Genomic DNA, 108,341 nt, shown 5'->3' with positions numbered 1-108,341 from the left:
CGCGGCAAGGGCCAGCCGGCGCCGCAGCGCCCGTGGAACGATCCCGACGGCAAGGGCGCCGAAGGCCTCGAGTGGGAAGTGCCGTCGCCCGCACCCTTCCATACCTTCGAGACGCCGCCCAAGCTGAACGCCGCCGCCACCCGGATCGTGGGCGGAACGACCGCCGCGCACTGAGCATGACGCCCGAAGAAGAGAAGAAGAAGGCGAACCTGCGGATGGCGCTGATCCTGGCGTCCATCGCGCTGGCCTTCTTCATCGGGTTCATCGTCAAGATGGCCGTGTTCGGGCACTAGAAGACTGCAATGACTTCGCGTCGCGAGAACGTCAGGATGCTGGGCAAGCTGGCCGTGGTCGCGGCCGGCATGTTCGGCTTCGGCTACGCGATGATCCCGCTGTACAAGCAGATGTGCGAGATCACCGGCATCAACATCCTCGCCATCGGCGAGCGCGATGTGCCCGGTGGTGCGAGTGCCACGGCCGGCAACACGCAGGTCGACACCAGCCGCACGATCACGGTGGAGTTCGACGCCAACGCGCACGGCCCGTGGGAGTTCAAGCCGGCGGTGCGCTCGGTGCAGGTCCACCCGGGCGAGCTCACGACGGTGATGTACGAGTTCCAGAACGTGCAGAACCGCCGCATGTCGGCGCAGGCCATCCCGAGCTACGCGCCGCGCAACGCCGCGCCGCATTTCAACAAGGTCGAGTGCTTCTGCTTCCGCCAGTACACGCTCGAAGCGGGCGAGAAGAAGCAGTGGCCGGTGGCCTTCGTGATCGACCCCAAGCTGGCGAAGGACGTCACCACCATCACGCTGTCGTACACGTTCTTCGAGGTCGGCGCGCCCATGCCGGGCGCCCCCGAGAGCGCGGCGCTGGCGCCCGGAGGCGGGAATGCATCATGAATTTCCTGCACACGGTCAAGGCGGTGCTGTGGTCGTTCGTCGGCATCCGCAAGAACAGCGAGTACCAGCAGGACCTGGGCAGGCTCAATCCCTTCGCCGTCATCGCCGTGGCCCTCGTGCTGGTCGCGCTGTTCGTGGTGGGGCTGATCACGCTCGTGCACTGGGTCGCGAAGTGAACACAACGTATTGAAAGAAGATTCGAGGAACGGAGCTGAGATGAGTTCGAACGCCGCCGCAGGCCAAGCGCCTTACTACTACGTCCCCCAGCCGTCGCGCCATCCCGCGTCGGCCGCCGTGGGCCTGCTGATGATCATCTTCAGCGCCGCCCAGTGGATCAACGGCGCCGGCTGGGCCAAATGGCTGCTGCTGGTGGGCTTCCTGTGGCTCTTCACCGTCCTGTTCCAGTGGTTCCGCGACGCCATCGGCGAGAGCGAATCGGGCATGTACGGCCGCAAGATCGACGTGTCCTACCGCTGGAGCATGAGCTGGTTCATCTTCTCGGAGGTGATGTTCTTCGGCGCGTTCTTCACGGCGCTGTGGTGGATGCGCTCGCACTCGGTGCCCGCGCTGGGTGGGGTCGACAACGCGCTGCTGTGGCCCGATTTCAAGGCCGTGTGGCCCTCGGTCGCGCCCGGCACGACGGCGTCGCCCGCCAACATCATCGAGCCGTTCCAGACGATGACACCGTTCTGGCTGCCGACGATCAACACGGCCCTGCTGCTGTCCTCGGGCGTGACCGTGACCATCGCGCACCACCTGCTGCGCGAAGGCAAGCGCGGCCCGACGATCCTGTTCATGTGGATGACCGTGCTGCTGGGCGCCACGTTCGTTTTCGTGCAGGGCTACGAGTACTTCCACGCCTACCACGAGCTGAACCTGAAGCTGACGTCCGGCGCCTACGGGTCCACGTTCTTCATGCTCACGGGCTTCCACGGCTTCCACGTGCTCGTGGGCATGCTGATGCTGCTGTTCATCACGCTGCGCATCATGAAGGGCCACTTCACGCCCGATCGCCACTTCGGCTTCGAAGGCGCGGCCTGGTACTGGCACTTCGTGGACGTGGTGTGGCTCGGCCTCTACACGCTCGTGTACTGGCTGTGAGCCGCGCGGCACCCGCCAGCAAGAAAGCGCCGCGAGGCGCTTTTTTGTTTATTTCGACAGCGGAATGCCGGTGGGCTGGATCCAGCCCAGCTTCCAGGCCACCAGCAGGCAGACGAACAGCACGACCGAAAACCCGATGCGGAAGGCGAGCGCCCGTGCCATCCTGTCGCCCCGGGCCTTGTCGTCCCTGCCGCCGCGCATCATGAAGAACAGCGCCGAGCCGAGGCTGGCGATGATCGCGGCGAACGCGAGGGCGACAAGGACTTTCATCATGGATCGAATTATCCCGTGACACGCTCGCCGCGATTCTGGCTCCTGACCCTCGCCGCGCTGGCGGGCTTGCTGGGCACGCTCGCGCTGGGGCAGTGGCAGTACGGGCGCGGGCGCGACAAGGACGCCCTGCAGGCCGCGATCGACCAACGAGAGCTCATGCCGGCACTCTCGCCGCAGTCGCTCCTCGCGGCGAATCCAGGGCCGTTCATCCATCGCAAGGTGGTCGTGCGGGGAATGTGGGACGCGCCGCACACCGTGTTCCTCGACAACCGCCAGATGCGGGGCCTGCCCGGGTTTTACGTCCTCACGCCGCTGAAGCTCGAAGGCAGCGACCGGGCGGTGCTGGTGCAGCGCGGCTGGGCGCCGCGCAATTTCGAACGGCGGGAACTATTGCCCCCGGTCACGACACCGACCGGCATGGTCGAGGTCGAAGGGCGGATTGCCCCGTCGCCGGCACGGCTGTACGAGTTCCGCGGCAACGAGCATGGGCCGATCCGGCAAAATCTCGACCTGGCGTCGTTCGGCGCCGAAACGGGCCTGAAGCTGCTGCAGGTGACCGTGGTGCAGGCGGGCGGGCCCGGCGAAGGGCTGCTTCGCGACTGGCCGCGGCCGGCCAGCGGCAGCGAACGAAATTACGGTTACGCCCTGCAGTGGTGGGCCCTGAGCGCCCTCATCGCGATCCTCTATGTCTGGTTCCAGTTCATCGTTCCCCGCCGCCAAGCCCAGCCTGCTCGATGAGCCGCTGGGCCTGACGGTGCATTCGCTGCCGCTGCCGCAAGAGGCGGTGGCCGGCGACGCCCGCCGCACCGCCACCGGGCGGCTCAAGATGCTGCTCGTGCTGGCCGTGTGCGCGGCGCCGGTGATCGCTTCCTACTTCACGTATTACGTCATCCACCCGCAGACGGCCCACAGCTTCGGCGAACTCGTCCAGCCGCAGCGGCCCTTGCCCGATGTCACGGCGAACGATCCGGACGGCAAGCCGGTGCCGCTGCCGTCCCTGCGCGGCCAGTGGCTGCTGGTGAGCGTGGCAGGCGGTGACTGCGACTTCGACTGCGAACGCAACCTCTACCTGCAGCGGCAATTGCGCGAATCGCTCGGCAAGGACAAAGACCGCGTGGACTGGGTGTGGCTGGTCGATGATGCCCGGCCGATTCGCGCGCAATTGCAACCGGCGCTCGCGCAGGCGAGGGTGTTGCGTGTCGACGCGGCGCAACTGACGCAATGGCTCGCCCCCGCGCCCGGCCATTCCCTGCACGACCACATCTACCTGGTGGACCCGCAGGGCAACTGGATGATGCGCTTTCCGCCCGGAGGCCAGCGCGAGCTCGACGTTTCCGTGGCGAAGAACATGAAGCGCGACCTCGAGCGGCTGCTGCGGGCTTCCGCTTCGTGGGACCAGCCAGGCCGGTGAACGCCATGCCGACGCAAGCGCTCTACGACTTCTCGCCGGCCCTGCAGGTCATGCTGATGGGCATCGCCGTGGCGACGGGCCCGCTCGCCTGGATGTGGTCGCGCCACCTGAAAGGCGGGGCCGCGCGGCGGCTGCAGGCGCTGACGGTGCTCACGCTGTTCCTCACCTTCGACCTCGTGCTGTTCGGCGCCTTCACGCGCCTCACGGACTCGGGCCTGGGCTGTCCCGACTGGCCGGGCTGCTACGGCAACGCCAGCCCGATCGGCGCCGCGTTGCAGATCGGCGCCGCGCAGGCGCAGATGCCGACGGGGCCGGTCACCCACACGAAGGCGTGGATCGAGATGGTCCACCGATATCTCGCGACGGGCGTGGGGGTGTTGATCATCACCTTGCTCGCCGCGACCTGGTACGAGCGCAAACGCGGTGCCGCCGTCAGTGCCGCCTGGCCCGCGGTCACACTGGCGTGGGTGTGCGTGCAAGGCGCGTTCGGCGCGTTCACCGTCACGCTCAAGCTCCTGCCGGCGATCGTCACGCTGCATTTGCTCGGCGGGATGGTGCTGCTCGCGCTGCTCGTGCGCCAGGCGGTGGCCTACGAACACGCGCGCGCCGGCATGGAGCGCGTCGCGATCGCGCCCGGCCTGCGCGCGGGGCTGATGGCCTGCATCGCGCTGCTCTGGCTCCAGGTCGCGCTCGGCGGCTGGGTCAGCACGAACTACGCGGTGCTGGCCTGCGCGGAGTTCCCGAAATGCCAAGGCGCCTGGTGGCCGGCGATGAACTTCCAGCAGGCCTTCGAGCTCTGGCGGCCGCTGGGCATGACGGGCGCCGGCGAACATGTCGATTTCGCCGCGCTCACGGCGATCCACTACACGCACCGGCTGATGGCGTACGCAGTGTTCGGCGCGATCGCGCTGCTCGCGTGGCAGATGAATCGCGCGGGCGTGCTGGCCCGCCAGGTGGGCTGGCTGGTCGCGATCGCCCTGCTGCAGTTCGCGACGGGCTTGTCGAACGTGGTGCTCGACTGGCCGCTCGCGTCCGCCGTGCTGCACACCGGCGGCGCGGCTGCACTCATCGGGGTGCTCACGTGGGCGGCGTGCGAAAGCCGTGCGTCGACAGTGGCGGTACATGCCGCGCGGGAGGCTTCGGCATGAGCACGATGGTCGCGCCCATGACTTCGCGCTTCGCGCAGTTCTACGCGCTCACCAAGCCGCGCGTGGTGCAATTGATCGTCTTCTGCGCGTTCATCGGCATGGTCCTCGCGGTGCCGGGCCTGCCGACACTCCTGGACTGGCGCCAGATGGCGATCGCGAGCTTCGGCATCTGGCTGGTCGCCGGCGCGGCCGCCGCGTTCAACTGCCTGGTCGAAAAGGGCATCGATGCCAAGATGCGCCGCACGGCCTGGCGCCCGACGGCGAAGGGCGAGCTGGGCGATTGGCAGACGCTGGCTTTCGCCGCCGTGCTGTGCGCGATCGGTTCGTGGGTCCTCTACGTGTGGATCAACCCGCTCACCATGTGGCTCACCTTCGCGACCTTCGTCGGCTACGCTGTGATCTACACCGTGGTCCTCAAGCCGCTCACGCCGCAGAACATCGTGATCGGCGGCGCCTCGGGCGCGATGCCGCCGGTGCTGGGCTGGGCCGCGATGACGGGCGACGTGGGACCGGAAGCGATGATCCTGTTCCTCATCATCTTCCTGTGGACGCCGCCGCACTTCTGGTCGCTCGCGCTCTATCGCGTCGAGGATTACCGCAAGTCCGGGCTGCCCATGCTGCCGGTCACGCATGGCAATGAATTCACGCGCCTGCAGATCCTGCTGTACACGCTGGTGCTGTTCGCGGCGTGCCTGATGCCTTTCGCGTACGGCATGAGTTCGTGGTTCTATCTCGCTGCCGCCGTCATCCTGAGCGCCGGCTTCACGCTGCACGGGTGGCGGCTCTGGCGCGAGTACTCGGACGCGCTCGCGCGCAAGACCTTCCGCTTCTCGCTGATCCACCTGAGCCTGCTTTTTGCCGCGCTGCTGGTGGACCATTACCTGCCCTGACCGGAATCCGCGAATGAACCGCCGCCACCTGCTCCTTTCCGCGTTCGCCGCCTCGCTGGCCGCCTGCGCCCCGTCCAAGCCGAAGTTCAACGCCATCGACCTCACGGGCGCGGATTACGCGAAGGACTTCCACCTGCCCGACACCGAAGGGCGCATGCGCAGCCTGGGGGATTTCAAGGGCAAGCTCGTCGCGCTTTTCTTCGGCTACACGCAGTGCCCCGATGTGTGCCCGACCACCATGACCGAGCTCGCCGAGGCGAAGAAGCTGCTCGGTCCCCAGGGCGACAGGCTGCAGGTGGTGTTCGTGACGGTCGATCCCGAACGCGACGCGCCGCAGGTGCTCAAGGGCTACATGGGCAACTTCGATCCCACGTTCATCGCGCTGCGGCCCACGCCGGAGCAGCTCGCCGCGGTGGCGAAGGACTTCAAGGTCTACTACAAGAAGGCCGAAGGCGCCACGCCCACCAGCTACACCATGGACCATTCCGCGGCGACCTACGTCTACGACACCAAGGGGCAGTTGCGCCTGTACGCGCGCTACGGCGGGGGCGCGCAGGTCCTCGCGTCGGACTTCAAGCTGCTGCTGGACCAAGCGTAGAACCATGGTCGGGCACCTGCTCGGGCGCAAGGGCGCTGCGCGCATCGCACTGATCCCCCCCGAGGTGCTGGAAGCCCTGAACGACGGGCAGGTGCCGACCGTCAACCTCAATGAATTCCTGGCGCTGGACCTGCCGCGCCTGACGCGCAACGTCGCGCGCCACATCGGCCTTGCGGGCGACGAGGAGCGGCTCGCCGACACCTTCGGCATGCTGGGGGCCTTCAGCAAGATCAAGCGGCACGAATATGTCGCGCGAGCGCTCTACGACCTGGTCGCGCCGCGCAACGACCGCGACGCGATCGCCCACGCGCTGGCCACGCACCCCAGCGACGTCGCGCGCTGCTGGGCGGCGCAGTGGGTGATGTTCGCGCCGATGCCGCTGCACGAGAAGCTGCCTGCCGTTCGGCGCTTCGCCGCCGACCCGCATTTCGGCGTGCGCGAGGTCGCGTGGATGGCGGTGCGCGACGAGATCGCCGGCGACATCGACGAAGCCGTGCGCCTGCTGCAGCCGTGGACGCGTGATGCCGATGCCAACATCCGGCGCTTCGCGAGCGAGTCCACGCGTCCGCGCGGCGTCTGGTGCGCGCAGGTCGAGGTCCTCAAGCGCGAACCCTGGCGCGGCCTGCCGCTGATCGAGCCACTCAGAGGCGACGCGAGCCGGTACGTGCAGAACTCGGTGGCGAACTGGCTGAACGACGCGAGCAAGTCGCGGCCCGAGTGGGTGGAAGAGATCTGCGCGCGCTGGGAGCGCGAATCGCGCACACGCGAGACCCAGTACATCGTGCGGCGCGCACGCCGCACGATGGGCGACGCTACTGCGTCTTGATGCCGCGCATCTGGATGATGCCGCCCAGCAGCGCGGTGTCCTGCTTGATGCGGTTCGCGAGTCCTTCGGCCGATGTGCCCGCCACCTGCCAGCCCTGCACGAACAGCTTCTGGCGGACATCGGGCGTGCGCGCGATGTCGGCGATCAGCTTTGACAGCCGGTTGACGATCGGCTTGGGCATGCTGGCCGGAGCGGCTGCCGCCGTCCAGATCTCGAGCTGGAAGCCGCGCGTGACGCCTTGCTCGTCCAGGCTCGGGAACTCGGGCACCAGCGAGCTGCGGCCGCCCGAGGTGACGCCGATCGCCTTGATCTTGCCGCTGCGCACGTGCGGCTGGGCAAGCCCCGGCGGCAACAGCGCGAGCTGGATCTCGTTGGTGATCAGCGCGTTGATCACTTGCGGATTGCCGGGGTAGGGCACGTGCACCGGGTCGATGTTGGTCTTGGTCTTGAGCAGCTCCATGCCGATGTGGCCGACGGTGCCCACGCCGGGCGATCCGTAGCTCCACTTGTTGCCGGCGTTGCGTGCGGCGAGGAAGAACTCCGGCGCCGTGCGGCCTGGCGCGTTCGCGGGCGCCGCGAGCAGCAGCGGCGCCGTGCCGATCAGGCTGATGGGCGCGAGGTCCTTCACCGGATCGTAGGGCGTCGCCGGGTTCAGCAGCTTGGCGATCGTCATGTTGCCGTTGATCATCACGCCGATCGTGTGGTTGTCCGTCGCCTTGGCCACCAGGTCGGCCGCGATGTTGCCGGCTGCGCCCGCGCGGTTCTCGACGATGACTGCCTGCCCGAGCGCCTTGGACAGCGGATCGGCAATGGTGCGCGCGACGAGGTCGGGCGTGGACCCGGCGGGAAAGCCGACGAGCATGCGAACGGTTCGGGTGGGCCAGTTGGCCGGGGCTGCCGCGGCGGCGGTCTTCTGCGCCCAGGCAGAGGTGGCGAGGGTGCCGGCTGCTGCGGCCAGCAGCGTGCGGCGATCGAGGCCTTCGGTCATCGGATTACTTTCGTCCAAATGGATTTTGCGGATGAGCCCGCCATCGTAGCGCGATGCGCTGCGACGTTCAGAAATTGAGCGCGCGGATCAGCTTGCGCGAGTCGGCGGGGATGGCGTTCACGCCGTCGAGCACCCAGCCCAGGCTGCGTTCGCCATCAAGCTGCCGGTCGGGCAGCATCGCCACCGCGACCTGGAACTTGAGCACCAGTCCATTGGGCAGGGCCTGCGACTCGCGCAAGCCGCTGGCGACCAGCTGCTGGGCGCGGCCGTTGGCCTCCGTGGCCGAGGCCGGGGCTTCGAGCAGCACGGCGAAGTGGTGATCGCCGACGCGCGCGGCCAGGTCGATGTCGCGGCTGATGGCCCGCAGCAGCGACGCCGCCACCACCAGCGCGCGCTCGGCGGTGTCGCGGCCGTACTCCGCGACGATGGCGTTGTAGTTGGCGATCCTCACCGTCATGAGCGCGCAGGTGTGCTTGAGCGCGATGCAGCGCTGCAGGGCGGCATCCAGCCGCTGCAGGAGGGTGCGCGCGTGCGCCAGCCCCGTGAGCGCGTCGTTGCGTGACAGCGCGCCTGCCCGCACCAGCGCCTCGCGCCGGCGGCTGCCGCGCAGGCTCAGGGCCCAAAAAAGGATGGGCATCTCCATCGCCGCGCCGATGGTCACGCCATAACGGGTCAGCGGCCCGATCGGGATCAGGTTGAAGGCACGCAGGATCGGGAAGATCGCCATGACCAGCACCGGCAGGAAGCCGAGGGCGATCAGGCGCATGTACGGATCCTCGCCTTGCGTCCAGACCAGGATGACGAGCGCGGCCACCACGACGAGCGACAGCGTGGTGAACGTGATCTGCAGCAGGAACGAGGCCCGCGTGGCGAGCACTGCATCCAGCGCAACGGAGGACAACAGAGCGGCCAACAAGGCCCACACGGTGAGGTCCAAGGCGCGCGAATAGCGCGCCGGCTCCGTGACGGTGCGCGTGAACCAGAGCGCCGCCGCGGCCGAGACGCCCGGGAGTACGAACGTGGCGAGCTCGTTCCACCGCAGCCAGTAGGTCCACACGTGCTGACCGCCGACTCCGAGATAGGCCAGTTGCCCGAGGGCCAGTGCGGCCACGTAGACCGCGTAGACGCCGAAATTGCGGTCGCGGAAGACCAGCCCGTTGGCCGCGGAAACGATCGCAATCAGCAGCGCGAGACTGAAGTAGCCGCCGAGCAGGAACTGCTCCAGCTCGCGCGACGAGAACAAGGTGGACCGGTCGTACACGGCCATCGGGGAAGCGAAATCCACGCGGTTGTGCTCCACCCGCAGCCAATAGCGCACCGGCTTGCCGGATGGACCGGAGAGTTCGAATGCCGGCAGACGCCCCGGCAAGGGCCATTCGGCGACCGGCCGCGTATCGCCTGCTTCCTGCACCACCCAGCGGCCCTCGGCATCGCGGTAGAAGAACTGCACGCGATCGATGCCCGACGAGCCGAGCTCGATATACCAGGGCTGTTCGCCGGAGCTGATCGCGTCGAACTGGAACCAGAGCGCGTCGCCGTCGATGCGGTAGGTCCGGCCGGCGACGACGGCTGTCCACGGGATCGCGTCGCCGGCGGCCTCGAGCGCCTCGGGCGTGGGCTGCAGGGTCTCGTCAATCCAGTAGCGGGCGTGCCCGGCCAGAGGAATGGCACGGTGGTCGGTATTCAGCACCAGGGGTGCGGGCGCCGGCGCGGCACGCGCCGGCTCGACCTGCGCATGGGCGACGACGGCCATCCAGCCCAGGCATAGTGCAAACAACCAGACGCGGATTCTCGTTCCCCTCACGCGGTGGATTGTTGCAGCAACCGCCGGGCTCGGCCACAAAGACAAAGCCCGGCGCTCGGCCGGGCTTCCTGGGGCAGGCGAGATGCCTTACGCGTATTCGGCCAGCGCCTTCTTCATCTTCTTCATCGCGGCCGCCTCGATCTGGCGGATGCGTTCGGCGCTGACGCCGTATTCGGCGGCCAGTTCATGCAGCGTCATGCCGCCCGAGCCGTCGTCGTTCACCTTCAGCCAGCGCTCCTCGACGATGCGCCGGCTGCGTGCATCGAGCTGCTCGAGCGCCGTCGCGATGCCGTCGGTGGCCATCACGTTGCGCTGCTGGGACTCGATCATGGCCGTCGGCTCGTGCGACTGGTCGGCCAGGTAGGCGATCGGGCCGAAGGCCTCCTCGCCGTCGTCGCTGGGCGCCGGGTCGAGCAGCACGTCGCCGCCCGCCATGCGCGCTTCCATCTCGATCACTTCCTCGCGCTTGACGTTCAGCTCCCGGGCCATCACGTCGATCTGCGCGTCGGTCAGCGTCTCGCGGTGCGTCTGGGCATCGGCTTCGTCCTTGAAGCCCTGCTTCATCGAGCGCAGGTTGAAGAACAGCTTGCGCTGGGCCTTGGTGGTGGCCACCTTCACCATGCGCCAGTTCTTCAGGATGTACTCGTGGATCTCTGCCCTGATCCAGTGCAGCGCGTAGCTGACCAGGCGAACGCCCTGATCCGGATCGAACCGCTTCACCGCCTTCATCAGGCCGATGTTGCCTTCCTGGATCAGGTCGCCATGCGCCAGCCCGTAGCCCAGGTACTTGCGCGAGACCGCGACCACCAGGCGCAGGTGCGAAAGCACGAGCTTTCCTGCCGCCTCGAGGTCATTGTTCTGCCGGAACTGGCGGGCGTATTCCTGCTCCTCCTCTTGCGTGAGCATGGGCAGGCGGTTCACCGCCGAGATGTACGCGTCCAGGTTGCCCAGAGACGGAACCACCGACCACGGGCTGGCCATCGCCAGAGCCGTGCCGCCGGGGGCTGCCAGAGAGTTGGACATTCCACAGACTCCTTTCATGTTCGGGATCATATTAGCACTCCCTTGGATAGAGTGCTAAGGAGGAAGTTCAAGACGACCGCACGAAAACTAAGGGTAATCCCGGAGCCTTGACCTGAGGCCGATGCCCGGCATTTCACCGCCCTTCCGCTAGGATCGCGCAACCGGAAGTAACAGGGCAGGAGAGGGATGAAAACAATCATCAACCGGGTCTTCGCGAGGAAGGAAGAGCCAACGCACGCGCCTGAGCCGCATTCAGCCGTGTCCTCCGAACTCACGAACGTCGACCTCGAGAATTACTACCTCCGGATCATTGTCGACTCGCTGCGGCGCATGTTGGTTCCCGCCGATACGGTCGAGGTGGGCGTCAGGCGTGCCGGCGTCGGGCCTTGCGGCCTGACGTCCTTCGCCGGCTACGTGCGGGTCCTCAAGTGGGACGCCGTGGTCACGCCGGTGCTGCTGCAGAACATGCCGGTGATCGATGCGCGCATCCGCAAGGTGGTCGACGCCTCCGTGATCCTCGAGCACACGCATTTCGCCGGGCTCTGGTTCCAGGCGACCAGCGCCACCGAGGGCGCGCCGAAGACGCTGTTGGGCCTACCGGCGGAGACGGCGCGCCAGCCGGACGCCTGAGCTACCAGCGGATGCCGAGCTTGCCGAACAGCTTGGCAAGCACGAACAGCGGCCCGACCCACAGGTACTGAAGGTCCTCGAAGAACGAAGGCTTCTTGCCTTCGATCCGGTGGCCGACGAACTGCGCGATCCACGCGGCGACGAATATGGCGGTCGAGACAGGCAGCAACGCGCCGCCCAGGGATTGCACGATCACGATCGCCGCGACCGACACCAGTGCCATCGTCCCGAAGAACACCCAGGAGCCGATGCGCGCGTAATACACCATGCTCGCGGCGAGGAACGCGTATGCCACCCACGGGTGCAGCGCATACATGAGCCCGACCAGGCTCACCATGATCAGCGGGATCGCCACGCAGTGGATCGCCCCGTTGCGCGGATGGCGGTGACTCTCGCCGTAATGGTCCAGCAGCTGGTCCACAGGCCGCCTCGTGGGCGCGGCGCCGGCGTCGCTCGTCGTGCTCATGGCTGGTCTCCTTTTGGAAGAATGGATGGCAACTCGTTCGAGGAGCGCGCCATGCCAGACCCTAACGATACCGGCATTTTGACCGTGACGACCACTGTCGGTTCGCTGGACGATGCCCGCCGCCTGGCGCGCGAGATCGTCGGGCGGCGATTGGCCGCCTGCGTGCAGCTCGAACCGATCGCCGCTTCCTTCTACCGCTGGGAAGCGCGGCTGTGCGAAGACCCGGAGGTGCGGCTGTCGATCAAGACGCTGCCGCGATTGCGCGACGCGCTGCAGGCGTGCCTGCGCGAACTGCATCCGTACGAGCTGCCGCAGTTCCTGGCCGAAACGCAGCAGGCGAGCGCAGCCTACGCGGACTGGGTGCGGTCGGAAGTGGTCGAAGGCGGTTAGCGCACGACCACGCGCGGCGTCGCGCTGGCCACGCACTCGCCGACCACCGCCGCTTGCGCGAACCCATGGGCGCGGAAGATGCCGAGCACGCGATCGGCTTCCGCGCGCGTGCACGACACGAGCAGGCCGCCGCTGGTCTGCGGGTCGGTGAGCAGCGCCTGCTCGACCGGCGCGAAGCCTTGCGGCAGCTGGATCGCGCTGCCGTAGCCCGCCCAGTTGCGTCCGGATGCACCGGTGATCGAGCCGTCGGCCGCGAGCTGGCGCACGCCTTCCAGGACCGGCACCTTGGCCCAGTCGATCACCACGTCGAGATTCGCGCCGCGCGCGAGTTCGAGCGCATGGCCCGCGAGCCCGAAGCCCGTCACGTCGGTGAGCGCATGCACGCCGTCCAGCGCCGCCAGTTCGGGGCCGGGCGTATTGAGCTTGGTGGTCGTTTCGATCATGCGCCGGTAGCCTTCGGGCGCGAGCTGTTCCTTCTTCAACGCGGCCGACAGGATGCCCACGCCGAGCGGTTTCCCGAGCACCAGCACGTCGCCGGCCCGCGCATCGGCGTTGCGCTTGACGCGCTTCGGATGCACGAGGCCCAGCGCGACCAGGCCGTAGATCGGCTCGACCGAATCGATGGTGTGGCCGCCCGCGATCGGGATGCCCGCGTCCCGGCACACCGATTCGCCGCCTTCGAGGATGCGGCCGATGGTCTGCGTCGACAGGACGCTGATCGGCATGCCGACCAGGGCCAGCGCCATGATGGGCTTGCCGCCCATCGCATACACGTCGGAGATCGCGTTCGTTGCGGCGATGCGGCCGAAGTCGTACGCATCGTCGACGATCGGCATGAAGAAATCGGTGGTCGCGATCAATGCCTGCTCTTCGTTGAGCTGGTAGACGGCCGCGTCGTCGGCGGTCTCGATGCCCACCAGCAGCTCCTTGGGGATCGGCATGCGCGCCGTGCCCTTGAGGATCTCGGACAGGACGCCGGGCGCGATCTTGCAGCCGCAGCCGCCGCCGTGGGAGAGGGACGTGAGCCGCGGCTCGGCGGCGATGGTGGAAAGCGGCGCGTTCATCTCGACTCCTGAAGTTCCTGGACCAGTTGCTGTACCGCCCGGATCTCGGCTTCAGGCGCGAACAGCGGTGCACGCAGCGCGCATTGTGCGCGCAGCCGCGCGAGCCCGAAGTGCGCAGGGTCATCGGTGGCTTGCGTGTCGCGGCAGGTCCCGAGCAGGCGCGCCAGGCCGGCCGCGTCGCCATGTTCGAAATAGCCTTCGTACCCCGTGCCCAGCATGCCCACGTTGCCGGCGACGCGCGAAGCGACCACCGGTGTGCCGCTGCACACGGCTTCCATGATGACGTGGGCACCGCCCTCCATGGCACTCGTGTGCACCAGCACGTGCGCGCGCTGGATCGCGCGCCGGGCTTCTTCGTGGGACAAGGGCCCGAGCCAGCGGTAATTGGGGCAGGCGGCGGCGGTCTGCCGGGCGCGCTGGGCCCACATGTCCTCCTCGGCGCGCCCGATATGGCGGATCTCGATGTCGTCCCTCGCGCGCAGCAACCGTGCCGCATCGAACAGCGTCTGCGGGCTCTTCACGTCGCGCATGTGGCCGACCATGACGGCACGCAGGCGGCTGGGCGTCTTGGCCACTTCCTTGCGCGTGGGCACCGACTGGTAGATCACCCGCGCCTTGCTGCGATGCTGCTCGGGCAGCTCCTCGATGCCCAGTTCCTGCAGCACGACGAGCCGGGCGGCCGCCTCGAGTGAATGCTGCGCCTGCGCGTCCGTGCGGATGTCGCGGTAGAGGTCCGTGCCGGTCAGGACGACGGCGAGCTGCGAAGACCCGCGCGTGCGGGCCCAGGCCTCGATCGCCGGCGCCGAGCGGCGCGCGTGCAAGGCGATCATGAGCTCATCATCATCCGCGCCGGCATCCGGCCAGTCCTTCACGATGCGCACGCGCGCGCAGCAATCTGTCAGGAACGAGGCCCAGCGGCGCGCGGTCTGCCAATTGCCGTTGTTGGCGCCGGCCAGCGCCGGGCTTACGATGACGACCGATGGACGCGACATGGCAGGGTTATAGCGCGGCGCAGCTTTTCCGCACCGGCGGGCGGGAAGAGCTGCGCGCGGCATTGCTCTCGGCGCGGCAGCGCACGCTGCAGCTGGCCGATGCGTACGCCGGGGCACTCCGCCCGCAGGGCTTTCGCGTGCCCTACCGCACCACGCTCAATCCGCCGTTGTGGGAGTGGGGCCATGTGGCCTGGTTCCAGGAGTGGTGGATCGCGCGCAATGCGCAGCGCTCGCGCGGCGCGGCCTGCGATCCCGACCATCCGCGTCCAGCTTCGCGCATGCCCGAAGCCGACGCCATGTACGACTCGAGCCGCGTTGCGCACACGCGGCGCTGGGAACTCGCCTTGCCCGACGAACAAACCACCCGGCAGTGGCTTGCGGCGACCTTGGACGAAACATTGGCGCTGCTCGACGCCTTGCCGGCCACTGCCAGCGAGGACGATCTCTATTTCTTTCGCCTCGTCACGCTGCACGAGGAGATGCACGCGGAGGCTTCGGTGTACATGGCCGAGAGCCTCGGCATCCCGGTGCCCGCGTCGGTATTGCGTGCGGCGCCGCGGCTTTCGGGGGGCGGTGCGGCGCTGAAGATTGCGCCGCAGCGGTTCGAGGCCGGCTGGTCCGGGGCGGGCTTCGCGTTCGACAACGAACTGCAGCCGCTCATGGTGGAACTCGATGCGTTCGAGATCGATGCCGAGCCGGTGTCGTGGGCGCGCTTCGACGAGTTCATCCGGGCAGGCGGCTACGCATCGCGCCAGTACTGGGGCGACCCGGGCTGGGCCTGGCTGAAGGCGAACGGCGTTCCGGCCCGCACCGGCGCCGAGGGACCGGCGGTGCACCTCACTGCGTTCGAGGCCGAGGCCTGGTGCCGGTGGGCGGGACGTCGCTTGCCCACCGAATTCGAATGGGAGTGCGCCGCCCTCACGCACCCGGGCTTTTCATGGGGCCACGCCTGGGAATGGACCGCTTCGCCGTTCCTGCCCTATCCGGGCTTCCAGCCTCATCCCTACCGTGACTACTCGGCACCATGGTTCGGCACGCGCCGGGTGCTGCGCGGGGGGTGCCCGGCAACTTCGGCCACGCTGGCCCACCCGCGCTATCGCAACTTCTTCGAGCCGCAGCGCAACGACATCTTTGCGGGCTTTCGCAGCTGCGCCTGAAGAGCCGCGGTGCTTCGGGTCTAATTCCAGGCTTGCCAATCAGGAGAGTTCCCATGAAAAGAGGTATCCGGGCGGTCGCGGCCATGCTGATGCTGGTCGCCGCATTCGCGGTGCAGGCTCAGCAGGTGCTGCGCGTGACGGCGATTCCCGACGAGTCGCCGACCGAGCTCGCGCGCAAGGCCGCGCCGCTCATGAAGTACCTCGAGCAACGGCTGGGCATGAAAGTGGAATACACGCCGGTGAGCGACTACGCCGCATCGGTCGAGGCACTGGCCAACAAGCAGGTGGACCTCGCCTGGTTCGGCGGCTTCACCTTCGTGCAGGCGCAGCAGCGCTCGGGCGGCAAGGCGATTCCGCTGGTGCAGCGCGAGGAAGACACGAAGTTCCGCTCGGTCTTCATCACGGCCGACCCGCAGATCAAGTCCCTGGCCGACCTGAAGGGCCACAACTTCAGCTTCGGTTCGCAGTCCAGCACCTCGGGCCACCTCATGCCGCGCAGCTTCCTGCTCGGCGCGGGCATCGACCCCGACCGCGATTTCAAGCGCGTCGCCTATTCGGGCGCGCATGACGCGACCGTGGCCGCCGTCGCCTCCGGCAAGGTCGATGCTGGCGCCGTGAACATCTCCGTGTGGGAAAAGCTCGTCGCCGACAGGAAAGTCGACCCGGCCAAGGTGCGCGTGTTCTACACGACGCCGCCCTATTACGACTACAACTGGACGGTACACGCCGACATGCCCGTGGCGCTGCGCGAGAAGATCGCGAAAGCCTTCCTCGACCTCGATGCCTCCACGCCGCAAGGCAAGGAGATCCTCGAATTGCAGCGGGCGACGAAGTTCGTGCCGACGCGTGCCGAGAATTACAAGGGCATCGAAGCCGCGGCGGGTAACGCCGGCCTGCTCAAGTGAAGATCACGATCGAGCGGGCCGGTGCCCGCCATCTGGCCGCGCGCAGCAGCGCGCCCGACGCGCTGAAGTCCGTCGACCTGCAGATCGCCGCCGGCGAGCAGGTCGCGGTGATCGGGCCGTCCGGCGCGGGCAAGACCACGCTGTTGCACCTGGTCGCTTGCGCACTCCAGCCGGCGCGAGGCCGCGTGCTGCTCGATGGTGTGAATCCTTGGGATCTGCCGCGCAGCCGCCTGCAGCGCCTGCGTGCCGAGCTGTTCCTGGCCGCGCAGGTGCCGCCCTTGCCGCCGCGCCAGCGCGTCGTCACCGCGGTTCTGGCCGGCCGCCTGCCGCACATGGGGCTGTGGCAAAGCCTGCGCAGCCTGTTCTATCCGGTGGGCATCGCGCAGGCCGATGCGGCGCTCGCGCGTTTCGATCTCTCCGACAAGCTGTTTGCACGGGTCGACCGGTTGTCCGGTGGCGAGCGCCAGCGCGTGGGTCTAGCGCGGGCGGTGATGGCGCAGGCGCGGCTGCTGCTGGTGGATGAGCCGCTTTCCGCCCTCGACCCCACGCGGGCCGAGCAGGCGATGCAGTCGCTCACGCAGGCGGCGAACGAATCCGGCGCGACGCTGGTCGCCACGCTCCACGACGTGCCGATGGCCTTGCGCACGTTCCCGCGGATCGTGGGCCTGCGCGACGGCGCGGTGATGTTCGACCTGCCGGCCGCGCAGGTCACGCCGCAGCGCCTGAATGCGCTGTATGAGCGCAAGCTCGAGGAACTGCAGGGCACCGCGGTGATCGAGGAGGCCCCGGCGCGTGCGCCCGCCCGCCCCGCCATGCACTGTCGCTGACCATGGGCGCGACCCTTGTCCTCACGCCTGAAGCTCGCGACCCCGCGTGGAGCGGTCGCGTGTTCGCGTTGCTTGCCGCAGTTGTCGTGCTGTGGCCGATGCTGGTGTGGACCGAATTCAAGCCCTGGCAGCTGTTCGAGCCCGCGAGCCTCAAACCCACGCTGCGCTTCCTCGCGGACTTCGTGCCGCCGCGCCTCGACCTGCCGTTCCTCGCGATGGTGCTGCGCGAGACCTGGCGAACGGTCGCGATCGCCACGGCGGGCCTGGCGCTGGGCCTGGTGATCGCCTGGCCGCTCACGCTGCTGTCGGTTCGATCGCTGTCCGTGTCCGGCCTGACCGGTCGCATGGCCACGCTGCCCGCGGCGGCGCGTTTCGTCGTGCGTTGGGTGCTGGTGATGCTGCGCAGCGTGCCGGAGCTGATCTGGGCACTCATCTTCGTTCGCGTGGTCGGCCTCGGGGCGACGGCGGGCGTTCTCGCCATCGCGCTCACCTATGGCGGGATGCTGGGCAAGGTGTATGGCGAGATCCTCGAAAGCGGGGACCCGCACGCGACGGCTTCGCTGCTGCGCAACGGCACGGGCCGCCTGCAGGCCTTCTTCTACGGCCTGCTGCCGCAGAACGCCGCGGAGCTCACGAGCTACACGGTCTATCGCTGGGAATGCGCGATCCGCTCGTCGGCCGTGCTCGGCTTCGTCGGTGCCGGGGGGCTCGGGCAGCAGATGGACGCGTCGATGAAGATGTTCAACGGCTCGGAAGTGAGCACGATGCTGCTCGTCTTCATCCTGCTGGTCGCGGGCACGGACCGGCTGAGCGCCTGGCTGCGGAAGGCCCTCGCATGATCGATGCGAAGACCAGCGCCGCCAACGAGGTGTACCGCCTGCCACCGCCGATCTTCGACGCGCGCTGCAAGGCCTGCTGGTTCGTCGTCGCGCTCGTCGTGCTGGTGATCGCCAGCTTCGCCTCGCTCGAGCTGCAGTGGGCGAAGTTCTTCTCGCGGGATGCGGTCGCGCGCATGGGCCGTTTCATCATGGAACTCGCCGTACCGGCGACGGATGCGCGCTTCCTCGCCAAGCTCGGGCCGGCCACGCTCGAGACGCTGGCGATGTCGGTGGTCGGCACCTTGCTCGCGGCCTGCTTCGGGCTGCTGCTGGCGCTGCCGGCCAGCAAGACCTGGCCGGGCGATCCGGCATACGGGCGCGCACCCGCGCGGCTGTTCCTTAACGCGTTGCGCAGCGTGCCGGAACTGATGTGGGCCGCGCTGCTGCTGATCGCCGCCGGGCTGGGACCCTTCGCGGGCACGCTCGCACTGGCGATCCACACGACGGGCGTCCTCGGGCGGCTTTTCGCCGAGGCGATCGAAAACGCCCCCGAGGGGCCGGGCTTCGCGTTGCGCGTGCGCGGCGTGGGCGAAACGCGCGTCTTCCTCTATGCGAGCCTGCCGCTCATCCTGCCGCAGCTCGTGAGCTATACGCTGTACCGCTGGGAGAACAACATCCGCGCCGCCGCCGTGCTCGGCGTCGTGGGCGCGGGCGGGCTCGGGCAGATGCTGGCGTTCCACCTGGGGCTGTTCCAGATGGGCGAGACCAGCTCGATCCTGATCGCGATGACCGCGCTCGTGCTGCTGGTGGACGCGGGCAGCTATCTCGCGCGCCGGGCGCTGACGCGCTGAATCAGGCGAGCAGGGCCAGCGCGAATTCGCGCGCATTGAAGGTTTCGAGATCCTCGAGCTTCTCGCCCACGCCGATGAAGTAGACGGGCACCGGCTTTTCCTGCGCGATCGCGGCCAGCACGCCGCCCTTGGCTGTGCCATCGAGCTTGGTGACGATCAGGCCCGTGAGGCCCAGCGCATCGTCGAAGGACTTGACCTGCGCCAGCGCGTTCTGGCCCGTGTTGCCGTCGATCACCAGCAGCACCTCGTGCGGCGCGCTGGGTTCGGCCTTCTGCACGACCCGCTTGATCTTGCGCAGCTCCTCCATCAAATGCAGTTGCGTCGGCAGGCGTCCTGCGGTGTCGACGAGCACCACGTCCTTGCCCCGCGCGCGGCCGGCCGTGACGGCATCGAAGCTCACGGCGGCCGGATCGCCCCCTTGCTGGCTGACGATCTCCACCGTGTTGCGGTCGGCCCAGATCGCGAGCTGTTCCCGCGCCGCGGCGCGGAAGGTGTCCGCGGCGGCCAACAGCACCGATTCGCCCGAATCGGCGAGATGCTTCGTCAGTTTGCCGATCGACGTCGTCTTGCCGGCGCCGTTGACGCCCGCGACCATGATCACCGTGGGCTCGTGCTCGCCGATGACGAGTTCCTTCTCGAGGGGCTTGAGCAGTTGCGTGAGCGAATCGATCAGGATGTTCTTCGCCTGCACCGGCCGCGACGCGCCGCTTTGCGCGACGCGGCGCTTCACGTCCTCGATCAGGTGCTGCGTCGCCTTCACGCCGGTGTCCGCCATCAGCAGGGCCGTTTCCAGCTCCTCGTAGAACTGGTCGTCGATCTGCGCGCCGGTGAAGACCTCGGAAATCGCCGAGCCGGTCTTGCGCAGGCCCGCGCTGAGCCGATCGAGCCAACTCTTGCGCTCGGGGGCGACCACTTGCGCGACCGGAATCTCGATCGCCTGGACGACCGCCGTGCCAATGAGGCCGCCGGAAGCGGATGCTGGCGGGGATGCTGGCGCCGGGATGGATGGGCTGGGCGTGGCCGCGGGCGCCGGGGTCGCGGCAGGCTTTTTTCGGAAGAAACTGAACATTGCGGCGCTTCTTAGAATCACACGATTCTATGAAACAGCACCTGCAGCGGCTCGCAGCCGCACTCACCTTCGCTGCGTTCGTCCCTTTTTCCTCCTCCATCGCCCAGACGGCTGCCGCGCCCCGCGCCGAGCAGTTCAAGCTGGATAACGGCTTCACCGTGATCGTCAAGCCCGACCACCGTGCACCGACGGCGGTGCAGATGGTGTGGGTGCGCGTGGGTTCGATGGACGAGGTCGACGGCTGGACGGGCCTCGCGCACATCCTCGAGCACATGATGTTCAAGGGCACGAAGGCGCTCAAGCCCGGCGAATTCTCGCGGCGCGTGGCGCAGATCGGCGGCCGCGAGAACGCGTTCACGCAGCACGACGCCACGGGCTACTTCCAGCAGATCCCCGCGAACAGGCTCGAGGAGGTGATGAAGCTCGAGTCGGACCGCTTCGCGAACATGCAGTGGCCCGACGACGAGTTCAAGCACGAACTGGAAGTGGTGAAGGAGGAGCGGCGCTGGCGCACCGACGACCAGCCGCGCGCACGGCTGTGGGAGTCGATCAATGCGGCAACCTGGCAGGCCTCGTCGTATCACTGGCCCGTGATCGGCTGGATGAACGACCTGGATGCGATGCAGCCGCAGGACGCGCGCGACTTCTTCCGGCGGTGGTACGTCCCCGCGAACGCCGTGCTCGTCGTGGGGGGCGACGTCGATCCGGCGCAGGTGAAGCGGCTCGCGCAGAAGTACTACGGCAGCATCCCGGCGCGCGCGGTGCCGGTGCGCAAGCCGCGCGCCGAGCCCGAGCAGGCCGGCGTGCGGCGCGTCGAACTGAAGGCGCCGGCGGACCAGGCGTACGTGGCGCTCGCCTTCAAGGTGCCGCAGCTCACGTCGTTCGAGGCGACGCCGGACAACGACGATGCGCTTGCACTGACGGTGCTGTCGGCGGTGCTCGACGGCTACGCCGGCGCGCGGCTCGATCGTGCACTGACGCAAGGGCCCGACCGCGTCGCGGACAGCGCCGGCTCCGGCAACGGGCTGTGGGGGCGCGGGCCGCAGGTCTTCACGCTCGACGGCGTGCCCGCCAAGGGCAAGACGGCCGAACAGGTCGAGGCGGCCTTGCGCGCGGAGGTCGCGAAGGTCGCGCAGGGCGGCGTGACCGAAGCGGAGCTGAACCGCGTGAAGACGCAATGGGTCGCGAATCAGGTGTACCGGCTCGATTCGATCATGAACCAGGCGCAGGAGCTGGGCAGCCAGTGGGTGATGGGCATGCCGCTCGACGCACAGGAGCGCCTGATCGAGCGCCTGCGCGGCGTGACGGCCGCCCAGGTGCAGGCCGTCGCCGCCAAGTACTTCGGCGACGACCGGCTGACGGTGGGCATCCTGCGTCCGCAGCCGATCGACCCGAACGCGAAACCCCGGCAGCGTCCAGCGGGCGTGCGCGACTGAGGAAGAACGGCATGAACAACAACACGAATTTCTTTCGTCGCACACTCCTTGTCTTTTTCGCGCTTGCACTGTTCGCGGCGCGCGCTTTCGCCGCGATCCCGATCCAGCACTGGACCCAGCCCAGCGGCGCGAACATCTATTTCGTCGAGAGTCCGTCGCTGCCGATGATCGATGTGCGGGTCGATTTCGACGCGGGGGGGCGCCGCGAGCCGGCCGACAAGGCGGGCCTGGCTTCGGTTACGGCGGGCATGACGTCCAAGGGCGTGGCGGCGCATGGCAGCGAGCCGGCACTGGACGAAAACCAGCTCGGCGAAGCCTGGGCCGACCTGGGTGCGGACCTGGGCGAAGGCGCCAGTTCGGATCGCCTGAGCTTCACGCTGCGCACACTGACGTATCCCGACGTCCTGCCGAAAGCGGTGGCGCTCGCCGCGCGCGAACTGGGCGAACCGTCGTTTCCCGAGGACGTGTGGCGCCGGGAGCGCCAGCGCCTGCAGGCCGCGGTGCGCGAGGCCAACACGCGGCCGGGCACCATCGCGGGCAAGGCCTACGCCGCAGCGGTGTACGGCACGCATCCCTACGGCCACGAGATGACGGAGGAGTCGCTCGCGCGCATCGAGGTGGCCGACATGCGGCAGCACTATCGCTTCCTGGAGCCGTGCCGCGCGAAGGTGAGCATCGTCGGCGCGGTCACGCGCCAGCAGGCGGACGAGATCGCGACGCAGCTGCTGTCGCGGCTGCCCGCGGCCGTGGCCGGCAAATGCGAGGCGCTGCCGGCCGTGCCCGAAGTCGCGCCGCTGTCTGCCCCTGCGGTGAAGGAGATCCCCTTCGTATCCGCCCAAGCCCACGTGCTGATGGGCCAGCCCGGGTACAAGCGCAGCGACCCGGATTACTTCGCGATGCTGGTGGGCAACTACGTCCTCGGCGGCAGCGCGCTGGTGTCGCGCCTGCCGATCGAGGTGCGCGAGAAACGCGGCTTGTCGTACTCGGCGAACAGCAGTTTCTCGCCCGGCCTGCACGCCGGCGCGTTCACGGTGAGCCTGCAGACGCGGCCGGACCAGGCGGAGCAGGCACTGAAGGTCGCGCGCGACGTGGTGGCTCGCTTCGTGACCGACGGGCCCACCGAGGCCGAGCTCAGGGCGGCGAAAGGCTTCCTGATCGGCGGCTTCCCGCTGCTGATCGACAGCAACCGCAAATTGCTGGACAACGTGGCGAACATCGCCTGGAACAACCTGCCGCTCGATTACCTGGACACCTGGACGGCGCATGTGCAGGCCGTGACGGCGGCAGACGTGAAGGCCGCCTTCGCCCGCAAGCTCCATCCGGACCGGATGGTGACCGTGATCGTCGGCGCACCGAACGTGCGCTGATCCGTAGTTTTACCTAGACCCCTGTCAAAGTTGACAGGGGTCGGCCACACAGGGCCTGCCGGTCCCGCCAGAATGCCTCCATCGCTGTCACACGATCGGCATTCGCAAAGGGTGCTGGAGGTCCCAAACCAAGAACCAGAAGAGCCGGGCCGTCCCGCAAGGGCGGCCCGGCTTCTCATTGGGCGATCGCTTACAGTGCCGCGATGGCAAGGAACACGGCGCCGCCGCGCGAGGTGCGCATCATCGGCGGCCAATGGAAACGCAGCAAGCTGCCCGTGCGCGACAAGCCGGGCTTGAGGCCCACACCCGACCGCGTGCGGGAGACGCTTTTCAACTGGCTGGGCCCCGACCTCACCGGCTGGCGTTGCATCGACGCCTTCGCGGGGACGGGCGCGCTCGGCTTCGAGGCCGCGTCGCGCGGTGCGGACCGGGTGCTGCTGGTCGAACAGGATCCGGAGCTGGTCGACCTGCTGCGGGCGACCAAGACGCGGCTCCAGGCCGGGGCCGTCGAGGTGCGACGCGCGAACGGATTGTCGGTACTTGCTTCGGTCCCCGGCTGCTTCGACGCGGTGTTTCTCGATCCGCCCTTCGATGCCGACCTGTGGGACAAGGCCTTGCGCGCGGCCGTCCCGGCACTTGCACCGGAAGGCGTGATCTACCTCGAAGCGCCCGCCGAATGGACCAGCACGCAGCTGGAACCGCTGGGCTTGGCCGCGCTGCGACACCTGAAGGCTGGCGCCGTCCACGCGCACCTGTTACGCCCCACTGCATAATGCGGCGCAACATAGCGGTACGCCGCGCGTTGAGGAGAAGGCCATGGGCCAGCCAGTGATCGCCGTCTACCCCGGCACCTTTGACCCGATGACGCTGGGCCACGAGGACGTCATCCGCCGCGCATCGCAATTGTTCGAACGGGTGATCGTCGCCGTCGCGGCCGGCCACCACAAGAAGGCGATGTTCACGCTGGCCGAGCGCATCGACATGGCGCGCGAGGTGGTCAAGCCTTTCCCGCAGATCCAGGTCGAAAGCTTCTCGGGCCTGCTGCGCGACTTCGTGGTCGCGCGCGGCGCCAAGGCAATGGTGCGCGGCCTGCGCGCGGTGACCGACTTCGACTACGAGTTCCAGCTGGCGGGCATGAACCGCAGCCTGATGCCCGAGGTCGAGACCGTGTTCCTCACGCCCAGCGACAAGTACCAGTTCATCAGCAGCACCTTCGTGCGCGAGATCGCCGTGCTCGGCGGCGAGGTCGACAAGTTCGTCTCGCCGATGGTGCAGCAGCGGTTGATGGAGAAGGTGCGCAGCCTGGGCGGGACTTGATCGGGGTCAGGGACCGGTCGCGTCCAGCCAGCGCGCCAGCGTTTCGTTGACCAGAGCCGGCTGCTCCATCGTGAGCATGTGGCCGCAGCGCGCCACGGACACGAGTTGCGCATGCGGCACGAGCGCCGCCACTTCGCTCGCGTGCTCGAACGGAACGAGCGCATCGTCCTCGCCGTGCATCACGAGCACCGGACAGGCCAGCTGCGGCAGGTGCCGGCGCGCATCGGGCCGCACGGACGGATCGCGTTTTCGCGGATCTCGCGCATGTCCTCGCTCTCGGGCCGCGCCGTCGTGCCGAGCAGCGCGAGAGCGGCGACGCGTTGCGGCGCCTGGCGCGCCGCCTCCATCGCGATCATCCCGCCCATCGATGCGCCGCACAGCACGAGCGGGCCGTCGTGCTCCGCGAGCAGCGCCGCCGCCATGTCGGCAATCGTGTAGCGGCGCATGTGGACGTCCGTGACCGAGGGCTTCCATTCACGCAGGCCCTCGAGTTGCGCGCGCCACATCACGGCGTCGCCGGCGAGCCCCGGGATCAGGACGACCCTCGTCATCGGCTGCGCGCGAGCGCGTCGCGGTGCATGCGCGTGAAGAGGTCGCGCTGCGCATGGCTGCCGCCGATCTCGACGAGGCGGGGCAGGGCGCGTCCGAGCTGCCCGGCGGCATGCGCGTGATCGCCGCGCGCATGGGCGAGCAGGCCACGCGCTAGCGGCGCCGCGATCTCCTGCCAGACATCGCCCGGCCGGCGTTCGATGTTGCGCATCAGCAGGTCGGCTTCGGCTCGGCCCGCACGCGCCAGCCCGTAGAGGTATTGCACGTCGAGGAAGGGCAGCACCTGGTCCTGCGTGCGCGTGGCGAGGTGGTCGGCCACATCCTGCCAGCGCTCGCCGACGGCCACGCCCGCCAGCTCCAGCCGTGCGAGCAGCGAGACCGCGTTGACCTGGTCCTGGCTGTAGTCCTTGGCCACGCCCCACACCTGCGTGTCGTACAGGCGCAGCACCTCGTCCTGGTCACGCTGCTCGAGCGCGAACAACGCCTGGTGCCACCAGTTGTGCGTCACCATGAAGGAGTTCAGGCCGGTCCAGGTATCGCTCACGCTTTCCATGAATTCGCGGCCTTCGGCGATGCGGTGCTGCGTGAGCATCACGTGCGCGAGCGCGTGATGCGCCCACGGCTCCCTGCGGCGCATGGCGATCGCACGCCGGGCGCAAGCCTCGGCCCGTTCGAGCTCGTGGCACTGCTCATAGCCGAAGGCCAGCATGCCGTGGAAGAAAGGCACGTCCGAGGCAGCCTTTCGTGCGTGCAGCGCGATGCGCAGCATGCCCGGCAGGTCGCCGACGTTGAACAGGTGGTACTGCCCGAGCTTGAGCGATGCGAGGTCGCGCGGGAACTCCTTCGCCTGCTCCTCGTGCAGCGCGATCGCACGCGGGATGTCGCCGCGGACCCAGGCGTCGATCGCCGCGATGAAGCGCTGCTCGCGTGTCGTCGCCTGATGCGCGGCGGCCTGCGCACGCTTGAGGAACGGATGCGCATGGGCCGGCGCCTCGCGCGATTCGGCGAACATGTGCACGGCCGCGGCGAAGGCTTGCACGATGGGGCTGGGGTCACTGTCCGCTGCGGCGACCACGTTGACCGCACGCGCCTCGCTGGCGATGAAGCCTTCCACGAAATCGTCGACCGCGGCGAGGCTGCGCCCTTCCGCGAGCGTCACCGCGTTGCCGAGGATGTCAGTCCACATGCTCCGCCGCCTGCGATGGCGGTTGCGGCCAAGCCCGTTGCTCGCCGCGAATGACCTCGAACGCGCGCGCGACCTGCAGCACGCCGAGGTCGTCGAAGCGTCGTCCCGCGATCTGCAGGCCGATCGGCAATCCCTGCTTCGTGTAGCCGCAGTTGATCGACGCCGCCGGCTGCTCCGACATGTTGAAAGGCACGGTGAAGCCGATGTGCTCCAGAGGCCGCATCGGGTCGTTGGTGGGCGAGGGCAGTTCGGCCGGAAAGGCCGGCACCGGCGAGGTGGGCGAGATCACGTAATCGAATGCATTGCAGGCCGCGACGGCCTGCACGCGCGTGGCGTGGAACTGGCTGACGGCCTTGAACACCGCCTCGCCGCTCATCCCCGCCGCGCTGTCCGCCCATTCGCGGATGTAGGGCAGCACGCGCGCCTTGCGCTCGGGCGGCAGCGCCTTCATGTCCACGTGCGAGCGCATGCGCCAGAACCAGTCCATGCCGTCGAGCATCGCCTGCGTCATGAAGGGTTTCATCGCGATGACGGTCGCACCCGCACGCTCCATCAGGCGCGCCGCTTGTTCGACGGCGCTGCGGATTTCGGGCTCCACCGCCAGGCCGCAACCCGCCTCGAGCAGCAGGCCGACGCGCAGGCCTTTCAGCTTCCCGGCGCCCTGGTCGAAGGCGCCCCACGCGATCTCGTGGTCGGGCAGGCTCATGCTGTCGCGCGCGTCGGGTCGCGCCAGCACCTGCATGAACCACGCCGCATCGGCGACGCTGCGCGTCATCGGACCGGCGGCGCGTCCCATGTAAGGCGGATCGATCGGAATGCGGCCGAGGCTGGGCTTGAGCGTGAAGATGCCGCACCAGCCCGCGGGCAGACGCAATGAACCCCCGATGTCGGTGCCGATGTGCAGCGGGCCGTAGCCGGCCGCCACGGCCGATCCCGCGCCGGCACTCGATCCGCCGGGCGTCGTGCGCAAGTCCCAGGGGTTGCGTGCGAGCGCGTGGAAGCTCGACAAGCCCGACGACAGCATGCCGTAGTCGGGCATCGTGGTCTTCGCAATGATCACGCCGCCCGACTCGCGCACGCGCGCGGCCGGCGGGGCATCGGCGGCGGCCGGCGCGAGCTCGGTCGCCGCGGTGCCGAGCGGCACCGGGTCGCCCTTGGTCGCGATGTTCTCCTTGATCGTGACCGGCACGCCGTCGAGGGGGCCGAGCGGTTCGCCCCGCATCCAGCGCGCTTCGCTCGCGCGCGCCTGCTCGAGCGCGAGCTCGGGGCGCAACAAGTACAGCGCGTGGATGTGATGTTCCCAGCGCTCGATGTGGCCGAGCACCGATTGCGTGACTTCCACCGGCGACAGCTCGCGCCGGTGGAAGGCTTCGAAGAGCGCCGGCGCGCTCAGCTCGTGCAGCGCACGAGGGTACTTCCGGGGCATTACGCTCACGCCCAGGAGATGGCCGCGAGGTCGTTGCAGAAGATCGGCATGTCCTTCCACAGGCCCTTCACTTCCTTGCGCGCGACGGTGGGGAACTGCGGCTGGTACAGGAAGCAGTTCGCCGCGTCGGCGGCCAGCAGCCGCTGGATCTCGCCGAGCAGCTTGGCGCGCTCCGCCGGGTTCGCGGTGGTCTTGACCTTGTCGTACAGCTGGTTGAACTTCGGGTTGCTGTAGCCCCAGTAGTAGTCCGGCTTGGCGTAGTTGCCCAGGTCGAAGGGCTCGACGTGCGACACGATCGTCAGGTCGTAGTTGTGGCCGTTGCCATAGGTGTTCGCGAGCCATTGCGCCCACTCGACGTTCTGCACCTTCACCGTGATGCCGATTTTGGCGAGCTGCGCGACGATGAACTCGCCGCCCTGGCGCGCATACGGCGGGGGCGGCAGCGTCATCGTGAGTTCCAGCGGCGTCTTCACGCCGGCTTCCGCGAGCAGCTTCTTCGCCTTCTCGGGGTCGTAGGGGTTGACGCCGGTCGTATCGACGAAGCCTTCCGCGCCGGGCACGTAGTGGCTGCCGATGGGCGTGCCGAAGCCGTCGGCCGCCGCCTCGATGAAGCCCTTGCGGTCCACCGCGGCCAGGATCGCGCGGCGCACGCGCACGTCGTCCAGCGGCTTGTGCTTGTTGTTGATCGACATGATGGTCTTCGCGCGCGAGCCGCCGAGGATCACCTGGAACTGCGGGTTGCCCTTGAACTGCGCGACCACGCGCGTGGCGATGCGCGGGAAGGCATCGACGTCGCCCGACAGCACGGCGGCCGCCTGCGCGGCCGGATCGGAGATGAAGCGGAACGTCACCTTGCGCAGCTTCGCCTGCGAGGGATTGCGAAAGCCCTCCCACTTCACGAGCACGGCGGACGATCCCTTGCTCCACGTCTCCAGCCGGTACGGGCCGGTGCCCACCGGCTTCGTCGCGTTGGTGTCGGCACTCTTGGGCTCGACGATCACGGCCGTGGCCTGCCCGAGCAGGAAGGGCAGGTCGGGATCGATCTCCTTGTTCAGCAGCACGACGGTGTGATCGTCCACCACCTGCGTCGTGAGGTTCGCGAAGGTGCGCTTGTCCTTGTTCGTGCTCTTCTCGCCGCCGGCGCGGTCGAACGAGAACTTCACCGCCTGCGCGTTGAACGGCTCGCCGTTCTGGAACTTCACACCACGGCGCAACTTGAAGGTGTAGGTCTTGAGATCGGGCGAGACCTCCCAGCTTTCGGCGAGCAGCGGCGTCACCTTGCCGTCCTGGTTGATCTTGGTCAGCGTCTCCAGGATGTTGTAGTGCACGATCTCCGCGATCGCGGAGGCGGCACCGGCCGTGGGGTCCAGCCCCGGCGGCTCCAGCGCCATGGCCATCACGATCGAATCCTTGCTCCTTTGCGCCAAGGCGGGCAGTGCAAGCGGCAGGCTGGCGACGGCGGCGGACTGGATCAGGGTTCGGCGTTTGATCATGTTTTTCTCCGTGGTGGATGCGGCGCCATCTTATTCCGGCGGCTCAGCCTCGGGGACGGCGTCGAGCAAGGTGCGGGTGTAAGGGTGCTTCGCTTCCCGGAACAGCTGCTCGGGTGGGCCCTGTTCGACGACAACGCCTTCGCGCAGCACGGCGACGTCTTCGCACAGGTGCTGGACGACCGCGAGGTCATGGCTGATCAGCATGTAGGTGATGCCGAATTCGGCCCGCAGGTCCTGCATCAGGTTGAGGACCTGCGCCTGCACCGAGACGTCGAGTGCGCTCACCGGCTCGTCCGCGACGATCAGCCGCGGCCGCGTGATCAGGGCGCGCGCGATCGCGATGCGCTGGCGCTGGCCGCCGGAGAACTCGTGCGGGTATTTGCCCAGGTCGTTGGCGCGCAGGCCGACGGCGGAGATCACCTGCGCCGCGCGCTCGTGCTGCTCGTCGCGCGAGGCCCCTTGCGCGGCCAGCGGCTCGGCGACGATCCGCCCGATGGTCTGGCGGGGATCGAGCGAGCCGTACGGGTCCTGGAACACCATCTGGAAATCGCGCCGCGCGGCTCGCAATTCCTCACGCGGCAGCGCATGGAGGTCGCGCCCGAGCAGCTTCACGCAGCCGGCCGTGGGCTGGTCCAGCGCCATCACGAGCCGCGCCAGCGTGGACTTGCCCGAGCCCGACTCGCCCACGATGCCGAGGCTGCGTCCCGCCTCGATCGTGAAGCTGACGCCATTCAGTGCGTGCACCTTGGCGGGCGGCGCGGTGAGCTTCTCGCGCGGTAGTGTGTACTCGCGCACGAGATGCTCGACCTGCAGCAGCGGCACGCTCATGCGGCGGCTTTCCTGGAAGCTGCGACGGCGTCCAGCCGGATGCAGCGGGCATGGTGCCGCGGCTCCACTTCAAATGGCGGCGGCACCGTGACATGGCACTCGGGGATCGTGAAGGCGCAGCGTCCCGCGAACGGGCAGCCGGGCGGCAGGTCCACGAGTTCGGGCACGGTGCCGGGAATCGTCGCGAGCCGATGCGCCTTGGCCGTGCGCAGGTTCGGCCGCGCGGCGAACAGGCCCAGCGTGTAGGGATGCATGCGGTTGGCGAACACCGAGCGCGTCGGCCCGTCTTCCACCACGCTGCCGCCGTACATCACCAGCATGCGCGCGGCGTTCTGCGCGATCACGCCGAGGTCGTGCGAGATCAGCATCAGCCCCATGCCGCGCTCGGCGACGAGATCGCGGATCAGCTCGAGGATCTGCTTCTGGACCGTGACGTCCAGCGCCGTGGTGGGCTCGTCGGCGATCAGCAGCTGCGGCTCGCAGGCGAGCGCCATCGCGATCGTCACGCGCTGGCGCTGCCCGCCCGAGAACTGGTGCGGGTACGAATCGATGCGGCGCGCGGCATCGGGGATGCCGACCCGGTCCAGCAGTTCGATCGCCTTCTTGCGCGCCTCGGAGGCCGGGAGGCCGCGATGCAGGCGCAGCGGCTCGGCGACCTGCCGGCCCACTGTGTGCACCGGGTTGAGCGCCGTCATCGGCTCCTGGAAGATCATGCCGATGCGGTCGCCCCGGATCGCGCCGAGCTCGCTGTCGCTCTTGGTCGTGAGCTCCTCGCCCTCGAAGCGGATGCTGCCCGTCACCTTGGCGTTCTCGGGCAACAGGCCCATGACGGCCATCACCGTCATCGACTTGCCGCAACCCGATTCGCCGACGATGCCCAGCGTCTCGCCGCGCTCGAGCGAAAAGCTCACGTCGCGCACCGCATAGGCGGGCCCGCGCTGCGTCTGCAGCATCACCGAGAGCTTGTCGACTTCGAGCAGCGCCATCCCTTATCTCTTGCGCGCCAGCCGCGGATCGAAGATGTCGTTCAGGCCGTCGCCCAGCAGGTTCAGGCCCAGCACCGCGAGCGCGATGGCCACGCCCGGGTACACCGCGAGCATCGGCGCCTGGAACATCAGCGTCTGCGCTTCCGACAGCATGCGCCCCCACGAGGGCTGCGGCGGCTGCGTGCCCAGGCCCAGGTACGACAGCGCGGCCTCCGCGAGGATCGCGATGGCGAAGCGGATGGTGGCCTGCACGATCAGCACCGAAGCGATGTTCGGCAGCACGTGCTCCGTGGTGATCGCGAACGGACCCTTGCCGCAGGCGCGCGCCGCCATCACGAACTCGCGCGACCACACGGCGTTCGCGGATGCGCGCGTGATGCGGGCGAAGGTCGGGATGTTGTAGATGCCGATGGCGACGATGGCGTTGACCATGCCCGGGCCGAACACGGCCGTGAGCATGATGGCCGACAGGATCGCGGGAAATGCGAAGCCGAAATCGGCGATGCGCATGATGACTTCTTCCCACCAGCCGCGCCGGGCGGACGCGAGCAGGCCGAACGCCGTGCCGATCACGAGCCCGATGCCGACGGCGATCACGCCGACGGCAATGGAGGCGCGCGAGCCGACGAGCAGCAGCGAGGCGACGTCGCGCCCGTACGCGTCGGTGCCGAACCAGTGTGAGCGGCCGGCCGGCAGGAATCTGGCCGCCATGTCGATCTCGTAGGGCGAGTGGGGCGTCCACACGAACGAGGCCGCGGCGGCGATGACCAGCAGCGTGCTCAGCAGCGCGCCGATCGCGAAACTGCGGCTGGCGAACGCGCGGCGCCAGAAACCGGGGCCGTGCGCGAGCGGGGGCGTGGCGACGGGTAACGCTGCGCTCATATGTCGCTGGCCTTGATCCGGGGATCGATCGCGGCGTACAGCACGTCCACGACGAAGTTCACGATCACCACCATCGCCGCGAGCAGCATCACGGAGTTGCGCACGACGATCAGGTCGCGGTTCGAGATCGACTGGAAGATCAGGCGCCCCAGGCCCGGCAGGTAGAAAACGCTCTCGACCACGATGGTGCCCGCCAGCAGCTCGGCGAACTGCAGGCCCATGACGGTGATCACGGGGATCATCGCGTTGCGCAGCACGTGACCCCATAGCGTGCGCAGGCGCGACGCACCCTTGGCCCGCGCGGTGCGCACGAAGTCCTCGCGCGAGACCTCGAGCACGGCGGAACGCGTGATGCGTGCGAGGATGGCCGACTGCACCACGGCGAGCGCGAGCGCCGGCAGCATGAGCGCCTTGACGCCGCCGAGGATGCCTTCGTCCCAGCCCGGAAAGCCGCCGGCGGCGAACCATTTCAGGTGCACCGAGAACAGCAGGATCAGGAGGATCGCGAACCAGAAGTTCGGGATGGCAATGCCGATCTGCGACAGGCCCATCACGCCGACGTCGCCCAATTTGCCATGCCGCGCGGCGGCGTAGATGCCGGCCGACAGGGCGATGGCCGACGTGAGCGCCATCGCCATCATGGCCAGCGGCACGGTGAGCGTGAGGCGCTCCCACACCAGCTCGGAGACCGGCGTGCTGTACGCATAGCTCAGGCCCAGGTCGCCGTGCAGCATGCCCGTGACCCAATGCCAGTAGCGCTCGATGGCGGGCTGGTCGAGGCCGAGCTTGGTGGCCAGCGCCTGCACGGCTTCGGCCGAGGCGTCGGGCCCCAGCAGCACCTGGGCGGCGTTGCCCGGGAGCACCTCCAGCACCAGGAACACCACGACCGAAGCGCCAACCAGCGTCGCAATCAGGGTGATCAGGCGCTTGACCAGGAAGACGCTCATGAAGCCGGGGATAATGCCAGAACTATGGCATTGATGATCACCGACGAGTGCATCAACTGCGACGTGTGCGAGCCGGAGTGCCCCAACCAGGCGATCTTCCTCGGGCCCGAGATCTACCAGATCGATCCGCACAAGTGCACCGAATGCGTCGGCCACTTCGACGAACCCCAGTGCGTCCAGGTGTGCCCGGTCGACTGCATCCCGATCAACCCGGAATTCACGGAAAGCCGCGAGACGCTCTGGCAGAAGTACCAGCGGCTGACGGCGAAATCCGAGGGCTAGGCGGCGCTCTTCTTTTTCTTCGCCGGCTTCTTCTTTTTCTCGACCGGCGCCTTGGCGGTGAACACTTCCGGCTGGTGCGGCTTGGGCGCGGGTTCTGCCTTGTCCTTGGGAATGTAGGCGGCCACGGGCTTCGCTTCTTCCTGCTGGCGAGCCTTCTCCATCGCGTCGGCGGCCCTGGCCTGGCGCTCGGTTTGCTTGCGCGAGGCGGCGGCTTCGGCCGGGGTCGGTGCGCGCTGGGCCTCCACCGTGGTCGCGCCCGGACAGGGTTGCTCGCTATACGTGCTGCCGCAGCGATAGATCGTCTGCGCGCCGGCCGCAGTGGCCGTGCACGCGAACCATGCGATGAGAAGCTGTCGCTTCATGGGGTTCCCTCCGGTTTCGGTGGCTTCGGTCGCGGCGGTTTGCTCGTGTGTATGAGCAGCGTTGCCTTCTCCATCTCGCCCGCGATGAGCGCGGGCACGGCCTTCAGCGTGCGGGCGATGCATTCCTCCATGGCCGTGCGCTGTTCCGGTGCGGGCTTCTTGAGCACCCAGTTCACGACTTCGGCCTTCACGCCGGGATGGCCGATGCCGATGCGCAGGCGCCAGTAGTCGCCGGTGCCCAGTTGGGCGTGGATGTCGCGCAGGCCGTTGTGGCCCGCGTGGCCGCCGCCCAACTTGAGCTTCGCCTGACCGGGGACGATGTCCAGCTCGTCGTGCACGACAAGGATTTCCTCCGGCTTGATCTTGTAGAAGCGCGCGAGCGCGGCCACCGATCGGCCCGAGAGGTTCATGAACGTCTGCGGCTCGAGCAGCCAGACGGTGTGGCCATGCACATTGGCCCGTGCGACCAGGCCGTGGTAGCCCCGGTCATTGACGAGCGGCACCTTCAGGTCCTGGGCCAGCGCATCGACCCACCAGAAGCCCGCGTTGTGCCGGGTGGCTTCGTATTCCGGGCCGGGATTGCCGAGGCCGACGAAGAGCTTGATCATGGGTGGCGATTATCCGGGGGGCTTTCCCAATGCAAACGGCCCACCGAAGTGGGCCGTGCACCGGTTTCCTGTGAGGGAATTACTTCTTCTTCTTGTCGGCAGCGGCCGGGGCGGCGGCCTTGCCTTCACCCTTGGCGGGAGCGGCGGCGGCCTTGCCTTCACCCGCGGCGGGCGCGGCGGCGGCAGCCGTATCGGCACCCGCGGCAGCTTCGGCCGGCTCTTCGCCGCCGGTCACCACCACCGACACCAGCACCGGGTTCGGCTTGCCACGCGTGACGGCGGTGACGCCCTTGGGCAGGGTGATGTCGTTCAGGTGCAGCGACATGCCCTTCTTCAGGCCCGACAGGTCCACCTCGATGAATTCCGGCAGGTCGGCCGGCAGGCAGGAGATGTCCAGTTCGGACATCACGTGGTTGACCACGCAGCTCTCGAACTTGACGGCCTGCGACTCCTCGGCCTTCACGTAGTGCACCGGCACCTTCATGTGCAGCTTGGTCTTGGCGTCCACGCGCTGGAAGTCGATGTGCACGACCTGCGGCTTGTACGGGTGGTACTGCACGTCACGCAGCAGCACCTTGCCTTCCTTGCCGTTCAGTTCCATGTCCAGGATGGTGGAATGGAAGGTTTCCTTCTTGAGGGCATACCACAGCGCGTTGTGATCGAGCTCGATCAGTTGCGGCTGGCCTTCGCCCCCGTAGACGATGCCGGGCGCACGGCCCGTGTTGCGCAGACGGCGGCTCGCACCCGTTCCCTGCTTGGTACGCTCGAAAGCGACGAATTTCATGGTTCACTCCAATTGGAAAGCCCACCGCGACCAGTGTGGCTTCCGTTTCACAATGCCTTCCGGGGAGGAAGGCGGCTAAAGCCTCAGAACAGGTTCTCCTGTTCCGAGAACAGACTCATCACCGATTCGCCCTTGGCGATACGCTGGATCGTTTCGGCGATCAGGGGCGCCACGGACAGCTGGCGAATCTTGCTGCAGCCGCGGGCGACATCCGACAGCGGGATGGTGTTGGTCACCACCACCTCGTCGAGGGCGGTGCCCTTGGCGAGGCGCTCGATCGCCGGGCCCGAGAAGACCGGGTGCGTGCAGTACGCGTACACGTGCTTGGCGCCGCGCTCCTTGAGCACCTCGGCCGCCTTCACCAGCGTGCCGGCGGTATCGATCATGTCGTCCATGATCACGCAGTTGCGGCCGTCGATCTCACCGATCACGTGCATGACCTCGCTCACGTTGGCGCGCGGACGGCGCTTGTCGATGATCGCGAGGTCGGTGTTCAGCTGCTTGGCCAGCGCGCGGGCGCGCACGACGCCGCCCACGTCGGGCGAGACCACGATCAGGTCCTCGTACTTCTTGCTGCGCACGTCCGACAGCAGCACGGGCGACGCGTAGATGTTGTCGACGGGGATGTCGAAGAAGCCCTGGATCTGGTCGGCGTGCAGGTCCATGGTCAGCACGCGCGAGACGCCCACCGTCTGCAGCAGGTTGGCCACCACCTTCGCGGAGATCGGCACGCGCGACGAACGCGGGCGGCGGTCCTGGCGGGCGTAGCCGAAATAAGGGATGACGGCGCTGATCCGCTCGGCCGAAGCGCGCTTGAGCGCGTCGACCATGATCAGCAGTTCCATCAGGTTCTCGTTGGTCGGCGCGCAGGTGGGCTGGACCACGAAGACGTCGCGGGCGCGCACGTTCGTGTTCACTTCCACCGTCACTTCGCCATCCGAGAAGCGCCCGACCGTCGCCGCGCCGAGCTGGATGCCCAGGTGGCCGGCGATCTCCTGCGCGAGGGCGGGATTGGCGTTCCCGGTGAACACCATGAAATCGGGATGCGGAAGAACCTGCATTGCGGGCGGCTCACTCATAATCTTTGGCAGGGGAGGAAGGACTCGAACCCTCGAATGCCGGAATCAAAATCCGGTGCCTTAACCAACTTGGCGACTCCCCTACACAGGAGGACGGCTGACGTTCAGCCACCCACCGATGAATCGTCGCGGGAAACCCATCCTGCCAGCGGATGGACTTCCAGATTGCTGCATTCCCTCACGAGCCAGCCCTTCGGTGCGTTTCCAAGACGCACCTCTTGCGACAGCAACGCGAACACCGCGCTGCCTGAACCGGTCATTCGGCCTTCCAGGCCTTGCGAGCCCAGCCATTGGAGGGCCTCGCCAACCGCAGGGCACAGGCCCTGCGCGACCGGCTGCAAGTCATTCGTACCGAATGCGAACGGGTTTGCAGCAAAGCCCGAGATTATAGCAGCGGGCGTCGAACGGTTCAGCGCCGCGTCGCGGAAGATCCGCGCGGTCTCCAGTCCCTGGGGCGGTTTGACCACCGCGAAGCGTGCGCGCGGCAGCTCGAGCGGCGCGAGTTTCTCCCCGATCCCTTCCACCCAGGCGTTCGTTCCGCCGAGGAAGAAGGGCACGTCGGCGCCGAGCTGGACACCGAGGGCGGCCAGCTGTCGTGCATCGAGTTGCAGGTTCCAGAGGCGGTTCAGCGCAAGCAGCGTCGTCGCCGCGTCCGATGAGCCGCCACCCATGCCGGCTTCGCTCGGGATGCGCTTGTCGATCGCGATATGCGCGCCCAGCTTCGTGCCGGATGCGGCCTGCAGCGCGCGTGCCGCCCGCAGCACCAGGTCGTCCGCAGGCAAGGGCGTGCCCAGATCCTCGCGGGTGAGCGTGCCGTCACTGTGCAGCTCGAAATGCAGCGTGTCGCACCAGTCGACCAGCATGAAGGCCGACTGGATCAGGTGCATGCCGTCCTCACGCCGGCCCAGCACGTGCAGGAACAGGTTCAGCTTTGCCGGGGCGGGGACGTCGTACAGCGCGTGCACCGGCTCAGCGCTCCAGGATGACCTTCAGGTCGGCCTCGGGTGGAGGATCGAACCGCTTCGCGCTGATCCGCCCCTGCGACAGCTGCGACAGGTCGGCCTTCCAGCCGGGAACGGCCGTGTCGATGCCACGCAGCCAGTCGAAGAGGGCGGCGACGGGCACCGGTGCGCCCCCGACTTGCGTCGTGAGCTCCTCGACCGAGCTGTATTCCTGCGTGCGCGATCCCCACCGCGCCACGGCCTTGCCCGGCTCCCAGTGCAGCACGCCCAGCGTGCCGCCCAACGGTGAAAAGAGCGAGAGTTCGCCCCGCCTGGCGCTGCCGCTGAGTTCGAAGGCCGCGGAGAACGATCCCTCGGGCTTGTCCGGGACCTGCACGGCCAGGCGGCCGACCCACGGACCGAGCACCGCATCGGCAGGCGCGGCGGGTCGCGGCGGCGTCGCGCAAGCGGCCAACAAGCTGGCGACGAGGAGCACCGCCAGCACGGCGGTCCACCAGCGCACCGGCTTCATAGCTTGACGTGCAGGCGCCTGAGGGTTGCCTGCAGCGCCTCGTTATCGCCGTTCAGCAGCAGCCCCTCTTTCCAGATCGACTGCGCGCGTCCCTGCTGGCCCATGCTCCACAACACTTCGCCCAGGTGGGCGGCAATGTCGGCGTCCGGCCGGGCCTTGTACGCACTCTCGAGGATGCGCAGGGCTTCCGCCTTGTTGCCCATGCGGAATTCGACCCAGCCCAGGCTGTCGCTGATGAACGGGTCGTCCGGCGCGAAGCTCAGCGCCTTCTGGATCAGCTCCTTCGCCTCCGGCAGGCGCATGTTGCGTTCGGCGAACGAATAGCCGAGCGCGTTGTACGCGTGGTGGTAATCCGGCTTGGCGGCGATCACCTTGCGCAGCAGCCGTTCCATCTCCGGCAGGTTGCCCATCTTCTCGGCGATCATGGCCTGGTCGTACACCAGGTCCGCATCGAACGGTTCCTTGGCATTGGCCTGCGAAAGCACGTCGAAGGCGGCCTTGTACTGTTTGCTGTCGCGAAGCAGCTGCACTTCGGCCAGCATCTTGATGCGAGCGTCGCCGGGCTCGCGCTCGGGCAGCGCGTGGATCAGCTTGCGGCCTTCCTCCACCTTGCCCTGGCGGGCGAGGATGGAGGCGCGACGCTGCTGCGCGGCGACGAGGTCCTGCGGATCCTGGATCTTGTCCAGCCAGGCGTTGGCCAGCGTGTAGTCCTTGCGCTTTTCCGCCAGGCGCGACAGCGACAAATAGGCCTGCGCTTCGCCGGTGCGACGCTCGTCGGTGGGGCCCTGCGCCCTGGCCAGTTCCAGGTAGCGCTTGAGCGATGCCTCGGCCGCCGCATCCTGGTTGTCCTGGAGCTGCAGCGTGCCCTGGACCAGCCAGGCCTCGGGGTAATCCGGTCGTTGCGACGTCACGGCCTTCACCTGGTCCGCCGCCTCGGCGTAGCGCTGGCTGTCGACCAGCACCCGCGCGTAGGCCATGCGCAGTTCGGGAAGCGGCTTGCCCGCGAGGTACTGCTTGAACAGCGCTTCGGCCTCCGGCTGTTTGGCGTCGACCATCTCGAGCGCCAGCAGGGCCGGGCCTTGGGCTTGCGGATCGACCGCCTGCGCGCGCTTCACCGCGTCCCCGGCGCCTGCGGGGTTGCCGGCCAGCAGGCGCAGGCGCCCCACGGCCGTCCAGGCCGCAGCGGCGGTGTCCTTGTTCTGCAGCGCGTCGGACAACGCTTGTTCAACGACGGCGGCGGCGGCCTTGCGATCGACCGCGCGCGCATACAGGCGCGGCACGCTCACGAGCACCGCGTTGCGCTCGCCCGCCGGCGTCAGCTGGATGGCGGCCCGCAGCGGTTCCGCCGATTCCGGCAGGCGATTGAGCAGCACGAGGATCTGCAGCACGAAGCGGTTGGCCTCCTGCGACTGCGGGAAGGCCTGCTTCCACGCGCGCGCGGCCTGCAGCGCCGCATCGCCCGAGCGGGCCTGCAGGGCGAGTTCGACGGCGCGCTGGTACAGCGCCGGGTCGCCCGTCTTGCGCGCGGCATCGAGCAGGAGCCCCACGCCGGTGGCGGATTCGCCCTCCGTGGCGCTCATCTCGCCGACGAGCAGTTCGTAGAACAGCTGCGCGTCGAGGGCGGATGGCGGGGGGACGGGATCGGGGGTGTCTTCGGCCGCGCAGGCGCCGGCGCCTGCGGCAAGCAGCGCGAACGCCAGCGCGGCCAGGGGGAAACGCTTCATCGACCCATGATAATGCAGCGCCGTCAACGCAGTGCCATGCCCGAACTGCCCGAAGTCGAAGTCACCCGCCGCAGCTTTGCCGACCGGATCGCCGGGGCGCGGATCGAGGCCGTGCGCAGCGGCAAGCCGCTGCGCTGGCCGCTCGGGATCGAGCCCGAGACGCTGGTCGGGCGCGTGGTGCGCGGCGTGCGCCGGCGCGGCAAGTGGCTGCTCGTGGACCTGGACCACGGGCTGCTGCTGCTGCACCTGGGCATGTCGGGCAGCCTCAGCTTCGCGACTACGCAGCCCGCGGCCGGCACGCACGACCACTTCGACCTCGTCACCACGCAAGGCACCCTTCGCCTGAACGATCCGCGCCGCTTCGGGGCGGTGGTCTATGCCCCGCGCGAGGAATCGCCCGAAGGCGCGAAGCTGCTGGGCGGCCTGGGCGTGGAGCCGCTCACGCACGAGTTCGACACCGCCAGCTTCCATGCGCAACTGAAGCGCCGCCAGGCGCCGATCAAGCAGGTGCTGCTCGCGGGCGACGTGGTGGTCGGCGTCGGGAACATCTACGCCTCCGAGGCGCTCTTTCTCGCGGGGATCCGTCCCACGCTGCCGGCCGCGCGCATCAGCCGGCCGCGGGCGGAAAAGCTGCGGCAGGCGATCCGCGACGTGCTGACGCGGGCCGTGGACAAGGGCGGCAGCACGCTGCGGGATTTTTCCAACGCGCGGGGCGAGACGGGCTATTTCCAGCTCGAAGCGATGGTGTACGACCGCGCCGGCGAACCCTGCCGGGTGTGTGGCACGCGCATCAAAAGCATCCGCCAGGGCCAGCGCGCAACGTATTACTGCCCGCATTGCCAGAAATCCTGAGCAGTCCACTGGGGCTGGGTGCTATATTGTTCAGCTAGGGACTTTGCAGTAGTGGCCACTTCCTTCAACGACCAGTTCGACCGCCACGGCGCGTGGCGGCGCGAGTTCGCCTTGCGCCTGAAGCTGCTGTCCGAATGGCTGAAGGATCACGAGCTCCTCGATTCCGCCGTCGAAGAGCGCCTCAAGCGGCTCGAAACGCAGATCCGCTCCGACAAGGTGATGGTCGCCTTCGTCGCCGAGTTCTCGCGCGGCAAGTCCGAGCTGATCAATTCGATCTTCTTCGCCGGCTACAAGCGGCGCATCATGCCGGCCAGCGCGGGCCGCACGACGATGTGTCCGACCGAGCTGGGCTACGACCCCGACGTGCCGCCCTGCCTGCGCCTGTTGCCGATCGAGACGCGCCTGCAGCCGCAGCCGCTGATGGAATGGCGCGCCGTGCCGGACAAGTGGACCCGCATCGACCTGGACGTGAACGACCCGGCGCAGCTCGCGCAGGCCTTCGAGAAGGTCTCCGAAGTGCGCCACGTGGGCAAGGACGAAGCGAAGGCGCTCGGCTTCTGGCACGACGACCGGCCCGAGGACAACCCGATGGTCGGCGCGGACGGCCAGGTGGAAATCCCGCGCTGGCGTCACGCGCTGATCAACATCGCGCACCCGCTGCTCAAGCAGGGGCTGGTGATCCTCGACACGCCGGGCCTCAACGCCATCGGCGCCGAGCCGGAACTGACGGTGAACCTGATCCCGCAGGCCCATGCGGTGGTGTTCATCCTCGCGGCCGACACGGGCGTGACGAAGTCGGACCTCGCGATCTGGCGCGAGCACCTGGTCGCGGAGACCGAGAACGTCGATTCGCGCCTGGTCGTCCTGAACAAGATCGACACGATGTGGGACCAGCTGTCCACGCCGGATCAGATCGAGGCGCAGATCGAGCGCCAGCGTGCGACCTCGGCGGAAGTGCTGGGCCTGCACCCCGGCCAGGTGATCCCGGTGTCGGCGCAGAAGGGCCTGCTCGCCAAAGTCACCCACGATGCCGAGCTGCTGCGGAAAAGCCAGCTGCCGGTGCTCGAGCACGCGCTCGGCCATGGCGTTCTGGGCCAGCGGCAGGACATCCTGCGCGCGGCCGTCGCCACGGGCGTCGGGGAACTGCGCGCCGAGGCCGGGCGTTCGATCCATATCCGCCGCCGCGACCTGGCCGAACAGTTGCTCGAGCTGAAGGGCCTGCGCGGCAAGAACCTGGCGGTCATCCGGCACATGCGCTCGCGCATCCAGCAGGAACAGCGCGATTTCGACGCGAGCGGCGCGCGCATCCACGCCGTGCGCTCGGTGCACACGAAGCTGCTGCGCGACGTGTTCGCGCTGCTCGGCACATCGACGATGAAGGCCGAGATGGCGGAGCTGACGAAGGCGCTGCGCCAGCCCGGAATCAAGCTGGGCGTGCGCAAGGCCTACGCCGCGACCTTCGAGCGGCTGCGCACGGGGCTGCAGAAGGCGCAAGCCATGAGCGCCGAGATCCAGTCCATGCTCACGGGCACCTTCCGCCAGCTCAATGCCGAATACGGCTTCTCGCTGCAGGCGCCGCGCGAGCCCGAACTCGCGCGCTACGAGCGCGACCTCGACCTGGTCGAACGCAGCCACATGCAGTACCTGGGCGTGACCAACGCTTTCCGCCTCGCCCAGCCCGAGTTCGCGGACCGGCTGGTGCGCGCGCTCGCGACGCGCTTGCGCGTGGTGTACGAATCGGCGCTCGGCGAAGTGGAGCTGTGGAACAAGTCCGCGGCCGCCCAGCTCGATGCGCAGCTGCGTGAGCGCCGCCGCAACTTCACGCGCCGGCTGGAGGCCATCGAGCGCATCCAGCAGGCCGCCAGCGGCCTGGACGAGCGCATCGGGGAAATCGGCCTGCAGGAAGCCGCGCTGAACGAGCTCGACGCCAAGCTCACCGAGCTCACCGACCACCTGGTGCAGACGCCGGAACCGGTCACGCAACCGGCGCCTCTCGAGCCCCTCCGCAAGACCGCATGACCGCACTCGTCGCGGGATTCGCCGGCCGCATCGTGCGCTGGCAGCAAAGCCATGGCCGCAGCCACCTGCCGTGGCAGGCGACGCGCGATCCGTACCGCGTGTGGCTGTCGGAGATCATGCTGCAGCAGACGCAGGTGGCGACGGTGCTGGACTACTACGGGCGCTTCCTCGAACGTTTTGCCGACGTGCGGGCGCTGGCGCGCGCGAGCGAGGACGAGGTGCTGTCGCTGTGGAGCGGCCTCGGCTACTACAGCCGCGCGCGCAACCTGCACCGCTGCGCGCAGGAGGTGGTGGCGCGCTTCGGCGGCGAGTTCCCGCGCACCGCGGCGCAACTCGAGACGCTGCCCGGCATCGGCCGCTCCACGGCGGCGGCGATCGCCGCCTTCTGCTTCGGCGAACGTGCGGCCATCCTCGACGGCAACGTCAAGCGCGTGCTCTCGCGCGTGCTGGCGTTCGACGGCGACCTGGCGAGCAGCGCGAACGAGCGTGAACTGTGGTCACACGCGCAGGCGCTGCTGCCCAGGCGCGATCTCGCCGCGACGATGCCCAGCTACACGCAAGGGCTGATGGATCTTGGCGCGACGGTGTGCCTGGCGAGGAATCCCTCGTGCCTTCTCTGCCCCGTGGCGGACCTGTGCAGGGCGCACCGCGAAGGCGACCCGGTGAAATATCCCGTGAAGACGCGCAAACTGAAGCGCACGGCGCAGTCGCTCTGGCTGTTGCGCGCGCAGGACCGCGACGGCGCCGTGTGGCTGCAGAAGCGCCCGTCATCGGGCGTGTGGGCCGGCCTGTACTGCCTGCCGGCGTTCGACAGCCGCGAAGCCCTGGAAGCGGCGGCGCCATCGAAGCTCGAGCTGCGCGAAGAGCCTGCGTTCGTGCACGTGCTCACGCACAAGGATTTGCACCTGCACCCCGTGGGACTGCGGTTGACGCGCAGGCAGCGATTGCCGATCGCGGGGGAGTGGATCGAGGCGGGCGCCTGGCCCGGGCTCGGCCTGCCCGCGCCGATTCGCAGGCTGCTGGAAGCCTAGATCGCGTCCAGCTCCCGGTGGCGCTTCAGCGTCACCCACTTCGGCCCGAACGCCGCGGCCAACCGCTCGACGAGATACACGGAACGGTGCTGCCCGCCGGTGCAGCCGATCGCCACGGTGACGTAGCTGCGGTGATCCCGCGCGAGCGGCTCGAGCCACTGCGCGATGAACTGCTCGATGTGCCGGTACATCTGACCGACCTCCTCGTGCTGTTCGAGGTACTGCACGACGGGAGCGTCGCGGCCGGTGAGGTCCTTGAGCTGCGGCTCGTAATGCGGGTTGGGCAGCATGCGCACGTCGAACACGAAATCCGCATCGACCGGGATGCCGCGCTTGAAGGCGAAGGATTCGAACACCAGCGTCAGGCGCGAGGCCGGCGCCGACAGCAGCGACTTCACGTGCGCCTGCAGCTGCGAATTGCGGATCATGCTGGTGTCGATCACGTGCGCCTGCTCGCGCAGGTCCGACAGCAGCTCGCGCTCGAGCTCGATCGCATCCACCAGCGCATGCTGCTGGTCGAAGTTGCGGGCGACGTCTTCCTGGCCCTGGCCCGACAGCGGGTGCCGCCGCCGCGTCTCGGAAAAGCGGCGCACCAGCGTGTCCGTCGTCGCATCCAGGAACAGCGAACGGATGCTCACGCCCTGCGCCGCGAGCTCGCGCAGCTGCTGCGGCACCAGCGGCAGCGACGTCGCGCTGCGTACGTCCATCGCAATCGCGACGCGGTCGGCGTTGTTCCGCTTCTCCAGCGCGACGAAGTCCCGCAGCAGCTCCGGCGGGAGGTTGTCGACGCAGTAATAGCCGGCATCCTCCAGCGCACGCAGTGCCACCGACTTGCCGGAGCCCGACATGCCGGTGATGAGCACGAGCTCGAGGCTCATCCTGCCCCCGAGAGCATTTCCTTCGCGTGCGCGAGCGTGGTGCCCGACAGGCGCTCGCCGCCCAGCATGCGCGCGATCTCGGCGACGCGATGCTCGCCCAGCACGCCGGTCACGCTGCTGGCCGGGCCTTTCGCATCGCTCTGCTTGGCCACGACGAGGTGGTGGTCCGCACAGGCGGCGACCTGCGGCAGGTGCGTCACGGCCAGGACCTGCCTGTCGCGCCCCAGCTGCTTCATCAGGCGACCCACTGTCTCCGCGACGGCGCCGCCGACACCGGCATCGACCTCGTCGAAGATCAGGGTCTGCGCCGTGCCCAGGCGGCTGGTGGTCACGGCGATCGCCAGCGCGATACGCGACAGCTCGCCGCCGGAAGCGACCTTGCCCACCGGTCGCGGCGTGCTGCCGGCATGGCCGGCGACGAGGAACGCCACCTCCTCCAGGCCGCTCTGCTGCGGCTCGGCGAGTGTCTGCAATTGGACTTCGAAACGGCCACCCTGCATGCCCAGGCCCTGCATCGCCGCGGTCACGGCCTTGGCCAATTGCGGCGCCGCCTTGGTGCGGGCTTTCGAGATGGAACGTGCGGCCGCGAGGTAGGCCGCCTGCGCCTGCTTGTCTGCCTGCTCCAGCGCCGCGAGGTCCGCGGCCGCATCGAGCCTGGCGAGTTCTTCCTTCCACGACGCGAGCAGCGACGGCAGCTCGGGCGGCGTGCGCCGATACCGCCGCGCCAGCGACATCCACAGCGACATGCGCTCGTCCAGCTGCGCGAGCCGTTGCGGATCAAGCTCGGTCTTGCGCAGGTAGGCGTGCAAGGTGTGCGCCGCGTCTTCGACCTGCGCGAGGCTGGAGGCGAGGACTTCCGCGATCTCGCGGAACTGCGGCTCGACATGCTCCTGCGCCGACAGCAGCGACTGCGCCTGCGCCAGCGCGCGCGACGCACTGCCTTCCTCGCCTTCCATCGCCTCGATCGCGCCTTGCGCCGCCTCGATCAGCGATTGCGCGTTCGCGAGCCGCGTGTGGCTGCCATTGAGCTCGTCCCACTCGTCGGTGCCGGGGGCCAGCTTGTCGAGTTCGCCGATCTGCCAGGCGAGCCGCTCGCGCTCGCGCGACAGCGTCTCCTGCGCGGCGCGGGCATCGGCCAAGGTCTTCTGCGCGGCGCGCCACTTCTGCCACGCATCGCGCACGGGCTGGACGTCGACAGCGGCGTAGCCGTCCAGCAGCTCGCGCACGGCATCGGCGCGCGTGAGGCTTTGCCAGGCGTGCTGGCCATGGATGTCGACCAGGCTGTCCGCCAGCTCGCGCAGCTGCGTCGCCGTCGCCGGGCTGCCGTTGATCCAGGCGCGGCTCTTGCCCTGGTTGTCGATGCTGCGCCTCAGCAGCAGTGCGTCTTCCCGCTCGAACCCGGCCTCTTGCAGCCACGGCACGAGCGCGGCCGGCAGGTCGAATTCCGCCGTGATCTCCGCGCGCGCCGCGCCTTCGCGCACGACGCTGCTGTCGGCTCGCGCGCCCAGCGCGAGCTGCAGCGCATCGACCAGGATGGACTTGCCCGCGCCGGTCTCGCCCGTCAGCACGGAAAAGCCGCCAGCGAGCTCCAGTTCGAGCTCGCGCACGATCACGAAATCGCGCAAAGCGATCCGCCTCAACATATCAGGAGTGCCCCTCGTTCCAATGAAGCTTCTTGCGCAAGGTATCGAAGTAGGTCCAGCCGCGCGGGTGAAGGAATCGCACGCGATGCTGTGACCTCTTCACCGTGATCCGGTCGCCGTGCAAGAGCGACGCCAGCGACTGCATGTCGAAATTGGCGCTGGCGTCGCGGCCGGACACCAGCTCGATCGTGACCTCCGACGCATCGGGCAGGACGATGGGCCGGTTGGACAGCGTGTGCGGCGCGATCGGCACCAGCACCCAGCCCGGGGTGGACGGATGCAGCAGCGGGCCGCCGGCGGACAGGGCATACGCCGTCGAGCCGGTGGGCGACGCGACGATCAGGCCGTCGGCGCGCTGGTTGGCGACGAAGTGGCCGTCGACCTCCACGCGAAGCTCCACCATCCCCGAGGTGGCGCCGCGGTTGACGACCACGTCGTTCATCGCCGTGGCCTCGAACACGCAGTCGGTGCCGCGCATCACGCGCGCCTGCATGATGCTGCGGTGGTCCTCCTCGAACTGGCCGGCCAGCATGGGGCCCAGGGCCTCGCGAAAGCCCCCGAGCGGGATGTCGGTGATGAAGCCCAGCCGCCCCTGGTTGATGCCGATCAGCGGCACGCCGTAGCGCGCCAGCTGCCGGCCCATGCCCAGCATCGTGCCGTCGCCCCCCACCACCAGCACCAGGTCGCAGTTGGTGCCGATGCCGGGGACGTCGAGTTCGGTGTAGCCGGCCAGGCCCGAGGCCAGCGCCGTCTCGCGCTCCAGGGCCACGGTGCAGCCTTGCGCCATGACGAATTGCGCGATCTCCTCCAGCGCCGCGCGCGGCGAACCGGCGGACCCCGCCACCGAGGCGTGGTACTTGCCGATCAGGGCGATCTGGCGGAAGACGCATTTCATTCGGAAATTAGAGCATTAAAAGGGGCGCGCTCGCTAGAATTGGCTCGACATGCTCGATGACCGTGCCAAGCTGTTGTTGAAAGCCCTGATCGAGCGCTACATCGCCGAGGGGCAGCCGGTGGGTTCGCGCACCCTGTCGCGCGCCTCCGGGCTGGAGCTTTCGCCCGCCACCATCCGCAACGTGATGGCGGACCTCGAGGAGCTCGGGCTCATCGCCAGCCCCCACACGTCGGCGGGCCGCATCCCGACGGCGCGCGGCTACCGCCTGTTCGTGGACACCATGCTCACGGCCCGCCGCGACGAACTGGCCCACGCGCCCCAGCTGCCGCCCGACCAGCCGCAGCGCGTCATCGCCCATGCGGCACAGCTGCTGTCGAACATGTCGCAGTTCGTCGGCGTGGTGATGGCGCCACGCCGCAGCTCCGTGTTCCGCCACATCGAATTCCTGCGCCTGTCGGACCGCCGCTACCTGGTGATCATCGTCTCGCCCGAGGGCGACGTGCAGAACCGCGTCGTGCACACCGCGCACGACTACACGCAGTCGCAATTGATCGAGGCCTCGAATTTCCTGACCGCCAACTACGCGGGCATGACCATCGAGCAGGTGCGCGAGAAGCTCAAGACCGAGGTCGAGCAGCTGCGCGGCGAGATCGCCGACCTGATGCAGGCGGCGGTTCAGGTCAGCACCGAGGCGATGCGCGAGCAGGACGAGGTGGTGATCTCCGGCGAACGCAACCTGCTCGCCGTTTCGGATTTCAGCCACGACATGAACCACCTGCGCCGCGCCTTCGACCTGTTCGAGCAGAAGACGCAGCTGATGCGGCTGCTGGACATCTCGGAGCAGGCCGCCGGCGTGCGCATCTTCATCGGCGGCGAAAGCCAGGTGGTGCCGATCGAGGAGCTCAGTGTCGTGAGCGCGCCTTACCAGGTGGACGGGCAGGTCGTGGGCACGCTGGGCGTGATCGGCCCCACCCGCATGCCCTACGACCGCATGATCCAGATCGTGGACATCACCTCCAAGCTGGTGAGCAACGCGCTCAGTCACAATAAGGGCCCCGAGGGCCGTTAGCTCAGTTGGTTAGAGCAGGGGACTCATAATCCCTTGGTCGCTGGTTCAAGTCCAGCACGGCCTACCAGTCACCCGCCGTCAGCCGTCACGCGACGGCAGCATCGCCCGCAACACGCCATCGCGCAGCAAGAAGTGGTGGTACAGGGCGGCGGCGGCATGCAGGCCCGCCACCCACAGGATCGCGTCACCCAGCCAGCCGTGCAGCCCGGCGACCTGCTGGCCCAGCGCATGCGATTCCGCCAGCCATGGACCGATGTTTCCGCCCAGCCACGTCAGGGCGTGGCCCTCGAGCCATGCGCCGGCAATGGCCGTGAGCGGCACCAGGAACAACAGCACATAGAGCAGCGCCCGGACGGCCTTCGCCGCCGCGCCCATCCAGCGAGGCATCTCGGGCGGATCGGGCTGCGGGTCGAACGCGCGCCAGCACACGCGCACGAACGACAGCAGGAACACGCTCAGGCCGAGCGTCTCGTGCAGCCGCCGCCCGAATTCGCGCGCATCCGAATAGACGCGCGATTCCGGACCGCCTGGACCGTAGATGAACGCGGCCAGCACGAGGATGGCCGTGAGCCAATGCAAGGACTGGGCGACGGGGCTGTACCTGTTCTTCGTGCTGATCCGTCCGGTCATGGCTTGCAGTCTAGGTCAACACCGCTTCCGCGGTGTTGACGCCGGGCAAACTGTGTATCGCGCGGTCGATGCGGTTGTGCCACGCAGGCTGCGGGTGGACAATCCCGCACGCCTCGCCGGCGCGGCGTGCCACCGGTGGGGAATCAATCGCTCTTGCGCGCCGAGGAGATGGCCATGTTCCGATTGCCCACCCAAGCGTTGCTGTCCTGTGCCGCGGTTGCGGCCCTGTCCTTGTCCGCGCCGGCCTGGGCCGTCCATGGCGGCGAGGGCCTGAAGTGGGGCGATGCACCGCCGGTGCTGCCCAAGGGCGCGAAGCTCGCGGTGCTGCAGGGCGATCCGAGCAAGCCCGGCCCGTTCGTGATGCGCCTGCAGACGCCCGCGGGCTACAAGGTCGCGCCGCACTGGCATTCGCAGACCGAGAACGTCACGGTGATTTCGGGCAGCTTCATGGTCGGCATGGGCGAGAAGTTCGATGCCAAGGCGATGAAGACGATGAAGGCCGCCGATTTCGGGTCCATCCCCGCCAAGCAGCCGCACTACGCGATGGCGAAGACGCCGGCGGTCATCCAGATCCACGGCGAAGGCCCGTTCGACCTGACCTACGTGAACGACAAGGACGATCCGACCAAGGCCAAGTAAGCGTTCGGCCCGATTCGGCCGTGGGCCCGCCACCGGCATACTCGACGGATGAGCATGCTGGCGGTGGGGTTCTGGGGCGCTTACTTCGGCGCGGTGGCGCTGTCCGGCGTCGCCGCGCTGCTGGCGTTCACACGCTCCGCGCGCCGGGTGGCGCTCACCGGGGCGCTGTCCGCTTTCCTGTCGGCCGCCTATGCGCTGGCCTTCCTCGGGTGGGTGCCTTTCGCGGAGGGCGATGCGCTGCTGCGGCTGCAGGCGCATGTTGCGGCTGTCACGGCAGCCGTCCTCGGGCTCATGTTGTTCATGCTGCTCGACTCCTTCCGCACGCCCGCCGGCGTCGCGCGCAGCCGCATCGTGCTGGCCGCGCTGGCCGGCGCGGTGATCGCCGTCGGCTGGCTGCTTCCGGCGCAAGACGCGCTGTGGCTCGCCCTGGCGCTGGAATCGCTGATGGTCTTAGCGGGGCTGGCCGTGTCGCTTCGCAGCGCCTGGGGCGGCGAGCGCGAAGGCCGGCTGGCGCTGGCCGCGCTTCCCTGCATGTCGGTCGCGCTGGCGGGCCTCGACTGGTACGCCTTGCATCCCCGGGACACGCCGTGGCAGGTGCATGCGGCCAGTGCCGTCGCCAGCATCGCGTACCTCCTGTGCATGGCGGCGGCGATGTGGTCGCGCTACGCCTACCTGATCGAAGTCAGCACCGTGATGACGCACGGCCCCAACTTCGACCCGATCACGCGGCTGCCTTCGCACGAGCGTACCGGGCTCGCAGTGGGCGATTCGTTCGGCAGCGACGGACGGCCTTGCGGCGTCATCGTGGTGTCGATCGACAACCTCGGCGTCGTCGAGCAGTTGCATGGACGCGCCGCCTACAACCATGCGCTGTTCGTCTGCGCGTCGAGGCTGCGCAAGCTGGCGCTGCCGGGGGTGGAGCTGGCGCGCGTGCCCGATGACGGCTTCCTGCTGCTGGCGCGCCGTCCGCGGGATGCGCAGCAACTGATCGATCATGCGCTGCGGGTCAAGCGCCGCCTGTCGCGGCCGGTCGTGCTCGGCACGAGCGGCGAATTGCTGCAGCTCGAAACCAGCAACGCGAGCTGGGAGGCGCGTATCGGCATCGGGTTGCTCATGGCGCCGGCCGAGATGCCGCCGCGGCTCGCGATCGCGCAGGCGAGGGCGATGTCGCGCTCGGCCTGGGGCTACGCGAGCAACATCGCCTGGTACGACAACGACGCCGAGCAGATCGCGGAGCTGCCGGTACCGGGCATGGCGGTCCCGCGCACCGGATGATCCGGCACCTGGTCGAGTAGCCATCGCGCGCCGAATCGGCGAAGATCGCGGTCACGGACGCACGCGAAAGGAGACCGCGATGAAGTTCGACTCGTTCCGGCAGTTCTACGCCTATTACCTGACGCAGCACGCGAACCCCGTGTGCCGCACGCTGCATTTCATCGGCTCGACGCTCGTGCTGCTCACGCTCGCGGTCGCAATCGCCACGCGCAACGGCTGGCTGCTGATCGCGCTGCCGTTCATCGGCTACGGCTTCGCCTGGGTCGGCCACTTCGGCTTCGAGAAGAACAAGCCGGCCAGCTTCGGCCACCCGGCCTGGAGCTTCGCCAGCGACTGGGTGATGTGGTGGCAGATGCTGACGGGCAAGGTGCCGTTCTCGGGCACCCTGGCCGCCGCTTGACGCCCTCGTTCAATCCGGCGCGCTACGACCTGCTGTCGATCCGCATCGCGGTCGCGTGCGCGCAGCACGGGTCACTGTCCGCGGCGGCCGCTGCATCCAATCTCGCGCTGGCCGCGGCCAGCCGCCGCTTGCGCGAGCTCGAGGATTCGCTCGGCGCACCGCTGTTCGAGCGCCATCGCCGCGGACTGATCCTCACGCCGGCCGGGCACATCTTCGTGCGCCATGGGCTGGCGCTGCTGCAGGCCGCGGAGCGCCTGGGCGGCGAGCTGCGCGATTTCGGTCAGGGCGTTGCGCGCCACGTGTCGCTCTGCGCCAGCACCGCGGCCATCAACCAGTTCCTGCCGCCGCTGCTCGCGCAGTACGCGAAGTTGCAGCCCGGCGTGCGGGTCGATCTCGAGGAGCAGATGTCGGACATGGTGCCCGGCGCCGTGCGCGAAGGGCGCAGCGACCTGGGCATCTTCGTGGAAGGCGTGGACGCGCGCGGCATCGAAACACGCCTGTTTCGCGAAGACGAGCTGGTGGCGGTGCTGCCGCGCGCGCACCGGCTCGCGAAGTCGCGCCAGCCGCTGTCGTTCGCGCAGCTGCTCGACGAAGACTGGATCAGCCTGAACACCGGCGCCGCCATGTTGCTGGAGCTGCAGCAGGCGGCGCTGGCGGCGAACCGGCCGTTGCGGCTGCGGTTCCAGGTGCGCAGCTTCGACGCCGTGTGTCACCTGGTCGATGCAGGCCTGGGCGTCGCCGTGCTGCCGCGGGCGGCGGCCGAGCCGATCGCGCGCACGATGGCCCTGGTGCTGCGCCCCCTGGCCGAGGCGTGGGCGAAACGCCGCCTGCTGCTGGCGACGCGCGCCGGCCAGCAGGACGAGGCGGTGCGCGCCCTGGCCGGCTTCCTCGCGCAGCCTTCGCCGAATGCGAAGGCACAGCGCCGCAAACGGCAATAGACGGCGTCGGCCCGCAGGCGGACACTGCGCCGCCATGACGCACACGGCAGACAAGACGCAAGGGCCCGCCGCGCTCGCCGGCCTGAAAGTCCTCGAGCTTGGCCAGCTCATCGCGGGCCCGTTCGCGGGCAAGACACTCGGGGACTTCGGCGCCGACGTGATCAAGATCGAGCCGCCCGGCACGGGCGACGCGCTGCGCAACTGGCGCCTGCTCAAGGACGGCACGTCGCTGTGGTGGCAGGTGCAGTCGCGCAACAAGAAGTCGGTCGCGCTCGACCTGAAGGACCCCAAGGCGCAGGAGGCCGTTCGCACGTTGGCGGCCGACGCCGACGTGCTGATCGAGAACTTCCGTCCCGGGCAGATGGAAAGCTGGGGCCTGGGCCCGGACGAACTGCGGGCGCTGAACCCCGGCCTGATCATCCTGCGCATCAGCGGGTACGGGCAGACCGGCCCGTACCGCGAGCGGCCCGGCTTCGGCGTGATCGGCGAGGCGATGGGCGGGCTGCGCCATCTGACCGGCATGCCGGGCGAGGTGCCGGTGCGCGTGGGCATCTCGCTGGGCGACACGCTCGCGGCGCTGCACGGCGTGATCGGCGTGCTGGTCGCGCTGCAGCACCGCCATCGCACGGGGCAGGGCCAGGTCATCGACGTCGCGCTGTACGAGGCCGTGTTCAACTGCATGGAAAGCCTGCTGCCCGAGTACAGCGTGTTCGGCGCGGTGCGCGGGCCGGCCGGCAGCGCGCTGCCCGGCATCGCGCCGAGCAATGCGTACCCGTGCAGCGACGGCTTCGTGCTGATCGCGGGCAACGGCGACAGCATCTTCCGGCGGCTGATGGAACTGATCGGCCGCATGGACCTGGCGAACGATCCGCAGCTCGCGCGCAATTCGGACCGCGTGGCGCGCGTGGCGGAGCTCGATGCCGCGATCGCCGGGTGGACGCGGCGGCGCAGTTTGGCCGAAGCGCTAGCCGCGCTCGCCGCCGCTTCGGTGCCCGCGGGCCGCGTGTACACGATCGCCGACATCGCGGCCGATCCGCACTACCAGGCGCGCGGCATGATCGAGCAGGTCACGCTGGCCGACGGCACGCGCGTGGCGGTGCCGGGCATCGTGCCGAAGCTCTCGGTCACGCCGGGCGCACATCGCCGCAACGCGCCGTCGCTCGGGCAGGACACGCACGAGGTGCTCGCCGCGGCCGGGATCGAGGTTGCGGCATGACGCGCATCTTCTTCAACGAGGTCGCGCCGCGCGATGGCCTGCAGATGGAGCCCGCCTTCGTGCCGACAGCCGAGAAGGTCGCGCTGGTCGATGCGCTGTCGCAATGCGGCTTCGCCAAGGTCGAAGTGACCTCGTTCACCTCGGCCAAGGCGATCCCGATGCTCGCGGATGCGGAGCAGGTGATGGCGGGCATCGGCCGCGTACCGAGCGTGGAGTACACGGTGCTGGTGCCGAACGTGCGCGGCGCCGAACGCGCACTGGAGGTGCGGCCCGACGAACTCAACATCGTGATGTCGATGTCCGAGTCGCACAACCACGCCAACCTGCGCATGTCGCGCGAAGAGAGTTTCGCCAAGCTGGCCGAAGTGATCCGTCTCGCGCAAGGGCGCGTGCCGGTGAACGTGTCGCTCTCGACCGCTTTCGGCTGCCCGTTCGAAGGCGAGGTGCCGCAGGCCGAGGTGATGACCTGGGCCGATCGCTTCGCCGATCTCGGCGTGCGCGGCCTGACGTTCTGCGACACGACCGGCATGGCGCACCCGCTGCAGGTGCGGCGCGTGGCGGAAGAGGCCGTCCGATGTTTCGCCGGCTCGCAGCTCACCTTCCATTTCCACGACACGCGCGGCATGGGCCTGGCGAACCTGATGGCCGCGGTGGAGAGCGGCATCACCCGCTTCGACGCGTCGCTCGGCGGGCTCGGCGGTTGCCCCTACGCGCCGGGCGCGAGCGGGAACATCGCCACGGAAGACGCCGTGCACATGCTCGACGCGATGGGCTATGACACGGGGATCGACCTCGCGCGCCTCATCGACCTCGCGCGTGCGCTGCCGGGCCTCGTGGGGCACGCGGTGCCGGGACAGATCGGCAAGGCAGGGCGCATCCGCGACCTGCATCCCATTCACTGACAGGAGACAAGCATGACATCGATGAATCGCCGGCAGCTTCTGGCCGGTGCGGCGGCAGCGGCCGTCGCCCCTTGGGCCGCGCCGGCCTGGGCGCAAGGCAAGGCCATCACGCTGGTGGTGCCCGCCGCGCCCGGCGGCACCACCGACATTGCCGCGCGCATGCTGGCCGAGCCGCTGGGCAAGGCGCTGGGCGTGACGGTGATCGTGGACAACCGCGCCGGTGGCAACGGCAACATCGCGGGCCAGCTGGTTTCGCGCGCCGCTCCCGACGGCAACACGCTGCTCGTGCAGTACTCGGGCTACCAGTGCATCACGCCGCTGATCCAGCCCGTGTCCGGGTTCGATCCGGGCAAGGACCTCAAGCCCATTGCGCACCTGATCGACGCGCCGCAGGTGCTGGTGACGCGCGCGAATTTCCCCGCATCGAACTTCGCGGAGTTCCTCGCCTACCTCAAGTCGCATCCGGGCAAGGTGAACTACGCGTCCAGCGGCAACGGCTCGCTGCAGCACGTGACGACCGAGTTGATGAAGGACCTGACCAGGACCTTCGCGACGCACATCCCCTACCGCGGCACCGGCCCCGCGCTGACCGACCTGCTCGCGGGCAACGTCGACTTCACCATCACCACACCGCCCCCGCTGCTGGGCCACATCCGCGCCGGCAAGCTCAAGGCGCTGGTGACGACGGGCCGCACGCGTGTGGGCGCGCTGCCCAATGTGCCCACGGCCACCGAAGCGGGCGTGTCGCTGGTGGCATCGTCGTGGTTCGCGGTCTACGGGCCGGCGGCGCTGCCGGCCGACTTGCAGCAGAAGCTCTCGGCGGCGATCGCGAAGGTCGTGCAATCGGAGCAGTTCCGCAAGCTGGCGGAGGATCAGGGCGCCAAGGCGATCGCCATGGACCCGGCGCAGCTCGACGCGCTGGGCGCGAACGAGCGCAACATGTGGAACCGCGTCGTGAAGGTGGCGAACATCCGGGCGGATTGAGCGCCGCGGGCACGTCAGCCCACTCGTGCGAGCACCTGCGCGCGCGATGACTCCAGTAGCCTTTCGGCCGTGGCCGGGTCGGACGCGCAGCGCGCGAGCACGAGCGCGCCGACCAGCTCGGCCAGCAGCGACGTCGCGACCGCGCCCGCATCGGCGACGTGCAGCTCGCGCAACAGGCCTGCGATGGCACTGGCCAGCCGTGCCGATCCCGTTTCGAACGCGCGCCGCGCGTCCTCGTTCATGCGCGGGATGTCGGTGGCCAGCGCGGCGATGGGGCAGCCGCTGTCGCGCCGCTCGCAGTGGGTGAGCGTGAGATAGCGGTTCACGTAGTCGCGCAGCGCCTCGCGCGGCGGCTTGCCGGCCGCGTTCCTTTCGAAACTGGCCAGCAACTCGTCGAACATGCCCTCGATGGCATGGGCGAGCAGGTCCTCCTTGGAATCGAAGTGCGCGTAGAAGCCGCCGTGCGTGAGCCCCGCCGCGCGCATCACCTCGGCGACCGCGACCTTCTCGGGGCCTTCGCGGCGCAGCGCGCGCGCGGCCGAGCGCAGCACCTTCTCGCGCGTCTGCTGCTTGTGTTCAGGTCCGTAGCGCATGGCGTTCCGGTCAGGCCGCGGCTGCCCGCGCCACGGGCGCCACGGGCGCTTCGCGGATGGGCAGGTGGACCAGCGCCGCGCCCACGGCGAGCACGACGTCGATGTACCAGACCCAGTCGTACGAGCCGGTCGCTTCGAAGATACGCCCGCCCAGCCATGCGCCGAGGAAGCCGCCGAACTGGTGGCTGAGCATCACGATGCCGAACAGCGTCGCCATGTTGGCGACCCCGAAGAACTTCGCGACGAGGCCGGCGGTTGGGGGCACCGTGGAGAGATAGGTCAAGCCCATGACAGCCGCGAACAGCAGCACGACGGCCCCCGTCTTCGGCGCGAGCAGGAAGGCCACCACCGCGAGTGCGCGCGCCGCGTACACCAGGGACAGCAGCGACTTCATGCGCCAGCGACCGACGGCCCATCCCATCGCGAGGCTGCCCGCGATGTTGAAGAGGCCTATCAGCGCGAGCGACCAGCCGGCCCACTGCGCGGGCAGGCCGCACAGCGCGATCACGCCCGGCAGGTGGGTGGCGAGGAAGGCGACGTGGAAGCCGCACACGAAGAATCCGGCCGCGAGCAGCACGAAGCTGGGCGTACGGAAGGCCTGCGCGATGGCCTGGCGAGTCGTCAGCGATGTCGCGCCGGCGGCCGGCGCGACGTGGGCCGAATTGCCGCGCAGCACGTATGCCGCGGGCAGGCAGGCCAGGATGAAGAAGCCCAGCACCTGCATCGCCGCCGCCCAGCCCAGGCTGGCCATCAGCGCCGTGGCGATGGGCGCCATCAGGAACTGCCCGAAAGAGCCGCCGGCGTTCACGATGCCCGTCGCGAGCCCGCGCTTGTCCTGCGGGATGAGGCGCGTGGTGGCGGCCATCAGCACCGCCGGCCCGGCCATGCCCGATCCGCCTGCGGCCAGCACGCCGATGGCGAGGATCAGGCCCCATGTGGTCGTCATCAGCGGCGTGATGATCGTGCCGGCGGCGACCAGCACCGCGCCCGCGAGCAGCACCCGCCCCGCCCCGACCTTGTCGGCCATCGCCCCGGCGAAGGGCTGCGTGAGGCCCCACCACAGCTGCCCGAACGCGAAGGCCAGGCTGATACTGCCCAGCCCCAGGCCCGTCGACGTATTCAAGGCCGACAGGAACAGGCCCATGGTCTGGCGCACCCCCATCGTCAGCGCGAAGGTTCCGGCCGCGGCGAGCAGCACGAGCCACAAGGCGGGTCGCCACGCGGGGCGGGAGATGTCCATGGGTTGCGCTCCTCGATGAGATGTCAAGCATCATATAATGGGATGTCCGGCCGTGCAGGACGGGTCTACGGAGCCCCTCCGGCCGGCCTGCTATAATTCCGGGCTCAGCGGCTGTAGCTCAGTTGGATAGAGTACTTGGCTACGAACCAAGGGGTCGTGGGTTCGAATCCTGCCAGCCGCGCCAATTGAATCAATGGGTTAGCTTCGAAAGAGGCTAGCCCATTTTCTATTTGCGCGAGTTTTGCGCGACTTGGATTTCCACCAAGGGGTCTTGGGTCGTCTAGCTCGAGAGAACCCGCGCGATTCGTCGCACGCCGTCATCAGCTTGCGGATGCTCGAAAAATGTCGTATGATAATCATCATGCAAAAGTCCAAGCCCCATGCCCGAGCCGCGGCGAAAGATGCGACGCATGAGCGCATCGTGTCGGCGGCCGCTCGAGCGATTCGCCGCAGCGGTTACGCCGGCACGGGCGTCGCGGACATCATGAAGGAAGCCGGTTTGACTCACGGTGCGTTCTACGCCCACTTCGCTTCACGCGATGCCATGTTGGCGGAAGCGGCGAGCCGCGCTTGCGCGGAATCGGCCGCCGCCGCGTCCGGCGCCGTGGCCAGCGTGCCCACCCAGGAAGCGCTGAAGACGATGCTGCACACCTATCTCTCGCGTGAACATCTCGAGCAGGTCGAGTCCGGATGCCCACTGGCCGCGCTCGGCTCCGAGACCGTGCGTCAGACACCCGAAGTGCGCCGCGCAACGACGCAGCACATCAAGGCGATGGTCGACCTGGTCGCGCGCCAGTCGCCCGACTGGGGGCAGCCAGCCGCCCACGAGCGCGCGCTCCTCACCATTGCCGCCATGGTGGGGACGCTGGTCCTCGCCCGCGCCGTCGACGAGCCCGCACTGTCGGACAGCCTTCGCGAAGCGGCGCTGAAGTACCTCGCCCCCGCCTGAACCATGCTTGCACACCGCCGTTTTCGCCCGTCCGCTTATATGACGCGCATCATGCGAAATGACCACAACCAGGAGCCCACATGAAGGCATTTGTCTTGCAGCGCTACGGAAAGAAGCGCGAATTGCAGAGCATGAAGATGCCGGTGCCGGAACTGCGCGAGGGCGAAGTCCTCGTGCAGGTGCACGCGGCCGGGGTGAACCTGCTGGACTCGAGAATCCGCGACGGCGAGTTCAAGCTCCTGCTGCCCTATCGGCCGCCGCTCATCCTGGGCCATGACGTCGCGGGCGAGGTCGTCAAGGTCGGCGCAGGCGTGCAGCAGTTCAAGTGCGGCGACGAGGTCTATGCGCGCGTGGACGATTTCCGCATCGGCACGTTCGCCGAATTTGTCCCGGTGAAGGAAGCGTCTCTCGCGCTTAAGCCCAAGACGCTCACGATGGAGGAGGCCGCTTCGATCCCGCTGGTGGGGTTGACCGCGTGGCAAGCGCTGGTCGAAAGGGCCGGACCGAAAGAGGGCCAGAAGGTCTTCATCCAGGCGGGCTCGGGTGGTGTCGGTACATTCGCGATCCAGCTGGCCAAGCACCTGGGTGCCACGGTTGCCACGACGACAAGCGCTGCCAACGCCTCGCTCGTGAAAAGCCTTGGCGCGGACGTCGTCGTCGACTACAAGACGCAGGACTTCGAGGATGTTTTGCACGACTACGACGTCGTGCTGAACAGCCAGGACGGCAAGACGCTCGAGAAATCGCTGCGGGTGCTCAAGGCCGGCGGCAAGCTCGTCTCCATTTCCGGCCCGCCCGATCCGCAGTTCGGCAAGGACATTCGCGCGCCCTGGTTCGTGCAGCTGGTCATGCGGCTGTTGAGCGCAAGGGTCCGGCGCAACGCGAAACACCTCGGCGTCGGTTACTCGTTCCTTTTCATGAAGGCGAGCGGGAACCAGCTGCGAGAAATCTCCGGTCTCATTGATGCCAGCGCGATCCGCCCGGTGATCGACCGCGTCTTTCCGTTCGAGCAAACCAATGAAGCCCTGGCTTACGTCGAAACAGGCCGTGCCAAGGGCAAGGTCGTCGTCAAGGTCAGGTGACCTTCAATACCGAGTCGCTCGACCATGGACTGCGCACGCGCGGCATCCGCGTTTGCGTCATCGAGCCCGGGTACACCACGACTGGTTTCGACGCCAACTTCCTGGAACCCGACGCAAAACTCGACGCTGCGGCTGAATGTCACGATCCAAGTCCTCCTCCTCTTTGGGACCGCTGTGCGTTTGCCCGGCGCTATTGCTTCGTTCTCGATGCCTGGCTGTGGATCCATGAGAGAAACGCCGCCACGGGTGCCCTGCGCGCATGTCTTGCCGGGTACACCACGAAATGCGCCTTGACACGCACGGCTTTGTCCATGCCGAACACCGCTTTCAGTTTCCCGTCGGCCAGGTGCAATCCGGCATTCACGGCACTCTCAAGCGCGACGCCCAGTCCCTGCGTTGCCGCATCGAGCGACATCTGGGCACGATCGAAACGCAACGCGAACCGTTCGGGCGCGCGCATCCTCGTGAACTTGGCAAACCAATCCGACCACTGCACGACGCTCACGTTGCTCTGGATGAGCGGCATGTCCTGCAACTGCTCGACGCGCTTCAGGCGCTTCTCGCGGATGAACGCGGGACTGGCCAGTGGCACGATGCGCTCCTCGAAGAGAGGCTCGACGACCAGGTCTCCCCACTGCGGCACGCCGTAGCGGATGTCGATGTCGGCCTGCCCGAGTGCGAAGTCGCTCGGTGTGTGGGCCGCGGAGAGGTTCAGCGAGATGTCGGGGTGAGCTTCCGCGAAGCTGCGAAGACGCGGCATCAGCCAAAGGCTCGCGATTGTCGGCGCGCAGTGCACGTAGAGGCTGTTGGCCACGCCCTGCCGCAGGTCATCCGTCGCCGCGGAAATCGCTGACAGGGCGCCGGCGACCCGCTCGAGGTACTGCTCGCCCGCCGTGCTGAGTCGCACGCCGTGCGCACTTCGCTCGAACAGCCGCACGCCCAGGTGCGACTCCAGGCGCGCAACCTGGTGGCTCACGGCCGATGCCGTCAGGTGCAGTTCGGAGGCGGCGACAGCAAAGCTGCGGCGGCGCGCCACGGCTTCGAAAGCGAGGAGGTTGACGACCGGGGGCAAGGCGGCCATGGGGTTGACCCTGATGTTTGATGACGAACTGTCATCTTAGGCTGAAAAACAATCGCTTGTTGTCTTGTGCGTTGCCGCCGAACATTCGCAGCACACCAAGGAGACAAGCAAATGCTGCTGAAAGACAAGGTCGCCGTGATCACCGGCGGCGCCGGCAAGAACGGCCTGGGCTATGCGACCGCGCGACACATGGCCGCGCAGGGTGCGAAGGTCGTGATCCTCGATCTGACGCGCGCCGAGCCGGCCGCCGCCGCGGTCCAGCTGGGCGAGGGCCACATTGGCCTCGTTGCCGACGTGACCGACAAGAGCGCGTGCGAAGCGGCTGCCGCGGCAGTGCTCAAGCGGTTCGGCCGCATCGACATCCTCGTGAACAACGCAGGCATCACGCAGCCGGTCAAGACACTGGACATCACGGGGGCCGACTACGACCGCATCCTCGACGTCAGCCTGCGCGGCACGCTGTACATGTCGCAGGCGGTGCTGCCTGCGATGCGCACGCAGCAAGCGGGTTCCATCATCTGCATCTCGTCGGTCTCCGCGCAGCGCGGCGGCGGCATCTTCGGCGGCCCGCATTACTCCGCCGCAAAGGCCGGCGTCCTGGGCCTCGCAAGGGCCATGGCGCGCGAATTCGGCGGCGACGGCATCCGCGTCAACAGCATCACGCCCGGCCTGATCGAAACCGACATCACGCAAGGCAAGCTCGACGACGGCCAGAAGGCCGGGATCGTCTCGGGTATCCCGCTCGCGCGCCTCGGCCGCGCGAGCGACGTTGCGGGCGCCTGCGTGTTCCTCGCGAGCGACCTCTCGGCTTATTGCACGGGCATCACCCTCGACGTCAACGGCGGCATGTTGATCCATTGACCGCGCATTTGACCGCGCACTTCCATCCACCTGAGGAGACAAACCATGACAGCATCGAAGAGCGGCTTCACGCGCCGCCAAGTCCTTGGCGCCGCGTCGGCGCTGCCCTTGTTCTCGATCGCCTCGCGCCCAGCGAACGCCGCCGAGTTCACCTACAAGTTCGCCACGGGGCAAGACCCTTCGCACCCGGTCAACAAGCGCGCGCAGGAAGCGATCGATCGCATCCGCACGGCCACCGCCGGACGCCTGGAGATCAAGCTGTTTCCGGCGAACCAGCTCGGCTCGGACACCGACCTGCTCTCGCAAGTGCGCTCAGGCGGTGTCGAGTTCTTCAACCAGGCGAGCGTGGTGCTCTCGACGCTCGTGCCGGCCGCGGGCATCGTGAACACCGGCTTCGCGTTTCACGACTACAGCGAAGTGTGGAAAGCGATGGACGGCCCGCTCGGAACCTACGTTCGCACGCAGATCGAGAAGGCGGGCATCCTGACGATGTCCAAGCCCTGGGACAACGGCTTTCGCCACGTCACGACGTCGACGAAGCCGGTGAAGACGCCCGATGACCTCAAGGGCCTGAAGCTGCGCGTGCCGGCCGCCCCGATGCTGTCGTCTCTCTTCACCGCTCTCGGCGCGAGCCCGACGCCGATCAACTTCAACGAGGTGTATTCCGCGCTGCAGACGAAACTCGTCGAAGGCCAGGAGAACCCGCTCGCCATCATCAGTACCGCGCGCCTGTACGAAGTGCAGAAGTACTGCAGCCTGACCAACCACGTGTGGGACGCGTACTGGATCCTTGGCAATCGCAAGGCTGTCGAACGCCTGCCCAAGGACATCCAGGACATCGTGCGCCGTGAACTGGAAAAGGCCGCGACCGATGAACGCGCGGACATTGCGGCGCTGAGCGTGTCGCTGCGCACCGATCTCGCTTCCAAGGGCGTGCAGATCATCGAGCCCGACAAGAAGGCGTTCAAGGACGCGTTGGCGAAGGGCACGTTCTACAAGGACCTGCGCGCAAAGTTCGGCGACGATGCCTGGAAGCTGCTCCAGGACAGCGTCGGGAGCCTCGGGTGAGCGCCATGCTCCTCGAAGCCCAACCCATCCGGCTCGGCCGCTCGCTGGGCGAGCGCGCCGAGGAGTGGCTCGGCCACTTGATCGAAGCGCCAGCGGCCATCCTGGTCGTCGGTGAAGTCGCAGTGTTGCTCGCGGGTGTCATCGCGCGCTTCATCTTCAACAGCCCGATTCCGTGGGCCGACGAACTGGCATCCATCCTGTTCCTCTGGCTCGCGAACCTCGGTGCGGCAGTGGCGCTGCGGCGTGGTACGCACATGCGTACGACCGCGCTGGTCTCGCGCTGGAGCGAGCGCGCTCAGGCCTGGGCCGAAGTGCTCGCTGTCGCGATCCCGTGCCTGTGGCTCGTGATGCTGATCGGCCCGATGACAGAGTACGCGCGCGACGAATGGGTCGTGCAGACCCCGGCGCTGTCCTGGCCGAACACGGTCCGCGCCGCGGCAGTTCCGGTTGGCTGCGTGTTCATGATCGCGATCTGCCTGCTGCGGCTCGCGCGTCGCAGCTTTGTCGACCTCGTCGCGATCGGAGTCGGCATCGCTGCACTGGCCGGTGCGATGTGGCTCGGCGCGGACTGGCTGCAGGCGATCGGCAACTGGAACCTCGTCATCTTCTTCGCTGTGCTGCTGGGAGCCGGCGTGCTGCTCGGTGTGCCGATTGCCTTTTGCTTCGGGATGGCGACTGTGGCATTCCTGTTGACCGTCACGTCGACTCCGCTGTCGGTGGTGAGCGGTCGCATCGACGAAGGCATGAGTTCGCTGATCCTGCTGGCCGTGCCGCTGTTCATCCTGCTCGGCCACCTCGTCGAGATGACGGGGATGGCCAAGGCAATGGTGGACTTCCTCGCATCGCTCGTCGGCCACGTGCGAGGCGGCCTGAATTACGTGCTGCTGGGCGCGATGCTGCTTGTCTCCGGTATTTCCGGTGCGAAGACCGCGGACATGGCCGCCGTGGCTCCAGTGCTTCTGCCTGAGATGAAAAGGCGCGGCAATGACGAAGGCGAGCTGATCTCGCTGCTCGCTGCATCAGGCGCGATGGCTGAAACGATCCCGCCTTCGTTGGTGCTGATCACGATCGGCTCCGTCGCAGGAGTGTCGATCGCGGCGCTGTTCACCGGCGGCATCCTTCCCGGTGTCGTGCTCGCAGTGCTGCTGGCCGTGCTCGCGCGCTGGCGAAGCGCCGAGATTGCGATTGGCCTCAAGCGCGCGCCGCTGAGCGTCATCGGCAAGACGGTGCTCGTCGCAGTTCCCGCTCTCCTGCTGCCCGTGTTGATCCGCACGGCGGTCGTCGAAGGCGTGGCGACGGCGACGGAGGTGTCGACCATCGGCATCGCGTACGCAGTGCTCGCGGGGCTGTTCATCTATCGCCGCTTCGACTGGCGCCGTCTCTATCCGATGCTCGTGGACACCGCTGCCCTTTCGGGTGCGATCCTGTTCATCATCGGCACCGCCACGGGAATGTCCTGGGCGCTCACGCAATCAGGCTTCTCCCACAGCCTCGCGCAGCTCATGACGAGCGTGCCGGGCGGCAAGTACAGCTTCCTGCTGGTCTCGATCGCGGCGTTCGTGGTTCTGGGCAGCGTTCTGGAAGGCATCCCGGCGATGGTGCTGTTCGCGCCGCTGCTGTTCCCGGTCGCAAAGGCGATCGGTGTTCATGAGGTGCACTACGCGATGGTGATCATCCTGGCGATGGGCATCGGCCTGTTCGCGCCGCCCTTCGGCCTGGGTTACTACGCCGCCTGCACGATCGGCCGCGTGCACCCCGACAAGGCGATGCATCGCATCTGGCCGTACCTCGGCGCGCTGCTCGTCGGCCTGCTGGTCGTCGCCTTCGTCCCCTGGTTCTCGATCGGCCTGCTGGACAAGTGAATCAACTTCCACGAAAGACAACGGACATGCCTGAACTGACCAACACATTGCGCGAAAGCGCATACCGCATCCGGCGCTACGCGCTGCGCATGGGCGAGGTGCAGGGCCAGGGCTACATCGGCCAGGCGCTCGGCTGGGCCGACGTGCTCGCCGTCGCCTACTGCCATGCGATGCGACTGCGCCCCGACGAGCCCGAGTGGGAAGGACGCGACCGCTTCCTGCTCTCGCACGGCCACTATGCGATCGCGCATTACGCAGCGCTCATTGAAGCGGGGATCATTCCCGAATCGGAGCTGGAGACCTACGGCAGCGACGACAGCCGCCTGCCGATGTCCGGCATGGCGACGTACACACCCGGTATGGAGATCTCAGGCGGCTCGCTGGGACAGGGCCTGGTGATCGGAGTGGGCATGGCGCTCGGCCTGAAGCAGAAGCGCAATCCGGCCTTCGTCTACAACTCGATGTCCGACGGCGAACTCGATGAAGGATCGACATGGGAAGCTGCGATGGCGGCCGCGCACCATTCGCTCGACAACCTCATCTGCCTGGTCGACATCAATAACCAGCAGGCGGACGGCCCATCGGGCAAGGTACTGGGCTTCGAGCCGCTCGCCGACAAATGGGCCGCCTTCGGGTGGCACGTCCAGCGCGTATCCGGCAATGACCTTGCCGCGGTGATCGAGGCGTTCGACATCGCCCGCTCGACCAAAGTGAAGAAGCCGCGCGTGATCCTCTTCGACACGCTCATGGGCAAGGGCGTGCCTTTCCTCGAGAAGCGCGAGAAGAACCACTTCATCCGCGTCGATCCGCCCGAGTGGCAGCAAGCGCTTGACATCCTCGAGGAGACCCGGCGCCAATCGCAAACCGAAGGAGCCGCAGCATGAACACCGCTACCGCAGAAAAGAAGCCGCGCCTGACCACGTCGGCCATGATCGCGTCGATCGCGTCGGAGGGCCAGAAGGTGCGGGCCGCACCGTTCGGCAAGGCGCTGGTCGAATACGCCGCCAGCCATCCGGAAGTGGTGGGCCTGACGGCCGACCTCGCGAAGTACACCGACCTCCATCTCTTCGCGCAGGCCTATCCCGACCGCTTCTACCAGATGGGGATGGCCGAGCAGCTCCTCATGGGCGCTGCCGGCGGCATGGCGAAGGAAGGCCTCGTGCCGTTCGCGACCACCTACGCCGTGTTCGGCACGCGCCGCGCGTATGACTTCATCCACCAGGTAATCGCCGAGGAGAACCTGAACGTCAAGATGTGCTGCGCGCTGCCGGGCCTGACCTCGGGGTATGGTCCGAGCCACCAGGCGACGGAGGACATCGCGATGATGCGCGGCATCCCCGGGCTCACGATCGTGGATCCGTGCGATGCGCTCGACATCGAGCAGGCCGTGCCGCAGATTGCGGCGCACAAGGGCCCGGTCTACATGCGGCTCCTGCGCGGACAGGTGCCCGTGGTGCTCGAAGAGGTCGAAGGCTACAGCTTCGAGCTGGGCAAGGCGAAGATCGTGCGCGAAGGCAACGACGTGCTGGTGATCTCGAGCGGCATCCTCACGATGCGGGCACTGGAGGCGGCGGCGGATCTCGCGAATGACAATGTCGGCGTTGCCGTGCTGCACTGCCCGACGATCAAGCCATTGGATGAAGCGGCCATCATCGAAGCCGTGAAGTACAAGCACAGGCTCGTGGTCGTTGCCGAGAACCATTCGGTGATCGGTGGCCTGGGCGAAGCCGTGGCAAGCGCGCTCCTGCGCCATCGGGTGCAGCCGGCGGGCTTCGAGCTTGCGGGATTGCCGGATGCCTTCCTCGACGCCGGCGCCCTGCCGACGCTGCACGATCGTTACGGCATCAGCCGCGAAGCCCTGGCGGGGCGGATCAAGGCGTGGCTGCGGTAGGCACTGCAACGCGCTTTCGTTGCGTGACTTCTGCGCGACTTTTGCGCGACTCCTAAAAGCGCCTATAGGCACTGCGCGACATTTCAACGTTGGGTGGACGCCCGTAAGTCGTTGATTTCACAGACCCCTGTTCAGCGTCTCACAGGCTACGAACCAAGGGGTCGTGGGTTCGAATCCTGCCAGCCGCGCCAATTGAATCAATGGGTTAGCTTCGAAAGAGGCTAGCCCATTTTCTTTTTTGCGTGACTTTTGCGTGACTTGGTTTTGCACCAAGGGGTCGTGTGTCATTGCGGCATCGCGCCGATTCATCCGTCGCTGGACGTCGTGCTGTGGTGGCGGGGAAGGGTCACAACGAACGTGCAGCCGTGGCCGGGCCGGTTCCTGACCGACAGCGTTCCTCCGTCCGCTTCAACGCTCTGTCGCGCGATCGACAAACCCAGTCCAAGTCCGGAGCGATCGGTGTTTCTCTGGGTGAATGGAGAAAACAAACGATCGATGCTGCCGGAAGCGAGGCCGCCGCAATGGTCGCTGACCTCGATGTGAACGGAGGACCCGTATGCGGAGGCCTCTAACGTGACGTCCGTTGCCGGCGCGGTGAATTTGAAGGCGTTCTGCAGCAGATTGCCCAAGGCAGCGAGGATGCGTTCGCGATCTCCGTGCAACTCGACTTCCGGATCGATCGCCGGCACGATCAACGCGCAGCCGCTGGTGGAGGCGTACAGCCTGGCGGCGGATGCGGCGTCCGCGATGAGTTCGTCCAAGCTGTAGATCTCGCGGCTTGCGTCGTCGGTCGCGCCTTCACGCACTTCCTCGACAGCCGAATGAATGAGGCGCGTCATTGACCCGAGGGCGCGCTTGAGGACGCCACCCGTTGCTCCGTTCACGGGCAGGCCACCTGTCTCCAGCGCGGCCAGTGCCAACGTTGCGGACGAAAGAGCGTTCCTCAGCTCGTGCGCGAGAGAGCCGATTCGCCGGCGAAGCGCGAACTCGCGCTGCCGCTCGACGGCGACGTCCTTCTGAAAACTGAATTCGGTCACCGCATCGGCGATCGCGTTGTCGAGACACCGGTTCAGCGTACGGAACTCACCCACTCCGAAAGGAGCATCGCGCTCAACGGCCAGGTCGGTGATGGCCTGGCACAGGTCGCCATAGTCGTGCACCACCTGGTCGACGGTGAAGCCGAGCTCGAGCAATTGCTTGCCGTGCGCAGTCGCACTCACTCCGATCTCGGAGAGACTGGACGCTGCGCCGCCGGCCGCCCCCGAAATTTGCAAACTCTGCTTGTCATCGAGACCTTCTTCGGCTTCAAGCGTCCGCTGCAATTGGTCAAGGAACATCGGTATGCCGTTGCGCATCTGCGCATTCGTGGCGGCACGATGAGCTCTTCGGGCCACTTTGGCCCGGCAGCGTTCGACCAGCTCGGCGCGATTGTTGGCGATGAAGGTGTGCATCATTTCGCGAGTCCAGGGGAAGCACGTCGGAAGATGCCTTGCGATCCCGGCGCGGGTGCGGTGGCACAGGAAAGGCGCCGAGTGCGCGCGCCAGCTAAGGGCACGAGGGTAGCTGGGCTCTCAGGATACGCCGTTGTAGCCGCGCGGGCCATCCTCCGCGGTCGGGCTATACGTACAGAGGGTCATTTGGCGCTGTCATCGCCCATGCTGTCCACCTGGATGCCCATGATCCGCTGGACGCGGCGAGGCCTCGTGATCCGATGTACCGGCGCCTGACGAACCGCTGCGATAGCCACCCCCGCGCTTCTGCTCGCCAAGAGATACCGTGTGGGACGACTCCTCCGCGCTGAATTCATGCGTGTTCCTGTCGACCTTGAACTGGCGTTGCACGAGATCCGGGACTGTTTTCATGATGGGGCCCAACGATGCTCGCATTTTGGGATATCCCGCCGTCTCGTGTCTGTGCGCCATCCCACGCCAGCGGCCGTTCGTATACTGGACTGCGCAGCGCCTTTGCTGCCAGCCCGACCGGCAAGGAGATCGCTATGACACCGGATGTGCGCTCTCAACAGAACAGCTTGCTCGCGGCGCTGCCACGCGATGAGTGGTCGAATTGGGCACGTGCGATCGAACCGATCGAGATGCCGCTGGGCTCGGTGCTTTACGAGTCGGGGGTACAGATGAAGCACGTCTACTTCCCGGTCACGTCCATCGTTTCGCTGCTGCATGTGCTGGCGGACGGCGCGACCGCGGAGATTGCCGTCGTCGGCAACGAAGGGCTAGTCGGCATTGCGGTGTTCATGGGCGGAGAGACCACGCCGAGCCGTGCTGTTGTGCAAAGCGCTGGAACGGGCTATCGCGTGAGCGGACGATTCATCAAAGACGCTTTTGCGCGCTCAACGCCGGTGTTGCACCTGTTCCTGAGGTTTACCCAAGCGCTGATCACGCAAATGGCGCAGACTGCGATCTGCAACCGCCATCACAGTGTGGACCAGCAGTTGTGCCGATGGCTGTTGCTTAGCCTTGACCGCCTTCGCGGGCAGGACCTGGTGATGACACAGGAACTCATTGCCAACATGCTCGGCGTTCGTCGCGAGGGTGTCACCACTGCGGCCGGGCGCTTGCAGCGTGACGGGCTGATCCGCTACCAGCGCGGCCACATTGCCGTTCTGGATCGCGCGGGCCTCGAGCGACGTACCTGCGAGTGCTATGCCGTGGTCAAGGCCGAATACGACAGGCTTCTTCCAAATGAGGTGGCGAGCTAACTGCCCTCGCCATCACCGATGCTGTTGCCGCCTGGCATACGCCAACGCGTCGGCCAACCTGTCGTAGCGGAAGCTCTCATAGGCATATCGCCCGGCAACGTAGGAGACGCCCAGCAACGCCATGGTCTTGCGGTCGGACGCGCCGGGAGGTTGCTCGTCGTCGCGAGCTGCTTGGGTGAACGTTTCGCAGTCTTCCGGCAAGCCGCGAGACGACCTAGCCTTTACCAGGCGCGCGTAGCGCACCGCATCGTCGAGGTTGTCATACCGGTAGCTGCGGAAGCGATATGAGCGACCCACATGGCTGATATCCAGCTCGGCCATCAACCTGCGTCGATCTTCGGTCTCGTCCAGGCGCGCTGACGCGCCTGGATCAAGCCGTCCTCCCTCGGACGTGAAGACGCTTTGTGCGCTCGCATCCGCAGCGTCGCTTGTGACGTCGGACTGGACGGGCGGCAGAATCATGTGGAGCTCCAAAGCCATGGAACAATTCCTGGCGTGAGCAGCATCGCGGATGCAAGGACCAAGGTCTGTGCGCTACCGAACGCAGCTCCCGAGCATTCTTGCGCTCACCCCAATCGTGGAAGCGTCAATGTCCTACGCGCGCAGGGTCAGTCCAAAGCGCATAAGGCGCCGTGAGCAATCCGAATTGGCTGCTGGTGTTGGGGATGCTCCTGTTGGCGATGGTGCTGGTCAACAGCGCCTTGCATCAATTGCCATTGACCAGCCCCATGGTGTATCTGGCAATCGGGTGGATGCTCGGCCCCTCCATCCTCGGTGTTCTGCGTCCCGACCCTGTTGCGCACGCCGTGCTGCTCGAGCGCATTGCCGAAATCGGCCTGCTTGTATCATTGTTCGCGGTGGGCCTTCGTCTGCGGCTCGGCTTACGGGACCGGCGTTGGTGGCTCCCGCTGAAGCTCGCCTTCGCTTCTCTCGGCATCACCGTCGGGCTCGTGGCCGCAGTGGGTGTCGTGCTGCTCCACTTGCCGCTGGGACTGGCCATCTTGTTGGGTGCGATCCTGGCGCCCACGGATCCCGTGCTCGCCTCCGCGCTGCAGCCCGAAAAGGGAGCTGAACCCCATCCGGTGAGCTTCACATTGGCTGCGGAGGGCGCGCTCAATGACGGCGCGGCCTACCCATTCGCCCTATTGGGACTCGCGCTTGCCGGGCTGCTCGAGCGGCCGCTGCTGGACTGGGTGCTTTTCGACTTCCTGTGGTCCACCCTGGGCGGGCTCGCGATCGGTTTCATCCTGGGCGCGCTGGTGGGGAAATCGGTGGTGCTCCTTCGCAGCCGCCATGGCCAGGCGCTTGGCCTCGACGTGTTCCTGGGGCTGGGCCTGATCGGTACGTCCTACGGCCTGGCGCATCTGTTCGCCGCCTCGGGCTTTCTCGCCGTCTTTTCTGCGGGCTTGGCGCTGGCCCGCGTGCGGGAAAGCCCCGCGCCTGGGAGCCCGGCCCTGGAGCCGCCGCACACACCGGCGGGCCATTCCTACGCGACCCTGGCCGGGCATTCCCATCACGCAAGCGAGACGATGCGCGGCTCGGTCGAAGGCTTCAACGAGCAGATGGAGAAGATTTCCGAGATGGGGCTGGTGCTCCTGGTGGGCGCGATGTTGCCGTATGCGTCCGTCACGCCGTCCACGTGGTGGTTCGTTCCCTTGCTGTTCCTCGTGCTGCGGCCCCTGTCTGTGTTGCCCTCTTATATCGGTGAACGTGCAGGTGCGGGGCAGATCGCCCTCGGAAGCTGGTTTGGCATTCGCGGAATCGGTTCGCTGTTCTACCTTCTTCTGGCCTTGCGCACCGGAGTCACCGGCGCTGCGGCAGACACGCTGCTGTCTCTGACGCTCTGGACCATCGCTGCATCCATCGTGCTGCACGGCCTGAGCGCGCGCCCGCTGATGCTCTGGAGCCTGCGCCGGGCCGGGCGGCGCGATGCTGCCGACGAATGAGCGTGCGCGCGAGGCAGCCAGAGCGACCGAACGCTTGCGCCGTGGCGAATCACGTAAAGAGAAACTGTTTGTGCACGCAGGACCACCATGGTCTCGCTGAGCGCACACTGCCTACTGTGAGATTGTCCAGTGCGCCCACCCGTGAATCCATGACGAACGCCGAAACGATAGCGAGCCTGAAGGAGCGTCTGGCGCAAGCCGAGGCGAACGCGGGAAGACTTCGGCAAACCGGTTCTCAGGAGCAGTATCTCGAGGCGCATTTCCTGGCTCAAAGCCTCGAAAACCAACTCGATGCGCTGCTGGCGCGGAAGTATGGTCCGCGCTGAGATGGAACGAAGAGAGCGTGGCGCTTTCGGCGAACCCGCCGGAACGTGGACATCCGCGCATACCTTTGGCGCTGCGATCGTGCTGCTGATCTTTCTCGCCTTGGCGCTGAATTTCTGGCATCGCTGGGTTTGAGAAGCGCGCCTCGGCAGCGTCGCCTGCAATTCGAACAAACCGATTCAAGTTGTCGCCTTGCAGATCTCCGGGGCGGTGCCAACTGATTGATTCATTGGGGCGAGTCACCGTCTCCGAAAGCCAGCATGAAGCCAGCAGAATTTCTTCGCGCGATGGAACACGCCACGGCCCTGACGCGCGCCGGCGATTTGCACTCCGCGACGAGCGCCATCCAGCATGCGCTGGGTGGCATGCCCATGACCATGGAACCCCGAAGCGACGTGATCGACGTGGATGCGCGATGGATACCGGACCTGGACGATCCGCGTTTGCCCGCGGCGCCAGAGCTGTCGGGCAGCCACCACTCGGAGCAATTCATCGCAGGCCGCTTCGGCGTTGGGACTGCCGCACGCGACTACAAACTGTACGTACCTCCCGCTGCAAGCGCGCCGGGAGCCGGCCCGCTTCCCCTGGTGGTCATGCTGCATGGCTGCACGCAAGACCCCGACGACTTTGCAGCGGGCACGCGCATGAACGAAGCAGCGCGAGAGCTCGGCATGTTCGTCCTCTACCCCGCCCAGTCGCGAAAGGCCAATCCGCAAGGATGCTGGAACTGGTTCAAGCACAGCCACCAAACGCGCGGCCGCGGCGAACCGGCGCTGCTCGCCGCCATGGTGCGACACATCGCCAGCCAGTATGCGGTGGATCCGGCCCGCGTCTACGTCGCCGGACTGTCCGCCGGCGGCGCGATGGCCGCGATCCTCGGACAAGCCTATCCCGAGATCTTCGCCGCCATCGGTGTTCACTCCGGCCTGCCCGCGGGCACGGCCCGTGACCTGCCTTCCGCGCTTCAAGCCATGAAGGGCGGCCGGTCACCGGACAAAGGCACGCCGGGTCCGCGAGTTCCAACGATCGTCGTGCACGGCGATGCCGACGATACCGTGCATCCGGACAACGGCTTTCATCTCTACGCGGTCAGCTCGCCGGAAGGAATGCCCGCCGAGATCGAATTGGGTCGGGAGCCCGATAGACGCGAATGGACGCGACACCTGCAGCGCGATGCCGCGGGCAAGGTCGTTGCCGAGTACTGGGTGATCCATGGTGCAGGGCACGCCTGGTCCGGAGGCAGCGCGCGCGGCAGTTACACCGATCCGAAGGGGCCTGACGCGACTGCGGCCATGCTGCGATTCTTCGCGGAGCAGGACCGGAACACAAGCGAATCGCCGGACGGCTGAGTCCGCATCACCTTCAACCCCATACAGTCTTGGTCGCTACTCGTTCAGCCGGGTCAGCTGCTTTCGCCTCATCCGTCAATCTCCGCAGTTTCCGTTCGGCACACACCCAGGCCGACCAGGCACCGGCGTCATGTTTCAGTTGCCCGGGGTGACGTCCCTTGACCGCTTCCCACAGCCGACGCTCTTCCTGCGCGGCAGCCCGCATGACTGACGATGACGTGACGCGCGTCTTGCCGTCCATCGACAGCACGTGAATCTTGCTCATACCTATGCGGTTTCCGCTGTCGATGTGCATGACTCTGAAGAGGCGAACATCGCCTGATACCTCGAGCACGTCCGCAATGGACAACTCTCGGATCGATCGAAGCTCGAATTGATTCATGGGGCGCACCGCCTGTCGAGGCGGTCGAAAATCCGTAGTGAGGAGCGCCATGAGCACGCCGAACGGAAGAGCGCCAGATGGGAACGTGACCCAGTATGCGCCGTCCCGCCAACGTATGTTTCATCTACGGTGAGGGAAGTGCATCCAGGCGTGCCTTGCTCCGGACACGCGGACTTAAGGAACGCCGATGAAACCTGTCGCTCGCTATTCGGCAGGGCGGCGGGCCCGCATCATCCGGCGGGCAGGATGATGGTGAATTTCACCTTGTAACGGTGCTGGCGATTTTCGCGGCGCTCGCGCTCACCTTCTGGCCGGGGTGGGCACGGCTGCTCGCGATGTTTTCGTGACGATGCTCGCGTGGACCTCGCGGCGCTTGCGTGTCTAAACGAAGCGCAGCCGACCAAACACGACATCGCTCTCACGACGCAGTCGGATCGCGTCTTGAACGAGCTCCCGGGACGGCGGCAGGAACTTCCCCGCCGCGAACTCCGACCAGGCTTGTGCGAGCTTGGCTTCTGCCACGCGCGCCGATTTGTCCGACGCATGGCAGTGCAAGCGACTGATGGAGGTGATGGGGGTCATGCAGCATCGTAGGGAGCGCAGACCCTCCGCCATGTAGGACGCGACGCGCAGACGCGGATATCGGCGCGATTCGCGATAGCGATTTGTGTTGCGATCACTACAGTTGGCTGACGGCCGAGCATTGACTCGCGGTGTCCTACGGCGGCGCCGTCCATGAAGGCGCATAAAGAAGTAGCGATGAACCAAAAACATCCACCCTCGATTCCCAAGGAGGACCAGAACACGCATGAGACCAGCGGCGACGAGACGCGGCCCACCGAATCCCATGACCATCAAACCAGCGGTGGAGGACACCGAAGTGGTTCGCGCGGCGCAGGCACGTTTGAGAATTCAGATGGCAAATCGCAGCCCGGACGCGGTCCATCAGCCGGTCGCTCGACCGCGAAGCTGGACCGTGCAACCTCATCTTTCCACAACAAAGCGCGGTTCGGCGGAATCGATTACCATAGGATCGTTGACGTTTCTCAAGAGTCTGCATCTCAGGTTTCTCTTCCCCCACTCCCGCATTTTGTCGGGAAGCCGCAGTCGAATCTCCCTCCGATGATTTCTTGGCGTACGCACGGCGCAGCTCCATGCTGCCCGCAACACTCTTCATCGAAAGATCGACATGACGACAAACCAGACCGGAACTGTGAAATGGTTCAACGAGGGCAAGGGCTACGGCTTCATCGCCCCTGACGACGGCGGCAAGGACCTGTTCGCGCACTTCCGCGAGATACAGGGCGCCGACGGCTACAAGACGCTCGCCGAGAGCGCGCGCGTGCAGTTCGATGTGACGCAAGGCGCCAAGGGGCCGCAGGCTTCCAACATCCGAACGATCGCCTGACTTGAGTTCTCATCTGCTCGCGGCAACGCCACGCAACGCCGGCGCACAGCGCGTCGGCAAATATCTCGTCTCCCCTTTGGTCAAGGCGTTGGAAGACGGCTGGTTTTCCAGCTCGGTCTCGATCCGCTCAGGATCAGGGTCCGCCACCACGGACCGTATGCTGCGCTTGGAGCAGTTCTTCCGGTCGGCCGCCGAGGCGGCCGCCGGCGCGCACGCGGAAGCGCGCCGCTGGATCGACGATTCACGCGCGCCTCGCATGGCGTGCGCGACCTGATCCGGCGAAGCCCAACGACTCGCGGCCGCACGAAGGAAATCCGATGACCGAGCCGCTGCTTCTGACGACCACCCGCGTATCCACGTTCCGCGGTCGCCAACTGCTCACGGCTGCTACCGCGTTCTTCTTCCAACGCGACGATCGCCTTTTCGCGGTCACGAGCCGTCACGTCCTGCACGACGAGCCGTCGGGACACTTTCCCGACCGTATCGAACTCGTGCTTCACGTGGACGCGGTGAACCTGACGCGCACGGTCGTCCTATCGATCCTGCTCTATCATGAAGGGCGAGCCGTTTGGCGACAGGGCGCCGACTCTGGCGGGCCGGTCGATGTCGCTGTGATCGAGATTGACCGCGAGAACCTGCCGCACGAATCGGTGATGCGCGCCTTCGAGCCGCATCACATCCAGCCGCCTTCATCGGAAGTGGAGGCCGGCGCTTCGCTGCGCATCGTCGCATTTCCACTTGGCTTCTACGACACAAGGCACCACCTTCCCGTGGTGCGACACGCCATCGTCGCATCGTCCTTCGGCGTTCGCTTCGAGGGGCAAGGCTACTTCCTGACCGATGGGCGGATGCACCGGGGCACGAGCGGCGCGCCTGTGGTGCTGCGCTGCGGCGCAGGCGCCGGCGAGATTCTGTGGCGTCTGATGGGGATTCACTCGGCCGGCATGGACATGCGCGACCGCGACGCCGCTCAGGACGATACGCTGGGCTTGAACTGCACGTGGTACGCAGACATCCTGATGACACTGACGCAAGCCGATGCCACGTTCAGCGACGCCGAAATGGGGCCGCGTCCTGGTGTGCGCAGTCGGCTCGTCTCACGGCCAACCGGCTGAAGGAAAGATCATGAGCAACTCCAGCAAGCGGGATGAATGGGACCAGCACAACCGCGACGAAGCCAAAGAGCGTGCGGCGCAGCAGGAAGCGGCGGGGCCCACCTACAGGCCCGTGCCGACCGAGCCGTACGCCAGCTTGAGTGGATCGCCCGCATCCCGCGATGCCGACCTGGATGTGGGCGTTCTCATCGAAGAGTACGAGCGTGCCAACGCAGCGGAGCGACTGACGTGGCTTGCTGCGCGCGACCTGGTTGCTGACCGAAGCGGCACAGCAGCCTGGAACGAATGGAGGGATGCTGTCGAGCGGTCGCAGAAGGCCGCGCGTGCGCTCGTCAACTTCGACACCGGGCGCACGACCAGCGCTTGACAGTGCCCCAAGGAGAGATTGATGCCCTTTTACAGCGACGACCAGTCCACGCGCATCCGCCCGGGTGGCCTGCGCTACGAAAGCAAGGCCGCCGGAAGCAGCTTCGCCGGGATGGCTTCCTCGAACATGAGTTGCCTGCTGTGTGGACAGCACCGGCCGCGTTCGCAACTGCGCGCGTTCAAGCTGGCCGGCGCGTCCCAGCACCGCTGCAAGGACGGATGCTGATTCACGGGCAGGCTACCCCCCGTTCGGCCACTGGGGTGTCGGCTACGTCGCCTGCGCGCGCTGGAGCGCAGCATCCATCGCGCGGTGGAGTTCCCGGTACTTCGCATCCGCGATCCGTCGCAGTTCCCGGGCTGTTCTGCGGCCTCAGGCGGCGGCGGGATGCGGGACACGCCTCTGTGATACGCGGCCAACGCGCTGTGGAGTTGTACTTCCGCTTCGATTGCCAGCCTCTCCATCTGCCGCCACTCGTCGGTGATCGCCTTCACGTCGTTCATTCGGTCAGCCTAGAGCTCCGATCCCCGGTTGGCGTCACTCGCGCGAGATTCTCCATGTAGGGAATTTCGGGTGAGCACTTCTAGCTCGGCCGCATGATAGGGTCAAGGTGTACTTCTGCGATCCGCAGAGTCCCTGGCAGCGCGGCACCAACGAGAACACGAATGGACTGCTCAGGCAGTATTTGCCGAAAGGGCTCGACATCTCCGGCTACTCACAGGCCAGTCTCGATGCCATCGCGAGAAAATTGAATGAACGTCCTCGGAAGACTCTGGGCTTCAGGACGCCAGCTGAGATGTTCGACGAATGTGTTGCGTCGACCGGTTGAATCCGCCACCAAAAGCAGACCTGACAGCACGGGAGACTTCGGCGCGTCCGAAGCGACCGCATGTCAGGCGAGCCGCAGGTCGCAGCGATCCCCGATTCCTTCGCGCCAGACGGACACCCGGCTGACCGGCAAACCTGCGGCACGACCGCGTTCGGCGATGAAGCGGCACAGGTTCTCCAGCGTGGGCTTGCCCAGCCCGGAGACGTCGTCGAGCAACTGGTGATCCAGCGCGCCCCGCAGCTGCGCGAGCATGTGCCGCAGCTGCCCCAGGTCCACCACCATTCCGCTCGCATCCGGCTCCCCCGCGACGGCGACTTCGGCCTGATAGGTGTGCCCATGCACGCGTGCGCTGCTTTCGCGCTCAATGTCGCGCTCCAGGGTGTGCGCGGCGTCGAAGAAGAAGCGCTGTGAAACCTCGTACTTCATCGGATCCCCACCATCTTGTGCGTTTGGACGCTCAGGCGCCAGCGTGGGTCCTGCAGGCAGCGCGCGATGGCCCATGCCGTGTTCTCGCGCAGTAACGGGCCGTCCATGGGCTGCAACAGGTGGCGGCCGAACGGCAGCTTCACGAGCGCGTCGAGGTCCAGCTCGTCCTGTGGCACCACGACCTTCAGCTCGTGGCCGACACGCACGCGCAGTTCCGTGCCCGCCTTGGGGCTGACGCAGATCCAGTCCAGGCCCGCGGGCGGCTCGATCGTGCCGTTGGTTTCCAACGCGATTTCGAAACCGCGCGCGTGCAGCGCGCCGATCAGGGCGGCGTCGACCTGCAACAGGGGCTCGCCCCCGGTCAGCACTGCCAGTGGCTTGCCCGGCACCCCCGCCGGCCAGTGCGCCTTCACTGCATCGGCCAGCGTATCCGCGTCCGCGAACTTGCCGCCGCCCGTGCCATCCGTGCCCACGAAATCAGTGTCGCAGAAGCGGCACTGCGCCCCGGCGCGGTCGCTCTCCCTCCCGGACCACAGGTTGCAACCCGCGAACCGGCAGAACACCGCCGCGCGCCCTGCGTTGCCGCCTTCGCCTTGCAGCGTGTAGAAGATCTCCTTGACCGCGTACGTCATGCCGTGCTGCCTTGCTGCCAGGCGGCGTAGCCGCGCGCGCGCAGTTCGCAAGCAGGGCAAGATCCGCAGCCGTGCCCCCACGGATGCATCTCGCCGCGCTCGCCGCGATAGCAGGTGTGCGTGTCCTCCCGGACGATGTCCGTCAGCGCGTCACCGCCCAGGCGCTGCGCCAGCTCCCACGTGGCGGCCTTGTCCAGCCACATCAGCGGCGTCTCGATCATGAAAGGGCGGGCTATGCCCAGCGTCAGCGCCTGCTGCATCGCCTTCATCGTGCCGTCGCGGCAGTCCGGGTAGCCCGAGTAGTCCGTCTCGCACATGCCGCCCACCAGGACGGCCATGCCGCGCCGGTAGCCCAGGGCCGCAGCGAGCGTCAGGAACAGCAGGTTGCGTCCGGGAACGAAGGTGTTGGGCAGGCCGTCGGCCTGCAGCGCGATCTCGGCGTCGCTCGTCAGTGCGGTATCGCTGATGCGCCCGAGTACGTCCACCTGCAGCACGTGGTCTGCGCCGAGCCGTGGCGCCCACTGCGGAAACTGCGCGACGATGCGCTCGCGCACGCGGGCGCGGCAATCGAGTTCGATGCGATGGCGCTGGCCATAGTCGAAACCGACCGTTTCCACGTGCGGGAAGCGGTCCAGGGCCCAGGCCAGGCAGACGGTCGAATCCTGCCCGCCGGAAAAGAGGACGAGTGCGTGTTGGGAATCCATGGGTGTGGGGGGCGGGGTCGGCTTGCGCGGCCCTGGGGCGCCTTCGGCCGCGGCAGCGCCGGCCGATCTGCGGATTATCCCGGGTCGAGTGCGCCCGTGCAGGACCGCGGGCTCTTGGCCCCGCGCTGCGTGTGCGGCTGTTCCATCGTACGACCCCCGGCAGGTGAGCCTCACGGGCGACGGCGAACGGCTCTTCGAGCGGTGCCAGCGCCTGCTCGCGGAGCTTGAGGCAATCGAGGCCGAAGCGTCGGGTACGCGGGCGCAAGCCGCGGGGCTGTTGCGTGTCGATATGCCGATCGTCCTCGGGCACGACTTCCTGCTGCCCGTGCTCGCCCGCATGGCACAGAACCACACCCGGCTCGAACTCGACGTGCGGCTGCAGGACAGCTATACCGACCTGGTGAAGGAAGGGATCGACGCCCTTACTCTCCAGCCCTCGTGCGTATTTCGGCGATTCGCGGCCGGGCAGTCCAACTGCCATCGATAAAACATTTCGTCGCCGCTACACGCTCATTGAGCACGGTCGCACAAGCGCGCAGTTCAGCGGAGCCATGGGTATTCTGGCCTAGTTGCATTGCGAACGGCTAGCCGCTGCGTGCGGCGCCGTACTGCTTCACGATTTCCAGGAAGTGCCGAAGGCGCCCCGGATAGAAGCGTGCCTGCGGATACACCAGGTGCACCGTCAGCGGCGACGCCGACCATCGCGGGACGAGGTGCAGCAGGCGCTTTGCGAGCAAATCCTCCTCGACGATCCAGGCGGAGACGATGCCGACGCCCAGACCGGAGAGAGCGGCCGTTCGCAACGCGTAGAGACTGTCGGTACTGACTCGCGGCCGAATGGCGAAGGTCTCTGACTGCGCGCCCTTGTGCAGCACGACGCGATCGCGGTAATACGTCTGCAACGCAAGCCACGGCAGTTCCTTCAGCGCTGCGGGCTGGCGTATCGCCCTTCGGCCCGCGAGCAACTCCGGAGCAGCGATCACGATGCGGGGCACCTGGAACAGCGGCACGGCCACGACGGTCGGGTCGTCGATCGTGCCCACCTGGATCGCGCAGTCGATCCCCTCCGCGACGAAATCCGGTCGCCGGTCGTGCAGCAGCCACTCCACGTTCAAGCGGGGGAACGAGCGCAGGTATGTTGCGAGCGGTTCCACGAGCCGCGCCTGTCCGAACGCGTGCGGCACCAGCACCCTGAGCGTGCCGACAGGCTCCGCGTGCGTGCCGCGCAGCTCTTCCTGCAGGGACTCCCATTCATCGATCAGCGAGCGCACCAACCGCAGACACCGCTCGCCGTCAGCGGTGAGCTTCAGCGCGTGTGTGGAGCGCTGAAGCAGGCGCACACCGAACAGCCGCTCCAGCGCCTGAAGGCGGCGGCTGATGGTCGGCTGCGTGGTGCCGAGCTGCTCCGCGGCTGCCGACATGCTGCCGCTCTCGACGATGCGCACGAATGTCTGCAGCAGCTCCAGCCGATCGCCCGAGAAGGTGGGTTTCTGTATGCGCATGACGTATAGGTATTGTGCGCGCTGAAGTCTATCCGGCTCTCGTCTGGAAGCGAAAAATCACAGGCATCCACTCCACTCGAAAGGTCGTTCACGATGCTGGTCATTCCTTCTCCGCATGCACAAGGTGCCGGACCACGGGCGCTCTCCACGCCCCTCACCTTGTTGCTTGGCACGGGTGCGGGCATGAGCGTGGCTTCGCTGTACTACAGCCAGCCGATGCTCCCTGCCGTTGCGCATGCACTGCACGCCGGTGAAGGCGCCGCAGGAACCGTTCCCATGCTCACGCAGCTGGGATACGCTGTGGGCATTCTCCTGCTCGCGCCGCTTGGCGACAGGTACGACCGGCGCCACATCATGCTCGTCAAGGCGCTGCTGCTGACGCTCGGCCTGCTGGCGAGCGCCCTCGCGCCGACGATGGCCGCCTTGCTCATGGCCAGCCTGGTCACTGGCCTGGCGGCAACGCTCGCTCAGGATTTCGTGCCCGCCGCCGCCACGCTGGCCCCTTCCCATGCGCGAGGCAAAGTTGTGGGAACCGTGATGACCGGCCTGCTCCTGGGAATCCTGCTGTCCCGGCTCGTGAGTGGCGCGGTCGCTGAGATGGCGGGCTGGCGCCTCATGTTCGGCGCAGCGGCGGCGGGCATTGTCGTGCTCGGCGCCGGCATCTGGCTGGCGGTCCCCTCGTTCGCGCCCACGACGCAGCTCGGCTACAAGGAGCTGCTCGGGTCCATGTTGCATCTGTGGCGTCGCCACGGCGTACTGCGGCGCGCGGCTTACGCGCAGGGGCTGCTGTCGGTCGGCTTCAGCGCCTTCTGGTCCACGCTCGCGCTCATGCTGCATGCGCGTTTCGGGTTCGACAGCGCAGCCGCCGGCGCGTTCGGACTCGCCGGTGCGGCCGGTGCACTCGCGGCGCCTCTTGCGGGCCGGCTCGTCGACCATCGCGGTCCGCGCATCGTGATCTTGCTCGGTGCCGGCATTGCTGCGGTCTCGTTTGCGATCATGGCGCCGATGGATCTCCTGTCGCCCTCCGCGCAGCTTGCGTTGCTGATCGGAAGCGCCATCGGCTTTGACTTCGGTGTGCAAGCCTCGCTTGTTGCGCACCAGAGCATCGTCTACGGCATCGATGCGTCGGCGCGCAGCAGGCTGAACGCCGTCCTGTACACCGCGATGTTCTCCGGAATGGCGACAGGTGCACTGATTGGCAGCGTGGCCCTGACGACGTTCGGCTGGATCGGCGTTGTGGCCGTTGGAACGATCAGCGCCCTGGCGGCCCTGCTGCTGAGGCTAAGCCAGAAGCCGTTGATCGCCCCTGGAGACATGAACCGGCCCGCCACTACCCGCAGCACAGTGCGGGTCTCCTGCCGATTCAGCACCAGGTTCGCTTCCCTCATTAACGACCCCAGGTCGCCGCTCGCGTAGTGGCCCACATCGTGTGCATCGCACGGCCGAGCAGCGCGCAGCCCGCAGGCGAACTGTGCCGCAGGACCGGCGATGATCCGGCTATTCTGGCGCCAGCGGCTTCAGGTCAACGGCGTACGCCCTCTGGGCAAGCGCACGTGCCATCACCTGCGCAGGATCTACCAAAGTGACTTCACTTCGCTCGGATGAGGTCAGCGCCAGCGGGATTTCCGTGCAGCCCAAAATGAGGGTCGAGCATCCGTGTCGGTCCACCAGCGCGTGTGCGACAGACTCGAATCGCTCGCGCGCGAGTTGCAGTTTGCCTGCCTTTACGCCCGAGAAAATGCCTTCCATGAGCATCGCGCGCTCGTCAGGCTTTGGAATGATGCAGCGCACGCCTGCTTCCGCGAATGCGTGATCGTACAGTCTCGATTTGTAAGTGCCTTCTGTAGCGAGCAAGCCAACTTCGCTTACACCTTGGTGGGCAATTGAGAGCACCGTCTCGCGCACGCCGTGAATTAACTGGACGTCGGGAAGGCTCTCCTGCAGGGGCCGATGCCACGCGTGCGCGGTATTGCACGCGATCGCTATTGTCCCAGCGCCGAGGCTCGCGAGCCGCGCGGCTGCGCGCTTCATGCCCACCAACGGGCTCTCCACCGCCCCGTTCGGCTGTTGGAGTGCGGCTACTCGATCAGGCACCGGCACCTGGGCGAGCCAATGTTCAGGAAACGACTGGTCTTTCACCGGTAACCCGGCGGCCGCCAAGAGGTGCGAACATTCTTCGACAAATAGTTGGACGAATCTCGCGCCTGCTGCAGGACCCATTCCGCCGATGATGCCGACGGCCGTGGGAGCGCGGTGAGGTGGCGGAAAGGCTGCTTGCATGGCCGCGATCACACAGCCGGTTTGTCGCTGTGCTGCTTGATGTTGTCTTTCAGCTGGGGTGACATCGGCAGCTGCAGGTTGATGTTGTTCGGCGGAACCGGCGACATGAACCAGCGCGCATACAGACGCTCGAATTCACCGCTGTTCATCATCCCGATGATCACGCGGTCTACCAGCGCCTTGAACTTCGGGTCATCCTTGCGCAACATGCAGGCGTAAGGCTCAACCTGTACTGCATCGCCGACGACAACCCACTCCTTGGGATTCTTGGCGGTGGCGATCAACCCGTAGAGCAACACATCATCCATTGCAAAGGCGGTGGCGCGATTGGCGTCCACGAGCAGCATGGATTCACTGTGGTCCTTGCCGTACACCAGCTGGAAATCCAGACGCTTTTCCTGGTTGAACTTGCGCATGACCAGAGCATTCGTCGTGCCGGTGGTCGTTGCGACTGTCTTTCCTGCAAGGTCGGCGTAGTTGGAGACCCCCGACGTCTTCTTCGTCAGCAGGCGCGTGCCTGTGTAGAAATGGTTCACGGCGAACTGGACGTCTCGGGCGCGCGTGGTGTTATTGGTGGTAGAGCCACATTCGAGATCGACCGTGCCGTTCTGCAGCAACGGGATGCGGTTCTGCGAAGTGACGGGCACGTAGCTCACCTCCAGCGCTGGCCTGTCCAGCGTGCGCTTGATCTCGTTCGCGACGGCGGCAGCGATATCCATCGCAAAGCCAACCGGTTTGCCGGGGCCGACCTCGTAGCTGAACGGAACCGAGGACTCGCGGTACGCCAGCGTGAATTTGCCTGAGTCGGCGATCTTCTTGAGGGTATCTTCGGCAGAGGCGTCGTAGGCAGCAGCCATTGCAATGAGCAGGACCATCAGATAGCGGAAGTACATGGGGCAACCAATTGCGTGTGAATGGGGTGGACAAATCGTAGGAGCGGTGCGGACGCCCGCCTAATACTCTTTGCACGATCGGCCATAACAGCAGGTTATGGCCTTCGGTGTGTAGCCTCCGTTGCTGTCACAATCGTGCACCCGAACCCTCGGAGCGACGGCGATGCGACTGCGGCACATAGAGGTTTTCAATGCCGTGATGCTGACCGGCAGCGTTTCGGATGCAGCAAGGCTGATGAATGTCACGCAACCAGCCGTGAGTCGGACCCTGCAGCACGCCGAAATCCAGCTGGGCATGCCGCTGTTCCACCGGGTCAAAAACCGCCTCGTCCCAACACCGGAAGCGCTGGCGCTCGGTCCTCACGTCGAAAGAGTGTTCGCTGACCTGGACACGGTCCGCCGAGTCGCGTCAACGCTCGCGAGCGGCTCCGCATCCCACGAATTGCAGGTGCTGTCGAGCCTTACGCTCGGGCACGAGGTACTGCCATTGGCTCTCACGCGGTTTCGCGCAAAGCATGCACACGTTCCGGTGTGCTTCAGAACGCTGCACTCGAGTGACATTGTGGGTGCGCTGGCTTTGCAAGAGGCTGACGTGGGATTCGTCTTCGGCGCCGCGGCGCATCCTGCGTTGGTGCAAGAAATAATTGCTCCGGTCCCGCTCGTGTGTGTCGCGCGTCGCGGCGTGCTCCCGTCCAAGTCGCTCGCCGGAATCTCCCTGCGGGAGCTCACGAGCTTCCCTCACATCGGCTTGGACACCCGCGACCCGCTCGGCGTCATGCTGGCGCAGGCCTGGCGCGAAAGTGGGATTGGTGAAACGTCGAACGTGTCCGTGCAGACGTACCAGACCGCGCTTGCTTTGGCACGTCACGGTCATGGCATCGCGATCGTTGACACGTGTACTGCCCTGTCTGCGTCCGAGGACATGGACGTGGTCCCGCTGCTGCCCGTTATGCAAATCCCAGTTTGTGCTGCACGACCCGCTTCGCGCGCAAGTTCAGTCGCAGCGCGCACGTTCATCAAGTCGGTGCAGCAGGTCCTTCACCAAGTGCTGAGTGCAGACCTCACTTCGCGAGATGCCGAACGCGCGGCAGTGCCTCGGAAATTTCGAAGCTGACTGCAACAGCGGACATCGCCACGGTTCCTACGCAAAGCACTTTGCAGTCGCGCGAAGAGCGCTTGCAGCTCGGTCACGCGTGTGGTGGCTGCAATGATCTCGCACCGACCAGGCTCGACCTGGACGATCTCGACCCGATGGCAGGTGCCGACGGCATCGCTCTTTGTTGCACATCAAATCTGCCAATGTTTTGAAGCGCGCTGACATGCCATGTCAATGTCTCGACGAAATCGGTCACCCCTCGCGGGCCTCCTCTTAGCAGGGTGGTATAGGCATGGTTCGTGCTGCCCCTGCGCACGGTTCGATGACAACAAGAATCAGCGAGGGTGCCCGATGGAGCGCCCGGCAATCCGATCAACAGCTTCCAGGACTTCGCCGATGACCGTGTTTTCTCAACGATGGATTGCCGTCGCAGCGCTTGCGTTTGGTTTGCTTGCCTGTGGGGGCGGCGGTGGCGGTGGATCCGGTAGCGCGCAGGGCAGCGGCACGACAAGTGCGAGCAGCGGCACAGGCACGCAAGCCGGCACCACTGGTGGCCAGACCGGTGGAGATAGCGGTGGAAACACCGGCAGTGGCGTATCCAGCCTGTCAGCCAGCGCCGCGATCGTCGCGAAGATGGGCAAGCCTTCGCGCGTGCTCGTGGGCCTGGGGTCGGGCCAATCGATTGCAGACATGCAAGGCCAGGGCATTCGTCCGGACATCATCGATGTCTACCTGGTGGGCGCGGGGCCAGGCTCCTGGCCCTACTGGAACAGCCCCGACGGCGCGTACATCACGTACACCGCGCAGGCCGCCCAGGCCTATGGCGCAACGCCCATGTACACCTTCTACCAGATGGCCCAGAACGGTGACGGCAACCTGAGCGGCATCACCGATGCTGCGTTCATGAACACGTACTGGAGCCAGGCGCGATTGATGTATCAGCGCATTGCTGCCCTGAATGCCCCGGTACTGATCAACCTCGAGCCCGATTTCTGGGGCTACGTGTGGGCGCAGGCACCGAGCCATGATCCCACGCAGATGGCGGCGGTGGTGAACAGCCAACCCGAATGCAGCAGCTTGCCGAATACCGCCGCAGGCATCGGGCAGTGCCTGGTGCAAATGGGCCGCCAGATCGCACCCAAGGCGCTGCTTGGTTTCCCGCCGGCGTTCTGGTCAGGCTCGCCCACTGCGGTGGCTGGCGAAATGCGTGCCGCCGGCGCGCACCTGGCCGATTTCATCGTCGCCCAGACGAGCGATCGTGACGCCGGTTGCCTGGAAGCCGCCACGGTGTCGGAGTGCACGGGCCGCGGCGGCACGTTCTACTGGGACGAGAGCAACGTCAGCACGCCCAATTTCCATCAGTCGCAAAGCAGCTACGCGGACTATCGGGCCGCATTGGCCGCATCGGGTAATGGGCTGCCCATTCTCTGGTGGCAGACGCCGCTGGGTGTGCCTTCCAGCACGCCGGGTGGCACCAACCAGCACTACCGGGACAATCGTGTCGACTACATGTTGCGCCACACGCAGGAGTACGGCGACGGCCATACCTTCGCCATCGTCTTCGGCTCCGGCGGCACCTACCAGACGACGATCAACTCCGATGGCGGCCAGTTCGCGCGCCTGCTGGGTCTGTATCTCGCCGGGGGCAGGGCTGCGTTGCAATAGCCGGCTACATCCCGCGGACCCCGCGGCGCTTTACGGGCTCGATACCGCATAGCACAACGCGGTTCATCCTGCGAAACGGCATTGTGTGGCGTGCAACAGCCACCTACAGTGAGCCCACATCGCCAGACAGGCGAGCCATGACAGGAGACAAACCATGACGAGGCGGCCTGCTTCGATCACCCGGCGCAGCGCCCTTGCGGTGCTCTTCGGTGTAATCGCACTCGGCACGCAGGGCGCGCTCGCTCAGGCCTGGCCGTCCAAGCCGATCCGCATCGTCGTGGGCTTCGCCGCGGGCGGGCCGACCGACGTCGTCGCACGCGCCTTCGCCGAACACGCGGCGCGCACGCTGGGCCAGCCCGTCATCGTCGAGAACAAGCCGGGTGCCAACACGGTCCTTGCCGCGGAGGCGGTGGCGAGCGCCCCGGCGGACGGCTACACGCTGCTGCTCGGCGCGACCAACCACACGATGATCCCGGCGCTGTACAGCGCCCGCGTCAAGTTCGACGCCGTGCGCTCGTTCGCTGCGGTGTGCACGCTCGCGGAGAGCCCGACCGTGCTCGTCGTCGGCCCCGCGATGAAGGTGACGAACCTCGCGTCGTTCATCCAGGCGCTGCAGGCGGCGCCGGGCAAGCGCACCTTCGGCTCGCCCGGCGCGGGCAGTTCGGGGCACTTCGCGGGCGAGCGCTTTGCGCGGCTCACGCGCACGTCGATGAACCACATCCCGTACAAGGGCGCCGCTCCGGCGGTAACGGACCTCATCGGCGGGCAACTGGACAGCTCGTTCGCGACGCTCGGCTCCGTGCTGACGCAAGTGCAGGCCGGGAAACTGACCGCCATCGCCGTAGCCGCTGAAAAGCGTTCGCCCTTCCTGCCGGACGTGCCGACCTTCGACGAAGCCGGCGTGAAGGGCTTCCGCGACGATGCATGGTATGGATTGCTGGCACCCGCAGGCACGCCGCCCGCCGTGCTCGAGGCGCTCGAGAAGGCCGCACGCAGCTTCGCGCGAGCGCCGGCAACCGTCGAGAAGCTGGCGGGCCTGGGCCTGAATGCCCAAAACGTTTGCGGTGCGCCGTTCTCCAACCAGTTGCAGCGCGAGGTCCAGGCGAACAGCCAGCTCGCCAAGGAACTCAACCTCAAACTCGATTGAGACCCACCATGAACCTGTCGACCTTCTCCCGCCGAACCTTCATCGCCGCGTGCGCGCTTGCCGCCGCATCGCTCGCCCACGCGGCCTGGCCCGAGCGGCCCATCACGCTGGTGGTGCCGTATGCGCCCGGCGGTTCGGCAGATGCGCTGGCGCGCGTCCTCGCGGCGAAGATCGGCACGAAGCTGGGGACGAGCGTCGTCGTGGACAACAAGGGCGGCGCGAGCGGCACCATCGGTGCCGCCTACGTCGCGAAGGCCCAGCCCGACGGCTACACGATGCTGTACGACGCGACGCCCTCGTCGATCAACCCGCACCTGTTCGCGACGATGCCGTATGCGCCCACCGCGCTGCAGCCGCTCTCGCTCGTTTCGCTGGCGCCCAACATCGTGATCGTCAAGGCCGACTCTCCGTTCAAGGATCTCAAGGACCTGATCGCCAAGGCGAAGGCGCAGCCCGGCAAGGTGAACTTCGCTTCCGGCGGCAGCGGCACGGTGCAGCGCCTTGCGGCCGAACTGTTCCGCCAGAAGCTGGGCCTCGACATGGTCCACGTGCCCTACAAGAGCGGCGGCCCCGCGATCACCGACGTGATGGGCGGCCAGGTCGACTTCATGTTCAGCACGGTCGCGGCCTCGTCGCCGCTCGTGGCCGCCGGCAAGCTGCGCGCGCTCGCGATCTCTTCGCCGAAGCGCCTGGACAAGCTGCCCAACGTGCCGACGGTGGCCGAGACTGCGATTCCCGGCTTCGAGGTGTACGAGTGGAACGGCGTGTTCGTGCCGGCGGGCACCCCCGCCGACATCGCCTCGAAGCTGCAGAAGGCGGTGGCGGAAGCCCTGCACGACGAAGAGGTGGTGAAGCGCTTCACCGACCTCGGGGCGCAACCGATCGGGTCCACGCCGGCGGAGTTTGCGGACTACCTGAAGAAGGAAGACGCGAAGTGGGGCGAGGTGGTACGCAAGGGCAACATCAAGCTCGACTGATGCGCCGGCTGCCCGCGCGCGCGTGCGACGCGCATATGCACATCTTCGACGCGCGATTCGCGCCGTCGTCGCACTGGACGCGCCGGCCGCCGCACGCGGACGTGGCCGAATACCGCAAGCTGCAGCAGCGCAACGGCACCGAGCGCTGCGTCGTCGTGACGCCGTCCACTTACGGCGTGGACAACGCGTGCACGCTCGACGCGCTCGAGCAGATGGGTGACGGCGCGCGGGGCGTGGCCGTGGTCGACGCGGACGTTTCGCACACCGAGCTCGAACGACTCGCCGCCCACCGTGTCTGCGGCCTGCGGGTCAACTTCGTTTCGCCGCAATCGTGGGGTGAGACCACGCCGCAGATGCTGGAAACGCTGGCACACAAGGCGGCAAGATGGGGCTGGCACATCCAGGTCTTCGCGCATCCGGCGCAGCTGCTTGCGATGGCGCCGCTGCTTGCCGCATTGCCGGTGCCGCTCGTGATCGACCACATGGGGCGCGTCGATCCGCAAGAGGGGACGGCCGGCGCGGCATTCCAGTTGCTCCAGCGCCTGCTCGACGGCGGCAACACCTGGGTCAAGCTCTCCGGCGTCTACATGCGATCGCGCGAGGGCGCGCCTCGGTACGGCGACATGGCTGCGATCGGCGAAGGCCTGGTGCGCCACGCACCCGAGCGCCTCGTTTGGGGCAGCGACTGGCCACACACGACGGAACCGCCGGGGTCCGTGAACGATGACGACCTGGTCGCTGTGCTGCGGTCCTGGTGCGGCGACGCGGGCACGCTTCAGCGCGTCCTGGTCGACAACCCGGCGAGTCTCTACGGCTTCGACTGACTCCTTCAGGGGTGCCACGTCGCCCGCAGCGCGGTCGCGGGCATGGCTCCCAGCACTTCTCCAAGCTGCTTCGCTGCAAGCACCGTCGGGCCCGCATGCCGCGCGAGTACGCTCGCCGTCAACCGCCCGATCGGACCCGCCGTGCTCACCGAACCGAGCACGGTGCCATGCGGCCCGCGCACGGCAGCGGAAACGCTCGCCACATTGGAGTTCCGCTCGCCACGCGTGATGTGGAAACCCCGCCGGCGGATCCGTTCGTAGATGTCGCCCGGCTCCCCGAGCGCGGCCACGATCACGCGCCCGGCCGATCCGCGGTCGAGCGGGAACACCTCGCCGGGGCGGATCTGGCTCTGCACGCCGGCCTGGCCTTCGCAACGCATCAGGCACGCGCGCAGGTTGCCCTCGAACACGAAGAACGACGCGGCCTCGCCGGTCGACGCACTGAGCTGGCGAAGGATGGGCTCGATCGCGGAATCGAGATCGAACTGCGCCTGGTAGCGGGAACCGATCCAGCCCGCTGCAGGTCCCAGGCGCCACGCACCGTCTTCGCGTCTCACCAGAAACCGCGCCGCGGCCAATGTGCGTGCGAGCCGCAGCACCGTCGGCTTGTGCATGCCCGTGCGGCGCGCCAGCTCGGCCAGCGGGAGAAAGAGCTCGTTGCCCTCGAACGCCGTGAGGATGGAGAGCGCACGCGCCACCGCATTCACGCTCTCGTGGCTCACGGTCTTTGCGCCCGCCTCGTCCGTGAGCAGGTGCTTCAAGGCGTCTGCGGGCGGATGGGAATCGGCCTTGCGCGGCATCGACCGGATCGTATCGGAAAGGGGCGGCGCGTTACGCCAGGCGTAACGCATTGCCGCGCACCGGCCCTTGTCCGGATGATCGCGTCCTCGTTTCCCAAGGAGACTCTTTCATGACTCGCATGCAGTGCAGCCGGCGCGCCTTCCTCGCCTCGACCGCGGCCTTGGCCGCCTTCGGCGCGAACGCCCAGGGCGCCTCGGCCCCGGGCCCGATCAAGATGGTGATCCCCTTCGCCGCCGGCGGCGCGACGGACGTGCTCGGCCGCGACCTCGCCAAGGCGATGAGCGCATCACTGGGCCAGACGTTCGTGGTCGAGAACATGGGCGGCGGCGCAGGCGTTCCCGCTTTGCAGAAAGTCACCGGCGCACACGCCGACGGCACGACGCTGCTGTTCGCCGCTTCCGGAAACATCACGGCGCAACCGCTGCTGCAGAAGCCGCGCGTCGACATCCTGAGCCAGCTCGCGCCCGTCGGCATGATCGCCACCGCGCCGCATGTGCTGGTCGTCACGTCGAAGATGCCGTTCAAGACCGTCGCGGAACTCATCGCGTACGCGAAAGCGCATCCCGGCGAACTCAATTTCGGCTCCGCCGGCGTGGGTGGCCTGGCTCATTTGGGAACGGAACTCTTTGCGAGAGCCGCGAAGATCGACATCAAGCACGTGCCGTATCGCGGCGCATCGGCAGCGCTGACGGACCTCGTGTCCGGCCAGATCCACGCAATGTTCGGCACGATGCCGTCCTTCACCGGCATGGTCCACAACGGCTCCATCCGCGCGATCGGCCTCACGGCGCGCACGACCGCCAGCTCGCTCAAGGCGATCCCGCTGATCTCGAGCACGGTGCCTGGCTTCGGCTACAACAGCTGGAACGCGCTCTTCGCGCCGGCCGGGACACCGGCGCCGGTGATCGCGCGCATTTACGCGGCGATGAAGCAGGCCGCGGCCGACCCCGGCGTGATGAAGCGCTTCGACGAGCAAGGCGTCGACATCGAACTCGCGGACGCGGCCGAACTCGCCGAGATGATCCGCAAGGAGAGGGCGACCTGGGACAAGGTCATCCGCGAGGCGCGTATCGACGTGAATTGAGTCGGCGATGAAGTGCCTGTCGCTTGACGACTTCGAGATTGCCGCGCGGCGCCACCTGCCGCGGCCGATCTTTGCCTACCTCTGCGGCGGCGCGGAAGACGATGCGTCGCTGCGCGACAACCGGGCCGCGTTCGCCGAGTACGGATTCGTCACGCGCGTGCTGCGTAATGTTTCCGGCCGAAGCCAGGCCGTGGAGCTCTTCGGGCGGCGCTACTCGTCGCCCTTCGGCATCGCGCCCATGGGCATCAGCGCGTTGAGCGCCTATCGCGGCGACCTCGTCGTTGCTCGCGCCGCCGCGGCCGAAAACGTGCCGATGGTCATGAGCGGCTCGTCGCTGATTCCGCTGGAGGAAGTGATCGCCGCCGCGCCCGACACCTGGTTCCAGGCCTATCTTCCGGGCGAGCCCGCGAAGATCGAAGCCCTGGTCGATCGCGTGATCCGTGCCGGCGTGACGACGCTCGTCCTGACGGTCGACACGGCCGTGCTGGCCAACCGCGAGAACAATGTGCGGGCCGGGTTTTCGACCCCGCTGAGGCCCAGCCTTCGACTCGCGTGGGAAGGCCTCACCCATCCACGATGGACCGTGGGCACGCTGCTGCGAACGCTCGCCAGGCATGGCATGCCGCACTTCGAGAACTCGTACGCGATCCGTGGCGCGCCCATCCTTTCCTCCACGGTGATGCGTGACTTCGGCGCGAAGGACCATCTGAACTGGGAGCACCTGCGCCTTATCCGCAGCCAGTGGAACCGGACGCTCGTGGTCAAGGGGATCATGCATCACGACGATGCGCGCAAGGCACGTGACATGGGCGCGGACGGCATCATCGTGTCCAACCACGGTGGCCGCCAGCTCGATGGCACCACCTCTCCGCTGCGCGTGCTGCCGGAGGTGGTGGCCGCGGTGGGTCCGGACTTCCCGGTGATGATGGACAGTGGCATCCGGCGCGGCACCGACGTGCTCAAGGCGCTCGCGCTTGGCGCGAAGTTCGTGTTCGTCGGGCGTCCGTTCCAGTATGCGGCTGCCGTCGCGGGCGAGGCGGGCGTACGGCATGCCGTACGCATCCTTGCCGACGAAGTCCAGCGCGACCTCGGCTTGCTGGGCCTCACGTCGGTTCGGGAACTTGGGGCTGCGCAGTTGCGGCCGATCGCGCCGCGGCGATAGGAAAGCACGGAGCGGGCATGTCTGCTTCGGGTGGAAAGCAGCCGCAGGGCAAGGTTGCCGCCGGGCGCACACTTGCCCAGAATGCGATATCGTTGCCGCACGCCGAAATGACCTCCACCGCCGAACGCTTTCTCGTCCAATTTCATGCGACCCACACTGGCGCGACAAGCATTGCGCTTGGCGACTTGCCGGTGCGGTGTGGTGGCTCGGCTTACGACAGCTCCTACGACCTGCTGGTCGCGCAGGTGGCGTCCGACGCGACACAAGTCCTTGACGTCGCATGCGGCGATGGCGTCCTGCTCTCGCGGCTGCTCGCTGCCCGCCGCGTGGCCGCGACGGGGATCGACATGAGCTCGGAGGAGCTCGCCCGCGCGGAGCGCAATCTGCAAGGCCGCGCAACGCTCGTGCAGTGCAGGGCGCAGGCACTTCCCTTCGACGACGGTGCTTTCGATGCGGTCATCTCGCACATGGCGTTGATGCTGATGGACGAAACCGAGCAGGTCGTTTCGGGACTCCGAAGAGTCCTGCGGGACGGCGGCCGGCTTGCAGCGGTGGTCGGCGGCCCGTTTCCTCAGAGCGCACCTTTGGCCGCATACAGGGCGCTCGTCGATCCTCACATATCGGCCGCTTCGAATCGCGTATCGATCGGTGACCCGCGTTGGCGCAGCGCCTCCGCCATCGAACTGCTTCTCCGCGACGTCGGATTCGGGGACGTGTCGGTCCGGGACGTCGACGGTGAGCTGCGTCTCATGCCGGCGGAACTCTGGGACTGGTTCATGCTGATGTACGACGCCCACTTCATAGAAACGGCAACACGCGAGTCGATCCGGCCAAACTTCCTTGGCGCAATGGATTCGCATGCCGATTCGGACGGGCGCGTGAGCATCCCAATCCGCTGGATGCTGGTGCTCGCGCGCAGTTGACGGGTTGGTACGTCAGGCCGATCGCGACGCTCACCTCGTTGCGGATGAGCGAGATGAAGTCGTTCTCCGCGGCCCCTTGAAACGAGGCGCGAGCAACTGGTTTCGATCGACAGATTCATCGTTCAGGCGCGTCGCCGGCTGAAGGAAGCGGCGGCCCGGCTGACGGCGGGTACACCCGACCAATGACAGCGACACCAAGCGCCGCACAGACCCCTGTTCACTGTTTCATAGACTACGAACCACGTGGTCAGCCATTCACGACGCGCAGCAAGGTCGTGCGATCGGCGGTCTGACTCACTGAGAAGTACACGTCTGCGTTTGCGCAGTCCGATAAGTAGCTGCGCGCGCTCCTTCCCCGCTGGAGGCTTGCAGAGAGCGCGCGCTAGGTAATGGGGTCCGCTTTCGCTTCATGATTGAACTGCTTCGCTCCGGGAGGATTGGGCAAGCGCCACGGCATCCGCACCGGCGGCAAAGCGCAAGCGCGGCGAGGTGTCGTTCACGGCTTGCCAGACCACTTCGGCCACATCGCTCTCCTTCGTTGTGGCCGATGGTTTGCCGAATGCGTCGAAGATGGGCTGCGCGAAGGGCGCGTATGCCTCGGGAATCAGGCCCTGCATCCGGGCACCGCCGTTCGCGGTGAAGCGAGTCGTGGGGGCGTAGCCGGGCTCGACCAGCTTGACGCGGACATTGAAGGAGGCAAGTTCAAAGGCCACGGAACCGGTGAGGCCCTCGATTGCGGTCTTGCTAGCCGTGTACACGCCCGCCAGCGGCATGGCGGCGAGCGCCACGCTGGAAGTCACGTTCACGATCACGCCGGCCTTGCGCTCCCGGAACTGAGGAATCACCGCTTGCATCATCGCCATGACGCCAAAGGTGTTGGTGTCGAACACTTCGCGAGCGGTCGCCATGGGTGTGGCCTCGAAGGCGCCGACGACGCCTATGCCCGCGTTATTGACCAGCACGTCAATCGGCCCCGCAGCCTGGACCGCTGCGGAGATGCTTTCGGGTTGGGTAACGTCCAGTGCCAGTAGCCGCATCCTGTCCGAGACGGGTAGCAGCCCGGGCCGCGGTTGGCGCATGGTGGCGACCACGTTCCAGCCCTGTGCGTGGAAAAAGCGTGCGGTTTCCAGGCCGTAGCCGGACGAGCAGCCGGTGATCAGAACAGTCTTCATAGCGTTCACTCCGAGGTGGTTGGTTGATGTGAGGTGAACGATATGGCACCATGGCCGGACGATCTACCGCTAGACATCCTGACTTGTTTGGTATTCGTCCAGATCATGAGTGATCCGCTGACCGAAGTAGTCCGACTCCTGCAGCCGCGCGCCGTGCTCGCCAACATCATCAGCGGCAAGGGCAGTTGGGCTGTGCGCTATTGCGAGTACGGGCAGCCAGGCTTTTGCATCATGTTGGAAGGCAGTTGTCTGCTTGCAGTGGATGGGCACGATCCGATCACGCTCAACGAGGGCGATTTCGTCCTCCTGCCGACCACACCGGGCTTCACTCTCTCCAGTTTCGCGCCCGCGCCGCCTGTCTTCATCGATCCCAAGGTCGTTCCGGGTGGTCGAGGCGAACTGCGCCATGGAGAGCCGAAGGGCAAGCCAGACATGCGCTCGCTGGGCGGCGCGTTCATGTTCGAGCGCGCCGACCCAGGCCTGCTCGTGTCCCTGCTGCCGCCTGTGGTTCACGTGCAAGGGTCGAAGCGCCTGATGCAACTGGTGCAGATGGTCGGCGACGAGTACGAGGATCAGAAGCCGGGCAGCGAATACATGCTCTCGCGATTGGCAGGCATGTTGCTCATTGAGGCGATGCGTTCAACGACAGAGGGCAGCGCGCCGCCGGGCCTTCTGCGTGGCCTCGGCGACGAGCGGCTAGCCTCGGCGCTCAATCAAATGCATGCGCAGGTGGGTCGTGCCTGGACCGTCGGCGATCTGGCAGATGCGGCCGCGCTGTCGCGTTCGGCGTTCTACGACCGCTTCACGCGCACGGTCGGCGTTGCGCCGATGGAATACTTGCTAAGGTGGCGCATGGAGCTCGCCAAGCGGCTCCTGCGCGAAGAGGACTTGCCCGTTGCTGAAATCGCCGCACGCGTCGGCTATGGGTCCTCAAGTACGTTCAGCGTAGCTTTCAGCCGGTGCGTGGGGCAGTCGCCGAGCCGCTTCGCGCGCACAAACAATCTTGCCGCCTAGCAACAGGCTGCCTTCAATCACACGTTCAGCAAGCCGGTGGATCTGCCCGCGTTGCTCGCGATACTCGCGTAGCGCAGGAGGTTGTCGTCGGACAAGCTCTGTGACGCGCTCTTTTGTTCTTGGGTCTGTGACACTGTGGCGCCGCTCGATCGAGCGAAGTCTGCTTCCGGTCCGAAGCGGCCGCCCCTGCTCAACAGCGGTGCCTTGTCGATTCCGGTCGGTCTCGATCGTCGTATGGACGGAGCTCCGAGCCCGTGGAGCCCCGACAACCCGAAAGAGCATCCCATGACCAAGACGATCTTCATCAGCCTGGCCGTCAAGAATCTCCCCGCCTCGACCGCCTTCTACCAGGCCCTGGGCTTCGAGCGGAACGCGCACTTCAGCGACGACACGGCCGCCTGCATGCGCTGGAGCGAGTCGATTCAGGTGATGCTGCTCACGCACGCGAAGTGGCGCACGTTCACGCTGCGGCCGTTCCCGGCGGCCGGCACGAGCGGGCTGATGCTTTCGCTGGCGATGGACAGCCGCGACGCCGTCGATGCGATGAACCTCGCCGCAACCGCCAACGGCGGGCAGGCCGACGCGAACCCGGCCGAGGACTTCGGCTTCATGTACTCGCAGGATTTCGCCGACCCCGACGGTCACCTGTGGGCCGCGTTCTGGATGGATCCAGCGGCGACTCCTGCCAACACGTAACGAGCGCTACGGCGCGATCAGGCCGCTGGCCGGGAAGGTGCGTGCGTAGCGGATGCTCCCGACATCCCAGGCGATCGAGAAGCTGCCATCCGCCAGCGCCAGGATTTCCGTGCCGGCCGTCGGAGTCGTGAGCAGGTTGATGCGCGTCTGCGGACCGGCCGGCGTCCCGTCGGCCGCGAAGCGCCGTGCGTAGACGTTCCCGCCCAATTCCAGCCATGCGACGACCGAGCCGCCGTCGGGCAGGCCCGCGATCGCCACGAGCGCGCGGCCGGGCGAGCCCAGGCTGCTCGCGACCTGGGCGGGCAGCGCCACACCGGACGCAGTGATGTGCTGGACGACCACGGGCCCGTCCTGCACCTGTCCCACGATCGCCGCGCCGCCACCGGCGAGCGGGGCCATCGAGCCGCGCGGACCGGCCCCCACATGCCAGCTGAGGCCGGCCACCTGCTCGGGGGCGAGCGGCGCGCCGTCGGGGCCATACGCCCTCGCGCCTCCGACGGTGCCCGCCGACTTGCCCCAGCTGACCACGTAGCCGCCGGTGGTCGTGCCCGTGATGTGCAGGAACCCGGCGCCGTCGGTGGTCGCCTGCTGCGCCGGACCGGCGGCATGGCCGGCTGCGTCGAACCGCTGCGTGTACACGCCTCGGTCACTCGCGGCTCCCGCCGTTGCTTGTTGGAGCGCCCACACGACCACGTACCCGCCGCCCGTGAGCGGTGCGAGCTGCGGGACCGCCGCCGGATTGCCGAGATCGTCCGCGATGCGCGAGAGCGCGACGGCGACGGGACTGCCGATCGGCTGCGCGGCGGCGGTGTACGCCTGCGTGTAGAGCTGGTAGGAGGGCGCGAGCGGATCGCCCACCGTCGCGATCCAGGCCGCCGCGTAGCCGCCGCCCTGCAGCAAGGTGGCACTTCCCGTCGCACTGCCGAAGGCGACCGATGTGGCCGGCCCGACTTGCAGCCCCTCTGCCGAGTACCGCCGCAGCACGTTCGTGCCGCTGGAGACGACTTGCCCGCTCACTTCCCCGCCCCACGGCAGCTGGAACACGGGCGAGCCCATCGGGGACGCGACGGCCGTTTCCACGCCGGGTGCGTTGGCGTCGGACTTCACCTGCACCAACGAGATGTCGTCCACATACGCGAAGCCGTCCCCCGCGTTCTTCCAGACGAACACCAGCGCCTTCGTCGCTCCGGCGGGCGCGGTGAGATCGGCTTGCGCCGTCGCATACGTCGTGGAGCGCAACACGGCGTTCTGGACCGCCAGCCCCGTGCCGGCGTCGTCCGTGAACATCACGCCGAGGTACGCGACGTCGGTGGAGCTGCTCACCTTCGCCTGCGCACTCACGCGGTAGCTGGCGCCGGGCACCACGGTGGCGATCCGCTGGCCGAAACCTCCGGCCCCGGTCCCGACCTGTGCGGCCGCGGGGCCCGACGCAGCCTGGGTGCTGGTCGTCCCGGCATTGCCCCAGTTGTCCCAGCCGGCGAAACCGGTGTCGAAGCTTCCGTTGGCCACCAGGTTGCCCGACGCCGCGGGACCGGGCGCGGCGCCACTCGCGACGCCGAACTCGAACTCATCGGCGTAGGCGAAGCCGGTGCCGGCGTTCTTCCAGACATAGACCAGGGCGCTCACAGCCTCCGGCGGGGCGAGGACTTCGAGCGATGCAGTCGTGTAATCGGTGCTTGTGACCAGCTCGGCGTTCTGCTTGACGGGCTCGCCCGACGCGTCGAGGAAGTTCACTCCGACGTAGACCGTCTCAGGAGCGGCGCTGACCCTGGCCTTTGCCGTGAGCCGATAGGTGACGCCCGGCGCGATGTTCCCGACCGTCTGCCCGGCGCCCCCGGCGCCCGTGCCCACGCTGAGCGCCGACGAGCCGGCGCTCGCCTGCCCAGCGACCACGCTCGCGTTGGCCCAGTTGGTCCAGTCGGTCATGCCGCTCTCGAAGCCGCCGTTGGACAGCAGGTTGCCGGACGCCGCAAGCGCTGGCACGGCCGCCGCGACCACGGTCGGGGGCGCTGCCCTTACACCCTGCTGCGCCGCTGCAAAAGCCTGGACCTGATCCGGCGGGGCCGACGTGGCGGCCACAGGTGTCGCACTCGCGGTCTGCGCGCTGCCACCACCCCCACAACCTGCCACCGCAAGCGCAAGCGCAAGCGCGACCGCGATCGCAGCGACACCGCATCCGCGCCACATGGAGAGCCGTGAAGACGTCGTGCTGCTCATGCTCTTCTTCCTGTTCTGAACGTCGGGAAGCGACACCTTCGCGGGGGCGGCTGATGCGTTCGCCACGGGCGCCGCGGCGCAGAACGTGTCGAGGTGCCTGAGTCTCAGTAGGTTGTCCCGCCGTGCCTGTCGGCGCACACCCGCGATCACTGTCAGGAAAACAATGACAGGGCCTGGCCTCTCGCGCCGCGCGAACTGCAGCTCGCTCCGCCCGCCCTGCATTTCGCGCGCGCGGTTCGCACTTCGTCTCGTCGTAATGGCAGCGTGGCGGCAGCCGGTGCACAGTTCGCATCGATGAAAGGCAGCCGGATGAACCGCCCGCCAATCCTGCGACCACCGACAAAGGAGCCCCTCATGAACCCCATTCAACTCGCACGCTGGCAGTGGGCCGGATACCCGCGCTACCACCGGTCGCGAGCGAATCTGGTGCTTCACATCATCGTGGTGCCGATGTTTGTCGCGGCAAACGTCGTTGCCGCAATTGCGTTGCTCCACGGCTGGTGGCCGACGCTTGCGGGCTGTCTCGCGGCAATGGTCGCGTCCGTCGCGCTACAGGGGCGTGGTCATGCGGACGAGGGCGTATCGCCGGAACCATTCACCGGTCCTCTCAACGCCATTGCCCGCATCTTTCTGGAACAGTGGGTGACTTTCCCGGGCTTCGTGATGACCGGTGCGTGGTGGGCGGCATTGCGAGTCGCATCGAAGGCTCCATGATGGAGGAGGGACACGCAACTTACCGTCCTGTCGATGTCGGCTGGATGACACGGTCCAACCGGGACAGCACCTCGGCGTGCACCCGCGCATCGCCCACGGCGACGATACGGCCGGATGAGAAGTCCCGGCCGCCGCGCCAGTCCGTGATGATCCCACCGGCGGCCTCCACCAGCGGCACGACGGCAGCAATGTCGTGCAGGGCCAGTCCCGATTCGATCACCACGTCCACCAGCCCGGCGGCCAGGCAGGCGTATCCGTAGCAGTCCGTCGAGTACCGCGCGAGGCGTGCGTGGGGCGCGATGCAAGCCCCATCCGCCGGTTCGGTCGCGCACAGCACGGCATCGGCCAGCCGCGCACATGGACGGACCTTCAGTGTGCTGGTCGTTCCCGCCGAGATCCTTCGCGCGCCGCGGACGCTGCCGACGAACCGTTCGCCCAGTGCGGGGTGGTCGATGCCGCCGACCAATGGCTCGTCGCCGTCCCACACGGCGACCAGGGTTCCCCACCAGGGCAGGCCCGCCACGTACGACTTCGTGCCGTCGATCGGGTCGAGGATCCAGCGCAAGCTTTGTGCGCCGCTTCCGCCAGTCGCCGCGTACTCCTCGCCCTCGACACGCTGGCCCGGCGCGCGTAGCGCCAGAAGCTCGCGCATGGCGCGCTCCGCCCATCTGTCGGCCGGCGTCACCGGGTCGAAACCATGCCTTCCCCCTTTGTCGTGCACCGCCAGCGTGCGCCGGAACAGCGGGAGTGTGACGACTGCGGCACTGTCGAGCACCTCGCAGACGAGCGACTCCAGCTGTTCGATGCTCGATTGGGGTGATTGAGGTCTGGCTCGCGCCATGGAAACAGTTCCTGGATCGCTCAGTAGTACTTGCATGTATGAATCGTCGTTCGCGGACTCACTGCCCCGAAATGCCGAGCTTGCAGCGGGATTCCTTCACCGGCATCATCGCGCCCGCGAAGGAATCCCATCTCGCCCGTCCTGCGCTGCAGGAGCTGCAGGAGCTCCACGACATCTCGATGCGGGAGCATGGGCCGCACGGCCGTTCGACACGGATCATCGGCGAAGCCCTCGCTCGCGAGCGCGCCGGTGCCGGTTCGCCTGACACCCGCCCGGTCGAAGCAAAGGGAATGAAGGGGCGCGGGACGCGTGCCCGCCATCGTGACATCGGGCAGTGACGCCATCGTGAATCGGCGGCAAGGCTCAATGCGGATTTCATTGCGTGGCTTCTGCACGACTCGTGCCAACGAACGGGTCAGTTCCTCATCGGCGTGACCGACCGGCAAGGCTCGGTGCAGGCGTGCAATACCCGTTGACTCCGGTCGTGGCGCTGCGCGCCGAGTACGAGCGCTAGAGGCGCCAGGATGAGCTTCTGACAACGCTGGCCCTGCATCGCATGTAGGTTGCATCCTACGCGTCCTTGGCCAATCGGCTGGCTCTGGCGCAGAGCACATCAAGCGAAGCTCCGATGCCTCAGCAGCAACGACGGAGCTCCCATGCAGAACGCTTCCGCGCAGCGAATCCAGGTTCCGAGGATGGGCTGCTGGGCATGGGCAGGCCCGTGCATGCTCGCCGCGGCACCCGTCCTGGCGCAGACATCGCCGCCCTTGCCGCCGCCTGCCGCCGCGGCGGCGGTCTCGGTCGCGGACGCCTTCCGCAAATTGAACGCGGATAGCTGGCTCGCTCGCTCCGTGAGCCTGGGCGATCTGGGCCTCGGGCCGATCGTGCTCGGCAATCCGGAAACTTCGCGCGAGATCGCGTTGCCGGTGCCGCCGAACGTGCCGCTCGCGAACGCGACGCTGCAGATGGATGCGAGCTTCGTGCGCGCGGACGGCGGCCGCACGACGCTCATCCTGTCGCTCGACGGCTTCCCCGCCTCGGCACGGCCCGTGACCACGGAGCGCGGTGACGGCAGCCTGACGCTGGCGGTGGACGGTATGCCGCGCCCGGGCGGCGCCGTGCGCTTCAACGTCGACTGGCGTACGGCGATGACTCGCGAGAATGCCTGCACCGACACCCGCACGCCCGGCAACCTCCTGCGCATCGAGCCGAGCACCCGGCTCACGTACCGCTTCGACGCCGCATCGCTGCAGGACCTGCCGGCCGCGTGGGCGGCGCTCCCCGCCATGCCGGTCGTGCTCGTCACGAGCGGCAAGCTTTCGGCGCAGGCCTACGACGCGGCGTGGCGCGTGGGTGTCGCGCTCGAGCGTGCCGGCAAGCACCCTCGCATCCGCCTGCTGCCCGCCGTGGGCGACGTGGTCGATCTGCAGGGCGCAGTCGTGCCCGCGGTACTCAAGCGCATTCCCGCGTTCGCCGCGATCGCCGAAGGCGGCCGGCGCAAGATCCGCGACGTCGCGGAAATCGGTGCGCTGGTCGCGCTGGGCGGCGTGGGGCCGGTGCAGGCCGACGTCGTGATCGGCGACCGCTCCGCGCCCGGGGTGATCGCGCAAGCGCTCGATGCGTTGCGCGCGCAGCTCCCGGCGGAAGGGATTCCGGCGTTCGACGAATGGCGCGAGCGCGCGCTCGACGGCTGGGCGCGCCAGCTGGCGGCGGGACAGGTGCGCGTGGCCAACGTGTTCGGCCGTCCCGCCATCGTCGTGGCGCAGGATGCCGGAGCCGATGCCGCTGCCGTCTTCACGCAGGCGGCGCAGCAGCCCGGCAACGCGCCGATCAACGTCGGGATCGGCGATGACCCGCGCGCGGACGTTTCGACCGTCTCGCTCAAGGCGCTGGGCGCGAAGCCCGCGACGCTGGACGTGCTGTCGCGCGCGGACTGGACGGCGAATTTCCACATCAGCGCGCTCGCCGCCGAAGGCCGCGGCCCCTCCGCGCTGGTGATCGACGTGGCCGCGGCGCCCGGCGCGGCGCGCTACGCGCCGGTGGCGTCGGTGTTCCTCAACGACGTGCTGCTGGCCGCGCGCGAGCTCGATGCGACGGGCCGGCGCGAACGCATCGTCGCCCCGATCCCGCACTACGCGATCAGTGCCGAGAACCAGGTGCGAGTGTCGTTCGTGCGCCAGCCCGCCAGCGACCGCTGCCGGGAGACGCCGGAAGCGTATCCGGCATCGGTGCTGGCCAGCAGCCATGTCGTGCTCGACAAGATCGACCCCGGGCCGGATTTCAGCGGCCTCATCACGCGGTTTGCGAACGGCGGCCACCTCTACGTGCCCGTGGCGTACCTGCGCGACGCGCAGAACACCTTGCCGCGTGTGATCAGCCTCGCCGCGAGCATGGGCCTGCCGCCGGCGCGCGCGCAGTTCGACGCGGTGGGCGACGAGGGACCGCACCAGGTGAAAGGGCCGTTCCTCGCGCTGGACGTGCCGCTCAAGGACGTGGACAGCGAAGTGAAGGTCCAGGCGGGGCGACTGCACGCATCGGGCTCCGACCGGCCGCTGATGGACGTGGGCGGCCTGCCGCGCGCGGGGATCCTCGAAGTCGCGAAGCAGGGCTCGAATTCCGGCGCGATCTATCGCACGCTGGGTCGTGAAGGTCCTGCGCCCGACCGCGCGTTGCAGCTGTCGCAGGGCAACGTCGCGGTGATCGCGGCGAACGGCGTGCGCGCCGAGATCAACACCTGGGACCCGACGGGCCACGCGATGATCGGCGAGGCGCCCCGCTCGTTCCCGGCGCCGCGGCGGGCCTGGGTGCTGTGGCTCGGGGTGCTGGCGATCCTCGCGGCGGCGGCGGGTTTCGGCTGGTACTTCTGGCGGCGCCGCAGCGCGTCAGGCGGCCTGGGCGTGTGACTGCCCCTGGGCGAGCAGGAAGCACTGATGCGAGCAGTAGTCGACCAGCGAATCGATCTCGGTGGACTTGTCGAACACCGCGTCCACGCCCAGCTGGGCGCACCGCTTGCGCACGCTGGCGTTGATGTAATTGGAGAAGACGACGATCTTCTGCGTGGCGCGGGTACGCTTGATGCACTGCGCCAGGTGGATGCCGCTGCCCTGCTTGAGGAACAAGTCGACGATCACGAGGTCCCACGTGTCCTGGTTCTGTTCAAGCCACGCGAGCGCCTCGTCTTCCGTCGCGCTCATGCCGGCCACGCGCACGCAGGTCAACTCCTCGAGCGTGCCGATGAGGTTTTCGCGAATGGTCGCGTTGTCCTCGATGACAAAGGCTTGCAGATGCACGGGAACTTCAAGGGCAAAGTGGGCGCGGTATTACGTCATCATGAGAGCGTGGCTCTGCTGGCGCGCGGCGGAATTGCCCGCGAACTCGGGTAGGACCAAGCCTACGAATCGATGCAGAAGATGCAGACCGTTGACACGGACATGCAGCAGGCCGAAAGCCTGCTGAAACTGGCGCAGCGCGCGGCGTTCGTCGGCGTGTGGACGCTCGACGTCGCGAGCCGCGCGATCGAATGGTCGGAACAGCTTGCGGCGATCCACGATGCGCCGCCCGGTTTCAAGCCACCGGCGGACGACCCGTTCGGCTTCTATGCACCCGAATGGCGCGACAAGATCGTCGCATTGGTGGACGAATGCGAAAGCACCGGCACGCCCTTCGATGAAGAAATGCAGATCGTCACGCTGCGAGGCCGCCGCGCTTGGGTGCGCACGCTCGGGCAGGCGGTCCTGGACGAGACCGGCGAAGTGATCCGGGTCGAAGGCGCAGTGCAGGAGATCGCGCCGCACGGCTACCGGCCGGGCACCTTGATGCGGCACACGGTGAGCATGGGCGGCGCGATGGGCAGCGGCGAGGCCTTCGCCACCGTCGACCGGCAAGGCCGTTTCACCTACCTCAACGAGCAGGCCGAGCGCCTGATCGGCCGTGCGGCGCGTGAGCTGCTGGGCCGCCCGATCTGGAACTTCTTCCAGAAGACGGTTCGCCTGCGCCTCGAGGAGCAGTTTCGTCGATCGTTCACCACGGGATCGAAGCTGGAAGCGGAAGAGCTGGATGCGCAGCTGGGCAGCCGCATCGAGATGCGGGGCTACCCTTTCGGCGGCGGCATGGCCGTGCACCTGCGCGACGTCACAGCGCGCCACAAGTCGCAGGAGCTTCTCAGGTTGCTGGAAAGCAGCATCGCCCGGCTGAACGACGTGGTGATCATCACCGAGGCCGGACCGTTCGCCGAGCCGGGGCCGCGCATCGTCTTCGTGAACGAGGCGTTCGAGCGCCGCACCGGCTATTCGCCCGAAGAAGTGTTGGGCCGCACGCCCCGGCTGCTGCAGGGACCGGGCACGCAACGCAGCGAGCTCGACAAGATCCGCCGCGCGATGGAGCAATGGCAGCCCGCGCGCGTGGACCTCATCAATTACAAGAAGAGCGGTGAGGCGTTCTGGGTGGATCTGGAGGTCTCGCCGGTGTGGGATGAGGCGCGCAAGCTCACGCACTGGGTGGCGGTGGGCCGCGACATCACGGAGCGCAAGACCGCCGAAGAGAAGATCCAGTACCTCGCGTTCTACGACCCGCTCACACGCCTGCCCAACCGGCAATTGCTGCTCGACCGGTTGCAGCGGGCCCTGTCCGACACCGACCGGCCGCACGAAGGCGCGCTGATGTTCATCGACCTGGACAACTTCAAGGTGCTCAACGACACGCTGGGCCACCAGAAGGGCGACCTGTTGCTGCAGCAGGTCGCCGAGCGCCTGCGCTCCTGCGTGGCGCGGGGCGACACCGTGGCGCGCCTGGGCGGTGACGAATTCGTGATCCTCCTGGAGAACAGCGGGCACAAGCCGTTCGAGCCTGCTGCGGGCGCGCGCGTGGTCAGCGAGCGCATCCTCGCGAGGCTGGGCGAGCCGTACCAGCTCTCGGGCTACCTGCATCACTCGACGTGCAGCATCGGCGTCACGTTGTTCGGCCGTGCGCCGTGGTCGGTGAGCGAGCTGCTCAAGCAGGCCGACCTCGCGATGTACCAGGCCAAGAGCGCGGGGCGCAACACGGTGCGCTTCTTCGACCCCGGCATGCAGGCCGTCGTCACCGCGAACGCGGCGCTCGCGACCGACCTGCGGCAGGCGTGGCGCGAAGCGCAGTTCCTGATCGATTACCAGCCGCAGGTGGGTGCGGACGGGCGCATGACGGGCGTGGAGGCGCTGCTGCGGTGGAAGCATCCGCAGCGCGACATGGTGCCGCCGGCCCACTTCATCCCCACCGCGGAGGAGACGTCGCTGATCGTGCCCATAGGCCGCTGGGTGCTCGAACAGGCTTGCAGGCAGCTGGCCGAGTGGGCGACGAACCCGGCGCGCGCGCACCTGTCGATCGCGGTGAACGTGAGCGTGCGGCAGTTCCGCGACCCGGATTTCGTCGACGAGGTGATGACCGTGATCCGCGACCATGCGATCGCGCCGAACAAGCTCAAGCTCGAGCTGACCGAAAGCCTGCTGGCCGAAGGCATCGAAGTGACGGTCGCGAAGATGGCCAGCCTCAAGGAGATGGGCGTCGCTCTCTCGCTCGACGATTTCGGGATGGGTTACTCGTCGCTGTCCTACCTCAAGCGGCTGCCGCTGGACCAGCTCAAGATCGACCGCGAGTTCGTCAAGGACATCCTCACCGATGCGAACGATGCGGCGATCGCGCGCACCATCATCCATCTGGCGCGCAGCCTCGGCCTGGGCGTGATCGCCGAGGGCGTGGAAACGCCCGAGCAGCGCGCCTTCCTCGCCCATGAAGGCTGCTACGAGTACCAGGGCTATCTGTTCTGCAAGCCGCTGCCGATCGAGGAGCTCGAGGACTTCATGGACTCGCTCGAGCCCTGAACGGCCGGGCGCTCAGTGCGGCGCGATCTGCAGCGGCGCCGTCGCGACCTGGCGCGGCATGCGCAGGCTGATGTGGTCCGCCCCGCGGTCCAGCTCCACACCTTCGGCGAAGGCGAGCGCCTGCACGTCGGACCATTCCAACTGACGATAGGTCGGCTCGTAGGGCAGGCCTTCGTGCTCGTCTTCGCGCGGGCTGATGCGCACCGTGATGAGCGCCGCCGAGCCCTCGACCGTCGCACGGACGTCGACGTGGCAGGGGCCGCCCGCCGCGTCGGTCAGCGTGACCAGCGACGCGATCAGCAGGTGACGCAGTGCGACGCGCGAAACCTGGAACGAGGTTTCCGCGCACTCCGACTCCACGAGGAAACCGCGGAAGTTGAAGTTGCTCGCCAGCAGCTGCAGGCATTCGGCCACGCCGTCGCACAGCTTGATGCCTTCGTCCTCGCCGGGCTGGACCCACGCGGCCACCTTCAGGCAACTTGCGACCGCCTCGCGCGCCAGGCGGTTCAGCTTGGCGATGCTCGAATGGAACTCGGCGGGATCGGGCGACCCGCGATCCAGCTTCGCGTTGAGCACCTCCGCCAGCATGGCGATGGCCTGCAGGTTCACCACCATGTCATGCTTGAGCGCGGGGCCGAGCCGCCGCAGCACGCCGTAGCGTGCGGCCTCGGCGGCGATGCGCGAACGTTTGGTCGAAGCGGCCACCGCCGTGTCGGCCGTTCGTGCCTCGCCCGGGGATGAGTTGGCCGCCGCGGTCATGGCGCGGCTGTTCGCGGGGACATGCTGAGACCTCCTTCGAGTCAGCGGGCATGGTGCCTGATGCGCGCAAGCACTGCCGTGAGGATTGTCCGTGTGCGTGTGTAGGAAAATACCATCGAGCCGCAAGGACTGTTAACACGCACCCGCGGCCGCTGGCTATGCTTGCGGGCATGAACAAGGCGTTTACAAGGGAGCCCGACGCCGGCGACGATGACGACGAAGCGGTAGTGCCGGAGATACCCGCGGGCACGAAGAATTACATCACGCCACAGGGGTACGCGCGGCTGCGCGCCGAGCTGCTCCAGCTCATCGATGACGAGAGGCCGCAGGTCGTCGAGGTCGTGCACTGGGCGGCGAGCAACGGCGACCGCTCGGAGAACGGCGACTACATCTACGGCAAGAAGCGCCTGCGCGAGATCGACCGGCGCATCCGCTTCCTCACCAAGCGCCTGGAGATCGCCGAAGTCGCCGACCCGGCGATCCACCACGGCACCGACCAGGTCTTCTTCGGCGCCACCGTCACGTATGCGGACGAACACGGCGAGGAACGCACGGTGACGATCAAGGGCATCGACGAAGCCGACCACGAGCATGGGGAGGTGAGCTGGATCTCGCCGATCGCCCGGGCTTTGCTCAAGGCGCGCGAAGGCGACGTCGTGAAGCTCGTGACACCCTCGGGCGCCCACGAGATCGAAATCCTGGAGGTGAGGTACCCCGCGTCTTCGCCGGCTTAGCGCCCGGGCTTGACGCGCTGCACGCGCATCACCGAGGGCGTGCGCTTGAGCACGCGCATCGCGTGTTCGAGGTGCGTCTTGTCGCGCACGGCCACCAGGAAGCGCAGGTCCGTGGCGTCCTGGTTCTTCTCGTCGTCCATGTCGACGTGCGTGATGTCGGCTTCGGCATTCGCCAACGCGGCGGCCACGCGCGCGAGCACGCCCTTGCCGTTGGCCACCGTGACGAGCAGATTGGTCTCGAACGGTCGCACCGGCTCGTCCGCCCACTCGACCCCGATGAAGCGCTCGGCGTCCTTGTGCTGCAGGCGCTTGGCCACGGCGCAGTCCTCGCAATGCACGACGAGGCCCTCGCCACGGCCGAGGTAGCCGACGATGCGATCGCCCGGCACCGGGCGGCAACAGGTCGCGAACTGGACCGATGCGTTCTCGCTGCCGTCCAGCGTCACCTCGCCCTGCGAAACATTCTCGTGGGCCGTGTAACGCTCGCGCGTGATGAGCAGCGCGTTCGGCTTTTCACCCATTTCGGAGAGCATGGTCACGAGCCGCTTGGCGACGATCGTGGCGATGCGCTTGCCCAGGCCGATGTCCGTGAGCAGCTCTTCGCGCGTGCGGTTGCCGGTGAAGCGCAGCAGCTTCTCCCAGGTGGCATGGTGTTCCTCGTCGTCGGCCGGCAGGCGTTCCAGGCCTTCGGCGCGCAGCGCCTGCGTGAGCAGCTTCTCGCCCAGCTCCTGCGATTCCGCCTGCGCGAGCGACTTGAGGTGGTGCCGGATCTTCGAGCGCGCGCGGCCCGTACGCACGAAGCCGAGCCAGGCCGGGTTGGGGGTCGAGACCGGCGCCGTCACCACTTCGACCACGTCGCCGTTCTTCAGCTCCGTGCGCAGCGGCACCTGCACGTTGTTGATGCGCGCGGCCACCGTGCGGTCGCCGATGTCGCTGTGGATGGCATAGGCAAAGTCGACCACCGTCGCGCCGCGCGGCAGCGCCATGATCTGGCTCTTGGGCGTGAACACGTACACGGCGTCGGGGAAGAGGTCGATCTTGACGTGGTCCCAGAACTCGGCGGCGTCGCGCGTTTCGTGCTGGATGTCCAGCAGCGACTGCAGCCACTTCGTGCCGAGCCGGTCGGTGGTGTCGGGCTCGAGGTCGCTCGCCTTGTAGAGCCAGTGCGCGGCCACGCCCGATTCGGCCACCACGTGCATCGCTTCCGTGCGCATCTGGAATTCGACGTTCACGCCGGAAGGGCCGACCACGGTCGTGTGCAGTGACTGGTAGCCATTGACCTTCGGGATCGCGATGTGGTCCTTGAACTTGCCCGGCACCGGCTTGTACATCTGGTGCAGCACGCCCAGTGCCTTGTAGCAGTCCAGCACCGTCGGCACGATGATCCGGAAGCCGTAGATGTCGGTCACCTGCGCGAAGCTCAGGTGCTTGTCCTCCATCTTGCGGTAGATCGAGTACAGCGTCTTCTCCCGCCCGGCGATCTCCACCTTCAGCCGGTCCTGCTCGAACGCCTGCTCGACCTCGCGCTGCACCTTCTGGATCAGGTCGCGCCGGCGGCTGCGCGCCTTGGCCACGGCTTTGGACAGGATGGCATGCCGCCAGGGCTGCAGGTAGCGGAAGGCGAGCTCCTGCAGCTCGCGGTAGGTCGCGTTCAGGCCGAGCCGGTGCGCGATGGGCGCGTAGATGTCCAGCGTCTCCGAGGAGATGCGGCGCCATTTCTCGCGCGGCACGTCGTGCAGCGTGCGCATGTTGTGCGTGCGGTCCGCGAGCTTGATCAGGATGACGCGCACGTCGCGCGCCATCGCCAGCAGCATCTTGCGGAACGACTCGGCCTGGCTTTCCTCGCGCGTGTTGAACTGCAGCCGGTCCAGCTTGGTGAGGCCGTCGACCAGGTCCGCCACCGAGGCGCCGAAGCGCTCGATCAGCTGGGGTTTGGTGACCCCGCAGTCCTCGATGGCGTCGTGCAGCAGCGCGGCCATGAGCGCCTGCGCATCGAGCTTCCACTCCGCGCATTGCGAGGCGACGGCGATCGGGTGGGTGATGTAAGGCTCTCCGCTCGCGCGGATCTGGCCCAGATGCGCCTCGTCGGCGAAGCGGTAGGCCTTGCGGACCTGTTCGAATTCCGCCGGCTCCAGGTAATCGAGCCGGGCCGTGAGCGCCGCGAAGCTGGCCGCGGCCGCGTTCACCGCAGCCGGGCTGGGGGCATGCGCGCCCCGGGCCGGGTGCTTGCCCTTGCCCGAGGAGGATTCGAGGACGGCGCTCACACCCCTAATGTAGCGCGCCCAATAAAAAAGCACCGCCGGGCGGTGCTTTGGCAGAGGCGCGGGCGCTTAACCCGGGACCTTTTTCAGCATCTCGAGCCCGATCCTGCCTTCGGCGATCTCGCGCAGGGCGGTGACGCCGGGCTTGTTCTTGGCTTCCACCTTGGGCGCGTGGCCCTGGCTCAGCATGCGGGCGCGGTAGGTCGCGGCCAGCACGAGCTGGAAGCGGTTCGGGATCTTGTTCAGGCAATCTTCGACGGTGATGCGGGCCATGGTATCTCTCTGTCCGGTGTCAGCTGATGTTGAGGGCCTGGAAGGTGTCGGCGCGGGCGCGGCGCTGGGCCGAGTACTTCAGGCGCTGGGCGTGGACGATCGCTTTGAGGTCAAAAAGCGCACGCTCAAATAACTCGTTAATTATAACGAAATCGAATTCCTTCGCTTGCCGCAGTTCTTCGGCGGCGTTCTGCAGGCGCAGCTCGATGGTTTCGGCCGAATCCTCGCCCCGGCGCTCCAGGCGCGAGCGCAGTTCCTCCCAGCTGGGGGGCAGGATGAAGATCAGCACCGCGTTGCTGAAAATCCGCTTGATCTGGGTGGCGCCCTGGCAGTCGATCTCCAGGATCACGTCCGCGCCTTGCGCGATGCGCTCCTCGATCATCTTCTTGGAGGTGCCGT

Annotated in this window: 117 protein-coding genes, 3 tRNA genes and 2 pseudogenes (2 of these 122 cut by a window edge); 71 read left to right on the top strand and 51 right to left on the bottom strand. The window is 67.3% G+C overall.

Annotated elements, in window-relative coordinates; translation table 11 throughout:
- The 5 genes in view from ctaD to AC3EF3_RS16540 are tightly spaced (at most 40 nt apart) and all read left to right on the top strand, a layout consistent with a single transcriptional unit that may run on beyond the window.
- Positions 1 to 174: the 3' portion of a cytochrome c oxidase subunit I gene (gene ctaD / locus AC3EF3_RS16560; RefSeq protein WP_488533241.1), read on the top strand. 1,485 nt of this gene lie to the left of the window's left edge; only the last 174 of its 1,659 coding nucleotides appear in the window; the start codon falls outside the window, past its left edge; it ends in the stop codon at positions 172 to 174.
- Between the two features lie 2 nt (positions 175 to 176).
- The gene (locus AC3EF3_RS16555) at positions 177 to 293 is read left to right on the top strand and encodes a cytochrome oxidase small assembly protein (protein ID WP_488533240.1); all 117 of its coding nucleotides are present in this window, start codon (positions 177 to 179) and stop codon (positions 291 to 293) included.
- Positions 294 to 302: 9 nt separating this feature from the next.
- Positions 303 to 899 (top strand): cytochrome c oxidase assembly protein, encoded by a 597-nt coding sequence (locus AC3EF3_RS16550; RefSeq protein WP_488533239.1) that lies wholly within the window; start codon positions 303 to 305, stop codon positions 897 to 899.
- Complete coding sequence (locus AC3EF3_RS16545) at positions 896 to 1,075, top strand: DUF2970 domain-containing protein (RefSeq protein WP_488533238.1); 180 nt, start codon at positions 896 to 898, stop codon at positions 1,073 to 1,075. Before AC3EF3_RS16550 ends, AC3EF3_RS16545 begins: the two co-directional genes overlap by 4 nt.
- A 40-nt stretch (positions 1,076 to 1,115) precedes the next feature.
- Entirely contained in the window at positions 1,116 to 2,000 is an 885-nt protein-coding gene (locus AC3EF3_RS16540) for a cytochrome c oxidase subunit 3 (RefSeq protein ID WP_488533237.1), read from the top strand.
- 48 nt (positions 2,001 to 2,048) lie between these two features.
- Here AC3EF3_RS16540 and AC3EF3_RS16535 read toward each other — a convergent pair whose 3' ends face one another.
- Positions 2,049 to 2,270: a twin transmembrane helix small protein gene (locus tag AC3EF3_RS16535; protein WP_488533815.1), complete on the bottom strand. Its 222-nt coding sequence runs from the start codon at positions 2,268 to 2,270 to the stop codon at positions 2,049 to 2,051.
- A gap of 18 nt (positions 2,271 to 2,288) precedes the next feature.
- Here AC3EF3_RS16535 and AC3EF3_RS16530 point away from each other — a divergent pair, with 18 nt between their 5' ends.
- The 6 genes from AC3EF3_RS16530 to AC3EF3_RS16505 are packed head-to-tail and all read left to right on the top strand — an operon-like array spanning position 2,289 to position 7,146.
- Positions 2,289 to 3,011 carry an SURF1 family protein gene (locus AC3EF3_RS16530; protein WP_488533236.1) on the top strand — a complete coding sequence of 241 codons (723 nt, stop codon included), beginning with the start codon at positions 2,289 to 2,291 and terminating at the stop codon, positions 3,009 to 3,011.
- Positions 2,959 to 3,684, top strand: coding sequence for an SCO family protein (locus AC3EF3_RS16525; RefSeq protein ID WP_488533235.1), 726 nt, complete (start codon positions 2,959 to 2,961; stop codon positions 3,682 to 3,684). The genes AC3EF3_RS16530 and AC3EF3_RS16525 overlap by 53 nt, the downstream gene beginning before the upstream one ends.
- A gap of 5 nt (positions 3,685 to 3,689) precedes the next feature.
- Positions 3,690 to 4,832 (top strand): COX15/CtaA family protein, encoded by a 1,143-nt coding sequence (locus tag AC3EF3_RS16520; protein ID WP_488533234.1) that lies wholly within the window; start codon positions 3,690 to 3,692, stop codon positions 4,830 to 4,832.
- Entirely contained in the window at positions 4,829 to 5,722 is an 894-nt protein-coding gene (gene cyoE / locus AC3EF3_RS16515) for a heme o synthase (protein ID WP_488533233.1), read from the top strand. Before AC3EF3_RS16520 ends, cyoE begins: the two co-directional genes overlap by 4 nt.
- A gap of 13 nt (positions 5,723 to 5,735) precedes the next feature.
- Positions 5,736 to 6,320, top strand: a complete 585-nt coding sequence (locus AC3EF3_RS16510) for an SCO family protein (protein WP_488533232.1) — start codon at positions 5,736 to 5,738, stop codon at positions 6,318 to 6,320.
- Positions 6,321 to 6,324: 4 nt separating this feature from the next.
- Positions 6,325 to 7,146, top strand: a complete 822-nt coding sequence (locus AC3EF3_RS16505; RefSeq protein ID WP_488533231.1) for a DNA alkylation repair protein — start codon at positions 6,325 to 6,327, stop codon at positions 7,144 to 7,146.
- On the opposite strand, the gene AC3EF3_RS16500 is transcribed toward AC3EF3_RS16505, so the two are convergent.
- The 3 genes from AC3EF3_RS16500 to rpoH form a co-directional block, all read right to left on the bottom strand.
- Positions 7,133 to 8,134 (bottom strand): Bug family tripartite tricarboxylate transporter substrate binding protein, encoded by a 1,002-nt coding sequence (locus AC3EF3_RS16500; RefSeq protein ID WP_488533230.1) that lies wholly within the window; start codon positions 8,132 to 8,134, stop codon positions 7,133 to 7,135. The two genes, AC3EF3_RS16505 and AC3EF3_RS16500, sit on opposite strands and share 14 nt — an antisense overlap.
- A 67-nt stretch (positions 8,135 to 8,201) precedes the next feature.
- Complete coding sequence (locus tag AC3EF3_RS16495) at positions 8,202 to 9,938, bottom strand: 7TM diverse intracellular signaling domain-containing protein (protein WP_488533229.1); 1,737 nt, start codon at positions 9,936 to 9,938, stop codon at positions 8,202 to 8,204.
- Positions 9,939 to 10,025: 87 nt separating this feature from the next.
- Positions 10,026 to 10,961, bottom strand: a complete 936-nt coding sequence (gene rpoH / locus AC3EF3_RS16490; RefSeq protein ID WP_488533228.1) for an RNA polymerase sigma factor RpoH — start codon at positions 10,959 to 10,961, stop codon at positions 10,026 to 10,028.
- Positions 10,962 to 11,219: 258 nt separating this feature from the next.
- Here rpoH and AC3EF3_RS16485 point away from each other — a divergent pair, with 258 nt between their 5' ends.
- Positions 11,220 to 11,591: a hypothetical protein gene (locus tag AC3EF3_RS16485; protein ID WP_488533227.1), complete on the top strand. Its 372-nt coding sequence runs from the start codon at positions 11,220 to 11,222 to the stop codon at positions 11,589 to 11,591.
- A 1-nt stretch (position 11,592) separates the two neighbouring features.
- On the opposite strand, the gene AC3EF3_RS16480 is transcribed toward AC3EF3_RS16485, so the two are convergent.
- Entirely contained in the window at positions 11,593 to 12,057 is a 465-nt protein-coding gene (locus AC3EF3_RS16480) for an Mpo1 family 2-hydroxy fatty acid dioxygenase (protein ID WP_488533226.1), read from the bottom strand.
- A gap of 84 nt (positions 12,058 to 12,141) precedes the next feature.
- Here AC3EF3_RS16480 and cutA point away from each other — a divergent pair, with 84 nt between their 5' ends.
- Entirely contained in the window at positions 12,142 to 12,447 is a 306-nt protein-coding gene (cutA, locus tag AC3EF3_RS16475; protein WP_488533225.1) for a divalent-cation tolerance protein CutA, read from the top strand.
- On the opposite strand, the gene selD is transcribed toward cutA, so the two are convergent.
- The gene (gene selD / locus AC3EF3_RS16470) at positions 12,444 to 13,511 is read right to left on the bottom strand and encodes a selenide, water dikinase SelD (protein WP_488533224.1); all 1,068 of its coding nucleotides are present in this window, start codon (positions 13,509 to 13,511) and stop codon (positions 12,444 to 12,446) included. The two genes, cutA and selD, sit on opposite strands and share 4 nt — an antisense overlap.
- Complete coding sequence (gene senB / locus AC3EF3_RS16465) at positions 13,508 to 14,503, bottom strand: selenoneine biosynthesis selenosugar synthase SenB (RefSeq protein ID WP_488533223.1); 996 nt, start codon at positions 14,501 to 14,503, stop codon at positions 13,508 to 13,510. The genes selD and senB overlap by 4 nt, the downstream gene beginning before the upstream one ends.
- Between senB and senA the strand changes: the two genes are divergently transcribed.
- Genes senA through phnE form a run of 5 tightly spaced genes read left to right on the top strand, consistent with a single transcriptional unit; the run spans position 14,491 to position 19,061 of the window.
- Entirely contained in the window at positions 14,491 to 15,660 is a 1,170-nt protein-coding gene (senA, locus tag AC3EF3_RS16460) for a selenoneine synthase SenA (RefSeq protein ID WP_488533222.1), read from the top strand. The genes senB and senA overlap by 13 nt on opposite strands.
- Before the next feature lie 53 nt (positions 15,661 to 15,713).
- The gene (locus AC3EF3_RS16455) at positions 15,714 to 16,565 is read left to right on the top strand and encodes a putative selenate ABC transporter substrate-binding protein (protein ID WP_488533221.1); all 852 of its coding nucleotides are present in this window, start codon (positions 15,714 to 15,716) and stop codon (positions 16,563 to 16,565) included.
- Positions 16,562 to 17,392: a phosphonate ABC transporter ATP-binding protein gene (locus tag AC3EF3_RS16450; protein WP_488533220.1), complete on the top strand. Its 831-nt coding sequence runs from the start codon at positions 16,562 to 16,564 to the stop codon at positions 17,390 to 17,392. Before AC3EF3_RS16455 ends, AC3EF3_RS16450 begins: the two co-directional genes overlap by 4 nt.
- A gap of 2 nt (positions 17,393 to 17,394) precedes the next feature.
- The gene (locus AC3EF3_RS16445; RefSeq protein WP_488533219.1) at positions 17,395 to 18,231 is read left to right on the top strand and encodes a PhnE/PtxC family ABC transporter permease; all 837 of its coding nucleotides are present in this window, start codon (positions 17,395 to 17,397) and stop codon (positions 18,229 to 18,231) included.
- On the top strand, positions 18,228 to 19,061 hold the full coding sequence (phnE, locus tag AC3EF3_RS16440; protein WP_488533218.1) for a phosphonate ABC transporter, permease protein PhnE: 834 nt from the start codon (positions 18,228 to 18,230) through the stop codon (positions 19,059 to 19,061). The genes AC3EF3_RS16445 and phnE overlap by 4 nt, the downstream gene beginning before the upstream one ends.
- Position 19,062: 1 nt before the next feature.
- On the opposite strand, the gene ftsY is transcribed toward phnE, so the two are convergent.
- Entirely contained in the window at positions 19,063 to 20,130 is a 1,068-nt protein-coding gene (gene ftsY / locus AC3EF3_RS16435; RefSeq protein WP_488533217.1) for a signal recognition particle-docking protein FtsY, read from the bottom strand.
- A 29-nt stretch (positions 20,131 to 20,159) separates the two neighbouring features.
- Between ftsY and AC3EF3_RS16430 the strand changes: the two genes are divergently transcribed.
- The 4 genes from AC3EF3_RS16430 to coaD all read left to right on the top strand — a co-directional run bounded on the left by AC3EF3_RS16430 (position 20,160) and on the right by coaD (position 24,250).
- Positions 20,160 to 21,566 (top strand): M16 family metallopeptidase, encoded by a 1,407-nt coding sequence (locus tag AC3EF3_RS16430; RefSeq protein WP_488533216.1) that lies wholly within the window; start codon positions 20,160 to 20,162, stop codon positions 21,564 to 21,566.
- 11 nt (positions 21,567 to 21,577) lie between these two features.
- Complete coding sequence (locus AC3EF3_RS16425; RefSeq protein WP_488533215.1) at positions 21,578 to 22,933, top strand: M16 family metallopeptidase; 1,356 nt, start codon at positions 21,578 to 21,580, stop codon at positions 22,931 to 22,933.
- A gap of 203 nt (positions 22,934 to 23,136) precedes the next feature.
- Entirely contained in the window at positions 23,137 to 23,706 is a 570-nt protein-coding gene (gene rsmD, locus AC3EF3_RS16420; RefSeq protein WP_488533214.1) for a 16S rRNA (guanine(966)-N(2))-methyltransferase RsmD, read from the top strand.
- A 43-nt stretch (positions 23,707 to 23,749) separates the two neighbouring features.
- Positions 23,750 to 24,250 (top strand): pantetheine-phosphate adenylyltransferase, encoded by a 501-nt coding sequence (gene coaD, locus AC3EF3_RS16415; protein WP_488533213.1) that lies wholly within the window; start codon positions 23,750 to 23,752, stop codon positions 24,248 to 24,250.
- A gap of 6 nt (positions 24,251 to 24,256) precedes the next feature.
- Here the strand turns inward: coaD and AC3EF3_RS16410 are convergent, their stop codons facing one another.
- The 9 genes and pseudogenes from AC3EF3_RS16410 to AC3EF3_RS16370 all read right to left on the bottom strand — a co-directional run bounded on the left by AC3EF3_RS16410 (position 24,257) and on the right by AC3EF3_RS16370 (position 32,547).
- The gene (locus AC3EF3_RS16410; protein WP_488533814.1) at positions 24,257 to 24,628 is read right to left on the bottom strand and encodes an alpha/beta fold hydrolase; all 372 of its coding nucleotides are present in this window, start codon (positions 24,626 to 24,628) and stop codon (positions 24,257 to 24,259) included.
- A pseudogene (locus AC3EF3_RS16405) lies at positions 24,566 to 24,696 on the bottom strand (alpha/beta fold hydrolase); the annotation flags it as partial. The pseudogene AC3EF3_RS16405 and the gene AC3EF3_RS16410, both read right to left, overlap by 63 nt.
- Positions 24,697 to 24,797: 101 nt before the next feature.
- Positions 24,798 to 25,985, bottom strand: a complete 1,188-nt coding sequence (locus AC3EF3_RS16400; RefSeq protein ID WP_488533212.1) for a tetratricopeptide repeat protein — start codon at positions 25,983 to 25,985, stop codon at positions 24,798 to 24,800.
- Positions 25,975 to 27,411, bottom strand: a complete 1,437-nt coding sequence (locus AC3EF3_RS16395; RefSeq protein WP_488533211.1) for an amidase — start codon at positions 27,409 to 27,411, stop codon at positions 25,975 to 25,977. Before AC3EF3_RS16395 ends, AC3EF3_RS16400 begins: the two co-directional genes overlap by 11 nt.
- Positions 27,412 to 27,416: 5 nt before the next feature.
- Positions 27,417 to 28,904, bottom strand: coding sequence for an ABC transporter substrate-binding protein (locus tag AC3EF3_RS16390; protein ID WP_488533210.1), 1,488 nt, complete (start codon positions 28,902 to 28,904; stop codon positions 27,417 to 27,419).
- Between the two features lie 30 nt (positions 28,905 to 28,934).
- On the bottom strand, positions 28,935 to 29,732 hold the full coding sequence (locus AC3EF3_RS16385; RefSeq protein WP_488533209.1) for an ATP-binding cassette domain-containing protein: 798 nt from the start codon (positions 29,730 to 29,732) through the stop codon (positions 28,935 to 28,937).
- Positions 29,729 to 30,718, bottom strand: coding sequence for an ABC transporter ATP-binding protein (locus AC3EF3_RS16380; RefSeq protein WP_488533208.1), 990 nt, complete (start codon positions 30,716 to 30,718; stop codon positions 29,729 to 29,731). Before AC3EF3_RS16380 ends, AC3EF3_RS16385 begins: the two co-directional genes overlap by 4 nt.
- A 3-nt stretch (positions 30,719 to 30,721) precedes the next feature.
- Positions 30,722 to 31,600, bottom strand: coding sequence for an ABC transporter permease (locus tag AC3EF3_RS16375; RefSeq protein WP_488533207.1), 879 nt, complete (start codon positions 31,598 to 31,600; stop codon positions 30,722 to 30,724).
- Positions 31,597 to 32,547, bottom strand: coding sequence for an ABC transporter permease (locus AC3EF3_RS16370; protein WP_488533206.1), 951 nt, complete (start codon positions 32,545 to 32,547; stop codon positions 31,597 to 31,599). Before AC3EF3_RS16370 ends, AC3EF3_RS16375 begins: the two co-directional genes overlap by 4 nt.
- Before the next feature lie 24 nt (positions 32,548 to 32,571).
- On the opposite strand from AC3EF3_RS16370, the gene AC3EF3_RS16365 reads away from it, so the two are divergent.
- Positions 32,572 to 32,829 (top strand): YfhL family 4Fe-4S dicluster ferredoxin, encoded by a 258-nt coding sequence (locus AC3EF3_RS16365; protein WP_488533205.1) that lies wholly within the window; start codon positions 32,572 to 32,574, stop codon positions 32,827 to 32,829.
- Here the strand turns inward: AC3EF3_RS16365 and AC3EF3_RS16360 are convergent.
- The 8 genes from AC3EF3_RS16360 to AC3EF3_RS16325 form a co-directional block, all read right to left on the bottom strand.
- Positions 32,826 to 33,191 (bottom strand): hypothetical protein, encoded by a 366-nt coding sequence (locus AC3EF3_RS16360; RefSeq protein WP_488533204.1) that lies wholly within the window; start codon positions 33,189 to 33,191, stop codon positions 32,826 to 32,828. The two genes, AC3EF3_RS16365 and AC3EF3_RS16360, sit on opposite strands and share 4 nt — an antisense overlap.
- Positions 33,188 to 33,799, bottom strand: a complete 612-nt coding sequence (gene pth, locus AC3EF3_RS16355) for an aminoacyl-tRNA hydrolase (RefSeq protein ID WP_488533203.1) — start codon at positions 33,797 to 33,799, stop codon at positions 33,188 to 33,190. Before pth ends, AC3EF3_RS16360 begins: the two co-directional genes overlap by 4 nt.
- Before the next feature lie 79 nt (positions 33,800 to 33,878).
- Positions 33,879 to 34,583: a 50S ribosomal protein L25/general stress protein Ctc gene (locus AC3EF3_RS16350; RefSeq protein ID WP_488533202.1), complete on the bottom strand. Its 705-nt coding sequence runs from the start codon at positions 34,581 to 34,583 to the stop codon at positions 33,879 to 33,881.
- An 83-nt stretch (positions 34,584 to 34,666) separates the two neighbouring features.
- A complete protein-coding gene (locus AC3EF3_RS16345; RefSeq protein ID WP_488533201.1) occupies positions 34,667 to 35,644 on the bottom strand; it encodes a ribose-phosphate pyrophosphokinase in 978 nt (325 codons plus the stop codon).
- A gap of 24 nt (positions 35,645 to 35,668) precedes the next feature.
- Positions 35,669 to 35,745, bottom strand: a tRNA-Gln gene (locus tag AC3EF3_RS16340).
- Between the two features lie 21 nt (positions 35,746 to 35,766).
- Complete coding sequence (ispE, locus tag AC3EF3_RS16335) at positions 35,767 to 36,627, bottom strand: 4-(cytidine 5'-diphospho)-2-C-methyl-D-erythritol kinase (RefSeq protein WP_488533200.1); 861 nt, start codon at positions 36,625 to 36,627, stop codon at positions 35,767 to 35,769.
- A 4-nt stretch (positions 36,628 to 36,631) separates the two neighbouring features.
- Positions 36,632 to 37,135, bottom strand: coding sequence for a lipoprotein insertase outer membrane protein LolB (locus AC3EF3_RS16330; RefSeq protein WP_488533199.1), 504 nt, complete (start codon positions 37,133 to 37,135; stop codon positions 36,632 to 36,634).
- Positions 37,132 to 38,859 carry a tetratricopeptide repeat protein gene (locus tag AC3EF3_RS16325; protein ID WP_488533198.1) on the bottom strand — a complete coding sequence of 576 codons (1,728 nt, stop codon included), beginning with the start codon at positions 38,857 to 38,859 and terminating at the stop codon, positions 37,132 to 37,134. Before AC3EF3_RS16325 ends, AC3EF3_RS16330 begins: the two co-directional genes overlap by 4 nt.
- A 36-nt stretch (positions 38,860 to 38,895) precedes the next feature.
- On the opposite strand from AC3EF3_RS16325, the gene mutM reads away from it, so the two are divergent.
- The 3 genes from mutM to mutY are packed head-to-tail and all read left to right on the top strand — an operon-like array spanning position 38,896 to position 42,761.
- Entirely contained in the window at positions 38,896 to 39,711 is an 816-nt protein-coding gene (mutM, locus tag AC3EF3_RS16320) for a bifunctional DNA-formamidopyrimidine glycosylase/DNA-(apurinic or apyrimidinic site) lyase (protein ID WP_488533197.1), read from the top strand.
- Between the two features lie 51 nt (positions 39,712 to 39,762).
- Positions 39,763 to 41,730, top strand: coding sequence for a dynamin family protein (locus AC3EF3_RS16315; RefSeq protein WP_488533196.1), 1,968 nt, complete (start codon positions 39,763 to 39,765; stop codon positions 41,728 to 41,730).
- Positions 41,727 to 42,761, top strand: a complete 1,035-nt coding sequence (gene mutY / locus AC3EF3_RS16310) for an A/G-specific adenine glycosylase (RefSeq protein WP_488533195.1) — start codon at positions 41,727 to 41,729, stop codon at positions 42,759 to 42,761. Before AC3EF3_RS16315 ends, mutY begins: the two co-directional genes overlap by 4 nt.
- Here the strand turns inward: mutY and rapZ are convergent.
- The 3 genes from rapZ to AC3EF3_RS16295 are packed head-to-tail and all read right to left on the bottom strand — an operon-like array spanning position 42,758 to position 46,177.
- A complete protein-coding gene (gene rapZ / locus AC3EF3_RS16305; protein ID WP_488533194.1) occupies positions 42,758 to 43,639 on the bottom strand; it encodes an RNase adapter RapZ in 882 nt (293 codons plus the stop codon). The two genes, mutY and rapZ, sit on opposite strands and share 4 nt — an antisense overlap.
- Positions 43,636 to 45,282 carry a DNA repair protein RecN gene (recN, locus tag AC3EF3_RS16300; RefSeq protein WP_488533193.1) on the bottom strand — a complete coding sequence of 549 codons (1,647 nt, stop codon included), beginning with the start codon at positions 45,280 to 45,282 and terminating at the stop codon, positions 43,636 to 43,638. Before recN ends, rapZ begins: the two co-directional genes overlap by 4 nt.
- Before the next feature lies 1 nt (position 45,283).
- The gene (locus AC3EF3_RS16295; RefSeq protein WP_488533192.1) at positions 45,284 to 46,177 is read right to left on the bottom strand and encodes an NAD kinase; all 894 of its coding nucleotides are present in this window, start codon (positions 46,175 to 46,177) and stop codon (positions 45,284 to 45,286) included.
- A gap of 49 nt (positions 46,178 to 46,226) precedes the next feature.
- Between AC3EF3_RS16295 and hrcA the strand changes: the two genes are divergently transcribed.
- The gene (gene hrcA / locus AC3EF3_RS16290) at positions 46,227 to 47,246 is read left to right on the top strand and encodes a heat-inducible transcriptional repressor HrcA (protein ID WP_488533191.1); all 1,020 of its coding nucleotides are present in this window, start codon (positions 46,227 to 46,229) and stop codon (positions 47,244 to 47,246) included.
- A tRNA-Ile gene (locus AC3EF3_RS16285) sits at positions 47,237 to 47,313 on the top strand. Before hrcA ends, AC3EF3_RS16285 begins: the two co-directional genes overlap by 10 nt.
- Positions 47,314 to 47,324: 11 nt before the next feature.
- Here AC3EF3_RS16285 and AC3EF3_RS16280 read toward each other — a convergent pair.
- The gene (locus AC3EF3_RS16280) at positions 47,325 to 47,876 is read right to left on the bottom strand and encodes a cytochrome b (RefSeq protein ID WP_488533190.1); all 552 of its coding nucleotides are present in this window, start codon (positions 47,874 to 47,876) and stop codon (positions 47,325 to 47,327) included.
- A gap of 174 nt (positions 47,877 to 48,050) precedes the next feature.
- Between AC3EF3_RS16280 and AC3EF3_RS16275 the strand changes: the two genes are divergently transcribed.
- The 7 genes from AC3EF3_RS16275 to AC3EF3_RS16245 all read left to right on the top strand — a co-directional run bounded on the left by AC3EF3_RS16275 (position 48,051) and on the right by AC3EF3_RS16245 (position 54,230).
- Positions 48,051 to 48,515, top strand: coding sequence for a cupin domain-containing protein (locus tag AC3EF3_RS16275; protein ID WP_488533189.1), 465 nt, complete (start codon positions 48,051 to 48,053; stop codon positions 48,513 to 48,515).
- A 48-nt stretch (positions 48,516 to 48,563) separates the two neighbouring features.
- A complete protein-coding gene (locus AC3EF3_RS16270) occupies positions 48,564 to 49,790 on the top strand; it encodes a GGDEF domain-containing protein (protein ID WP_488533188.1) in 1,227 nt (408 codons plus the stop codon).
- Positions 49,791 to 49,869: 79 nt separating this feature from the next.
- Positions 49,870 to 50,190, top strand: a complete 321-nt coding sequence (locus tag AC3EF3_RS16265; protein WP_488533187.1) for an Mpo1-like protein — start codon at positions 49,870 to 49,872, stop codon at positions 50,188 to 50,190.
- Complete coding sequence (locus AC3EF3_RS16260) at positions 50,187 to 51,128, top strand: LysR substrate-binding domain-containing protein (protein WP_488533186.1); 942 nt, start codon at positions 50,187 to 50,189, stop codon at positions 51,126 to 51,128. The genes AC3EF3_RS16265 and AC3EF3_RS16260 overlap by 4 nt, the downstream gene beginning before the upstream one ends.
- 34 nt (positions 51,129 to 51,162) lie before the next feature.
- Positions 51,163 to 52,344: a CaiB/BaiF CoA transferase family protein gene (locus AC3EF3_RS16255; protein WP_488533185.1), complete on the top strand. Its 1,182-nt coding sequence runs from the start codon at positions 51,163 to 51,165 to the stop codon at positions 52,342 to 52,344.
- Positions 52,341 to 53,246, top strand: coding sequence for a hydroxymethylglutaryl-CoA lyase (locus tag AC3EF3_RS16250; protein ID WP_488533184.1), 906 nt, complete (start codon positions 52,341 to 52,343; stop codon positions 53,244 to 53,246). The genes AC3EF3_RS16255 and AC3EF3_RS16250 overlap by 4 nt, the downstream gene beginning before the upstream one ends.
- A gap of 12 nt (positions 53,247 to 53,258) precedes the next feature.
- Positions 53,259 to 54,230 (top strand): Bug family tripartite tricarboxylate transporter substrate binding protein, encoded by a 972-nt coding sequence (locus AC3EF3_RS16245; protein WP_488533182.1) that lies wholly within the window; start codon positions 53,259 to 53,261, stop codon positions 54,228 to 54,230.
- 14 nt (positions 54,231 to 54,244) lie between these two features.
- On the opposite strand, the gene AC3EF3_RS16240 is transcribed toward AC3EF3_RS16245, so the two are convergent.
- Together AC3EF3_RS16240 and AC3EF3_RS16235 are read right to left on the bottom strand one after the other, a co-directional pair.
- Complete coding sequence (locus tag AC3EF3_RS16240) at positions 54,245 to 54,823, bottom strand: TetR/AcrR family transcriptional regulator (RefSeq protein WP_488533181.1); 579 nt, start codon at positions 54,821 to 54,823, stop codon at positions 54,245 to 54,247.
- Positions 54,824 to 54,833: 10 nt separating this feature from the next.
- Positions 54,834 to 56,063, bottom strand: a complete 1,230-nt coding sequence (locus tag AC3EF3_RS16235; RefSeq protein WP_488533180.1) for an MFS transporter — start codon at positions 56,061 to 56,063, stop codon at positions 54,834 to 54,836.
- A 107-nt stretch (positions 56,064 to 56,170) separates the two neighbouring features.
- Between AC3EF3_RS16235 and AC3EF3_RS16230 the strand changes: the two genes are divergently transcribed.
- From AC3EF3_RS16230 to AC3EF3_RS16220, 3 genes are all read left to right on the top strand, one after another.
- Positions 56,171 to 56,247: transfer RNA gene (locus tag AC3EF3_RS16230), tRNA-Arg, on the top strand.
- Positions 56,248 to 56,412: 165 nt separating this feature from the next.
- The gene (locus AC3EF3_RS16225) at positions 56,413 to 57,012 is read left to right on the top strand and encodes a TetR/AcrR family transcriptional regulator (RefSeq protein WP_488533179.1); all 600 of its coding nucleotides are present in this window, start codon (positions 56,413 to 56,415) and stop codon (positions 57,010 to 57,012) included.
- An 80-nt stretch (positions 57,013 to 57,092) separates the two neighbouring features.
- Positions 57,093 to 58,094 carry an NADP-dependent oxidoreductase gene (locus AC3EF3_RS16220; protein WP_488533178.1) on the top strand — a complete coding sequence of 334 codons (1,002 nt, stop codon included), beginning with the start codon at positions 57,093 to 57,095 and terminating at the stop codon, positions 58,092 to 58,094.
- A gap of 190 nt (positions 58,095 to 58,284) precedes the next feature.
- Here the strand turns inward: AC3EF3_RS16220 and AC3EF3_RS16215 are convergent, their stop codons facing one another.
- The gene (locus tag AC3EF3_RS16215; protein ID WP_488533177.1) at positions 58,285 to 59,175 is read right to left on the bottom strand and encodes a LysR substrate-binding domain-containing protein; all 891 of its coding nucleotides are present in this window, start codon (positions 59,173 to 59,175) and stop codon (positions 58,285 to 58,287) included.
- A gap of 111 nt (positions 59,176 to 59,286) precedes the next feature.
- On the opposite strand from AC3EF3_RS16215, the gene AC3EF3_RS16210 reads away from it, so the two are divergent.
- From AC3EF3_RS16210 to AC3EF3_RS16190, 5 genes are read left to right on the top strand one after another with little or no spacing between them, the layout of a single operon-like run.
- On the top strand, positions 59,287 to 60,036 hold the full coding sequence (locus AC3EF3_RS16210) for an SDR family NAD(P)-dependent oxidoreductase (RefSeq protein ID WP_488533176.1): 750 nt from the start codon (positions 59,287 to 59,289) through the stop codon (positions 60,034 to 60,036).
- Positions 60,037 to 60,081: 45 nt separating this feature from the next.
- Positions 60,082 to 61,104: a TRAP transporter substrate-binding protein gene (locus tag AC3EF3_RS16205; protein ID WP_488533175.1), complete on the top strand. Its 1,023-nt coding sequence runs from the start codon at positions 60,082 to 60,084 to the stop codon at positions 61,102 to 61,104.
- Positions 61,101 to 62,966, top strand: coding sequence for a TRAP transporter large permease (locus AC3EF3_RS16200; RefSeq protein WP_488533174.1), 1,866 nt, complete (start codon positions 61,101 to 61,103; stop codon positions 62,964 to 62,966). Before AC3EF3_RS16205 ends, AC3EF3_RS16200 begins: the two co-directional genes overlap by 4 nt.
- Before the next feature lie 26 nt (positions 62,967 to 62,992).
- A complete protein-coding gene (locus tag AC3EF3_RS16195) occupies positions 62,993 to 63,850 on the top strand; it encodes a transketolase (protein ID WP_488533173.1) in 858 nt (285 codons plus the stop codon).
- On the top strand, positions 63,847 to 64,857 hold the full coding sequence (locus AC3EF3_RS16190; protein WP_488533172.1) for a transketolase family protein: 1,011 nt from the start codon (positions 63,847 to 63,849) through the stop codon (positions 64,855 to 64,857). Before AC3EF3_RS16195 ends, AC3EF3_RS16190 begins: the two co-directional genes overlap by 4 nt.
- 305 nt (positions 64,858 to 65,162) lie before the next feature.
- Here the strand turns inward: AC3EF3_RS16190 and AC3EF3_RS16185 are convergent, their stop codons facing one another.
- Complete coding sequence (locus tag AC3EF3_RS16185) at positions 65,163 to 66,311, bottom strand: sensor histidine kinase (protein ID WP_488533171.1); 1,149 nt, start codon at positions 66,309 to 66,311, stop codon at positions 65,163 to 65,165.
- Positions 66,312 to 66,853: 542 nt separating this feature from the next.
- Between AC3EF3_RS16185 and AC3EF3_RS16180 the strand changes: the two genes are divergently transcribed.
- Positions 66,854 to 67,573, top strand: coding sequence for a Crp/Fnr family transcriptional regulator (locus AC3EF3_RS16180; RefSeq protein ID WP_488533170.1), 720 nt, complete (start codon positions 66,854 to 66,856; stop codon positions 67,571 to 67,573).
- Between the two features lie 12 nt (positions 67,574 to 67,585).
- Here AC3EF3_RS16180 and AC3EF3_RS16175 read toward each other — a convergent pair whose 3' ends face one another.
- Positions 67,586 to 68,053 carry a hypothetical protein gene (locus AC3EF3_RS16175; protein ID WP_488533169.1) on the bottom strand — a complete coding sequence of 156 codons (468 nt, stop codon included), beginning with the start codon at positions 68,051 to 68,053 and terminating at the stop codon, positions 67,586 to 67,588.
- 152 nt (positions 68,054 to 68,205) lie between these two features.
- Here AC3EF3_RS16175 and AC3EF3_RS16170 point away from each other — a divergent pair, with 152 nt between their 5' ends.
- The 4 genes from AC3EF3_RS16170 to AC3EF3_RS16155 all read left to right on the top strand — a co-directional run bounded on the left by AC3EF3_RS16170 (position 68,206) and on the right by AC3EF3_RS16155 (position 71,192).
- Entirely contained in the window at positions 68,206 to 69,519 is a 1,314-nt protein-coding gene (locus AC3EF3_RS16170; RefSeq protein ID WP_488533168.1) for a cation:proton antiporter, read from the top strand.
- 149 nt (positions 69,520 to 69,668) lie between these two features.
- A complete protein-coding gene (locus AC3EF3_RS16165; RefSeq protein WP_488533167.1) occupies positions 69,669 to 69,845 on the top strand; it encodes a hypothetical protein in 177 nt (58 codons plus the stop codon).
- Between the two features lies 1 nt (position 69,846).
- Positions 69,847 to 69,978 carry a hypothetical protein gene (locus AC3EF3_RS16160; protein ID WP_488533166.1) on the top strand — a complete coding sequence of 44 codons (132 nt, stop codon included), beginning with the start codon at positions 69,847 to 69,849 and terminating at the stop codon, positions 69,976 to 69,978.
- A 152-nt stretch (positions 69,979 to 70,130) separates the two neighbouring features.
- Complete coding sequence (locus AC3EF3_RS16155) at positions 70,131 to 71,192, top strand: extracellular catalytic domain type 1 short-chain-length polyhydroxyalkanoate depolymerase (protein ID WP_488533165.1); 1,062 nt, start codon at positions 70,131 to 70,133, stop codon at positions 71,190 to 71,192.
- Positions 71,193 to 71,205: 13 nt separating this feature from the next.
- Here the strand turns inward: AC3EF3_RS16155 and AC3EF3_RS16150 are convergent, their stop codons facing one another.
- Positions 71,206 to 71,574 (bottom strand): hypothetical protein, encoded by a 369-nt coding sequence (locus AC3EF3_RS16150; protein WP_488533164.1) that lies wholly within the window; start codon positions 71,572 to 71,574, stop codon positions 71,206 to 71,208.
- A 381-nt stretch (positions 71,575 to 71,955) separates the two neighbouring features.
- Positions 71,956 to 72,156: a hypothetical protein gene (locus AC3EF3_RS16145; RefSeq protein WP_488533163.1), complete on the bottom strand. Its 201-nt coding sequence runs from the start codon at positions 72,154 to 72,156 to the stop codon at positions 71,956 to 71,958.
- A 607-nt stretch (positions 72,157 to 72,763) separates the two neighbouring features.
- Between AC3EF3_RS16145 and AC3EF3_RS16140 the strand changes: the two genes are divergently transcribed.
- From AC3EF3_RS16140 to AC3EF3_RS16115, 6 genes and pseudogenes are all read left to right on the top strand, one after another.
- Positions 72,764 to 72,982: a cold-shock protein gene (locus AC3EF3_RS16140; RefSeq protein ID WP_488533162.1), complete on the top strand. Its 219-nt coding sequence runs from the start codon at positions 72,764 to 72,766 to the stop codon at positions 72,980 to 72,982.
- Between the two features lies 1 nt (position 72,983).
- Complete coding sequence (locus AC3EF3_RS16135) at positions 72,984 to 73,256, top strand: hypothetical protein (RefSeq protein ID WP_488533161.1); 273 nt, start codon at positions 72,984 to 72,986, stop codon at positions 73,254 to 73,256.
- 43 nt (positions 73,257 to 73,299) lie between these two features.
- Positions 73,300 to 74,097, top strand: coding sequence for a trypsin-like peptidase domain-containing protein (locus AC3EF3_RS16130; protein WP_488533160.1), 798 nt, complete (start codon positions 73,300 to 73,302; stop codon positions 74,095 to 74,097).
- Between the two features lie 10 nt (positions 74,098 to 74,107).
- Complete coding sequence (locus AC3EF3_RS16125) at positions 74,108 to 74,464, top strand: hypothetical protein (RefSeq protein WP_488533159.1); 357 nt, start codon at positions 74,108 to 74,110, stop codon at positions 74,462 to 74,464.
- A gap of 21 nt (positions 74,465 to 74,485) precedes the next feature.
- Positions 74,486 to 74,689, top strand: coding sequence for a hypothetical protein (locus AC3EF3_RS16120; RefSeq protein ID WP_488533158.1), 204 nt, complete (start codon positions 74,486 to 74,488; stop codon positions 74,687 to 74,689).
- Positions 74,690 to 75,065: 376 nt separating this feature from the next.
- Positions 75,066 to 75,290 (top strand): annotated as a pseudogene (locus AC3EF3_RS16115) (IS30 family transposase); the annotation flags it as partial.
- A gap of 63 nt (positions 75,291 to 75,353) precedes the next feature.
- Here the strand turns inward: AC3EF3_RS16115 and AC3EF3_RS16110 are convergent.
- The 3 genes from AC3EF3_RS16110 to queC are packed head-to-tail and all read right to left on the bottom strand — an operon-like array spanning position 75,354 to position 77,052.
- Positions 75,354 to 75,716, bottom strand: coding sequence for a 6-carboxytetrahydropterin synthase (locus tag AC3EF3_RS16110; RefSeq protein WP_488533157.1), 363 nt, complete (start codon positions 75,714 to 75,716; stop codon positions 75,354 to 75,356).
- Positions 75,713 to 76,348: a 7-carboxy-7-deazaguanine synthase gene (queE, locus tag AC3EF3_RS16105; RefSeq protein WP_488533156.1), complete on the bottom strand. Its 636-nt coding sequence runs from the start codon at positions 76,346 to 76,348 to the stop codon at positions 75,713 to 75,715. The genes AC3EF3_RS16110 and queE overlap by 4 nt, the downstream gene beginning before the upstream one ends.
- Entirely contained in the window at positions 76,345 to 77,052 is a 708-nt protein-coding gene (gene queC / locus AC3EF3_RS16100; protein WP_488533155.1) for a 7-cyano-7-deazaguanine synthase QueC, read from the bottom strand. Before queC ends, queE begins: the two co-directional genes overlap by 4 nt.
- Before the next feature lie 163 nt (positions 77,053 to 77,215).
- Between queC and AC3EF3_RS16095 the strand changes: the two genes are divergently transcribed.
- On the top strand, positions 77,216 to 77,539 hold the full coding sequence (locus AC3EF3_RS16095; protein ID WP_488533154.1) for a hypothetical protein: 324 nt from the start codon (positions 77,216 to 77,218) through the stop codon (positions 77,537 to 77,539).
- Positions 77,540 to 77,636: 97 nt separating this feature from the next.
- On the opposite strand, the gene AC3EF3_RS16090 is transcribed toward AC3EF3_RS16095, so the two are convergent.
- Entirely contained in the window at positions 77,637 to 78,554 is a 918-nt protein-coding gene (locus AC3EF3_RS16090) for a LysR family transcriptional regulator (RefSeq protein ID WP_488533153.1), read from the bottom strand.
- Between the two features lie 93 nt (positions 78,555 to 78,647).
- Between AC3EF3_RS16090 and AC3EF3_RS16085 the strand changes: the two genes are divergently transcribed.
- The gene (locus AC3EF3_RS16085; RefSeq protein WP_488533152.1) at positions 78,648 to 79,970 is read left to right on the top strand and encodes an MFS transporter; all 1,323 of its coding nucleotides are present in this window, start codon (positions 78,648 to 78,650) and stop codon (positions 79,968 to 79,970) included.
- 81 nt (positions 79,971 to 80,051) lie between these two features.
- Here AC3EF3_RS16085 and AC3EF3_RS16080 read toward each other — a convergent pair whose 3' ends face one another.
- The gene (locus AC3EF3_RS16080) at positions 80,052 to 80,846 is read right to left on the bottom strand and encodes an aspartate/glutamate racemase family protein (RefSeq protein ID WP_488533151.1); all 795 of its coding nucleotides are present in this window, start codon (positions 80,844 to 80,846) and stop codon (positions 80,052 to 80,054) included.
- Positions 80,843 to 81,727 carry a transporter substrate-binding domain-containing protein gene (locus AC3EF3_RS16075; RefSeq protein ID WP_488533150.1) on the bottom strand — a complete coding sequence of 295 codons (885 nt, stop codon included), beginning with the start codon at positions 81,725 to 81,727 and terminating at the stop codon, positions 80,843 to 80,845. The genes AC3EF3_RS16080 and AC3EF3_RS16075 overlap by 4 nt, the downstream gene beginning before the upstream one ends.
- Before the next feature lie 163 nt (positions 81,728 to 81,890).
- On the opposite strand from AC3EF3_RS16075, the gene AC3EF3_RS16070 reads away from it, so the two are divergent.
- The 5 genes from AC3EF3_RS16070 to AC3EF3_RS16050 all read left to right on the top strand — a co-directional run bounded on the left by AC3EF3_RS16070 (position 81,891) and on the right by AC3EF3_RS16050 (position 87,436).
- Positions 81,891 to 82,841: a LysR family transcriptional regulator gene (locus AC3EF3_RS16070; RefSeq protein ID WP_488533149.1), complete on the top strand. Its 951-nt coding sequence runs from the start codon at positions 81,891 to 81,893 to the stop codon at positions 82,839 to 82,841.
- Positions 82,842 to 83,219: 378 nt separating this feature from the next.
- On the top strand, positions 83,220 to 84,488 hold the full coding sequence (locus AC3EF3_RS16065; RefSeq protein WP_488533148.1) for a hypothetical protein: 1,269 nt from the start codon (positions 83,220 to 83,222) through the stop codon (positions 84,486 to 84,488).
- Positions 84,489 to 84,642: 154 nt separating this feature from the next.
- The gene (locus tag AC3EF3_RS16060) at positions 84,643 to 85,635 is read left to right on the top strand and encodes a Bug family tripartite tricarboxylate transporter substrate binding protein (protein ID WP_488533147.1); all 993 of its coding nucleotides are present in this window, start codon (positions 84,643 to 84,645) and stop codon (positions 85,633 to 85,635) included.
- 8 nt (positions 85,636 to 85,643) lie between these two features.
- Positions 85,644 to 86,612: a Bug family tripartite tricarboxylate transporter substrate binding protein gene (locus AC3EF3_RS16055; RefSeq protein WP_488533146.1), complete on the top strand. Its 969-nt coding sequence runs from the start codon at positions 85,644 to 85,646 to the stop codon at positions 86,610 to 86,612.
- Positions 86,612 to 87,436 carry an amidohydrolase family protein gene (locus AC3EF3_RS16050; protein WP_488533145.1) on the top strand — a complete coding sequence of 275 codons (825 nt, stop codon included), beginning with the start codon at positions 86,612 to 86,614 and terminating at the stop codon, positions 87,434 to 87,436. Before AC3EF3_RS16055 ends, AC3EF3_RS16050 begins: the two co-directional genes overlap by 1 nt.
- Positions 87,437 to 87,441: 5 nt before the next feature.
- On the opposite strand, the gene AC3EF3_RS16045 is transcribed toward AC3EF3_RS16050, so the two are convergent.
- Positions 87,442 to 88,236 carry an IclR family transcriptional regulator gene (locus tag AC3EF3_RS16045; RefSeq protein WP_488533144.1) on the bottom strand — a complete coding sequence of 265 codons (795 nt, stop codon included), beginning with the start codon at positions 88,234 to 88,236 and terminating at the stop codon, positions 87,442 to 87,444.
- Between the two features lie 110 nt (positions 88,237 to 88,346).
- Between AC3EF3_RS16045 and AC3EF3_RS16040 the strand changes: the two genes are divergently transcribed.
- From AC3EF3_RS16040 to AC3EF3_RS16030, 3 genes are read left to right on the top strand one after another with little or no spacing between them, the layout of a single operon-like run.
- Positions 88,347 to 89,321: a Bug family tripartite tricarboxylate transporter substrate binding protein gene (locus AC3EF3_RS16040; RefSeq protein ID WP_488533143.1), complete on the top strand. Its 975-nt coding sequence runs from the start codon at positions 88,347 to 88,349 to the stop codon at positions 89,319 to 89,321.
- A 7-nt stretch (positions 89,322 to 89,328) separates the two neighbouring features.
- The gene (locus AC3EF3_RS16035; protein ID WP_488533142.1) at positions 89,329 to 90,483 is read left to right on the top strand and encodes an alpha-hydroxy acid oxidase; all 1,155 of its coding nucleotides are present in this window, start codon (positions 89,329 to 89,331) and stop codon (positions 90,481 to 90,483) included.
- A gap of 17 nt (positions 90,484 to 90,500) precedes the next feature.
- Entirely contained in the window at positions 90,501 to 91,406 is a 906-nt protein-coding gene (locus tag AC3EF3_RS16030; protein ID WP_488533141.1) for a class I SAM-dependent methyltransferase, read from the top strand.
- 407 nt (positions 91,407 to 91,813) lie between these two features.
- Here the strand turns inward: AC3EF3_RS16030 and AC3EF3_RS16025 are convergent, their stop codons facing one another.
- Complete coding sequence (locus AC3EF3_RS16025) at positions 91,814 to 92,578, bottom strand: SDR family oxidoreductase (protein WP_488533140.1); 765 nt, start codon at positions 92,576 to 92,578, stop codon at positions 91,814 to 91,816.
- A gap of 105 nt (positions 92,579 to 92,683) precedes the next feature.
- Here AC3EF3_RS16025 and AC3EF3_RS16020 point away from each other — a divergent pair, with 105 nt between their 5' ends.
- Entirely contained in the window at positions 92,684 to 93,592 is a 909-nt protein-coding gene (locus AC3EF3_RS16020) for an AraC family transcriptional regulator (RefSeq protein WP_488533139.1), read from the top strand.
- A gap of 285 nt (positions 93,593 to 93,877) precedes the next feature.
- Positions 93,878 to 94,288, top strand: coding sequence for a VOC family protein (locus AC3EF3_RS16015; RefSeq protein WP_488533138.1), 411 nt, complete (start codon positions 93,878 to 93,880; stop codon positions 94,286 to 94,288).
- 6 nt (positions 94,289 to 94,294) lie between these two features.
- Here AC3EF3_RS16015 and AC3EF3_RS16010 read toward each other — a convergent pair whose 3' ends face one another.
- Positions 94,295 to 96,271, bottom strand: coding sequence for a carbohydrate binding domain-containing protein (locus tag AC3EF3_RS16010; RefSeq protein ID WP_488533137.1), 1,977 nt, complete (start codon positions 96,269 to 96,271; stop codon positions 94,295 to 94,297).
- 588 nt (positions 96,272 to 96,859) lie between these two features.
- On the opposite strand from AC3EF3_RS16010, the gene AC3EF3_RS16005 reads away from it, so the two are divergent.
- Positions 96,860 to 97,219 (top strand): Mpo1-like protein, encoded by a 360-nt coding sequence (locus AC3EF3_RS16005; protein ID WP_488533136.1) that lies wholly within the window; start codon positions 96,860 to 96,862, stop codon positions 97,217 to 97,219.
- 19 nt (positions 97,220 to 97,238) lie between these two features.
- Here the strand turns inward: AC3EF3_RS16005 and AC3EF3_RS16000 are convergent, their stop codons facing one another.
- On the bottom strand, positions 97,239 to 98,060 hold the full coding sequence (locus tag AC3EF3_RS16000) for an inositol monophosphatase family protein (protein ID WP_488533135.1): 822 nt from the start codon (positions 98,058 to 98,060) through the stop codon (positions 97,239 to 97,241).
- Between the two features lie 71 nt (positions 98,061 to 98,131).
- Between AC3EF3_RS16000 and AC3EF3_RS15995 the strand changes: the two genes are divergently transcribed.
- Positions 98,132 to 98,398 (top strand): hypothetical protein, encoded by a 267-nt coding sequence (locus tag AC3EF3_RS15995; protein ID WP_488533134.1) that lies wholly within the window; start codon positions 98,132 to 98,134, stop codon positions 98,396 to 98,398.
- A 318-nt stretch (positions 98,399 to 98,716) separates the two neighbouring features.
- On the top strand, positions 98,717 to 100,963 hold the full coding sequence (locus tag AC3EF3_RS15990) for a cellulose synthase (protein WP_488533133.1): 2,247 nt from the start codon (positions 98,717 to 98,719) through the stop codon (positions 100,961 to 100,963).
- On the opposite strand, the gene AC3EF3_RS15985 is transcribed toward AC3EF3_RS15990, so the two are convergent.
- Complete coding sequence (locus tag AC3EF3_RS15985; protein ID WP_488533132.1) at positions 100,943 to 101,350, bottom strand: response regulator; 408 nt, start codon at positions 101,348 to 101,350, stop codon at positions 100,943 to 100,945. The two genes, AC3EF3_RS15990 and AC3EF3_RS15985, sit on opposite strands and share 21 nt — an antisense overlap.
- Before the next feature lie 120 nt (positions 101,351 to 101,470).
- Between AC3EF3_RS15985 and AC3EF3_RS15980 the strand changes: the two genes are divergently transcribed.
- Positions 101,471 to 103,915 (top strand): sensor domain-containing protein, encoded by a 2,445-nt coding sequence (locus AC3EF3_RS15980; RefSeq protein ID WP_488533131.1) that lies wholly within the window; start codon positions 101,471 to 101,473, stop codon positions 103,913 to 103,915.
- 12 nt (positions 103,916 to 103,927) lie between these two features.
- Here AC3EF3_RS15980 and AC3EF3_RS15975 read toward each other — a convergent pair whose 3' ends face one another.
- Complete coding sequence (locus AC3EF3_RS15975; protein ID WP_488533130.1) at positions 103,928 to 104,674, bottom strand: hypothetical protein; 747 nt, start codon at positions 104,672 to 104,674, stop codon at positions 103,928 to 103,930.
- 170 nt (positions 104,675 to 104,844) lie between these two features.
- Here AC3EF3_RS15975 and greB point away from each other — a divergent pair, with 170 nt between their 5' ends.
- Positions 104,845 to 105,408, top strand: a complete 564-nt coding sequence (gene greB / locus AC3EF3_RS15970; protein WP_488533129.1) for a transcription elongation factor GreB — start codon at positions 104,845 to 104,847, stop codon at positions 105,406 to 105,408.
- On the opposite strand, the gene AC3EF3_RS15965 is transcribed toward greB, so the two are convergent.
- The 3 genes from AC3EF3_RS15965 to gmk all read right to left on the bottom strand — a co-directional run.
- Positions 105,405 to 107,672, bottom strand: a complete 2,268-nt coding sequence (locus tag AC3EF3_RS15965) for a RelA/SpoT family protein (RefSeq protein WP_488533128.1) — start codon at positions 107,670 to 107,672, stop codon at positions 105,405 to 105,407. The genes greB and AC3EF3_RS15965 overlap by 4 nt on opposite strands.
- Positions 107,673 to 107,738: 66 nt before the next feature.
- The gene (rpoZ, locus tag AC3EF3_RS15960) at positions 107,739 to 107,942 is read right to left on the bottom strand and encodes a DNA-directed RNA polymerase subunit omega (RefSeq protein ID WP_488533127.1); all 204 of its coding nucleotides are present in this window, start codon (positions 107,940 to 107,942) and stop codon (positions 107,739 to 107,741) included.
- A gap of 19 nt (positions 107,943 to 107,961) precedes the next feature.
- Positions 107,962 to 108,341, bottom strand: partial view of a guanylate kinase gene (gene gmk, locus AC3EF3_RS15955; RefSeq protein WP_488533126.1) — the 3' portion only. Its footprint extends 241 nt past the window's final position; the window shows 380 of its 621 coding nt (coding positions 242–621); its start codon lies beyond the right edge, outside the window — the gene reads right to left on this strand; its stop codon occupies positions 107,962 to 107,964.

Source organism: Ramlibacter sp. GS1-15 (assembly GCF_057785015.1).
The sequence above is the reverse complement of the archived record's forward strand: the minus strand, read 5'-3'. Positions and strand labels throughout refer to the sequence as shown.

Coding starts and splice junctions, on each gene's coding strand:
- AC3EF3_RS16555 (WP_488533240.1), top strand. CDS start 177: ATGACGCCCGAAGAAGAGAAGAAGAAGGCGAACCTGCGGATGGCGCTG.
- AC3EF3_RS16550 (WP_488533239.1), top strand. CDS start 303: ATGACTTCGCGTCGCGAGAACGTCAGGATGCTGGGCAAGCTGGCCGTG.
- AC3EF3_RS16545 (WP_488533238.1), top strand. CDS start 896: ATGAATTTCCTGCACACGGTCAAGGCGGTGCTGTGGTCGTTCGTCGGC.
- AC3EF3_RS16540 (WP_488533237.1), top strand. CDS start 1,116: ATGAGTTCGAACGCCGCCGCAGGCCAAGCGCCTTACTACTACGTCCCC.
- AC3EF3_RS16535 (WP_488533815.1), bottom strand. CDS start 2,270: ATGAAAGTCCTTGTCGCCCTCGCGTTCGCCGCGATCATCGCCAGCCTC.
- AC3EF3_RS16525 (WP_488533235.1), top strand. CDS start 2,959: ATGTCTGGTTCCAGTTCATCGTTCCCCGCCGCCAAGCCCAGCCTGCTC.
- AC3EF3_RS16520 (WP_488533234.1), top strand. CDS start 3,690: ATGCCGACGCAAGCGCTCTACGACTTCTCGCCGGCCCTGCAGGTCATG.
- cyoE (WP_488533233.1), top strand. CDS start 4,829: ATGAGCACGATGGTCGCGCCCATGACTTCGCGCTTCGCGCAGTTCTAC.
- AC3EF3_RS16510 (WP_488533232.1), top strand. CDS start 5,736: ATGAACCGCCGCCACCTGCTCCTTTCCGCGTTCGCCGCCTCGCTGGCC.
- AC3EF3_RS16505 (WP_488533231.1), top strand. CDS start 6,325: ATGGTCGGGCACCTGCTCGGGCGCAAGGGCGCTGCGCGCATCGCACTG.
- AC3EF3_RS16500 (WP_488533230.1), bottom strand. CDS start 8,134: ATGACCGAAGGCCTCGATCGCCGCACGCTGCTGGCCGCAGCAGCCGGC.
- rpoH (WP_488533228.1), bottom strand. CDS start 10,961: ATGTCCAACTCTCTGGCAGCCCCCGGCGGCACGGCTCTGGCGATGGCC.
- AC3EF3_RS16480 (WP_488533226.1), bottom strand. CDS start 12,057: ATGAGCACGACGAGCGACGCCGGCGCCGCGCCCACGAGGCGGCCTGTG.
- selD (WP_488533224.1), bottom strand. CDS start 13,511: ATGAACGCGCCGCTTTCCACCATCGCCGCCGAGCCGCGGCTCACGTCC.
- senA (WP_488533222.1), top strand. CDS start 14,491: ATGGACGCGACATGGCAGGGTTATAGCGCGGCGCAGCTTTTCCGCACC.
- senB (WP_488533223.1), bottom strand. CDS start 14,503: ATGTCGCGTCCATCGGTCGTCATCGTAAGCCCGGCGCTGGCCGGCGCC.
- AC3EF3_RS16455 (WP_488533221.1), top strand. CDS start 15,714: ATGAAAAGAGGTATCCGGGCGGTCGCGGCCATGCTGATGCTGGTCGCC.
- AC3EF3_RS16445 (WP_488533219.1), top strand. CDS start 17,395: ATGGGCGCGACCCTTGTCCTCACGCCTGAAGCTCGCGACCCCGCGTGG.
- phnE (WP_488533218.1), top strand. CDS start 18,228: ATGATCGATGCGAAGACCAGCGCCGCCAACGAGGTGTACCGCCTGCCA.
- ftsY (WP_488533217.1), bottom strand. CDS start 20,130: ATGTTCAGTTTCTTCCGAAAAAAGCCTGCCGCGACCCCGGCGCCCGCG.
- AC3EF3_RS16430 (WP_488533216.1), top strand. CDS start 20,160: ATGAAACAGCACCTGCAGCGGCTCGCAGCCGCACTCACCTTCGCTGCG.
- AC3EF3_RS16425 (WP_488533215.1), top strand. CDS start 21,578: ATGAACAACAACACGAATTTCTTTCGTCGCACACTCCTTGTCTTTTTC.
- rsmD (WP_488533214.1), top strand. CDS start 23,137: ATGGCAAGGAACACGGCGCCGCCGCGCGAGGTGCGCATCATCGGCGGC.
- coaD (WP_488533213.1), top strand. CDS start 23,750: ATGGGCCAGCCAGTGATCGCCGTCTACCCCGGCACCTTTGACCCGATG.
- AC3EF3_RS16400 (WP_488533212.1), bottom strand. CDS start 25,985: ATGTGGACTGACATCCTCGGCAACGCGGTGACGCTCGCGGAAGGGCGC.
- AC3EF3_RS16395 (WP_488533211.1), bottom strand. CDS start 27,411: ATGCCCCGGAAGTACCCTCGTGCGCTGCACGAGCTGAGCGCGCCGGCG.
- AC3EF3_RS16390 (WP_488533210.1), bottom strand. CDS start 28,904: ATGATCAAACGCCGAACCCTGATCCAGTCCGCCGCCGTCGCCAGCCTG.
- AC3EF3_RS16385 (WP_488533209.1), bottom strand. CDS start 29,732: ATGAGCGTGCCGCTGCTGCAGGTCGAGCATCTCGTGCGCGAGTACACA.
- AC3EF3_RS16380 (WP_488533208.1), bottom strand. CDS start 30,718: ATGGCGCTGCTCGAAGTCGACAAGCTCTCGGTGATGCTGCAGACGCAG.
- AC3EF3_RS16375 (WP_488533207.1), bottom strand. CDS start 31,600: ATGAGCGCAGCGTTACCCGTCGCCACGCCCCCGCTCGCGCACGGCCCC.
- AC3EF3_RS16370 (WP_488533206.1), bottom strand. CDS start 32,547: ATGAGCGTCTTCCTGGTCAAGCGCCTGATCACCCTGATTGCGACGCTG.
- AC3EF3_RS16365 (WP_488533205.1), top strand. CDS start 32,572: ATGGCATTGATGATCACCGACGAGTGCATCAACTGCGACGTGTGCGAG.
- AC3EF3_RS16360 (WP_488533204.1), bottom strand. CDS start 33,191: ATGAAGCGACAGCTTCTCATCGCATGGTTCGCGTGCACGGCCACTGCG.
- pth (WP_488533203.1), bottom strand. CDS start 33,799: ATGATCAAGCTCTTCGTCGGCCTCGGCAATCCCGGCCCGGAATACGAA.
- AC3EF3_RS16350 (WP_488533202.1), bottom strand. CDS start 34,583: ATGAAATTCGTCGCTTTCGAGCGTACCAAGCAGGGAACGGGTGCGAGC.
- AC3EF3_RS16345 (WP_488533201.1), bottom strand. CDS start 35,644: ATGCAGGTTCTTCCGCATCCCGATTTCATGGTGTTCACCGGGAACGCC.
- AC3EF3_RS16330 (WP_488533199.1), bottom strand. CDS start 37,135: ATGAAGCCGGTGCGCTGGTGGACCGCCGTGCTGGCGGTGCTCCTCGTC.
- AC3EF3_RS16325 (WP_488533198.1), bottom strand. CDS start 38,859: ATGAAGCGTTTCCCCCTGGCCGCGCTGGCGTTCGCGCTGCTTGCCGCA.
- mutM (WP_488533197.1), top strand. CDS start 38,896: ATGCCCGAACTGCCCGAAGTCGAAGTCACCCGCCGCAGCTTTGCCGAC.
- mutY (WP_488533195.1), top strand. CDS start 41,727: ATGACCGCACTCGTCGCGGGATTCGCCGGCCGCATCGTGCGCTGGCAG.
- rapZ (WP_488533194.1), bottom strand. CDS start 43,639: ATGAGCCTCGAGCTCGTGCTCATCACCGGCATGTCGGGCTCCGGCAAG.
- recN (WP_488533193.1), bottom strand. CDS start 45,282: ATGTTGAGGCGGATCGCTTTGCGCGATTTCGTGATCGTGCGCGAGCTC.
- AC3EF3_RS16295 (WP_488533192.1), bottom strand. CDS start 46,177: ATGAAATGCGTCTTCCGCCAGATCGCCCTGATCGGCAAGTACCACGCC.
- hrcA (WP_488533191.1), top strand. CDS start 46,227: ATGCTCGATGACCGTGCCAAGCTGTTGTTGAAAGCCCTGATCGAGCGC.
- AC3EF3_RS16280 (WP_488533190.1), bottom strand. CDS start 47,876: ATGACCGGACGGATCAGCACGAAGAACAGGTACAGCCCCGTCGCCCAG.
- AC3EF3_RS16275 (WP_488533189.1), top strand. CDS start 48,051: ATGTTCCGATTGCCCACCCAAGCGTTGCTGTCCTGTGCCGCGGTTGCG.
- AC3EF3_RS16270 (WP_488533188.1), top strand. CDS start 48,564: ATGAGCATGCTGGCGGTGGGGTTCTGGGGCGCTTACTTCGGCGCGGTG.
- AC3EF3_RS16265 (WP_488533187.1), top strand. CDS start 49,870: ATGAAGTTCGACTCGTTCCGGCAGTTCTACGCCTATTACCTGACGCAG.
- AC3EF3_RS16255 (WP_488533185.1), top strand. CDS start 51,163: ATGACGCACACGGCAGACAAGACGCAAGGGCCCGCCGCGCTCGCCGGC.
- AC3EF3_RS16250 (WP_488533184.1), top strand. CDS start 52,341: ATGACGCGCATCTTCTTCAACGAGGTCGCGCCGCGCGATGGCCTGCAG.
- AC3EF3_RS16245 (WP_488533182.1), top strand. CDS start 53,259: ATGACATCGATGAATCGCCGGCAGCTTCTGGCCGGTGCGGCGGCAGCG.
- AC3EF3_RS16240 (WP_488533181.1), bottom strand. CDS start 54,823: ATGCGCTACGGACCTGAACACAAGCAGCAGACGCGCGAGAAGGTGCTG.
- AC3EF3_RS16235 (WP_488533180.1), bottom strand. CDS start 56,063: ATGGACATCTCCCGCCCCGCGTGGCGACCCGCCTTGTGGCTCGTGCTG.
- AC3EF3_RS16225 (WP_488533179.1), top strand. CDS start 56,413: ATGATAATCATCATGCAAAAGTCCAAGCCCCATGCCCGAGCCGCGGCG.
- AC3EF3_RS16220 (WP_488533178.1), top strand. CDS start 57,093: ATGAAGGCATTTGTCTTGCAGCGCTACGGAAAGAAGCGCGAATTGCAG.
- AC3EF3_RS16215 (WP_488533177.1), bottom strand. CDS start 59,175: ATGGCCGCCTTGCCCCCGGTCGTCAACCTCCTCGCTTTCGAAGCCGTG.
- AC3EF3_RS16210 (WP_488533176.1), top strand. CDS start 59,287: ATGCTGCTGAAAGACAAGGTCGCCGTGATCACCGGCGGCGCCGGCAAG.
- AC3EF3_RS16205 (WP_488533175.1), top strand. CDS start 60,082: ATGACAGCATCGAAGAGCGGCTTCACGCGCCGCCAAGTCCTTGGCGCC.
- AC3EF3_RS16195 (WP_488533173.1), top strand. CDS start 62,993: ATGCCTGAACTGACCAACACATTGCGCGAAAGCGCATACCGCATCCGG.
- AC3EF3_RS16190 (WP_488533172.1), top strand. CDS start 63,847: ATGAACACCGCTACCGCAGAAAAGAAGCCGCGCCTGACCACGTCGGCC.
- AC3EF3_RS16185 (WP_488533171.1), bottom strand. CDS start 66,311: ATGATGCACACCTTCATCGCCAACAATCGCGCCGAGCTGGTCGAACGC.
- AC3EF3_RS16180 (WP_488533170.1), top strand. CDS start 66,854: ATGACACCGGATGTGCGCTCTCAACAGAACAGCTTGCTCGCGGCGCTG.
- AC3EF3_RS16175 (WP_488533169.1), bottom strand. CDS start 68,053: ATGGCTTTGGAGCTCCACATGATTCTGCCGCCCGTCCAGTCCGACGTC.
- AC3EF3_RS16165 (WP_488533167.1), top strand. CDS start 69,669: ATGACGAACGCCGAAACGATAGCGAGCCTGAAGGAGCGTCTGGCGCAA.
- AC3EF3_RS16160 (WP_488533166.1), top strand. CDS start 69,847: ATGGAACGAAGAGAGCGTGGCGCTTTCGGCGAACCCGCCGGAACGTGG.
- AC3EF3_RS16155 (WP_488533165.1), top strand. CDS start 70,131: ATGGAACACGCCACGGCCCTGACGCGCGCCGGCGATTTGCACTCCGCG.
- AC3EF3_RS16150 (WP_488533164.1), bottom strand. CDS start 71,574: ATGAATCAATTCGAGCTTCGATCGATCCGAGAGTTGTCCATTGCGGAC.
- AC3EF3_RS16145 (WP_488533163.1), bottom strand. CDS start 72,156: ATGACCCCCATCACCTCCATCAGTCGCTTGCACTGCCATGCGTCGGAC.
- AC3EF3_RS16140 (WP_488533162.1), top strand. CDS start 72,764: ATGACGACAAACCAGACCGGAACTGTGAAATGGTTCAACGAGGGCAAG.
- AC3EF3_RS16130 (WP_488533160.1), top strand. CDS start 73,300: ATGACCGAGCCGCTGCTTCTGACGACCACCCGCGTATCCACGTTCCGC.
- AC3EF3_RS16125 (WP_488533159.1), top strand. CDS start 74,108: ATGAGCAACTCCAGCAAGCGGGATGAATGGGACCAGCACAACCGCGAC.
- AC3EF3_RS16120 (WP_488533158.1), top strand. CDS start 74,486: ATGCCCTTTTACAGCGACGACCAGTCCACGCGCATCCGCCCGGGTGGC.
- AC3EF3_RS16110 (WP_488533157.1), bottom strand. CDS start 75,716: ATGAAGTACGAGGTTTCACAGCGCTTCTTCTTCGACGCCGCGCACACC.
- queE (WP_488533156.1), bottom strand. CDS start 76,348: ATGACGTACGCGGTCAAGGAGATCTTCTACACGCTGCAAGGCGAAGGC.
- queC (WP_488533155.1), bottom strand. CDS start 77,052: ATGGATTCCCAACACGCACTCGTCCTCTTTTCCGGCGGGCAGGATTCG.
- AC3EF3_RS16090 (WP_488533153.1), bottom strand. CDS start 78,554: ATGCGCATACAGAAACCCACCTTCTCGGGCGATCGGCTGGAGCTGCTG.
- AC3EF3_RS16085 (WP_488533152.1), top strand. CDS start 78,648: ATGCTGGTCATTCCTTCTCCGCATGCACAAGGTGCCGGACCACGGGCG.
- AC3EF3_RS16075 (WP_488533150.1), bottom strand. CDS start 81,727: ATGTACTTCCGCTATCTGATGGTCCTGCTCATTGCAATGGCTGCTGCC.
- AC3EF3_RS16070 (WP_488533149.1), top strand. CDS start 81,891: ATGCGACTGCGGCACATAGAGGTTTTCAATGCCGTGATGCTGACCGGC.
- AC3EF3_RS16065 (WP_488533148.1), top strand. CDS start 83,220: ATGACCGTGTTTTCTCAACGATGGATTGCCGTCGCAGCGCTTGCGTTT.
- AC3EF3_RS16060 (WP_488533147.1), top strand. CDS start 84,643: ATGACGAGGCGGCCTGCTTCGATCACCCGGCGCAGCGCCCTTGCGGTG.
- AC3EF3_RS16055 (WP_488533146.1), top strand. CDS start 85,644: ATGAACCTGTCGACCTTCTCCCGCCGAACCTTCATCGCCGCGTGCGCG.
- AC3EF3_RS16050 (WP_488533145.1), top strand. CDS start 86,612: ATGCGCCGGCTGCCCGCGCGCGCGTGCGACGCGCATATGCACATCTTC.
- AC3EF3_RS16045 (WP_488533144.1), bottom strand. CDS start 88,236: ATGCCGCGCAAGGCCGATTCCCATCCGCCCGCAGACGCCTTGAAGCAC.
- AC3EF3_RS16040 (WP_488533143.1), top strand. CDS start 88,347: ATGACTCGCATGCAGTGCAGCCGGCGCGCCTTCCTCGCCTCGACCGCG.
- AC3EF3_RS16035 (WP_488533142.1), top strand. CDS start 89,329: ATGAAGTGCCTGTCGCTTGACGACTTCGAGATTGCCGCGCGGCGCCAC.
- AC3EF3_RS16030 (WP_488533141.1), top strand. CDS start 90,501: ATGTCTGCTTCGGGTGGAAAGCAGCCGCAGGGCAAGGTTGCCGCCGGG.
- AC3EF3_RS16025 (WP_488533140.1), bottom strand. CDS start 92,578: ATGAAGACTGTTCTGATCACCGGCTGCTCGTCCGGCTACGGCCTGGAA.
- AC3EF3_RS16020 (WP_488533139.1), top strand. CDS start 92,684: ATGAGTGATCCGCTGACCGAAGTAGTCCGACTCCTGCAGCCGCGCGCC.
- AC3EF3_RS16015 (WP_488533138.1), top strand. CDS start 93,878: ATGACCAAGACGATCTTCATCAGCCTGGCCGTCAAGAATCTCCCCGCC.
- AC3EF3_RS16005 (WP_488533136.1), top strand. CDS start 96,860: ATGAACCCCATTCAACTCGCACGCTGGCAGTGGGCCGGATACCCGCGC.
- AC3EF3_RS16000 (WP_488533135.1), bottom strand. CDS start 98,060: ATGGCGCGAGCCAGACCTCAATCACCCCAATCGAGCATCGAACAGCTG.
- AC3EF3_RS15995 (WP_488533134.1), top strand. CDS start 98,132: ATGCCGAGCTTGCAGCGGGATTCCTTCACCGGCATCATCGCGCCCGCG.
- AC3EF3_RS15990 (WP_488533133.1), top strand. CDS start 98,717: ATGCAGAACGCTTCCGCGCAGCGAATCCAGGTTCCGAGGATGGGCTGC.
- AC3EF3_RS15980 (WP_488533131.1), top strand. CDS start 101,471: ATGCAGACCGTTGACACGGACATGCAGCAGGCCGAAAGCCTGCTGAAA.
- AC3EF3_RS15975 (WP_488533130.1), bottom strand. CDS start 104,674: ATGACCGCGGCGGCCAACTCATCCCCGGGCGAGGCACGAACGGCCGAC.
- greB (WP_488533129.1), top strand. CDS start 104,845: ATGAACAAGGCGTTTACAAGGGAGCCCGACGCCGGCGACGATGACGAC.
- rpoZ (WP_488533127.1), bottom strand. CDS start 107,942: ATGGCCCGCATCACCGTCGAAGATTGCCTGAACAAGATCCCGAACCGC.